Genomic DNA, 113,533 nt, shown 5'->3' with positions numbered 1-113,533 from the left:
CGCCCCGCCGTGCACCGCCTGCAGCATCGGGGTCTCGACCTCGAGAAAACCGCCTGCCTGCAACCCGTCACGCACCGAGCGCACCACCGCGCTGCGCAACCGCAGCATGTCCGCCGCGGCCGGGTTGACGATCAGGTCCAGGTACCGCTGCCGCACCCGCGTCTCCGGGTCGGTGAGACCCTTCCGCTTGTCCGGCAACGGGTGCAGGCACTTCGCCGTCACCGTCCAGTCCGACACCATCACCGACAGCTCGCCCCGCCGCGAAGTCATCACCTCGCCCGTCGCGCCGACGTGGTCGCCCAGATCGACCCCGTCCCGCCACAGTGGATCGTCGCCGAGGACCAGCTGGAGGTGGGAATCGCCGTCCTGGATTCGCGCGAAGCACACGCCGCCGAGGTCCCGGATCGCCGTCACCCGTCCCGCGACACGCACCTTGCGGCCGGTGTGGGTGTCCGGCGGCAGGCCGCCGAACTCCCTGCGCACCGCGGCGAGGGAGGTGTCGCGGTCGAAGCAGGCCGGGTAGGGGTCGATCCCCGACTCGCGCAGGCGGCCGAGCTTGGCGATCCGGACGCGCACCTGCTCGGGGCGGCGCACCAGGCGCGGCTGCGGGCGGACCGCCTCGATCTCGCGCAGGCGCGCCAGGAACGCCTCGTCGACGGCGTCGGAGGAGATGGCGCGGCGCCCCGCTCCCACACCCGCGGGCAGGAAACCCTCCAGCGCGCCGGCGACCAGGCCGATGCGGCCGAGCCGCCGCGCCGAGCTGTAGCAGAGGAAGCGCGGTTCCCAGTCCGGTCCGTACTTGGCGTTGGACCGGTACAGCGATTCGAGCTGGAAGAACCGGGACGCCAGGCCCAGCAGCGCGCGCCAGGCGCGCAGCACCGGCCCGGCGCCGATCCGCTCACCGGCGGCGAACACGGCGCGGAACATGGCGAAGTTCAGCGAGATGCGCTGCACGCCCAGCTCCCCGGCGGCCCGGACGAGTTGCACGATCAGGTACTCGTTGAGCCCGTTCTCGGCCTCGCGGTCGCGGCGCATCAGATCCAGCGACAGGCCGCGCCGTCCCCACGGCACGAACGACAGCAGGCCGCGCAGGTTCCCCTGCGCGTCGAAGGCCTCCACCATCACGCACCGGCCGTCCGCGGGGTCGCCGAGCCGGGACAGCGCCATCGAGAAGCCGCGTTCGGTCCGCGCGTCCCGCCACCGTTGGGCGTGCGCGAGGAGGTCGTCCATTTCGGACCGCGGGATGTCGGCGTGGCGGCGGATCCGCGCGGTGTACCCGGCGCGCTCGATGCGGCGCGCGGCCTGACGCACCGACCGGCGCTGCGGGCCGGCGAGGCTGAAGTCGCGGACGTCGAGGACCGCCTCGTCGCCTAGTTCCAGCGCCTTCAGGCCGGCGCGCACGTAGGCCCGGGCGCCGCGTTCGCTCGCGCCCAGCACCCCGGTGGCCCAGCCGTAGGTCCGCGACTCGGCAAGCCAGGCCCCGATGGCCTGCGGCCAGGCGTCCGGATCGCCGACCGGGTCCGCGCTGGCGATGCTGGTCCCGCCCAGCACCCGGTAGGTCACCGCCGCCCGGCCGCTCGGGTCGAAGACGACCGACTTGTCCCGGCGGGTGGCGAAGTAGCCGAGCGAGTCGTCCTCGCCGTGCTCGGCCAGCAGGGCGCGCAGGCGCAGCTCGTCGTCGTCGGTGCGGCGCTGCTGCCCGCGCACGCCGCGGAAGAACACCCACAGGGTCGCGACCGCGGAGAGCGTGGCGCCGACGTCGAGGAGGGCGTCGATCCAGGCCGGTCCTTCCCGCACGCCGAGCCGCCTGAGCTGGAGGAGCTCGCCGGTCGCGTGGTTGACCGCCCAGGCGAAGGCGTCGCCGAGACCGGTCAGGGTGCCGGGGAAGACGGCGAGCAGGCCCCAGCCGAGCAGGATCGTCGCGCCGAACCCGGCCAGCGCGACTCCCAGCGCGTGCTTCCACGCGCCCGGCGCCAGCCGCGCCGGGAAGGCCGGGCGCAGCGCCAGCAGCAGGGCGATCAGGGCGACCGCGGCGATCTCGGCGCCGGTCAGCGCCCACAGGGTGGCCGGCAGGTGCTCGGGCGCGCGGCGCGGCAGCACCAGCACGTGCGGTGCCCACAGCAGAACCATCTGGAACGCCACGTCCATGAGCAGCCCGGCGACCTGGAACAGGATGAGCGTGTTCAGCGCGGCGCGCTTGCGCCGCCGCAGTGCCGCCCCCAGCACGGCGAGGACGAGCGCGATGAAGATGTTCGCGTCGGCCGGGATGTTGATCAGGGAGAACAGCCCGACGGTCCAGCGGTAGAAGTCGTGGTTCCCGCCGGACACCAGCAGCGCCACCGACGCCACCGCGCCGAGCTGGACGACGGTGGCGACCACACCGCCCGCCTTGGACCGCCACCGCGGCACGGGCCGCCGGATCACGGGGTCAGAGACTGGTGTCGGTGCCATGGAGCGCTCCGGGAGTTCCGGTGTCGGGCAGGGGCCATGCCGGGATGCCGCCCGCGTACTGCTGGACGTCACCCGGGCCGGACCCTGCGACGGGGTTGCCCAGCTGGGTGTCGAGCCAGTCCAGCACGGCGGGCAGCTCGGCGCGAACGGCGGCGAGGTTGTGGCCGGCGATCGGCAGCATCCAGGCGGTCAGTTCCGCCGGTGGCGTCGCGGCGGCCTCCAGGCGCCGCAGGGCTGCGCACTCGTCGCCCGCGGCGGCGTCCGCGGTGACGAGCAGCCGCAGCGGGGCCGGGTGGTCGCGCAGCACCGCGGAGACGTCGTTGGCGCGGCGCAGGTCCTCGCGCCCGTGGAACAGGTCGCCGGTCTCGGCGTCGTGCGGGGTGGCGTCGTAGCCGTTCATGCTGACCGCGCTCGCGTACCACTGCGGGTGCCGGGCCGCGAGGTCCAGCGCGCAGTAGCCGCCCGAGGACCACCCGGCCGTGGCCCAGCCCTCGCGGTCGCCGCGGACCCGCAGGTGGTCGACCGCCCACGACCGCAGGTCGGCCGACAGGTAGGTGTCGTCGGCCGGCCCGCCCGCCGCGTCCACGCACTCCGAGTCGTGGGTCAGCCGCGGTTCTCCGTTGGGGTCAGGCACGATCACCACGACCGGGGGCAGCCGGTGGGCGGCGATGGCGTCGTCGAGCTGCCCGGGCAGGCCGTAGAGGGTGGCGACCTGGCGGGGCTCGCCCGGGAAGTGCGGGATCCACTCGACGACGGGGAACCGGAAGCCCGCCCAGTCCGGCGCGGTGTACACCGCGGGCAGGTAGACGTCGACGTCCCGGGTCAGTCCGGTGCGCTTGCCGGTCACGGTGAGGTGCACCAGCGACCCGAGCGCGTTGCCCGCGCGAGCGCTCGCCGTGCCCGGTGCGCGCCCGAGGTCGCGCCCGTCCGGCCCGGCCTCGGCGACCGTGCCCTCGGCCGGGTCCGGCGAGGTGCCCAGCAACGACCCGAGCGTCGGGTAGAAGCTGCCCGCCGCGTTCACGGCCGATCCGCACGCGAGCACCACCGCCACCACCGCCACGACGGTGGTGGCGACCCGGCCGGCGACGCGACGGCGCCAGCGGTCCCAGGCCCACGGCACCGCGGCGGCGCAGCCGAGCGCCACGACCGCCACGACGAGGACGAACGGGAGCGTGTCGATGCGGATCGTGGAGGCGTGCACGCGCTCAATCTAACCGCGTTCCACCCGGGTTCCGACGCCCCTACCAGGCAAGACAGCGTTCAGCGTCCACTCAGGAAGCCGGGCCTAGAGTGACCCGGAAGCGGTCTGGCCGCGGGCGTGAGGACCCCGTTCTCAGGGTCCGCACAGCATCCGCGGCGCACAGTGGGGCCGAGCCGACCCCGCCTCGAAGGAGATCGCCCGTGCCCCTGGGTTCCCCGGTCCTGGACGAACGGCGAGCCCGGACCGCGCCCCGGCTGCCCCGGCGCGCCCGGGTGGCGGTCGCACTCGGACGGACGGCAGCCGGCGGATCCCGCCGCCTCGGGCTGGGAGCGGGCGGAGTCGTCGGCGGCCGGATCGCCGCCGCGCTGGACCCGGACGCCCTGCGCCATCTCGGCCGTCACCGCACCGTCGTCCTGGTGACCGGCACGAACGGCAAGACCACCACCGCGTCGATGCTGACCCGGATCCTGGAGCCGCTGGGCGCGGTCGCGGCGAACCGCGACGGCGCGAACATGCCGGACGGGGTGATCACGGCCCTGGTGGACCGTCCGGACGCGCCGCTCGCGGTCCTGGAGGTCGACGAGAACTACGTGGCCGAGGTGGCGCAGCGGCTGCGGCCGGCATGCCTGGTGCTGCTCAACCTCAGCCGCGACCAGCTCGACCGCGTCGGCGAGGTGCGGACGGTCGAGCGCGGCCTGCGGGAGGCCATCGGCGCGCTGCCGGGCACCGCCGTGGTCGCCAACTGCGACGACCCGCTGGCCACCTCCGCCGCGACGGCCTCGGCCCGGCCGGTCTGGGTGAGCACGGGCGGTTGCTGGACCGCGGACGCGCTCGCGTGTGGACGGTGCGGACGGCCGATCCACCACGACGGTCCCGCCTGGCGCTGCCGGTGCGGGCTCGCGCGGCCGCGCCCGGACTGGGTGCTCGCCGGCGACCAGGCCGTGGACGCCGGGGGCCGGACGGTTCCGCTGGAGCTCCGGCTGCCGGGCCGGGCCAACGCGTCGAACGCGGTCATGGCCGTCGCGGCGGCCGCGCTGCTGGGCGTGGATCCCGGCGTGGCCGGTGCCCGCCTGACCACGATCACCGAGGTCGCGGGGCGGTACCGGCGAACCGTCCTCGGCGGGCACCCGGTGCGGCTGCTGCTCGCGAAGAACCCCGCCGGGTGGCGCGAAACCCTGCCGCTGCTGGACGACCGGGCGCCGGTCGTCATCGCCGTCAACGGGCGCGAGGCGGACGGGCGCGACCTGTCGTGGCTGTGGGACGTGCCGTTCGAGCGGTTGCGCGGCCGCCCGGTGGTGGCGGCCGGGGAACGCTCGGCGGACCTGGCGGTGCGCCTGACCTACGCCGGTGTGGCGCACCTCCGGTGTCCCGACCCGGTGCGCGGCGTGGCCGCGCTCGATCCCGGCCCGGTCGAGCTGGTCGCGAACTACACCGCCTTCCGGCAACTGGCACCGCGGAGCGCCGATGGCTGACTCGGCGGTGCGGATCGGGCTCGTCCTGCCGGACGTGCTGGGCACCTACGGCGATTCGGGCAACGCGGTGGTCCTGCGCCAGCGCATGCGGTGGCGTGGCGTGCCGGCCGACGTCGTGGAGGTCCACTACGGCGACCCGGTGCCGGACAGCCTCGACGTGTACCTGCTCGGCGGCGGGGAGGACGAGGGGCAGGAGCTGGCGGCCGACCATCTGCGCGAGCACGCGGGCTTGCGGCGGGCGGCCGCGCGGGGTGCGGTGGTGTTCGCGGTCTGCGCCGGGCTGCAGGTGCTGGGTACGTCGTTCCGCACCGGCGACGGCCGCCGCCACGACGGGCTCGGCCTGCTCGACGTGGTGACCGGCCCGGGGAAGCGGCGCGCGGTCGGCGAGATCGTCGTGGACACCCCCGCGGGACCGCTGACCGGGTTCGAGAACCACCTCGGGGTCACGACGGTGGGCCCCGGCAGCCGGCCACTGGGCCGGGTGCGCACGGGGACCGGGAACGGGGACGGCACCGACGGCGCGGTCACCGGTCACGTCCTCGCGACCTACCTGCACGGCCCGGCCCTGGCGCGCAATCCCGCGCTGGCCGATCTGCTCATCGGCTGGGTGACCGGTTCGCCGCCGGCGGACCTGCCGCTGCCCGAGGTGGACGAGCTGCGGCGGGAACGGCTGCGCGCCGCCCGTGGCGGGGCGCGGTGGTGACCGGCTTTCCCTACCCTGCTGGCATGGCGCACCTCCTGTCCCGTCTCGGTGTCCGCACCCGGACCACGGTGGTGGCGGTGGCCGTCGTCGCCGCGGCGATCGTGGTGGCGGGAGCCGGAGTCGTGCTGCTGCTGGGCTGGTCCCTGGAGAAGTCCACGACCGAGGACGCCCGCAGCGCGGGACACCAGGTCGTGCACGAGATCGCGCGGGAAGGGACCCGTGACCTGACCGGCGCCGACGTCGCGGGCAGCGGGGATTCGGCCTCGGTGCTGCAGGTCCTCGACGCGCAGGGGCGGGTGGTCACGGCGGACCCGGCGCTGGCCGGGCTGCCGCCCCTGACGCCGGTGCGGCCGGCGCCGGGGCACGAGATCGTGGAGACCGTGAGCGTGACGGTGAACGGGACCGGCGAGGACTACCGGCTCGTGTCCACCGGGGTGGCCGGTCCCGGCGGCCCCTACACCGTGGTGTCGGCGCGCTCGCTGGCGCCGGTGACCGACGCGCTGACGCGCCTGTCGTTGCTCTTCGCCGCGGCGGCGCTGCCGTTGCTGGCGATCTCGGCGTTCACCGTGCACCGCGCGGTGGGCTCGGCGTTGCGCCCGGTGGAGCGGATGCGCCGCACCGTCTCCGAAATCACCACCCGGGACCTGGAACGCCGGGTCGAGCTGCCGCCCGGCCGCGACGAAGTGCACCGGCTCGCCGTGACACTGAACTCGATGCTGGACCGGCTGGCCTCCGCCCAGGGAGCACAGCGCAGGTTCGTCGCCGACGCCAGCCACGAGCTGCGATCCCCGGTCAACACCATGGCCACCGCGCTCGAGGTCGCCGAGCACCACCCCGCCGCGATGAGCAAGGACGAGCTGGTCACCGTGGTGTCGCGGGAGACCAGCCGGCTGCGCGAACTGGTGGACGACCTGTTGCTGCTGGCGCGCACCGACGACGCCACGGACAACCCGCCCTCCGGCGAGGTCGACCTGGACGACCTCGCCCGCGCCGAGGCCGAACGAGCCCGCGCCACCGCCGGTGTCCGCGTGGAGATCCGCACCGAACCGGTGAAAGTCACCGGCAACGCCGCCCAGTTGCGCCGCGCGGTGCGCAACCTCGTCGACAACGCGTGCGAGCACGCGGCCGGCCGGATCAGGGTGCGCACCGCCACCGACGGCGACACCGCCGTGGTCGTGGTCAGCGATGACGGGCCCGGCGTGCCCGAGCGGGATCGGGAGCGGATCTTCGAGCGGTTCGTGCGGCGCGACGACGCCCGGCACCACGGCGCCCCCGGCAGCGGCGGATCGGCCGGGCTCGGGCTGGCCATCGTGGCGGGGATCGCCGGCCGGCACGGCGGCTCCGCGGAGTGCGTGGACAGCACCGATCCGGCCTACCCTGGCGCCGAATTCCGCATCCGGCTGCCACGAAGGAGGCAACCCTGATGCGCGTGCTGGTCGTCGAGGACGAGCGGGCGTTCGCCGAGACCCTCCGCAAAGGACTGACCGCGGAGGGGTTCTCGGCCGAGGTCGCGCACAGCGGGCCGGACGGGCTGTGGCTGGCGCGGGAGCAGCGCTTCGACGTCATCGTCCTGGACCTCATGCTGCCCGGGATGTCCGGGTACGAGGTCCTCAAGCGCCTGCGGCAGAACGAGATCTGGACACCGGTGCTGGTGCTGACCGCGAAGGACGGCGAGTACGACGAGGCCGACGCGTTCGACCTCGGCGCCGACGACTACCTCACCAAGCCGTTCTCCTACGTCGTCCTGCTCGCCCGGTTGCGGGCCCTGCTGCGGCGCGGCGCACCGGAACGGCCTGCCGTGCTCACCCTGGGCGACCTGCGGCTGGACCCGGCGGCCCGGACCGTGCACCGCGGGGACCGGGAGGTCGAGCTGACCGCGCGCGAGTTCGGGCTGCTGGAGTTCCTGCTGCGGCGGCGCGGGGAGGCGCTGAGCAAACGGGAAATCCTCACCCATGTGTGGGACGCCCACTACGACGGCGACGAGAACATCGTCGAGGTCTACATCGGCTACCTGCGCCGCAAACTCGGACCGGACCTCATCCACACCCTGCGGGGTGTCGGCTACCGGATGTCGGCGCCATGACCACCGATGTGGTCGTCCCGGCCGACGTGGCCCGCTACTGCCGCGCCACGGGGCCGCTGGAGTCGCCGCTGATCTGGCTCGGCTTCGCGGCGGCGGCACTCGTCCTGGCCGGCCTCGCCGTCCGGTCGCGCCGGGCGCGCCGCCGGGCCGTGATCGCGGCGGTGTGCTGCGCGCTGCTGGCGGGCCTGACGGGGCTCAACACCTACGTCGGGTACATCCGCACCGGGCACGACCTGGCGGTGCTCCTCGATCGCGGCGGCGCGCCCGGCCGCGCCCTTGGCCGGCTGCTCGACGACGGCGGCGGCAGCAGCTCGGTGGCCGGCGGCCGGACCGTCCCCGCCGGCCGGAGCGCTCCCCTGCTCGACTCGTTCGACCTCGCCGACCCGGCCGACGGCATCCCCAGCGGCCGCACGTACGTGCTGCTGCCGCCGGGATACGCGAACTCGGGGCGGTCGTACCCGGTGGTCTACCTCGTGCACGGGTACCCGTTCGGGTCCGCGCAGGACTGGCTGACCGCGGGCGACGCACCCGGCGCACTGGACCGGCTGTACCGGGATGCCGCGATCCCGCCGATGATCGTCGTGAGCGTCGACCTGACCGCCGGGCAGCCCGAGCGCGACTGGGAAGGGCTGGACGTCCCGGGCGGTCCGCGGCTGGAGACCTACCTGGCCGGTGTCGTGGTGCCCGCGGTCGACAGCCGCTACCGCACGATCCGGGACCGCGCGGACCGCGCACTGGGTGGCATGTCCGGCGGCGCGTTCGCCGCGCTGAACACCGGCCTGCACCACACCGGCGAGTTCGGGGTGCTGCTGCTGACCCTGCCCTACGACACACCCGGCGACATCCGGGCCGAATTCCACGGCGACCGCGCGGCGATCGAGCGGAACATGCCACGGGACTACCTGCCCGGCATGGACTTCCCCGATCCGGTCGCGGTGTTCCTCGCCGCCGGGTCGCACGACGGCGGCGACCTGGACCGGGCCCGGCACCTCGCCGGCCAGCTCACCGCCGACGGGCAGCGGGCCGTCGTGCACGTCGAACCCGGCCTGAGCCACACCTGGCGGACGGCACGGGCGACCCTGCCGTACCTGCTGGTGTTCGCCGGCGACACCTTCCGCGCCGGGTGAGGATCAGCCGCTCACCCGGGACACCAGCCACGGCAGCGCGTCGGCGAAGGCCTGGCGCCACAGGACGAAGTCGTGCCCGCCGCCGGGCACCACCACCAGCCGCGTCGTGATCCCCGCCCGGGCGGCCGCCGGCTCCAGGGTGCGGGCGGCGGCGAGCGGGTCGTCGTCGGCGTCACCGACCTCGAACCACCCGCTGAGCCCGGGGTAGCGCCGGTGGGCCAGCAGCCACGCCGGTTCGTGCGCCTCGAAGTCCACTGTGGAGCCGGCGAACAGTGTGGGGACCGTGTCGCCGAGGTCGTTGCCGTCCCCGGAGCGGGGCCCGGCCAGGCCGCTGAAGTCGGCGAAGGCGGCGAAGGTCTCCGGGTGCCGCAAGGCGAGCGTGAGCGCGCACGAGCCGCCTTCGGACAGCCCGGCGACCGCCCACTGCGCGCCCGGCGGCTGGGTGAAGAACCGGCTGGTGACGAACGCGGGCACGTCCCGGGCCAGGTAGGTCTCGGCCCGCCCGGCCGGGCCGTCGACGCACTCGCTGTCGGCGTCGAACTCCCCGTTGATGTCGGGCATCACCACGATCGGCGCCCTGCCACCGTGGCCGGCGGCCCAGCTGTCCAGAGTGGTCGTCGCGTCGCCGCCGCCGGTCCAGTCGCCCGGCGCCCCGGGCGTGCCGTGGAGCAGCACCACGACGGGCAGCTTCGGGCGGGGACGGGCGAACCACGCGGGCGGGAGGTACACCTGGGCCGGGCGCGCGTCGAAATGCGACGCCGGTCCGGGGATCGTGATCGTGACGAGCCTGCCCGAACCGGGCACGCCGGACTGCCCGAGCTGCCGTAGTGACGCGGCGTCCCGCCCGGGCAGCCCGATCACCTGCCCTACCGTGAGGTAGTAGCCGTAGGAGGCGTTGACCGCGGCGAGCACGTTCACGACGGCCAGCACGAACGCGACGGCGGCCAGGGTGACGCGCGCCCAGCGCCGCCGCAGCCACCAGGCGAGCAGCCCGGCGCCCACGAGCGCGACCAGCAGCAGGACGCGGACCGGCCACCAGCCGGTCAGCGGCGTCTCCGCGAGGACGGTCACGAGGCGCCAATCTAGGCCCCGCACCGCCGCGGCGCACGGGTTCACGATGCCCCCGCGCTCAGCGTCCTCTCAGCGGCCCGCCACCGGACCGGCGCCGGGCTAGTGGATGCCGAGGGCGGCGAGGTTGTCGGCCGCCGGGTGCGCGGCTCCCGTGGGGCCGGCGGCGTAGGCCCGCAACAACCGTTCCGTGATCGCGCGGATGGCCGCGCCCGCGGCAGCGTCGCCGCCGGACTGCGGGCAGCCCGGGTCGAGGCCGCAGATCCAGTACTGGGTGCCCGCGGAGAACACGGCCGCGCCGGACGAGGTCGTGTAGTACGTCGTGTCCGCGAAGTCCGGCTTCCCGCCGCACGTGACCGGCGAGTGGAACAGGACCTCGATCGGGCGTGGCGTCGGCACCGCGAGGTCCACCCGCTCGTACTCATCGCCCACCAGACCGCGCAGGTGCTGTCCGGTGTGGACGATGCCGGCCAGCAGCCAGTTCTGCTCGGCGGCGGCCACCAGGTCGGCGTGCACCGGGTTGCACTGGTAGAAGTTGCCGAGCAGCACGCTTTCCGGCCTCGGGTACGGCGGCGAGCGCCACTCCGGGGTGGCCTCCAGCGGATCGGTCAGCCGGGCCGGATCCTCGCCGAACGACTTGTAGTCGATCTCGACGCGGTCCGGGCCGGTGGCCGACGGCGCGAACCGGATGTGCCGGTAGATCTCGTTGCCGCCCAGGAACGCCAGGTTCACGCCGCGGTCGCGGGCCGCGGTGACGTTCGCGCGCATCGCGCTCGACCAGTACTCGTCGTGGCCCAGGATGATCACGGCGCGGGCGCCGTCGAGCAGGTGCGGATCGGCGTGCAGGTCCACGTCGGTCGCGTAGCCCAGCGGCAGCCCCAGGCTCTCGGCGAACCGCGCCATCGGCAGCTCGAAGTACAGGAAATCGCCCGCGCCCCGCATGTCCCGCGCCTGGTAGGGCCGGTCGAACGAGACGGCGCGGGACCGTTGTGCCTTCCGGCCGCTCGGCGAGTCGTAGAGGCTGTAGCCGCCCCAGCGGTTGTAGGCCTGCCAGGTCGTGACCGCGTTGACGAGGACGATCCGGCCGGCGTTGGACGGGGTGCGCACGGTGAGCGGCACGTACTGCTGGGCCTGGTTGTCGCCGTCCAGGCGCAGCAGGTAGTCCCCCGGCGCCCAGCCCCGCGTCGGCACCTCCAGCGACGGCTGCCACGGCGCCACCACCGTGCTCGTCGGCGCCTGCACCACAGCCGGAGCCTGCACACGGCCCGGCACCGGGGCGGACTGCCACACGCGGAGCGCGTCCGAGCCGGCGTAGGCGCCCATGCGGAACGCGGTCACGGTGAACCGCGCGGCCGTGGTGCTCACGAACAACCGCACGATGTCCCCGGGCAGCGCGCTCGTGCGGTCGGCGTAGCCCTCGATCGCGTGCTCCGGACCGGGATGGGTGATCTCCCAGCCCGGCGTGCCTCGCTCGGCTCCCGGCGCCGGAGCGGGCGGCGCGGGTGTGGGCGCGACTGGCGGCGCAGGCGTGGGTGCGGTGCAGGCCGGCCCGAGCAGCGCCAGCGCGGCGAGGGCGCAGGCGAGCCGGCCGGGCTTCACGACCGCCGCTCCAGACCGGTCGCCACGGCGGCGACCGCCATCACCGCGGCCAGCGTGACCAGCCCGGCGTCCAGCGACGACGTCACGGCCACCGCGCCCACCAGCAGCGGCGCCCCGGCGTCGCCGAGTTCGCGGCCGACCTCGGCGGCGCCCATGGTCTGGCCGAGGCGTTCCGGGGGCGACGTCGCGGCCAGGTGGGCGAACCCGAGCGGGGTGGCGAGACCGACCCCGGCGCCGACGGCCACCGCCGCGCCGAGGACCCCGCCGATCCCGGGCACCAGCGCCGCGATCGTGAGCCCCGCCGCGGCCGCGGCGAGCCCGAGGGCCATGCCCGTGCCCGCTCGCAGCCGGCCCGCGTCGCGGGCGCGTCCGGCCCAGGGCTGGACCAGCGAGGAGCACACCGCCAGCACCGAGACCGCCGCCCCGGTCGCCAGCGGCCCGAGCCCGGCGGCCGCGCCGGTCACGGGGAGGAACCCGACGCCGACGGCCAACGCCCCGGTCGCCCCGGCGAGGGTCGCCGTGGGACGGAGGAAGTTCGCCTGTCCCAGCCGGCGGGCCAGGTCGAGCACCGTCTGGCGGGCGCGGGGCAACGGCGGCACCGCCGGGACGGCCAGCGCCGCCCACAGCGCGGCCAGCACCGCCAGCCCCGCGAGAACGGCGAACAGCAGCGTGAACCCGCCGACCGTGATCAGCGCGCCCCCCAGCACCGGTCCGAGCGTGTAGCCGAGGCCCTTCCACGCGCCGTAACCCCCGAACGCCCGCCCCTGCCGCTTCGCCGGGGAGAGCCGGGCGACCAAGGCCCCTGCCGCGGGCGAGAACGCCGCGGCGGCGGCGCCCTGTCCCAGGCGCGTCAGCCCGACCAGCGCCGGGTTGCCCGCCACCACGAACGCGGCGGACGCGACCGCGAACGCCAGCAACCCACCCAGCAGCACCGGGCGCGGCCCGATGCGGTCGGCCAGCGACCCGAACACGGGTTTCAGCACGACCTCCGCCCCGTCGTAGACGGCGAGCAGCAGCCCGAGCGTGAGCAGGGAGGCGTGCTGGCCGTGGGTGTAGGCGCCCAGCCCGGCGGCGATGCTGTGCGCGCCGAAGGCGGTGACGAACCCGGCCGCGTACAGGGGCCGCAACGCGCGCCGGTGGGTGGTGGTGCCGGTTCCGGTCATGCCGAGCCCTTCTGCGGGGCGGTCGTCAGCAGCGGCCGCAGCGGGGAGCGCTCGGCCAGGCGGAGCAGCCACTCCAGCGGCCGCCGCACCACCAGGTAACCGGCCAGGCTCACCACGGCGCCCAGGACGAGCCCGGCGAGCACGTCCCCGGGGTAGTGCGCGGCGATGTACACCCGCGAGAAGGCCATCACGACCGCGGCCACCGCGGCGATCACGCCGAGGCTCCGCCGCACCAGGAACAGTCCCGCGGTCACCGCGCCCGCCATCACGGCGTGGTCGCTCGGGAAGGACGGGTCGGTGCTGCGGTGCGCCAGCACGAGAACACCCGGCATCGCCGCGTAGGGCCGGGCCTCGCCGACCAGGTCGGCGACCGGCTGGTTCACGCCGAGCGCGGCGAGCATGCCCAGCGGGGTCCAGATCGCGGCGGCCATCGTCGGCACGGCCGCCTGCCCGCGGGCCGACCACCAGCCCGCCACCATCAGCGCCGCGAACACGACCAGCCCGTAGGCCGCATACCCCACCACGACCGCGTGCAGCCACGGCGTGCCGCGGGCGAAATCGTTGACCCAGAGGAAGAGCTGAGTGTTCACCGCCACCTCCTCACATCTGGTGCAACGCCTCGAAGACCTGCTCCGTGTAGTCCGCCAGCCGCGCCGTGCACCGCTCCAGCCGCTCGGCGGCTTCCGCGGCACGAGGGGCCCCGAACACATCGCGCGCCTTGAGGTCCCGGTGCCACCGGCGCAGCCGCTCCAGGCTCTGCTCCTCCTCCTCGAGCTCGGCCATCGTGAACTTGCGGTGGGCGATCTCCTTGTCGATCTCGGCCTCGAACTTGCCGCAGTCGGCCAGGAACTCCGCCCACTCCTCCTCACGGTCGGCCGTGAACAGCGCCTCCAGGCGCGCGCCGTCCTCCTCGGCGCGCCCGGCGGCGTCGAGGACGACCACCTCGCCGCCGCCGCGCCCGGCCAGTTCGCGCACGCGCGACACGCCGTCGGCGAACCCCGGCACGTCGGGGACCGCCCACGTGCCCTGGCCCAGCGACAACGCGCCGACCCGCCGCAACTCCCGCCACACGGCCACCCGGTGCCGCGACGGCGAGGCGGGGACCCGCACCACCAGCACCAGCCAGCGGACCGGCTTCACATCTGTCACAGACAGCAATGTAGCACCTGTTACACACGGTTTGACGGCGCCGGAGCCGGATCCTACGGTTTCACCAGGACATCGACGTCCCCGCGAGTCGATCGGCCCGTCCACACCCGTTGCAAGCCAGCACGGAGGGCGCGCATGACAATCGACGAGGCACCGGCCCGCCGGTCCGCGATCACCGGGCTGGCCAGGCGGTTGCGCACGGCTCTGGGCCCGGACGCGGTGATCGACGACCACCAGCGGCTGCGCACCTACGAATGCGACGGGCTCGCCCACTACAAGGTCACCCCCGCCCTCGTGGTCCTGCCCGCCGACGCGACCGGGGTCGTGACGACCGTGCGGGCCTGCGCCGAGGCCGGCGTCCCGTTCGTCGCGCGCGGTTCCGGCACCGGGCTGTCCGGCGGCGCCCTCCCGCACGCCGACGGCGTCCTGATCGTCACCTCCCGGTTGCGCCGCATCGTCGAGATCGATCCGGCGAACCAGCGCGCCGTCGTCGAACCCGGGGTGATCAACCTCGACATCACCAGGGCGGCCGGGGCCGACGGCTACTACTACGCACCCGATCCCTCCAGCCAGCAGATCTGTTCCATCGGCGGCAACCTCGCCGAGAACTCCGGCGGCGCGCACTGCCTGAAGTACGGGTTCACCACCAACCACGTCACCGGCGCGGAGTTCGTCGCCCCGGACGGGGAGGTCGTGCGGCTCGGCGGCAAGGCCCCCGACGCGACGGGGTACGACCTGCTCGGCGCGATCGTCGGCTCGGAAGGAACGCTCGGGGTGGTCACCGAGGTGACCGTGCGGCTGGTCCGGCTCCCCGAGGCCGTGCGGACGCTGCTGGCCGGCTTCCCGGGCACCGACGACGCCGGCGCCGCGACCTCGGCCGTCATCGGCGCCGGCGTGGTGCCCGCCGCGATGGAGATGATGGACGCGCTCGCGATCGAGGCCGCCGAGGCCGCGGTGCGCTGCGGGTACCCGGCCGGGGCGGGCGCGGTCCTGATCGTGGAGCTGGACGGGCCCGCGGCGGAGGTGGACGCGCAGTTCGCCGAGGTCGAGCGCCACTGCCGGGCGCACGGTGCGTTCGAGATCCGCATCGCCGCCGACGACGCGGAGCGCGCGAGCTTCTGGCGGGGCCGCAAGTCGGCGTTCGCGGCCGTCGGGCGGATCAGCCCGGACTACATCGTCCAGGACGGCGTCATCCCGCGGACCGTGCTGGCCGAGGTCCTGCACCGCATCGCGGAGCTGTCGCGGGACACCGGGATCCGGGTCGCCAACGTCTTCCACGCCGGCGACGGGAACCTGCACCCGCTGGTGCTGTTCGACGACTCGGTGCCCGGCGAGGCCGAGCGCGCCGAGGAGGTCTCCGGCGCGATCCTGGACCTGTGCATCGAGCACGGCGGCTCGATCACCGGCGAGCACGGCGTCGGCTCGGACAAGGCGAAGTTCATGCCCCGCATGTTCACCGAGGCCGACCTCGACACGATGCAGCTGCTGCGGTGCGCGTTCGACCCGGACGGGCTGGCCAACCCCGGCAAGATCTTCCCCACCCCCCGGCTGTGCGGGGAGGTGCCGGGACGGCACAAGGGTGCGCACCCGTTGCAGGACGCGGGAATCGCCGAGGTGTTCTGATGCGCGCGGCCGGGGACGTGGTGCTCGGCGAACTGTCGGCGACCGCCGCCGCGTGGCCCGCCGGGGAGGCCGACCACGTCGACGGGGTGCCCGCCCGCCTGGTCGCCGCACCGTCCACCACGGACGAGGCCGCAGCCGTGATGCGGATCGCCGCGCAGCACGGGCTCGCGGTCGTGCCGCGCGGCACCCGCACGAAGCTGACCTGGGGCCGCCCACCCGAACGCGCCGACCTCGTCCTCGACACCAGGCGGATGGACCGGATCGTCGAGCACCGCGCGGGCGACCTCGTCGTGCACGTCCAGGCCGGGGCGCGGCTCGACGCGGTGCAGGAACACCTCGCGCCGGCCGGGCAGCGGCTGGGCATCTCGCCGGTGCTGCCACCGGGCGCCGGGCCGGGCACCGCGGGCGGGGTGATCGCGACCGCCGCCACCGGCCCGCTGCGGCTGTCCCACGGCGCGGTCCGCGACCTGCTCATCGGCATCACCCTCGTGCGCGCCGACGGGACGGTCGCCAAGGCAGGCGGGAAGGTCGTCAAGAACGTGGCCGGGTACGACCTCGGCAAGCTGCTCACCGGCTCGTGGGGAACGCTCGGGCTGGTCACCGAGGCCGTGTTCCGCCTGCACCCGCTGCCGCGGGCGGCGCGGTGGGTCGTCGTCGGCGTCGCGTCCGCGGCCGACGCGCACGACAAGGTCCAGCGTGTGGTGCACTCCCAGGTCGTCGCGAGCGCGCTGGAACTCGACCGCCCCGCCGGCGACCCCGCCGCGCTGGCGGTCCTCGTCGAAGGCATCCCCGAGGGCGTCGACGGCCGCGTGCGCACCCTGCTCGACCTGCTCGGTGGTGACGCGACGGCCGCCGGCGAGCCCCCGGCGTGGTGGTGCCACGCACCGTGGGCGGCCGGCGAGGTGGCCCTGCGGCTCACCCACGAGATCGCCGGGCTGCCCCGGCTGCTCGACGCCGTCGACGACACCGCGCGGCGGTGCGGCCTGCGCGCGGCGGTGCGCGGCTCGGCCGGGGTCGGCGTTCTGCACGCCGGGATCCCCGCGGACCCCGGCGCGGTTCCCGCGTTCGTCGCGCGGTTGCGCGAGCTGTCGCCGTCGTGGAGCGGGGACGTCGTCGTGCTGGACGCGCCACCGCGGGTCAAGACCGCGCTGGACGTGTGGGGACCGGTCCGCGGGCTCACCCTGATGCGGCGCGTCAAGGACCAGTTCGACCCGGCTCGGCTGATGGCCCCCGGACGGTTCGCAGGAGGGATCTGAGATGACCGGGCCCGCGTTCGACGACCACCACCCGCCCTCGGCCGATCTCCTGGACGACTGCGTGCACTGCGGGTTCTGCCTGCCCACCTGCCCGACCTACCAGCTGTGGGGCGAGGAGATGGACTCGCCGCGCGGCCGGATCTACCTCATGGGCCTGGGCGTCGAGGACGAGCCGATGACACCGGAGATGGTGCAGCACTTCGACGCCTGCCTCGGCTGCATGGCGTGCGTGACCGCCTGCCCCTCCGGCGTCCGGTACGACAAGCTGATCGAAGCGACCCGCGCCCAGGTCGAGCGCCGTCACCCGCGCTCGCGCCGCGACCGCCTGCTGCGCCGCACGATCTTCAGCGTCTTCCCCTACCCGCGGCGGCTGCACGCCCTGCGCGGGCCGTTGCGCGCCTACCAGGCCAGTGGCCTCGGCGGCCCGGTCCGCCGCGTGCTGGGCCGCGCCTTCCCCCGCCTGGCCGCGCTGGAATCGCTCGCGCCTCCACTGGGACGGTTCCAGCGCGTCCCGGAAGGGATCCGCGCGCGCGGCACGCGCCGCGGCACCGTGGGCATGTTGCTCGGGTGCGTGCAGCGCGAGTTCTTCCCCGGCGTCAACGCGGCCACCGCGCGCGTGCTCGCCGCCGAGGGATTCGACGTCGTCGCGCCCGCCGTCCAGGGCTGCTGCGGTGCGCTCAGCGTCCACAACGGCCGCGAGGACGAGGCACAGTCCTTCGCACGCAAGCTGATCGACGTCTTCGACGGGTCCGGCGCCGACTGGATCGCGGTCAACGCCGCCGGGTGCGGATCGGCCATGAAGGAGTACGGCGACCTCCTCGCCGACGACCCCAACTACGCGCAGCGAGCGCGCGAGTTCAGCGCCCGCGTGCGGGACGTGTCCGAACTGCTCGCCGAGCAGGGGACGGTGGCGCGGCGGCACCCCCTCCCGGTCGCCATCGCCTACCACGACGCCTGCCACCTCGCCCACGCCCAGGGCATCCGGTCGCAGCCGCGCCGCCTGCTGCACGACATCCCCGGCCTGACACTGCGCGAGATCCCCGAACCCGAGATCTGCTGCGGTTCCGCGGGGATCTACAACATCCTCAACCCGGAAGCCGGGGGTGACCTCGGCGAGCGCAAGGCGCGCAACGTGCTGGCCACCGGTGCGCCGCTGCTGGTCACCGCCAACCCCGGGTGCCTGATGCAGGTGGCCGCCGCGCTCGACGCTTTCGGCGAGCCCGTGCGGCTCGCCCACACGATCGAGGTGCTGGACGCCTCGATCCGGGGACTCCCGGCCGACGGGGTCGGGTGGGCGCGTTCGCGCCGGCACGCTCCACATCCGTGAGGTGATCGATGTACCGCCAGGTTCTCGACCCGGTCGCCGGGTCGCTCGCGTGGTCGTCGCTCGTCGCGGCGATCCCGCTGCTCACCCTGTTCGTGCTGCTCGGAATCCTGCGCATGACCGCGTGGCTGGCCGCGCTGATCTCACTGGCGGTCGCCCTGGTGGTTGCCATCGTGGTCTACCCGATGCCCGCCGGGCCCGCGTTCCTCGCCGCGTCCGAGGGTGCGGCGTTCGGGTTCTTCCCGATCCTGTGGATCGTGATCAACGCGATCTGGATCTACAACATGACGGTGGCGACCGGGCACTTCGACGTGCTGCGCCGCTCGTTCGCGCGCGTCAGCGACGACCAGCGGCTCCAGGGCGTCATCATCGCGTTCTCCTTCGGTGCTCTGCTGGAGGCGCTGGCCGGGTTCGGCACGCCGGTGGCGATCACCAGCGTCATGCTGATCGCGCTGGGATTCCGGCCGATCAAGGCCGCCGCCGTCGCCCTGGTCGCCAACACCGCGCCGGTGGCGTTCGGGGCGCTGGCCGTCCCGATCACCACCCTGGCGACCGTGACCGGCCTGCCCTTGCACGACCTGTCCTCGATGGTCGGGCGCCAGACCCCGGTGCTCGGCGTGTTCGTGCCGCTCGCGCTGGTGTTCATCATCGACGGCAGGCGTGGCCTGCGGCAGACCTGGCCGGCCGCGCTCGTGTGCGGCGTGGTGTTCGCGCTCGCCCAGTTCGCCACCTCGAACTACGTCGGCGCGCCGCTCACCGACATCGTCGCCGCCCTGCTCTCCGCCGGCGCGATGGTGCTGTTCCTGCGGGTGTGGCACCCCGCCGAGTCCTATGTGGAGGGCACCGGGGTGCGCACGACCACCGCCGGTGCGGCCGGCGCGGCCGGCACCGAGCGGGCCGGCGGATCCACCACCACCATGGAGCGCCCAGCGCGGCCACCGGCCGGTGGAGCGGGGAACGGCGGTGAGCGGGACAGCGGGGCCGAAGTCTTCCGCGCCTACGCGCCGTACCTGATCATCATCGCGGTGTTCGCGCTCGCTCAGATCCCGGCGATCAAGGACGCCCTGACGAGCGTGACGAAGACGTTCAACTGGCCGGGCCTGCACATCCAGTCCAGCAGCGGGAAGCCCTCGACGCTGTCGCAGTTCAAGTTCGACTGGCTGGACGCCGCGGGCACCCTGCTGATCATCGCGGGGTTGCTCACCATCCCGGTGATCGGCATCCGGCCGGCCCGCGCCCTGCGCGCCTACCTGGCCACCTACCGCCAGCTGGCGACGGCGATCGTCACCGTGATGGCCGTGCTCGCCCTGGCCTACGTCATGAACGCCAGCGGCCAGACCGCCACGCTGGGCACCTGGATGGCCGGTGCCGGCGGGGTCTTCGCGCTGATCTCGCCGATCCTCGGCTGGCTGGGCGTCGCCGTGACCGGCTCGGACACCTCGTCGAACTCGCTGTTCGGGGCGCTGCAGGTGGTCGCGGCCAACAAGGCCGGCCTGTCGGCGACACTGCTGGCCGCGGCGAACTCCTCCGGTGGCGTGCTCGGCAAGATGATCAGCCCGCAGAACCTCGCGATCGCGGCCGCGGCGGTCGGGATGACCGGCCGCGAGGGCGACCCGTTCCGGCGGGTGCTGGTCTGGAGCCTCGTGTTCGTCGCGGTCATGTGCCTGCTGGTGTACCTCCAGTCCACGGCGGTGCTCGGGTGGATGGTGCCCTGAGCGAGGACCCCGAGACGACGGACGCGAGTCAGGACGCGCCGCCGGGATCGCCCACCGCGGCGGTGAGTGCCGTCGCGTAGAGGCTCCACGCCAGGTACGGGGCGAGCAAACCCGCCGCGGCCCGGCCCCGGCGTGCCGCGGCCGCGATCTCCGCCGCGACCGCGGCGTCGAGCGCCGCGACGACCGCCAGGGAGAGTTTCTTCTTCCGCAGCGTGAAAAACGCCGGCGGCCACGAGGCGTTCAACGCGAGCTGGCCGGCGTGCAGGCCCAGCACCGTCGCGCCCGCGCGACGGGTCCACAGCCGCCACCCGGCGACCCCGATCGCGGCGTACAGCGTGGTCCAGACCGGTCCGGACGCCCCCGCCGGTGGCGCCCAGCCGGTCACCGCGATCCCGATCCGGTGGCATCACGCGCGATGATCAGGACGGCCGCACCGAGAGGTCGTGGTTGAACACGTCCAGCGGGTCCCAGGTTCGCTTCACCGCCTGCAGCCGCGCGTAGTTGTCCTTGTAGTAGAGCGTGTACCAGGGCACCCCGGAGGTGTTGCGGTCCGGATCGGCGAGGTCGACGTCGGGGTAGTTGATGTAGGCACCGTCGCTCACGTCGCCGCTGACCGGGGCCCCGCCGGTGGCCGCGAAGAGATCCTCGTAGAGCTCGCGCACCCATCCGATGTGGACGGAGTCCTCCGCCGGATCGCTCCAGGACACCGAGTACTGCGCCTTGATGATCGAGTCCCGCTGCGGGATCGCGGTCGCCGTGGGGGCCACGGCGTTGATCGCGCCGCCGTAGCTGGCCAGCAGGATCGACGCCGACGTGCCGGCGTAGTCGGTCCTGGTCAGGTGGGAGTGGATCGCCGCGAGCTGACCGGTGTCGAAACCCCGGCGCACGTACGACGACTTGTTCTTGACCCGCTTGCCCACCCCGGCGCCGAAGTCCGCGAACCCCAGCCGGTTCTTGGCGAGCAGCCACGGCAGCGCACCGGTGCTGGAGACAGGTGTGACCCCGACGCCGTCGGTGATCGCCGCGACGAAGCCGGCCAGCAGCCTCTGCGCGTCGGAGCGGGTACCGTCGAGCTGGACGGTCAGCGCGGGGTTGCCGGTCTTGACGTGGTTGAGCCACAGGGTCGCGAACAACGACGCGTACGGTGAGCCGGGTGCGCTGTTGGCTTCGTGCCAGCGGTTGAAGTTGCCGACGAGCCGGGTGAAAGACGTCTCGGTCAGCGCGCTCCACGGCCAGCTGAGCTGGCTGAACAGGATCGTGGCCGGCGGCTTGGGCAGCAGTGCGGCCGGATCGGTGCCGCTCGCCCCGGGCGAGCGCAGCCAGTACCGGGTGACGACGCCGAAGTTCCCGCCGCCACCGCCGGTGTGGGCCCACCACAGCTCGTGCCGCGGGTCGGCGGGATCGGCGGTGGCCAGGACGGTGCGCGGCGTGCTGTCGGAGCCGACGACCACCACTTCGACCGCCGCGAGGTGGTCCACCACGAGACCGAACAACCGGGACAGGGCGCCATAACCGCCACCGCTGATGTGCCCACCCACGCCAACCTGCGGGCACACCCCGCCCGGCACGGTCACGCCCCACCCGCGGTAGAGCGTGTCGTACACCTGCCCGAGCGTCGCCCCCGCCTCGACGGCGAAGGCGTTGCGGGCGGCGTCGAAGTACACGCCGTTGTACTCGGCGAGGTCGATCACCGCGTCGACGCCGGGGTTGTTGACGAATCCCTCGAGGCAGTGCCCGCCCGAGCGCACCGCGAGACGCCGGCCCGCGCGCAGAGCCTCCCCGACGGCCTGCTCGATCTGAGTCGCCGAACCGGCCAGCCGGTAGTAGTCAGGGCTGCCGAGGAACCGGTAGTTGTACCCGCCGGTCAGGCTGGCGTACCGCGGGTCGGACGGCCGGACCGTGACCGGGCCGAAACCGGTCGCAGCGTCGGCCGCGGTGGCCGCGCCGCCCACGCCGGCGACGGCCCCCAGACCGATCGCGGCCGATCCCGCCACGAAACCCCGTCGCGTCACTGTGCCCATCGATCGACTCCCTTTCTCCCTGAACATCCTCGAGACAATGCGCCGACCCCCTGGAGAGCGGCTGGAGTTCCACTGGCGTTACCGCACTGTTTCGACGCAGCTTGTTCGAAATCAGGTTCGAGCCGGATAGCTGATCACCAGCAGACTGTCATCGTGATCTAGTTCACAGCCCAGTGGGTGAACGGAATCCTCCGGTCCATTCGGTCGGTGACTCCCGAACGCTAGAATCTCAAGGGTTTTCCATTAACAACCCGAGGAGGCGATCGCCACTCGACGATCCGGTGTCCACTCGATCACGGACTCACCCGACGACGGTTCGATCCAGGGGTAGGTCGTCGACGGGACCGCGGGAAGAATCCACGACGCGCAGAGAGGTTTCCTTGTACGAAACGATGTGGAGAAAAAGATCGCGGCTGACACTCGGTACGGTTCTCGGAAATGGGGGGTCTGAGAAATGATGAGTTACGAGGTACTCGGCCCGCTGGCGGTCAACGACCACGGCGAGGCGTTCACACCCACCGCGCCCAAGCAGCGGCAGCTGCTGGCTTTCCTGCTGCTCAACGCGAACACGGTGGTGTCGATCGAATCGTGCATCGCCGAGCTGTGGGAGGACAACCCGCCCTCCAGCGCGGCGTCGACGTTGCAGACCTACGTCCTGCAGCTGCGGCGGTTGCTAGCGTCCCTGCCGTCGGTCGGCTCGGCGCCGTGCGCCAAGGACGTCCTGCGGACGCGATCGCGCGGTTACCTGTTGCGGGTGGCGCCCGGTCAGCTCGACGTCGACGAGTTCAACTCCTACGCCGCCCAGGGCCGCGCGGCGCTCGCCCGGCGCGACGACGGCTGCGCCGCCCTGTTCTTCCGCCGGGCGCTGTCGGTCTGGCACGGTGAACCGCTCGCCGATGTCGCGCTCGGGCCCCGGCTGCGGGCCTGGGTCGCGGGCCTGGAGGAGCGGCGGCTGGGCGCGCTCGAGCAACGCATCGAGGCGGACCTGCGGCTCGGCACGCACCACGAGGTGCTCGCGGAGCTGACCGCGCTCGTCGCGGCGCATCCCACCCACGAGAACTTCCACGCGCAGCTGGTGCTGGCGCTCTACCGGTGCGGCCGCCAGGCGCAGGCCCTGCAGGTCATCGCGCGGCTGCGGTCCGTCCTCAACACGGAGCTGGGCCTGGAACCCTCGGCCCGCATGCAGCAGCTGCACCAGGCCGTGCTGACGTGCGACGCCCGGCTCGACGCGTCGGTGGAATGGCCCGAATCGGTGCTGTCACTGGATCTGCTCGCCGAACGACGGGGCGAACTGGCCGATCTGGCGCCCGGCTTCGCCCGGTGCCTCGAAGGATCGTCGGCCTGACCACGGTGTGCCGCCCCGGGCCCCCGGGGCGGCACACCGCTCACAACGGGATGTTGCCGTGGACGCCGCGCGCCGGGCCGCGCTCGTGCAGCGCCCGCGCGACCGCGCCGCGGGTCCGGTCCGGTTCCACGACCTCGTCGACCACACCCAGCTCGACCGCGGCGCGCACCCCGCCGGTCTCCCGCTCGTGCTCAGCCACCAGCCGTTCCTCGAGTGCCACCCGGTCCTGTGCCGCCGCCAGCTCACGCCGTCGCAGCAACCGGACCGCGGCGGTCGCACCCATGACGGCCACCTCCGCGCCCGGCCACGCGATCACGTGGTCCGCACCGAGCCCGCGGCAGTTCATGGCGATGTAGGCGCCGCCGTAGGCCTTGCGCAGGATCACGCTCACCCGCGGAACGGTCGCCTCGGCGAACGCGTGCAGCAGCTTCGCCCCGCGCCGCACCACGCCACCCCACTCCTCCTTGACGCCGGGCAGGTAGCCGGGCACATCCACGAGCACGACCAGCGGGATGCCGAACGCGTCGCACATGCGCACGAACCGGGCCGCCTTCTCCGCCGACTGTGAATCCAGGCAGCCGCCCTTGCGGATCGGGTTGCTGGCCACCACGCCGACGGTCGCGCCGCCCAGCCTGCCCAGCGCGGTGACGATGTTGCGCGCCCAGCCGGCGTGCAGCTCCTCCGGCGGCCCGTCGAGCAGGGCCTCGACCACCGGGTGCACGTCGTAAGCCCGCCTGGCCCGTTCCGGCAGCAGGTGGGCGAAGGGCCGGTCGGGTACCCGGGCGGGGTCGATCCGCCCTGGCGCGGCCAGCAGTTCCACGATCGCCGCGGCCCGCGCCAGGGCGTCGGGTTCGGATCGCGCGACGACGTGGGTGACGCCGCTGGTTCGCCCGTGCTGCCCCGGCCCGCCGAGGCTGTCCGCGTCGATCTCCTCGCCGGTGACCTCCCGGATGATCCCGGGCCCGGTGATGAACACCCGCGCCTCCGGCGCCATGATCACCACGTCGGTGAGCGCGGGCCCGTAGGCGGCCCCGCCCGCGGCGGCGCCGAGCACGACGGAGACCTGCGGGATCCGGCCCGAGGCCCGCGTCATCGCCGCGAACACGCGCGACACCGCGTGCAGGCTGCCGATGCCGTCCTGCAGCCGGGCGCCACCGGAGTGCCACAGCCCGACCACGGGCAGCCCGGCCTCCAGCGCGTGCTCGTAAGCGGCGACGATGATGTCGCAGTTGCCCGCCGACATCGCCCCGGCGCTGACCCGCGGGTCGAGCGCGAAGACCGCACACACCACGCCGCGGAGCTGGGCGATGGCCCACACCCCGCCGTCCCGGTCGCCCCGGGGCACGACCGTGCCCGGGTCGGCGAGGGCCCCGATCCGCGCCAGCGGGGCGCGGGCGTCCTGTTCCGTTCCCGCGACGGCCGTCATCGCCGCGGCCTCACGCGCGCGCCGCCGCGTTGACGCGGTCGAGCAGCTCACGCGGCGTTTCGATCTGGTCGACGTCGTCGTCGCTGAGGGTCACGCCGTACTCGCGGGCGATGCGGGCGGCGGTCTCCAACAGCGCGAGTGAGTCGTAACCCAGCTCGGTGAAGGGGATGTCGAGGATCTCGGCGTCGAGGTCGACGCCGTCGTCCTCGCCCGCGGCGGAGCGCAGGATGTCCTTCAGGGCGGCGATGGTCAATGTGCTCATGGTGCTACTCCTTGGTGTGGTTGGGTTTTCCGGGCCGGGGTGCGCGCACGAGGAGTGCCGCGTTGAAGCCGCCGCGCCCGCGGGCCAGCACGAGCGCCGTGGTCAGCGCCGCGGGACGGGCCCGGCCGACGACGAGGTCGATCTCGTGGGCCGGGTCGGTGGCACCGACGTGCACGGTGGGCGGGATGGACTGGTTGCGCAGGCTCAGCAGGGCCGTGGCGGTGTCCAGGCCGCCGGCTCCCGCATAGAGCCGTCCGGTGCCGGTTTTCGGTGCGGTGACCGGGATTCCGCCGGCACCGAACAGCGCGGTGATCGCCGCGGCCTCGCGCCGGTCGGCGCCCGGACGGCCGGCAGCGTCGGCGAAGACGACGTCGACGTCGCCGGGTTCGAGCTCGGCGTCGGCAATGGCCTGCCGCGCGGCACGCAGCAGCCCGTCCGCGGCCGGGTCGCGCGGGTCCGGATCGAAGGTGGCCGCGTACCCGGCGATCTCGCCGAGCACCGGGGCGCCTCGGTCGCGCGCGAACCCGGCGTCCTCCACCACGAGGATGGCACCGCCCTCGGCGGGCACGTGACCGCCGGCCTCCCGCGTGAACGGCAGGTACGCCCGCTCCGGGTCGTGCGCGCCGCTGAGGTCGCCGGTGCTGAGCTGCCCGGCCAGACCGAGCGGGCACAGGGCGCTGTCCACTCCCCCGGTCACGACCGCTGGGGTGCCCTTGCGGATCTGCCGCCGGGCCACGCCGAGCGCGTCGAGGCCGCCCGCCTGGTCGGCGACGATCGTGGCTCCGGGCCCGCGCAGGCCGTGGCGGATCGAGATCTGACCGGTGTTGACGGCGTAGAACCACGCGAACGACTGGTAGGCGCTCACGTGCTGGCCGCCGAGCTGCCACAGGTGCTGCAGCTCGCGCTGCCCGAACTCGAACCCGCCCATCGTCGAGGCGGTGGCGATGCCGATGCCGAACTCGGGCGCCTCGTCGGCGGTGAGGCCGCTGCCGGACAGCGCTTCCGCCGCGGCGGCCAGGGACAGCCGGGTGCCGTGGTCGGTCTGCGGGAGCAGCCGGGACGGCACGTGCTCCGCCGGGACGAACCCGGGCACCTCGCCCGCCAGGCGCACCGGGTAGGGCGCCGGGTCGAACCGCGTGATCGGGCCGATCGCCGATTCTCCGGCGATCGTCGCGCGCCAGTACTCCTCCGCGCCGATGCCGGTCGGCGCGACGACGCCGATGCCGGTGACCACCGCGCTGGTCATGCCGCCGTCCTTTCCGGCGCGGTGAGCACCACGGCGCTCTGGAACCCGCCGAAGCCGCTGCCGACGCTCAGGACGGAGTCGACGGTCTGTTCGCGGGCGACCAGCGGTACGTAGTCCAGATCGCAGTCGGGGTCGGGCTCGTGCAGGTTCGCCGTGGGCGGGACGACGTCGTGCTCGATCGCCAGCGCGCAGGCGGCGAGTTCGAGGGCGCCGATGGCGCCCAGCGAGTGCCCGATCATCGACTTGATCGAGCTGACCGGCACGCGGTACGCGTGTTCGCCGAGGCTGCGCTTGAACGCCGCCGTCTCGTGGCGGTCGTTCTGCTTGGTGCTGGAGCCGTGCGCGTTGACGTAGTGCACGTCGGCCGGAGCGAGCCGGGCCTCGTCGAGCGCGAGCCGGATCGCTTCGGCCATCTCCACACCGTCGGTGCGCAGCCCGGTCATGTGGTAGGCGTTGCAGCGGCTGGCGAAACCGGACACCTCCGCGTAGATCCGCGCGCCGCGGCGATGGGCGTGCTCGGCCTCCTCCACGACCAGGACCGCCGCGCCCTCCCCGAGCACCAGCCCGTTGCGGGTGCGGTCGAACGGCCGGGAGGCGTGCTCGGCGTCGTCGTTGCGCGGCGAGGTCGCCTTGATCGCGTCGAAACAGGCCAGGGTGATCGGGGAGATCGGCGCGTCGGTGCCGCCCGTGATCACGACGTCGGCGCTGCCCTCGCGGATCAGGTCGAGCGCGTGCCCGACCGCGTCCAGGCCCGAGGTGCAGCCGTCGGAGACCACCGACACCGGCCCACGCGCACCGGTCAGCCGGGCCAGCTCGACGGCCATCGAGCTGGGCACGAAGTGGTCGTAGAGCTCGCGCACGGCGTAGTCCGGGTCGACCAGCCAGTCGCGGCCGCCGTCGGAGAGCACCACGTACTCGCGTTCCATCGCGGTGGTGCAGCCCACCGCGGTGCCCAGCGCGACGCCGGTCCGCTCGCCGGGCAGCGCGCCGAACTCCAGCCCGCTGTCCTCCACGGCCTCCCGCGCGGCGACGACGGCGAACTGGGCTGCGCGGTCGAGACGCCGGATCTCCTGCGGCCCGAGCCCCGCGGCGGCCGGGTCGAAATCGACCTCCGCCGCGATCCGCGACCGGTAGGGCGAGGCGTCGAACAACGAGATCGGCGCCGTCGCGGACACACCGTCGGTCAGCTGCTTCCAGTAGGCCGGGACGCCGATGCCGCCGGGTGCGACGGCTCCGATCCCGGTGATGACTGCTCGTCTGGTCATGGCAGGAGTGCCTCACTGGTCGGGGTGGTGGTCGCGAAGATCTCCGCGACCGTGCTGGTGAACTTCGCGGCGTCGCCCCCGGCCCGCGGCGGAAGCAGAGCCAGGACGCGGGAACCGGTCGCGGTGACCGCGGGGTGCCGTCGGGCCAGCGCCGTCAGGCTCTGGCCGGGACCGGTCTCCACGAACAGGTGCCTGCCGGATTCCGCCGCCGCGGTGAGCGCGCCGGCGAAGTACACCGGGCGCGCGGGCTGGGCGGCCCAGAACGCGGGATCGGTCGCCTCGGCCGCGGTCAGGAGCTTCCCGGTATAGCCGGAGTAGACCGGCACCTTCGGCGGGGCGAGCGGAAGCCGCCGCAACGTGGGCAATGCGCGGTCGGCGTAGGGCTCGAGAACGGGGCTGTGGAAGGGATTACGCGTACGCACCGGGCGGACGGTGATCTCGGCCGCACGCAACCGACGCGCGGTGTTCGCCAGCGGCCCGGACGGGCCGGCGAGCATGATCTGCCGGGCCGCGTTGACCGCACCCACATGCACTTCCGCGTCCAGGTACGGGATGACCTCGGCGACCGACGCGGCGACGGCGAGCATCCCGCCCGGTGGCCCGTCCGCGAGTTGTGCCACCCGCTCGGCCAGTACCTCGGCGGCGTCGTGCAGCCGGAACACCCCGGCGACCACCGCGGCGACGACCTCGCCGACGCTGTGGCCGGCCAGTGCCACGGGCTCGATCCCCTCGCCACGCAGGGCGGTGGCCAGCGCGTAGCCGAGCGCGAAGAGCAGCGGCTGCGAGCGGCGCAAGTCGTCCAGGTCGATCTCCGGGTCCGTGCCGAGCCAATCCGCCCGGATGCGCGCGCCTTCACCGCCCCACAGCGCGAAAACCTCGTCCACGGCCGCGCGGAAACCGTCGTGCGTGTGGTAGAGATCCACCGCCATCCCCGGATGTTGCGCGCCCTGGCCCGGTACCAGCAGGACGACCGATCGCGTCATGGCCACCTCCGTTTTTCCTTCCCGGTGACCGGATGCTGCCCGGCGCCGCTGGCGAATCGCTGGAGTCCGGGCCGGAAACGGATCAGCGCGCGTTCCACCCCGATTCCAGCGGGCAGCCCGACCATGGTCGGGCCGGCGGTGCCGCGCGATCCGCCGCCGCCGGACAGGGCGGCCGACCCGGTCCGCCACGAGCCGCCGGCCGTTTTCGCCACGAACGAGCGCGGCCGGCGGCTGCCGCCACGAGAGACGGGAAAGGGCACGTGCGGACCGAAGAACTCCACATCGCCGCGGTGGCGAGCGCGCTGCCGGATCGCGTGCGCACCGCCGACGCACTCGCGTCCGGGCAGTGCGACCGGCGCGTCGCCGAGCAGACCGGCATCGTGTCGGTGTCGGTGTCCGAAACCGCTTCGGCCGCCGAGCTGGCCGCCGAGGCCGCGGTGCGGGCGATGCGCCGCTCCGGCGTGGCACCGGAGGACCTGCGCATCGTGCTGCACGCCGACGTGCACTACCAGGGCCACGACCTGTGGGCCCCGGCTTCGCACGTGCAGGACGCCGTCGGCGGGAGCCGGTGCCCCGCGGTGGAGATCCGGCAGCTGTCCAACGGCGGGATGGCCGGTCTCGAACTGGCGGCGCACGTGCTGCGCGGGCAGGACTCCCCCGCTGCCGCGCTGGTGACCACCGGCGACACCTTCGGGATGCCCGGGTTCGACCGGTGGCGCAGCGATCCGGGCACCGTCTACGGCGACGGCGGCACCGCCGCGGTCCTGACCAACCACGGCGGATTCGCGGTGGTGCGCAGCGTCGCGACGGTGTCCGACCCGACCCTGGAACGGATGCACCGCGGCGACGACCCGTTCGGGCGCATGCCTTTCAGCGTGCGCGCCCCGATGGATCTCGAGGTCCTCAAACGTGACTACCTGGCCTCCGCCGGTGTCGGCGCGGCGGTGCGCAAGGTCGTCGAGGGCCAGCGGGACGCGCTGACCACCGCGCTGAAGGACGCGGAGGCCGACCTGTCCGGCATCGACTGGTTCGTGCTGCCGCACTTCGGCCTGCGCCGCCTGACCGCCGGGTATCTCAAGGCCTGGGATATCGACCTGGACGCCACCACCTGGCCGTGGGGCCGCACGATCGGGCACCTCGGCGCGGGCGACCAGTTCGCCGGGCTGGAACAGCTCGTGCTCTCCGGGCGCGCCCGGCCCGGCCAGCGGCTGCTGTTCGCCGGGGTCGGTGCCGGGTTCAGCTGGTCGTGCGCCGTCGCCGAGCTGACCGCCGTGCCCGCGGAGTGGGAACCGGCGCCCCGCCACCAGCCAGACTCCAGCGGTTTTCGACCGGCCGAACCGAGGCTCGGCAGCCAGGACCACCCAGCCGGCTCTTGACAGGCCGCGCTCAGCGAAGGACAGAACACATGCGAAAGATCGCGCACAGGCGCACCGGCGCGCTCGCGCTGGCGGTCGCCGCGGCCTCGGCCCTGGCCGCGTGCTCGGCGAGTTCCACGGGCAGCACGGGCGACGCCGGCACCCCGCGTCCGGGCGGGACGCTCCGCTTCGGACTGGACTACACGCCCTCGTGCCTCGACCCCCAGCAGGCCGGGGAAGGCCCCAACCTCGAGGTCCTGGAGTCGCTGACCTACCAGGACCCGCGCTCGGGCGACATCGTGCCGTCACTGGCCTCGTCATGGGAGGTCAGTCCGGACGCGAAGAGCTTCACGTTCCACCTGCGCGAGGGCGTGACGTTCAGCGACGGCTCCGCGCTGGACGCGAACGTGGTCAAGGACAACCTGGACGGGATCACGAAACTGGGCGCCACCGCGAGCAACTCCGGCGCCAACCTCGCCGGCGTCACCGCGGTCACCGCCCCCGACCCGCGCACCGTCACCGTTACGTTCGCGTCGCCCAACGCGCAGTTCCTCCAGGCCACCTCGACCCCGGCGCTGGCCGTGCTGTCGCGTGGCTCGCTCGCGGTGCCCGCGGCCGAGCGCTGCGCGGGCAAGATCGTCGGCACCGGCCCGTTCGTGCTGACCTCCTACACCGCCAAGCAGGAGATCGTGCTGTCCAAGCGCCAGGGCTACGCGTGGGGCCCGCCGTCGTGGCAGCACACCGGCGACGCCTACCTGGACCGCATCGAGATCAAGGTGCTGCCCGAGGCCGCCACCCGCACCGGCAGCCTGTCCTCCGGTCAGCTCGACGTGAGCAGCAACATCGCGCCCCAGGACGAGCCGCAGTTCGACGGCAACGGGTTCACCTTGCTCAGCCACAACAACCCGGGCGTGGTGCTGAGCCTCTACCCCAACGAGCGGCGCCCGGTGCTGCAGGACAAGACCGTGCGGCAGGCGCTGCAGAAGGCGGTCAACCGCCCCGAGGTGATCTCCACGTTCCTCAGCCCGCGGTACCGGGCGGCCACCAGCGTGCTGTCTTCGACCACGCCCGGCTACACCGACCTCGGCACAGCACTGGCCTACGACCCCGACGGGGCTAAGGCACTGCTGGACGCGGCGGGCTGGCGTCCCGGACCCGACGGTGTCCGCGTCCGCGACGGCGTCCGGCTGAGCCTGGACGTGATCTTCGGCAGGCCGCAGAGCCTGGAGCTGATCCAGCAACAGCTGAAGACCGTCGGCATCGAGCTGACCCTGCGGCAGCTGCAGATCTCCGAGCTGCAGTCCCAGTTCGCCGCGGGCAACTTCGACTTCTTCCTGCTCAACTCGACCCGCGCCGACCCGGACGTGCTGCGCACGCTGTTCGGCCGCGCGCAGCTGACAGATGCGGACCCGCTCAAGGCGGCGCTGGCCACGCAGGCCGGATCGCTGGACCCGCAGGTGCGGCAGCGGGCCGCGGCCGACGCCCAGCGCAGCCTCGTGGAGGACGCGCACGTCATCCCGGTCAACGAGCAGGCGCTGGTCATCGGGGTGAGCGACAAGGTGCACGGGATCGGGTTCACCGCGACCTCGGGCGTCTCGTTCTACGACGCCTGGCTGTCCTGACATGCCGGGCGTTCTGTCCCGGGCGCTCCGCCGCGCCGGTCAGGCGGTGTTCGTCGTGTGGGCGGCGTTCACCGGCGCGTTCGTCGCGCTGTACCTGCTGCCCAGCGACCCGGTCACGCTGATGCTCGCGCAGAAGGCCGGTGGTGACACGGCCGTGATCGACCCGGCGCAGGCCGCGCAGCTGCGCAGCGCCTACGGCTTCGACCGGCCGCTGTGGGAGCAGTACCTGACGCTGCTGGGCCGGGCGGTCACCGGTGACTTCGGTGCCTCGGTGCAGACCGGGGAACCGGTGCGGGGCCTGGTCCTGGGGGCCCTGCCGCAGACCGCGGGCCTGGCCGCGTTCGCGTTGCTGCTGGCGCTGGGCGCCGGTGTCGCGCTCGCCCTGCTCGCCGGACTGACCCGCAACGGGTTCCTCCGCCAGGTCCTGGAGTCCGTACCGGCGGCGGGTGTGTCGATCCCGTCGTTCTGGCTCGGCCTGCTGTTGCTGCAGCTGCTGGCGTTCCACTGGTCGCTGTTCCCGGCGACCGGCGGGGACGGGTTCGCGAGCCTGGTGCTGCCCGCGATCACGCTCGCGGTGCCGACCGCGGCGATCGTCGCGCAGGTGCTGGGCCGGAGCCTGCGGGAGACCCTGGCGCAGCCCTACGTCCAGCTGGCGCAGGCCAAGGGCGCGAGCCGGGTGTGGATCCTGTTCCGCCACGCGCTGCGCAACGCGAGCCTGCCCGCGGTGACGATCACCGGGATCCTGGTCGGCAACCTCCTCGGCGGGGCCGTGGTGGTGGAGACCGTGTTCGGGCGCCACGCGCTCGGCGCGGTCACCGTGGACGCGGTGTCCAACCAGGACCTGCCCGTCGTGCTGGGCCTGGTCGTGCTCGCGGCGGTGGTCTACGTCGTGGTCAGCCTCGTGGTGGAGGCGATCTACCCGCTGCTGGACCCGCGCGTCCGCCCGGTGGTGAGGTCGCGGTGACCGCCCTGGCCGCAACCCGGTCCCGGTCCCGGCTGCGCGCGCTGGCGCGGCAACCCGGTCTGGTCCTGTCGGTGCTCGTGCTGCTGGTCGTCGTCGCATGGGCGCTGGCGCCGCGGCTGTTCACCACGCAGGACCCGATCCAGGGCGTCGCCGCGCAGCGGCTGCGGCCGCCCAGCGCGGAGCACTGGTTCGGCACCGACTACCTCGGCCGCGACCTCTACGCGCGGGTCGTGCACGGCGCGGCGCTCTCACTCAGCGCAACCGTGGTCGCGGTCGGAGTCGCACTGGTCGCGGGCGCGGTGATCGGCGCCCTCGCCGGTTACGCCGGCGGCTGGCTGGACGGCGCGCTGATGCGGTTGATGGACGTGCTGCTCGCGATCCCCGGCCTGCTGCTGGCCCTCGCGCTGGTGACCGCGCTGGGGTTCGGTGTGCTGCAGGTCGCGGTGGCGGTGGGTGTGGTGAGCGTGGCGAACTTCGCGCGGGTGACCCGGGCCGAGGTGCTCACGGTGCGCCACGCCGACTTCGTCACCGCGGCCCGTGGCGGCGGGGTGCGCGGCCCCGGTGTGCTGGTGACGCACGTGCTGCCGAACTCGGCCGGTCCGGTGCTGTCGCTGGCCGCACTGGACATCGGTTCGATCCTGCTGACCGTGTCGGCGCTGAGCTTCCTCGGCTTCGGCGCCGCGCCGCCGACCCCGGAGTGGGGCGCGCTGGTGGCCGGCGGCCGCGACTACCTGCGCGCGGCGTGGTGGCTCACGACCTTCCCCGGGCTGGTGATCGCTGTGGTGGTGCTGTCCACCAACCGCGTCGCCCGGGCACTGGAACGACGGCGACGGGAGTCCTGGTGACGCTGTTGCGTGTGGACGGTCTGCGCGTCGCCTACGGTGGCGCCGAGGCGGTGCGGGGCGTGGACTTCACCGTCGCCCGCGGCGAGACCGTCGCGCTGGTGGGCGAGTCGGGCTCCGGCAAGAGCACCGTCGCGCACGCCGTGCTGCGGTTGCTGCCCCCGGGTGGCCGGATCACCGGCGGGACCATCTCCCTCGGGGACGAGGAGCTGACCCGGGCGGCGGAGTCGCGCATGCGGCAGCTGCGCGGCTCCCGGGTGGCCCTCGTCCCGCAGGACCCGCTGGCCTATCTCAACCCGGTCAAGCGGATCGGTGAACAGGTCGCCGAGGTGCGCCGGATCCACCGCCTCGCGGCGGGAGAACGGGCCGCGGCGGATGCGGTGAAGCTGCTGACCACCGCCGGCCTGCCGGACGCGGCGAAACTGGCCCGGCGCTACCCGCACGAGCTCTCCGGCGGAATGCGGCAGCGCGTGCTGATCGCGATCGCCCTGGCCGCCGAGCCCGCACTGATCGTGGCCGACGAGCCGACGAGCGCGCTGGACGTGACGGTGCAGCGGGTGATCCTCGACCACCTGGGCGGCCTGAGCCGGGAGCTGGGCATCGCGGTGCTGCTCATCACCCACGACCTCGCCGTCGCCGCGGAGCGGGCGGACCGGGTGCTCGTGATGCGCGCGGGCGAGATCGTGGAGCACGGCCCGGCGGGACTGATCCTCAGTCGTCCCGCGCACGACTACACGCGGGCGCTGGTCGCGAGCGTCCCCGGTGGGCGGGCGCCCGAACCGCCCGCCACGGATCGCTCGCACCCGCTCGTCGAGGTGGAGCAGCTGCGCCGCGGCTTCCCCGGCCAGGAGACCCCCGCGGTGGACGGGGTGACCCTGGCGGTCGCTCCGGGCCAGGCGCTCGGTCTGGTCGGCGAGTCCGGGTCCGGCAAGTCCACGGTGGCGCGCCTGATCGCGTGCCTGGACCGCCCGTCGGCGGGCCGGGTGGTGCTCGACGGGACGGACACGGCGACGGCGACCGGGGGCCGTCTGCGGGCGCTGCGCCGGACGGTGCAGCTGATCCAGCAAAGCCCCTACACGGCGCTGGATCCACGGTTCAGCGCCGGGCGCAGCGTCGCGGAACCGTTGCGAGCCTTCGGGATCGGCGACCGCCGGTCCCGGCGAGCCCGGGTGGCCGAGCTGTTCGACCTGGTCCGGTTGCCGCGCGACCTGCTCACCCGCAGACCCGGCGAGTTGTCCGGTGGGCAGCGGCAGCGGGTGGCGATCGCCAGGGCGCTCGCGCTCGAGCCGCGGCTGCTGGTGTGCGACGAACCGGTGTCCGCGCTGGACGTCACCGTGCAGAGCGCGATCCTCGACCTGCTGGCCGAGCTGCGCGCCGAGTTCGGCCTGGCGTACGTGTTCATCTCCCACGACCTCGCCGTGGTGCGCCAGCTGTGCGACCGGGTCGCCGTGATGCGCCGGGGCCGGATCGTGGAGGCCGGCGCCACCGAAGCCCTGTTCACGAACCCGGGCCACGACTACACGCGCGAGTTGCTGGACGCGATCCCGAAGGCGGCGACGGCTTCGAGAGCGACTCCAGACAGCCTGTACCCGGCGGGCACACGCTGAGGGCGAAACCGTCGTCTCACCGAAGGAGCTGGACCACAGTGAGCTATTCCCCGAAGGTGGCGTTCGTGACCGGCGCGACCAGCGGCATCGGCCTTGCCGTCACCCGGACGCTGGCGGAGCGGGGCGTCTCCGTGTTCGGAGTCGCCCGCGACGCGGGCAACGTCGCCACGGTGGTGGAGAAGTTGCGCGGCGAGGGGCTGGAGGTCTCCGGCACCACCGCGGACGTGACCTCGGCCGAGGACATCCGCCGCGCGGTCACCGCCGCCACGGAGCAGTACGGCCGGATCGACGTGCTGGTCAACAACGCCGGGCGCAACGGCGGCGGCGAGACCGCCACGATCGCCGACGAGCTGTGGCTCGACGTGATCGACACCAACCTCACCAGCGTGTTCCGCGTGACGAAGGAGGTCCTGACCACCGGGCGGCTGCTGGAGGGGCCGGCCGGCCGCATCGTCAACATCGCCTCGACCGGCGGCAAACAGGGCGTGGTGCTCGGCGCGCCGTACTCCGCGTCCAAGCACGGCGTCGTGGGGTTCACCAAAGCGGTCGGGCTGGAGCTGGCCAAGACCGGCATCACGGTCAACGCGGTGTGCCCCGGTTACGTGGAAACCCCGCTGGCGCAACGGGTCCGGCAGGGTTACGCCGCGCACTGGGAGGTGTCCGAAGACGACGTTCTCGAGAAGTTCCAGGCCAAGATCCCGCTCGGCCGCTACACCACGGCCGACGAGGTCGCCGGCCTGGTCGGCTACCTCGTCTCCGACGTGGCCGCCTCCATCACCGCGCAGGCGCTCAACGTGTGCGGCGGGCTGGGCAACTACTGAACCACGACACCAAGGGAGCAACGATGCCGACACCGGCACTCCATCACACCCACCACACGGTGGCGATCGCGGCGCCACCACGGGTGGTCTACGACCTGGTCGCGGACACCTCCGGCTGGCCGCACACCTTCTCCCCCACCGTGCACGTCGAGAAACTCGGCGGCGACGACCGCACCGAGCTGCTGCGGATCTGGGCCTTCGCCAACGGCGAGGTGCGTGACTGGACCTCGCGGCGGGAGCTCGACCCGGTCGCGCTGCGCGTCGCCTTCCGCCAGGAGGTCAGCTCACCGCCGGTGCTCGGCATGGGCGGCGAGTGGCTCATCGGCGACGGCGGCGACGGCACGACGCTGGTCGAGTTCCGGCACGACTTCTCCGTCGAGAACGACGACCCCGCCCACGTGGAGTGGGTCACCGCGGCGATCGACCGCAACACCGGGGCCGAGCTGGACGCCCTGCGCGCGGCGGCCGAGCTCGGCGAGCGGCGGGCGGAGCTGGTGTTCTCGTTCGAGGACTCGGTGACCGTGCGCGGATCGCTGGCCGAGGTCTACGACTTCGTGTACCGCGCGGACCTGTGGGAGCAACGCCTGCCCCACGTCGCCCGGCTCGCGTTCACCGAGGACACCGGTGGCGTGCAGACGATCGACATGGACACCCGCTCGGCCGACGGTTCGGTCCACACCACCAAGTCGGTCCGCGTGTGCTTCCCCGGCGAGAGCATCGTCTACAAGCAGACCACGGTCCCGCCGATCATGTCCGCCCACACCGGACGGTGGCGGTTCACCGAGACCGGCGACGGCGTCCAGGCCACCTCGCGGCACACCGTCGTCCTCCGGCCGGAGAAGGTCACCGAGATACTGGGACCGCAGGCCACGCTCGCGTCGGCGCGCCGGACGGTGCGCGAGGCGCTGGGCACCAACAGCCTGGCCACCCTCAACCTGGCCAAGCAGAACGTGGAGGCGAGCCGTGTCTGATCTGCCCGCGGCCGGGACAGCGCGGTCCGCCGCGCGCCTGCACGCCGAGTGGACCGAGTTCCGCCGCGCCTGGCTGGACTTCCTGAGCGAGCCCTACGGCCTGCTCTCCCCCGTCGGCCTGTACTGGCTCGGCGACCGCCCCGAGAGCTTCGACGACGTGCCCGGCTCATGGTGGGTCGAGGACTCGCGGCGCATCCTGGTGCGGGCCGCCGCCGGGGACGGCCTGGTGGTCGACGAGCGGCCGGTCGACGGCGTCGCTGAGGTCTTCGACGTCGCGCGCCCGCGCGACATCCGCGCGGTGCGCCACGGAGACGTGGCGATCAGCCCGGTGCTGTTCCCCGCGCAGGCGTCCCAGCCCGTGCAGCTGGGGATCCAGCCGCGCGACCCGTACGTGGCGAGCAGGCGGCTCGAGCTGGGGATCCCGACCTACCCGTTCGATCCGAAGTGGATCGTTCCGGCGCGGTACGAGCCCTACGAGGGCCGCCGCCCGGTGGTGCTGCGCTCGGTGGTCGAGAACAAGGTCAAGGACCTGGGGATCTTCGGACGGGTGGTGTTCGAGCTGGCCGACGGGGAACACGCGCTGGAGGTCTACGCCGGACCGGAGCACGAGCTGCACATCCCGTTCCGGGACCGCACCAGCGGGGTCACCACGTTCGCCGGGGCACGGCTGGTGTTCGCGCCGCGGCCGGCGAGCGCGAACGGCGGCGCGTTCGAGTTCGAGCTGGACTTCAACCGCACGGTCAACGGGCCGTGCGGGTTCTCGCCGTACACCACGTGCGCGCTTCCCCCGCCGGGCAACACGCTCCCGGTCGCGGTCGAGGCCGGTGAGCAGCTGCCGCTGTGGATGGAGCAGCCGTCGGCCTGGGCTCGCTGAGCCGCTTGCCAAGAAGGGGTGCCTCGTTCGACGAACGAGGCACCCCTTCCTTCTTCGCGGTGCGTGGGGCGCCGGGGCGCCCCACGACCCCCAGCATCACCCGGCCGCGGACCGCGGCTTCCCCGGAGCGGCCGCCGCGGCGGCGAGCGCCACCACCGCGATGATCGCCGCGATGGCCAGTGCCAGCACATACCCCGACTCCGGGCTCCGGGCGCCCGCGGCGACGGCGGCCAGCGCGGCGAGGCCGATCGCGCCACCGAGCTGGCGCGTGGCGTTGATCAGCCCGGACGCGAGACCGGCCTGGTTCATCGGCAGGCCCGCGGTCCCGGCCATCGTCGCCGAGGCCATCACCGCGCCCTGCCCGATGCCGACGACGACCGTCGGTCCGAGCACTCCCCCGGCGAACGTCGACGTGGTGGTCAGCAATGCCAGCCAGCCCAGCCCGATCGCGGTCAGCGCGAGCCCGCCCAGCAGCAGGGTCCGCGGTCCCCATTTCGGCAGCAGTTTCGCCGATCCGCGCGCCGACACCGTGAGAGCCGCGGCGAGCGGCAGGTAGGCCAGTCCGGCCGCGACCGGCCCGTACCCGAGCACCTGCTGGAGGAACAGCGTGAGGAAGTAGAACATCGCGAACAGCGCCGCACCGCTGGCGAACACGACGAGGTTCGCCGCCACCACGTTGCGGTGCCGGAAGATGCTCAGCGGCAGCAGCGGATCCTTGGCCAGCCGCGCCTGGTCGAGCACGAAGAAGGCGAGGACCACCACGCCGCCGCCGAGCGCGACGAGCGTGTGCACCGAGGCCCAGCCGTGGGCCTCGGTGCCGACGATCCCGTAGACCAGGGCCATCACACCGACCGTCGCGGACAGGCCGCCCCACACGTCGAGCGTGCGGCCGCGCCGCCCCGTGTCCACATCGGACACCACGCGGGCGGCGAGCACGAGCAGCACCACGCCGATCGGCACGTTGATGAACAGGATCCACCGCCACGACAGCAGACCCGTCAGCAGACCGCCCGCCAGCGACCCGACCGCGCCACCGGCGCCGACCACGCCGCCCCAGATGCCGAAGGCCCGCGCCCGGGTCTCCGGGGTGGTGAACGTCGTGGCCAGCACGGTGAGGGTCGCCGGCGCGACCACGGCCGCGCCGAGGCCCTGGATCGCGCGGGCGACGACGAGCAGGGTCGCGGAGTTCGCGAGTCCGCCCAGGAGGCTGGCCGCGGTGAACACGGCGATGCCGGTGAGGAACGTGCGCCGCCTGCCGAACAGGTCGGCGAGCCTGCCGCCGAGGAGCAGGAACCCGGCGAACGCGATCGTGTAGGCGTTGACCACCCATTGCAGGCCGGGCGCGTCGAAACCCAGGCTCGTGCGGATGGTGGGCAGCGCGACGTTCACGATCGACACGTCGAGCACGACCATGAACTGCGCCGCGCAGCACACGGCGAGGATCAGGCCGGTCGCCTGGCGGGCCGGTGCGGGCGGGGACGACGTACTGGTCTCCGAGGTCACGGAAGCTCCTTGGACGGGGATTCAACGGAACGGAGCATACCGTTCCGTATGCCTCGCTGTCGATCGAACGGAACGATCCGCTCCTGTAGACTCCGCGGCGTGGCAACCGTGGCTCGCAAACCGTCCGCCGGTGGCCGGCGCGCCGAGGCGGAACGCAACGACGTGACCGTGCTCGCCGCGGCCCGCGACGTGTTCATCGAACACGGCTGGGACGCCCCCGTCTCCGCGGTGGCCGCCCGGGCCGGCGTCGGCATGGGCAGCATCTACCGCCGCTACCCCAGCAAGACCGACCTGCTCCGGGAGATGTGCCTCGGCGCGATGCGGCGCGCCACCGAGGAGGCCCGCGCGGCGCGGGACGAGGAGCCCGACGGCTGGTCGGCGCTGCGCCGGTTCATGCGCTGCATGGTCGAGGCGCGTTCGTGCTCGTTGTTCGTGCTGATCGGCAATTCCGTTGACGGCGGCGAGATCGCCGAGGCGGTGGCGGGTCTGCGCGCCGAGATGGACGCGCTGGTCGACGCCGCGCACCGGCAGGGCGCGCTGCGCGACGGCGTCACCTCCGCCGACATCTACCTGCTGCTGACGCAGCTGCGCTCGGCGCCGAGCATCGACGCGGCCCGGGCCGGCGAGCTGCAGCTGCGGTTCCTCGACGTGATCCTGGACGGGCTCGCCGCCCCCGGCGCCACCACGCTGACCGGCGGCGCGGCGACCTGGCCGGAGCTCGTCTTCCGGGACGCCCCCGAGCTGAGCTGACTCAGAGCTGAGCTGACTCAGAGCTGGGCTGATTCACAGCTGGGCTGACCCCGAGCGCGATCGCCGCTCGACCCGATCTCCAGCCACCACCGCCACCCTGGGCGTGCCCGGTTCCGCCGCAGCGGAACCTCCGATCACACCAGGGAGACGCGGATGGCAGCCGACCCCCACGTCCTCGACGCCGGCCACGCCCGCGCCGTCGCCGAGCGGCATGCCGGCCACGCCGACGAGCACCGCGCCGTCGGCCCGGAGACGGTGGAAGCCGTGGTGGCGGCCGGGTTCGCCCGCCACCTCGTGCCCGCCCGCTGGGGCGGTGGGGAAGGCGGCTTCGCCGAACTGACCCGCGCGGTCGCCGAAGTGGGCCGGGGCGACACCTCCGCGGCGTGGCTCGCCTCGTTGTTCGCTTACTCGGCGAGGCTCGGCGCGTACCTGCCCGAGGACGGGCAGGCCGAACTGTGGGACAAGGGGCCGGACGTCCTCGTCGCCGCGGCGCTCGTGCCGGGTGGCCGGGCCAGGTCGACGCCGGAGGGCTGGCGCGTCAGCGGGCACTGGCCCTACACCAGCGGGATCGACACGGCGGACTGGACGCTGGCCTGCACCCGCCCCGAAGACGGGGGCCCGGTGTTCGTCGCGGTGCCGCGCGCGGACTTCACGACCGCGGACAGCTGGCACACCGTCGGCATGCGCGGCACCGCGAGCCACACACTGATCCTCGACGACGTGCTCGTGCCGCCGCAGCGGGTGTTCCGCAGCGCCGACGCCGCCGCGGGCCACAGCGCAGGCAACCCGGGCCCGGCCTTCGAGGTCCCGCTGCGGGCGATCAGCGGGCTCACGTTCACCGCCCCCCTGCTGGGTGCCGCGCGCGGCGCCTTCGACGACTTCCGCCGCACCCTGCGACCCGGTTCCCCGGCTCCAGCGGGCGTGGCCCGCGCCGACGGCGAGACCGACGCCGCGGACCTGCTACTGCACCGCGTGGCGGTCACCGCCGACAGGGGCGGCGCCGGTCCGGCGGAGGTGGCACGCGGCCTGCGCGACAGCGCGCTCGCCGCGTCCTTGCTCGTGAGTGCCGTGGACCGGCTGGTGACGGCCGCCGGTACCGCGGGGCAGTCCCGGGACCGTCCGCTGCAACGGTTCTGGCGGGACGTGCACACCGCCTCCAGCCACGTCGCGCTGCGGTTCGACAAGGCGTCGGCGGCATGGCTGCAGCTTCTCGAAGAGTCGACCGACAAAAGGAGTGTTGATGAGCACGACTGACTCCCCGGCCGTCGCCGTTCTCGGCGGCGGGACCATCGGCGCGGGCTGGGCCGCCCTGCTGGCCGACGCCGGCTACCGGGTCCGGGTCGCGGTGCGCCGGGCGGAGACCGCGCAGGCGGTCACCGCGGCGGTTCGCCTGCACGCGCCCGCGCTGGCCGCCGACGCCGACGCGCTGCTCGCCCGGCTCACCGTGACGACGGACGTCGCCGAGGCGGTCACCGGGGCGGAGGTGGTGCTGGAGAGCATCAGCGAACGGCTGGCGGACAAGCAGGAGCTGTTCGCGGCGGTGGAACAGGCCGCGCCTGCCGAGGCGCTCCTGCTGTCGTCCACCTCGACGCTGCTGCCGGACGCGATCGGCGCGCGGCTCGCGCAGTCCGGCCGGGTCCTCGTCGCGCACCCGTTCAACCCACCGCACGTCATCCCGCTGGTCGAGGTGCTGGGCGGCCCGGACACCGAGCCGAAACTCGTCGAGCGCACCACCGAGTTCCTCACCGCGCTCGGCCGCACGCCGGTGGTGCTGCGGCGGCCGATCGCCGGGTTCATCGCGAACCGGCTGCAGACCGCCCTGCTGCGGGAGGCCATCCACCTGGTCCAGCAGGGCGTGGCCACCGCGGCCGACATCGACGACGCGATCACCGGTTCGCTCGGGCCGCGCTGGGCCGTGGTCGGCCCGTTCCAGGCGCTGCACCTCGGCGGCGGGCCGGGCGGCATCCGGCAGTGGTTCGGCCACATCGGCGCCGGGCTCGCCGCGGGCTGGTCGCAGCTGGGCACGCCGGATCTGGACGACGAGGGCATCGCCGAGCTGATCGCCCAGACCGAGACCGCCTACGGCACGGACGTCTACGAGCAGCGGGTCGCCGCACGGGACCGCCGCCAGCTGGCCGTCCTGGCCGCCCTGCGCGACGAGGAGGAGGAAACCCGATGAGCGAGTTCACGACCACCACGATGATCAACCCGATCACCGTCACCGGGGACCCGGTGCGGTTCCGGGAGATCATCGACCTGATCGCGGCCTACATGAGCGAGCAGGACGGGTTCGTGCGGCTGCGGTTCTTCCAGTCGCACCGGCACCCCGAGAAGTACTACATGCTCGCCGAGTGGCGGGACCTGGACGCGCACCAGGCCGCCGCCGACCGGCGCTCCCCCGAGGTGCTCGGCTGGTTCGCCGAGCTGAAGGAGCTGACCGAGGTGGCGCCGGACTTCTTCGCCACCCTGGCCGCCCGCGAGTCGCTGCCGCTCACGCATGGCACGCAGGCGCCGCCCCGTTGAAGGTGACCATCTCACCGAAGGCTTCGAGGATGTCCAGGGGTGCCCCTTGCGGGAGCCCCTGGGCCTCGGCCAGGCCGCGGCGGATGTTGGGCACCAGGCGCTCGCTGTCCAGCCACCCGGCGAACGGGCCCGCACCCGCGGCGGCCGCGATCTCCAGGGGCGTGCGCCCGGCGGCGCCGGCGACCAGGTCGCGGATGCGGTGGAAATAGGCCAGGTTCGCGTCGATGACCTCCGGTCCGGCGACCGGGCCGTGCCCCGGCACGACGACCGCGGGATCCAGGCGCCGCAACGCCTCCAGCGCCTCGACCGACCCGCTGATCGAGCCCATCAGCGTGAACGGGGTGACCTCGCTCATCACCACGTCCCCGGTGAACAACACGCGCCGCTGCGGGATCCACACCACGGTGTCGGCGACCGTGTGCGCCGGGCCGACGGTGATCAGCTCCAGCCGCAGATCGCCGATCCGCACGGTCAGCGACTCCTCGAAGGTGACGACCGGGGGCCGCACGCCGACCGCGCCCCACTCCACGTCACGCCACAGTTGTTGCAGGTTCAGGCCGTTCTCGATGATCCCGGCGCGGGTCGGCTCGTTCGCCACGATCAGCGTCTCCGGCGCGAAGAACACGTTGCCGAAGGTGTGGTCGCTGTGGTGGTGGGTGTTGACGAGCACCGACGGCCGGCCTGCGCCCACACCCGAAGCCGCGGCCCTGAGTCCCAGCGCGCGCCGTTCGGTCGCCGCGGTGTCGATGACGGCGGACTCCCCGCCGGAGACGACGACGCCGGCGTTGTTGACGCACCAGCCGCCGTCGGGCTGGACGTAGGCGTACACGCCCTCGGCGACCTGTTCGATCTGCCCGAGACGTTCCGAAGTGGCGGTCACGGCACTCTCCGATCCGGTGGATCCCTTCCACACCAGGGCAGGTTCGCAGCGCGTAGTCGAATCGCGGTCGAAGGAGGCTGCAGTCGCCGGGTGGTCTCATCGACCACGCCTCCAGCGAGTCTCCAGGCGGCGCGGCCAGGCTCGGCCGGAGATTCACCGAGCCAGGAGGGCCCATGCCGCACATCGATGTCACCGACCGCGCCCGCGTTTACGCGGAGGTGCAGCATTTCTTCGCCCGGCAGATCCGCTTGCTCGACGCCGCCGACGTCGAAGGGTTCGCGGCGACGTTCACCGAGGACGGCCGGATGCACCACGCGTCGCGCGACGACGACGTGCGCGGCCGCGCCGCGATCGTGGAGTCGTTGCGGGCGAACTTCGCCCAGCACCAGGGTGTCGTGCCCCGGCACTGGTTCGACAAGCTGCTGATCGAGCCGTCCGGCGAGGACGCCGTGACGGTGTCCTACTACGCGCTGGTGACCCTCACGCACGCGGACGGCTCGGTGACGTTGCTGCCCACGTGCCTGGTCGACGACGTCCTGGTGGTGCGCGACGGGCAGCTGCTCACGCAGTCGCGCTCGATCACGCGGGACGACTTGCTGCTGGTGCCCTCGGCCCGGCGCGCGTCCTGACACCGCCATGACGGGCAAGGCTTCCGGGCCGGTGGACGTCTTCTGCGCCGGCACGGTGTTCTTCGACGTCATCCTGACCGGGCTGCGCGGGTTTCCCGCACTGGGCACGGAGGTGCGCGCGCCGGGGATGGGGTCGAGCCCGGGCGGGATCGCGAACCTCGCGGTCGCCCTGTCCCGGCTCGGCCTGTCGACCTCACTCGCCGCGATGTTCGGCACCGACGCCTACGGCGACTACTGCTGGGAGGTGCTGTCCGCGCATGAGGGGGTGGACCTGGAACGGTCCCTGCGGTTCCCCGGCTGGCACTCCCCGGTGACGGTGTCGCTCGTGGTGGACGGGGAACGGACGATGGTGACCCACGCCCACGACGGGCCGGTGCCGTTGGACACCGCGATCGGGCGGCCGCCGCGGGCGCGCGCCTACTTCGTGCACCTGGGCACGGAAGAGCAGAACTGGCTGCGGTTCGCGCGCGAATCGGGTGGGCTGGTGTTCGCCGACATCGGGTGGGAGCTGTCGGCGGCGTGCCGCGAGCAGGCGCTGGACCAGCTGCGACACTGCGACGTGTTCCTGCCGAACCGGGACGAGGCGCTGGCGCTGACCGGGCAGCGAACGGTCGAGGCTGCGCTGCGCGAGCTGCTCCGGCACGTGCCGCTGGTGGCGATCACGTGCGGGGCGGACGGTGTGGTGGCCGCGGACCGGGCGAGCGGCGAGGTGGTGTCGGTCCCGGCGTTACCGGTGGAGGCGATCGACACGACGGGCGCGGGCGACGTGTTCGCGGCGGCGTTCGTGCTGGGCACGTTGTCCGGATGGACACCGGCCGAACGGGTCAGGTTCGCGACGCTGTGCGCTTCGCTGTCGGTGCGCCAGTTCGGGGGCTCGCTGGCGGCGCCGGGCTGGCACGACATCGCCACCTGGTGGCGGGAGGCGGACGAGGAGCTGCGGCAGGATTACGCATTCGTCGCGGGTCTGCTGCCGAGCCACCGCCTGGTCCCGGTCCGCCGGGCGAGCGCCACGCTAGCGGCGGTCAGCGAGCGGGGGTGACGAGCGCCCTCAGTGCAGCGCCGGCAACTCCGGGTGCGCCGCCTGGTACCCGGCCACCAGCCGCCGCGCCACCGACCGGTCACCCACCAGCGGGTGCGCCGCGAAGGCCTCCTCGGCCAGCGCCCGCGAACCGATCACGCGCACGCCGCGGGCGGGCCGAACGGTTCCGACGACAGCCCAACCCCCGCTCAGCGCAGCGCCCGCAACTCCACATGCGCCGCCCGGTACCCGGCCACCAGCCGCCGCGCCACCGACCGGTCACCCACCAGCGGGTGCGCCGCGAAGGCCTCCTCGGCCAGCGCCCGCGAACCGATCAGTGCCGCGGTGATCGTCGTCCGCTCGGCGGTCTTCACGGCGCGGGCCAGGGCGAGCTGCGCCTCCGGCAGCGGGTCCCCGGCGATCGGGTGCGCGCCGTTGGTGTCCACCAGGCACGGGACCTCGACGATCGCGTCCGCGGGCAGACCGGGCAGGGCGCCGCGGTTGCGCACGTTCAGCACCGGGGTCGCCGCGCCGTCGCCGGCCAGGGACCGCATCACCGCGACGGCCATCGCCTCGTAGCCGCCGCCCGCGGGTTCCCCGCTCGCCGGCGCGGGCGCGGACGAATAGGTCGCTTCCCGTTCGGCCAGCGTCTCGGCCCAGAGCCGTGCCGCCGCGGACGGCTCCGCCAGGGCGGCACGGTAGAACGCTTCCTGGCGTTCGTGGAGGAAGGCGCCCCGCGTGGGACCTCTCCGCGCCTTCTCAATCGCGCCGGCTGTGGCGTAGTAGTACTGCAGGTACTCGTTCGGGATCATGCCCAGCTCACGCAGCAGCGGCACGCCGAAGAGCCTGCCCTCCTCGATCGCGCCGAGCCGGTCCCCGGCGAGCAGCCCGGGCAGCCGGTCGGCCCCGGCGACGCGGACCGCGCGCAGCCAGCCCAGGTGGTTCAGTCCGGCGTAGTCGAACCACGCCAGCTCCTCCGGGACGCCGAGCAGCCACGCGACACGCCGGAACAGGCCGGCCGGGGAATCGCAGATCCCGATCACCCGGTCCCCCAGCACCTCCGCCATCGCCTCCGTGATCAGGCCGACCGGGTTGGTGAAGTTGACGACCCACGCCGCGGGCGCCAGCTCCGCGATGCGGCGGGCCAGCGCCGTCAGCACCGGAACGCCGCGCAGCCCGTAGGCGAGCCCGCCCGCGCCCGTGGTCTCCTGCCCCAGCACGCCGCAGTCGAGGGCGATGCGTTCGTCGAGCACACGCCCTCGCGTGCCGCCCACGCGCACCGCGCAGAACACGAAGTCGGCACCCGCCAGCGCCGCGTCGTGATCGGTGTGTGGCACGACGTTCTGGTCTCCGAGGACCGCGCCGATGGCCGCGAGCCGCCGGGGATCGCTGTCGTAGAGGGCGATTTCCCGGACCGCGCCCCACCCCGCGACGGCACGGTGGATGAGCGGTGTGCGGAACCCGCCACCACCGATGATCGTCAGCCTCACGGCACCTCGATGACGGCCAGGAGATCGCCCTCCTGGACGACGTCACCGACCCGCACCGCCAGGTGGCTCAGCCGGCCGGCGGTCCCGGTCAGCACCGGGATCTCCATCTTCATCGACTCCAGCAGCAGGACCGCATCGCCCGCCGCGAGGTCGGCCCCTTCGCCCCGGGCAACCTCGATCACCTTGGCGACGATCTCCGCGTGAATTCGCTCGGCCACTCCACCAGGGAAGCAGGCAGCGCTGGAATACCGCTGGAGTCCGGTCTCAGCGCTCGCGATCGTGTTGAGCATCCGCGCCGGGCGGCCGGATCAGTCGAAGTGCCGGGTCGGCGAAGCGGCCCGGAAGTGGCCGCGCAGCGTGTCGGTTTCGTAGTCGTGCCGGTAGAGCCCCCGCCGGCGCAGGAGGGGCACCAGTTCGTCGGCGATCACCTCCAGCCCGTCGACCAGCACATCGGGCTGGAGGTTGAACCCGTCGATCGCTCCGGAGTGGAACCAGTCCTCGATGTGGTCGGCCAGCTGCTCCGGCGTGCCGACGAAACCCGCGTGCCCGGAGCCGGTGTAGCGCGTCTGCCGCAGGTACTCGCGCACCGTCGGGTTGGTGCGGCGGATCTGCGCCACGATCGATTCGCGGAAACCCATGCTGCCCTGGAACGTCTGCGGATCCGCCGGGGCGGCGAGGACCTCCTCGGGGAAGGGCTCATCGAGGTCGAGCTTCGAGGCGTCGTACCCGATCGACTGCGAGAGCCACTGCACCGAGTACGCCGCGGGCCCGGCGTCGTGGAGTTCGTCGTTGCGCCGGCGGGCCTCCTCCTCGGTGCTGCCCAGTGTCAGGAGCAGACCGGGCAGGATCTTGACGTCGTCAGGCGACCGGCCGTGGGCGCGGGCAAGACGTTTGACCAGGCGGTAGTGCTCGATCGCCTTGTCCTTGGTGAGCTCGGCCGCGAACACCCCCTCGGCGACGCGGCCGGCGAGCTCCCGTCCCTTCGGCGAGCCACCGGCCTGCAGGAGAACCGGGCTGCCCTGCCGGGACGGGGGCACCCGCAACCGCCCGTCCAGCTGGAACAGTTCGCCGCGGTGGCTGATGTCCTCGCCGGTGACCGCCGAGTCCCACAACGCGCGCACCACGTCGACGAACTCCGCGGCGCGGTCGTAGCGGTCGTCGCGCAGCGGCACGTCGGGCAGGCCGAAGTTCCGCGCCGCGGTCGCCCCCCGCGTGGTCACGATGTTCCACCCCGCGCGACCGCCGGAGAGGTGGTCCCACGACAGCAGCCGCTCGGCGAGCTCGAACGGATCGTTGAAGGTGGTGGACGCGGTCGCCACGAGCCCGACCCGCTCGGTGGCCGCGGCGACGTGACCCCAGTTCACGGTGGGCTCGAGGCGGATCGGGTTCGCGTCGTGGGCCGGATCGCCCAGCAGCGGGCCGTCGGCCAGGAAAATGGCGTCCAGCGTGCCGCGTTCCGCGGTCCGGCCGATGGTCTCCCAGTACGCGGGATCGACGAAGGAGTCCTTCTTCAGCAGCGGTGACTGCCAGGCGGCCGGGAGGTAGCCCAGGACGAGCACGTTGATGCCCAGGATCACGTGCCCCGTGCGGCGGTCGGTCATGAACGGCTCCTCGGGGTCGACAGCGACGGATTCGGCTGGGGAACGGGGAACGCGGCACGCCCGGCCGCCCGCCGTGGTGGGGCGGCCAACCCGAGCGCCGCGCGCAACGGGCCGGCACCGACCGGCCGGAACCCCTCGGCCAGCAGCTCTTCCGCGGCCGTCAGCAGCTCGTCGGCCGTCTGCCCGGGCGCAGCGCGCAGGAGCACGCCGGCGGCATCGCGCGGTGGCGTCTCGCCGAGCGGGGTGACGGCGACGGACCCGCCCTCCCCGATGACCAGGTCGACCGGGCCTGGGCTGACCGCTCCGGGTCCGTACCAGGCGATCACCGAGGCACCGGTGGGCGGTTCCGGCGCGTTCAGCGGTCCCGCGATCGGGAACTCGCCACCCAGGTCGACGTGCACGATCTCGTTCGAGCGCACCAGGATCCCGGTTTCCCGGTTCCCGACGATCGAGTCGTAGGGCCAGCTCTGTTCCAGCGCCCGGACCGCGCGAGCCGCGTCGTTGGCCCTGGCCGGGGTGGCCCGCTCGGGAGCCGCGTAAGCGTCCCGCACGCCGACGAGCAGCCCGCTCCGGCCCCGCGACAGGTGCCCGAGGGAGGCGACGCGCCGGGCCAGGTTGTAGGGGTGATCGCGCTGCGGGCTCGCCACGATCAGGAAGCGCCCCCGGGTCGTGCGGCCGGCCAGGGCGGCGCCCACCGCGCTGCTGTCCAGGGTCTGCCCGGCCGGTGCGCTTCCGTCGACCCGGTCGAGCCCGAGAACGGTGAACGCCGCGGGCAGCGCGTCCCACCGGGCGAGCAGGCCCGGACTGCTGGTCAGCTCGACGAGGTGCGGCCCGGCGAGTCCGAGTGCGAGGTAGGGAGCAGGCATCGGGGTCCTTTCGTCAGGCACGCTCATCGGAGGGCGACCGCGGGCCGCCACCCGATCGCCGGCCCGATCTCGGTCGCCAGCGTGTGCACGCGGGCTTGTGCGTTCGCGACGTCGAACTCGTCGCGGTAGGAGAAGTTGGCGACGAAGTCCGTCGCACCCGCGGCGATCGCCGGGTCGGTGGCGACGCGCTCGGCGATGTCGTCGGGCGAGCCGTGGAACGGGACCAGGTCGAGGTACTCCCGCACGCTCAACCCGCGCAGCGCCGGGTTTCCGCTGAGCGCCGCCCGTTCGGCCAGCGCAGCCAGACGCGGCCCGAGCACCGGCTCGACCTCGCGGAGCACGGTCTCCTTGTCCCGTCCGGGGTAGACGAACCGGAACACGGCCACGCGCGGCGCCTGGTCCGGCCGGGCGCCTTGCCACGCCTCAAGGTAGGCGCGCACCTTGGGCGCCTGACCGGTGTCCGCGGGATCGAAGAAGGCGCCCTGCTGCAGCCCGTCGCCGGCCGCTCCCGCCGCCGTTGCGCCGGCCAGGCTCGTGGCCGCCTGCCACAGCTGCCCGCGCACCCGGGTTCCCGGCGGGTACAGGCGAGGCCCGTCCGCGCCACCGGACAACGGACGTCCCTCGAGGGCGGCGTGCAGCTTGGCCACCTTGTCGCCGAACAGCGCGTGCCGCTGTTCCGGCCGCAACCCGAACGCGGCGAAGCCGTCGAGGTTCGCGCCGCCGGTGCCGAGTCCGAGATGGACCCGCCCGTGCGTCAGGGCGTCGACGACCGCGGCGTCCTCGGCCAGGCGGACGGGATCCTCGAACGGCACGGTGGTGATACCGGTGCCGAGCGTGATGTGCGACGTCCTGGCGGCCGCCGCGACCAGGAACGGCAGCGGCGAGGCGAACGGGCCGTCGGTGTTGTCGAAGTGGTGCTGGCCCACCCACACACTGTCGATCCCGAGCCGGTCGGCGTAGGCGATCGTGTCGAGCACTTCCTCGTAGACGCGAGCCACGGCATCGATGTCCCGCGAGGAGGTCCGGAAGTTCAGCGCGAAGCCGATTCTCAGCGGTGCAGGCATGGATCAGTCGCCCTGGCCCCCACGGCCCAGCGCCGCCAGGTTGGGCACCGGGTCGGTCTCGTTGACCAGCCAGTCGCCCAGGATGCGGGCCTTGTAGACGCGCGGGTTGTGCGAGGCCAGCGTGCGCGCGTTGCGCCAGTGCCGGTCCAGCAACAGGTTCTCCGACACGCCGGAGGCGCCGAGCGCGTCGAACACCGTCGTCGTCGCCTGCAGTGCGGCGTCGATGATCGCCAGCTGGGCCTGTGCCGTGGCCACCTCGGCCTCGAGCACCCGCTGTTTCCGGGCCACCTCGTCGCCGGCCGCGTGCGCCGCGGCGACCAGGTCGAGCGTGCGCGACGACGCGCTCAGAGCGGCCCGCGCGGTGAAGGCGTGCACCGAGACCCCTCCGATGACCTGCAACAGCTGCGCGTCGGTGGCGGGCACGGGCGACAGCGCCTGCGGGTAGTTGCGGCCGCGGGCCTTCAGCGCGGCGATACCGTCCCGCACCACCGCGCGCGTGATCCCGGCCAGCACCGACAGCATCGCCGTCTGGTAGAAGTGCCCCTGGTAGACGAACCGCTCCCCCGCCGGGAAGACGTCGCCGTCCTCGGCCGGCACGTCGCGGTAGTTCGCGGTGCCGCTGGCCGTGGTGCGCTGCCCGAAGCCGGTCCAGTCGTCGATCAGCTCGACACCCGGGTCGTCCCGGCGCACCAGCGCCGTCAACACGGTGTCACCCTCGCCCTTGCCGAGGACGTCGAGCCAGTCGGCGTAGAGGCTTCCGGTGGCGTAGAACTTGGCGCCGTTCACCCGCCACCGGCCGCCGTCCTCGCGCACGGTGGTCTTGAGGGTGGCGAAGGTGCCGTTGTTGGCCTCGGTCCAGCCGCCTCCGACGAAGTCGCCGTCGAGGAACCGCCGGATCCACCGGTCGTTGGTGGCCGAGGGCGCGGCGTTGAGCCGGTCCTCGACGAACGCCAGGTGGTTGCGCCAGATGTGCGCGACGTTGGCATCCGCCTCACCAAGATCGGCGAGCAGGGCGAAGGTCTGCTCGAGCGAGGCGCCGAAGCCGCCGTGTTCGACCGGGATCCGCACCCGGCCCAGGCCCGCCTCCTTGAGCCAGCGCACCTGCTCGTGGGGGAAGACGCGGTTCTTCTCGCGCTCGACGTTGCCCTCCGCCACGCGGTCGAAGACCGGCTGGAAGCGGGCCGAGAGCTCCCCGGCGGATGCCGTCGCGGGGCGCAGGTAGGTCAGGGTGGTGCGTTCGCCGGTGGCGGTCATGATGCCTCTCTGTCTCGGGTGGATGCGATGGGAAGTACGGCGTCGAGCAGTGCACGGGTGTCCGGGTGCCGCTCCGGGGCGAACAGGTCGCCCGCCGGGAACGTCTCGACCAGCGAGCCCCCGCGCATGACGCCGATCCGGTCGCACAGCGAGGCGATGATCGCCAGGTTGTGCCCGATGAACAGGTACGTCAGGTCGAGTTCGGCCTTGAGGTCCAGCAGCAGGTCGAGGATGGCCGCCTGGGTGGACACGTCCAGCGCGGAGGTCGGCTCGTCGAGGATCAGCAACTCCGGTTCCAGCGCGATCGCCCGCGCGATCCCGACGCGCTGGCGCTGTCCGCCGGAGAACTCCCGCGGGTAGCGGTCGGCGTGGCCGGGATGCAGGCCCACGAGCTCCAGTGCCCGGTGCACCTGCGCGGTCGCTTCCTTGCGGGAGGCGGCTTTGCCGAGCCTCCGCAGTGGACGAGCGATCTGTTCACCCGCGGTGATCCGCGGGTTGAGCGCCGTGGCGGCGTCCTGGAACACGTACTGGAACCGCCGCCGCAGATCGCGGGCGCCGGAGTCGCCGATGTCGGCGCCGTCGAAGGCGACCGTCCCCGCCGTGCGCGGGATGAGGCCGCCGGCGAGCCGGGCGAGCGTCGACTTCCCCGAGCCGGACTCGCCGATGAGACCGAAGATCTCCCCGCGGTGCACGCTGAGCGAGACGTCGTCGACGGCCCGCACCACCGACCGGTGCCGCCCGGTGCCGAAACCGCCCGCGACGAACTCCTTGGACACTGCGCGCAGTTCGAGAACCGGCTTGCCGCCGGACGAGGCCCGGTCGGCGCGCGGATACCGCCGCCCGATCTCCGGGACGGCGTCGATCAGCGTGCGCGTGTAGGGGTGTTGCGGCGCGTTGAGCACCTGCGCCGTGCTGCCGGTCTCCACGATCACGCCTTCGCGCATCACCGCGACACGGCAGCTGGTGTGGGACACCACGCCGAAGTCGTGCGTGATGAGCAGCACCGCCGTCTTCGTCTCGCCGGCCAGGTCCAGCACCAGATCCAGGATCTGCTTCTGCACCGCCGCGTCGAGCGCGGTGGTCGGCTCGTCGGCGATCAGCAGCCGGGGACCGGACAACCCGGCCAGCGCGATCATGACCCGCTGACGCATCCCGCCGGACAGCTCGTGCGGGTAGGCGCGCAACACCCGGTCCGCGTCGCGGATCCCCACCCGGTCGAGCCACGTGTGCGCGACATCGCGGGCCTCGGCGCGGGAGACACGCAGGTGCAGCCGCGCGGTGTCGGCGAGCTGGCTGCCGATCGTGAAGGACGGGTCGAGCGAGGTCACCGGATTCTGGAAGATCATCCCGATCCCGGCGCCGCGGAAGGTGTTGAGCTGCCGGTCCTTCAGGCCGACGAGTTCGGTGCCCTCGAACCGGATGCTGCCGCGCGCGATGCGCGCGGTCCGGGGCAGCAGGCCGAGCACGGCCGCGGCGGTGACACTCTTGCCCGAACCGGATTCGCCGACGAGCGCCAGCACCTCCCCCCGGCCCACGTCGAGGTCGGCGCCGCGCACCGCGTGGACCACCGCACCGGGCAGCGCGAAGTCGACGCCGAGGTCGCGAACGGTGAGTACCGCTGTCATCTCATCACCTGCAAGCTCACGGGTTGAGGACGTCACGCAGCCCGTCGCCGAGCCAGTTGAAGGCCAGTGCGACGAGGAGGATGGCGACCGCGGGGAAGGTGGCCACGCCGGGGTGCCCGGTCACCAGGACCTTGGCGCCCTCGGAGATCATCCGGCCCCAGTCCGCGTCGGGCGGCTGGATCCCGAGTCCGAGCGCGCTCAGGCTCGCCGTGAACACGATGTTGACGCCGACGAGGCTGGTTCCGTAGATCACCACGGACGAGATCAGGTTGGGCAGCACCTCGGTGCGCACGATGGCCGCCTCCGAAGCGCCCAGCGAGCGTGCCGCCTCGACGTAGTCCTTCTCCCGCTCGATTCTGGCCTCGGCGAACACGATCCGGGTCACGTAGGGCACCGCGGCGAACACGACCGTCCCGATCAGCACCCACGCCCCCGGCTGGAGGATCGCGGCGAGCGACAGCGCGACCAGGATGACCGGGAACGCGAACATCAGGTCCACCACGCGCATGAGCACCCCGGAGGTGCGGCGGCCGGCGAACGCGGCGAACAGCCCCAGCGCGGTGCCGACGACCACCGCGACCGTCACCGACGAAATCGCAACCACCAGCGCGCCGCGGCCGCCGTGGATCACCCGGCTGAGCACGTCCCGGCCCTGGTCGTCGGTGCCCAGCAGGTGGCCGGGCGCCCCGACCGGGGCGAGGACGTTGCCGGCGTCACCCGCGTTCGGGTCCTCCGGCGCCAGCCAGGGAGCCAGCACCGACACGCCGATCACGACGACGAGCACGACGAGACCGAGGAGCGCCTCGCGATTGCGGACGAAGCGGGCGGGGAAGGACCGCCTCAGCCGCGGCGGGACCACCGCGTGGGTGCTCGTGCTCATGCGCCACCGTGCCGGAGTCGTGGGTTCAGGAGGTCGAGCAGCACGTCGGTGACCAGGTTGACCACCACGAACGTGGTGGCGACCAGGAGGATGCCCGACTGGATCACCGGGTAGTCCGAACCACCGATCGCGTTGAGCAGCACGCTGCCGATCCCCGGCCAGGAGAAGATCGTCTCGACGAACACCACCCCGGTGATCACCGAGCCGACCGTCAGCCCGGTGGTGTTCACGATCGGGGACAGGATGTTGCGCCCGATGTGCTTGCCGAGGATCGCCGCCCGGCCGAACCCCTGTGACCGGTAGGTCCGGACGTAGTCGGACTGCTCGCTCTCGATGACGGCCGCGCGGACGAACCGGGCGATGATCAGCATCGACACCAGCGAGGCCGCGAAGGCGGGCGCGATCAGGTGCAGCAGCAGGTCACCGAACCCGCCGTCGCCGCGCAGATCGTGCATTCCCCCTGGTGGCAACCATTTCCAGCGCACCGCGGTGAGCCAGATGACCACGAGCCCGAACCAGTACACCGGCAGGTTGCTGCCGATCTGGACGAACAGCATCACGACCCGGTCCGCCGTCCTGCCGTGCCGGATCCCTGACACGAAGCCGATCGCGACGCCGAGGACCACACTCACCACGGTGGCCGCGGCCCCGAGGATCAGCGTGTTGAGAAACGCCGGGAACACGATTCCCGACACGGGGCTGCGGACGCTGAGCGACAGCCCGCCACCGTTGGTGAAGATCTCCTTCAGCCAGGTCAGGTACTGCTCCCACGCCGGACGGTCCAGGCCGTAGGCCTCGCGGATCTGCTGGATCTGCTCGGCCGACATCTTCTGGCTCAGCACGTCCTTGACCGGGTCGGCGGGACCGGCCTGCGCGATGAAGAACACCAGCAGGCTGATCACGAACAGCAGCGGGACCAGACCGGCCAGCCGCCACAGGATCCGGCGCACCATGATCAGTCCGCCACCCAGACCCGGGACAGGTCGTAGTGGTTCTGCTGCGGCCAGACGAATCCGCCGACCCGCGGCGCGACGGCGTAGTACCGGTTGAACGACAGCAGCGGGAAGATCGTCGCGTCCTTCGCCCAGGACTGGGCCGCCGCCTGCCACAACTCGGCCGACCTGGCCGGGTCGGGGTTGTACGCGGCCGCGTCGATCGCCTGCACCGTCGCCGCGCTGGTGGCGGAGTAGGCGTCCCCGCCGTGCTTGACGACGCTGTTGTTGTGGGCGATCTTGACCCAGCTGGGCGCGACGTAGCCCCACTCGCCCAGGTACAGGCCGTCCTGCGGCTGGAGGTTGGCGGTGCGGGTACCGTAGGTGATCCATTCGAACGACTGCACCGAGGCGTCGATGCCCACCGCGGTCAAGGACTGCTGCAGGTATTCCGCCGTCGGCTGACCGGTGGTGTCCGACAGGATCGTGAACTTCACCTGTCCCGGCTGGTACCCCGCGTCGGCCAGCAGCTTCTTCGCCGCCTGCGGGTCGAAGGGGTAGTCGACGGCCGAGGCGTCGTAGGCCTCGTTGCCCTGGTTGACGATCGAAGTGGCCGCTTCGGCGTAGCCCTTGTAGATGTTCGCGGCGAGCTGCTTGCGGTCCACCGCCTGGATGATCGCTTGCCGCACCCGCTGGTCCCGCAGGTACTGGTTGTCGAAGTTGAAGCTGTAGTAGATGATCTGCGGAACACCCTTGTTCTCGGGCACCGAGAATCCGCCACTCTCCAAAGTGGACACCGAATCGGGTGGCACCCGGCTGATGATGTCGACGGTGCCGGTCTGCAGCGCGGCGACCCGGCTCTGGTCGTCACCGATGGGCTTGAAGATCACCTTGTCCAAGTGCGGGCGCTGCCCCCAGTAGTCCGGATTGCGTTCCAGCGTGGTGTGGTCACCGCGGACGCGCTCGGTGAAGACGAACGGCCCGGTGCCGACCGGGTGGTCCGCGAGCCCGTCCTGGCCGTACTTCTTGAGCGCCTCCGGGCTGAAGATGCCTGACGCGGCGTTGCCGCTGTTCGGGATCTGGCGGAGGAAGTCGAGGAACGGGTGCTTGAACGTGTACCGCACCGTGTGGTCGTCGACCACTTCGAAGGACGCCAGGTCCCCGTACACCAGCGACATCGTCGCCGCGCTCACCTTGTCGTAGTACTCGAACGACGGATCGGTGAACCGCCGCACGTTGAACCGCACCGCCTCGGCGTCGAACGGTGTGCCGTCACTGAACTTCACGCCCTGGCGCAGCTGGAACGTGTAGGTCGTCGCGTCCGGGCTCACCGTCCACGACGTCGCCAGCCTAGGCACGATCTTCGGCACGCCCGTGGGCGCGGACAGGTCCTCGTCGACGAGCGTTTCGTAGATGTTGCGGTCGATCCGCCAGGTCTCCCAGGAGTACTGGCGGTTGGGATCGAACTGCGTCACTTCCTGGTACTGGCCGATGATCAGCGTGCCGCCGTCGCGGGGCTGGGAACCCGCGACCGCGCCGGTGTCCGAACCGCAGCCGGCGAGCGTCAGTACGAGGCTCGTGACCACGGCCGTCCACGCGAGCAGTGTGCGCTTGGATGAGGGCATGGTGGGTGGGGTTTCTTTCCTCGGGGAGAAGGCTGGGGAGAGAGCGGTCCACAACGGACCGCGGTTCACTCGTCCGAATGTAATACGTTCGCGGGTTTTTCCTGAGCCTGCTCACGAAGTGGGAAACAGGTTCGGGATCCCGAGGTGTGATCGCAGTGTCTCGCCCTCGTACTCGTGCCGGAACAGGCCGCGATGGCGCAGGATCGGGACGACGTGGTCGACGAAGGCGTCCAGTTGCCCGGGAATGCCGGACGGGCCGAGGATGAAGCCGTCGGCGGCGCCCGCGGTGAACCACCGCTCGATCTCGTCCGCGATCCGTTCCGGGGAACCCACGACCCGAGCGCCGAACGCCGTCACCGTGCGGAACAGGAACTCGCGCACCGTGGGGGTTCCCTGCGTGGCCAGTGCGCGGTAGCCGGCCAGTGCGGTCTGGTGGGTCTCGGTCGTGTCGGCGAAGGCGTCCAGCGGTACGGGCCCGTCGAGGTCCGCTCCGGTCAGGTCGATGTCGACCTCCTGGAGCCACCCGATCTGGTACTCCGGGATGAACTGCTCGAAGAGCGTCCGCTCGACCGCCTTCGCCTCCGCCTCGGTGGAGCCGATGACGAACCCCAGCGACGGTGTCACCAGGGGTGCCGCGTCGCGGCCGGACGAGCGTGCCTGCCCGTGGATCTGCTCGACGAACCCCCGCCCGCGATCGAGATCGCCCTGGCCGGTGAAGACGACTTCGGCGTTGCGCGCGGCGAAGGCTCGTCCCGCCGGCGAGGATCCCGCCTGGAAGATCACCGGATGCCCCTGTGGCGACGGCGAAGCGCCCAACGGTCCGCGGACACTGTGGAACTCGCCCTTGTGCGCGGGGACGCGGATCCGGGCCGGATCGTTGTAGACGCCGGCGTCGCGGTCCTCGACGATCGTGTCCGGGCCCCACGAGTTCCACAGCTTCAGCACCACTTCCAGGGTCTCCCCCGCGACGCGGTACCGCTCGTCGTGGGCGAGCACGCCGGCATCGCCGAAGTTGTCCGCGGCCGCCTGCGCGAAGCTCGTCACCACGTTCCAGCCCGCGCGTCCACCGCTGAGGTGGTCGAGTGAGATCAGCTGCCGCGCGAGGTGGTAGGGCGCCTGCAGGGTGGCCGACCCGGTGACGACCAGCCCCAGGCGTTCGGTCTCCCGGGACAGCGCGGCCGTTGTCGTGAACGGCTCGAAGTCCTCGGTGGACTTGTGCGGCCAGGCGGCGTCGGGGCCGTAGTTGAGGGTGTCGGCGAAGAAGATCGCGTCGAACGTTCCCCTTTCGGCCGTTTTCGCCGCCTCGATCACTGAGTCCAGGACGGCGGCGGGACCGTTCACCACCCCGGGGTAGCGCCAGGAACTGCCGAACCGCGGATTGCCCAGGAGCAGCAGGTGGAGCTGACGGGTCATCGAAGAATCTCCTGTCGGGTCAGAACACGGTGCCGGAGAACGGCGCCGACGGTGTGGCGAACAGGGCGTCGGCGCGCCGGAGGGCGTCCGGATCGTGGACGGCGACCCGGCCGGCCGCGGCCAAGTGGCGCCACCGGGTGCCGCCGAGGTAGGCGGCGGCCAGCGTCGCGACGTCGGCGCTCAGGTGCGGGGCGGAGTTCGTGCGCGCGACGGACTTCGGGCCCACTTCGAAGGTGCCGTTGTTGCTCTCCAGGAGGGGGTCGCTAACGCGGAGCGCGACCGCGTCCTCCTCACCCCAGGCGCGCTCGCGCAACGCCGCCTCGACATCGACCAGGCGAAGCCAGGTTTCGTCGCGCTCGGGGCCCAGCTCGACCGCCCTGCGGTCGACGACGGCGAGCGGCAGCGGATCGTCCAGCGGCAGCGACTCGAACGCGATCACGTCCACCAGATCCAGCGACAGCAGGTGGCGCCACAGCCCCGCCCGCGCCGAGTCGGTGAGGGCGACGAAATCGGTGACCGTGACGGTCTTCTCCTGGCTGGCGAACCAGCCGCCGGTGTCCAGGGGCCGGTAGACCGCGTAGCCGTCGTCGACGCCCTCGGTGCTGTGCACCACGACGTAGTGCGTGACCGGGTCCGCCGCGCGAAGGATCTCCTGCAGCCGCCACCAGCCCGCGGGACGGCCGATCGCACCCGGCCACGCCGCCCGGTCGGCGATACCGGCGAGCGCCTCCGTCGTCACCGCCCGGTCGAGGAGCCGGACCCGGCCGCCCGCGGGCACTTCCGGACGGAGCTTGGCGCGGCGCAGGTTCACGCGCGCGGATCGCACGGAACTGGCGACTCCGTACCCGAACCGCTCGTAGATCACCGCTTCCGAAGCCCGCAGCGACGCGACCACCTCGCCTCGCGCAGCGATGTCCTCGAGCTGCCGTGCGATGAGCCTGCTGACGATGCCGCGGCGCCGGTGCGTCGGCAGCACGCCGACGTGCGTGACCGCCGCGTGCGGCACGCGCGCGCCACCCGGCACGGCCAGCCAGCTCCCGTAGGAGTCGGCGCCGCCGACGACCTCGGTCCCGTCGAGCGCGCCGAGGTAGCGTCCCGGGTCGGTCACCTCCACGGCATCCACGTCGCGGAACGGCAGCCCGACCATGGCGCGCAGGAACACGCGGAAGCCGGCGTTGATCTCGTCCGCGGTGGTCAACGTCCGGATGTGCTCGGTCACCGGATTCCTCCGTTCCCGCCGTCCGCGACAAGGCCGGCGAAGTAGTGGGTGGTGCGGCTCGTCAACGGAGGTCGCGGCGGCGGATGGTGTCGAGGATGCCGAGTTCGGCCAGGCGCACCTGCTCCGATTCGGACAGGGTCTGGATCGAACCCACCCTGGCCGCGGCCTCGGGGCGCACGGCGCGCAGCCGGAGGAAGCGGGCCAGCCCGGCCAGCAGCAGCACGAGGAACACGTAGGGCAGGTACCGGTAGGCACCCTCCGGCGCCGGCACCAGGTTCTTGTAGATCACGTACAAGATGCCCACGGCCGCGAGCACCGACACCACGAGGCCGCCCGGCGTGAGTGCCTTGATCCTGCGCAGCCACAGCGGCGTCGCGATCGTCACCAGCAGGTAGGCGAACAGGTACGCGTAGCTGGAGACGATGCCCACGTAGACGTCCCACTGGAAGCGGCCGACCGAGGTGACGGTGCCGATCAGCCCGATCACGAACCCGACCAGCCCGACGAGCGCGATCGCCGGATGCGGGGTGCGGAAGCGCGGGTGCACGCGACCCAGCGGGCCAGGGAGCGCGCCCTCGCGGGCGAGCGTGAACAGGCTGCGGGCGCCGGAGTTGATGACCGCCGAGGAGAACACGATCATCGCGGTGCCCAGCGACAGGTCGACGACGTAGGTCACCCAGCCGACCCCGGCGTTCTGGGCCACCACCGGCAGCGGCGTGCTGTCCGTGCCGAGTGGTTCGGGCCCTTGGAAACCGAGGACTTCCGGATAGGTGGCCAGCAGGTACAGCACCGCCAGTCCGATGACCAGCCGCAGGATCGCGCGGGGCACATTGCGGTGCGCGTCGCGCGCTTCGTGCCCGAGTGAGGCAGCGCTCTCGAACCCGGCGTAGGACCCGACCGCTGTGACGGCGGCGATCAGCGTGGTGCTGTGTCCCAGGTGGGACAGGTCGAACTGCGCACCGTCGATGCGCGCCCCGTAGGCGACGTAGGAGGCCACCAGGATGACCGCGATCGCCACCAGGGACACGATTTCGAACCCCAGCCCCAGCTTCACCGACACGCTCACGCCGCGGAAGGGGATGTAGAACGCCGCGGCGGTCGCCAGCATCAAGAGCACGATCTTGACCACCAGGTGATCGGTGTGCAGACCGATCTCCTGCAGGAACGAATTGAAGTACAGGACCGCCCCGAGCACACCGCCCGCCGCGAACCCGATGTACCCGAGGATCAGTGCCCACCCGGTCACGAACGCGGCGACCGGGCCGAGACCGTTACCCGCGTACGTGCCGAGTGAACCGGACGAGACCGTCCGCCGTGCCTGTAACGCGATCACCCTGGCGACCAGGTACACCAGCACCCCGCCGATGATCGCCGCCCATAGCGCACCTTTGCCGCTGACGAGGAACAGCGAGCCCGGGACGCTGGCGATCGCGACACTGGGTGCCGCGGCGGCCAGGCCCTGGGCGAAAACCCCCAGTCCGGACACGGCGCCGGTGCGCAGTTCGCCGTCTGGCGGGTCGAGAACCGCGGGCGCGCCGGCCGGGGTGGAACTTTCTGCAGTCATGGGGTGTAGACCGAACCTCTCGGTACCGAAAACCGGAAAACGGGGACACCAGGGGGATTCGCCGGGCACGACGAAGCGCCCCGGGGCTGGAATCGCGGGGGACGAACAGAATCGAGCCGGCCACGGGTGCGTGGCCGCCCGTGCTGGGGGGATCAGCGACAGAGTGAACCGAAGAGCCGGCACAGGTCGACGTATCGCCTGCCGGCCAAGGCGACTGCCTTCGACATGATCGCGACAGTAGTTGACCGCGCAAGAATCGACCACCCTTCCCACCAGGCGGCCACTGGGTGGAACGGGTCAGCTCGCGAACAGCACGGCGGCGATGTCGTCGGCCGTGACCTTCGCCAGGTCCGCGAAGAAGGGCACCCGCTCGGGGATCATCAGGCTCGTCGTGCCGCGCAGGCCCAGCGCGAAGCGGGCCCGGCCGCCGGTATCACGCACCGGGATGCCGATCGTGCGAAAGCCCACGGCCAGCTCCTCGTCGTTGAAGGCCCACCCGCGCTCGCGGGTCAGGACCAGTTCCTTCGACAGCTCGGCCGGGTCGGTCGGGGCGCGGTCGGTGCCGTCGGTGAACGGCAGCCGCGCCAGCTCGTCGTCGGACACGTCGGACCACGCGAGCAGCGCCTTGCCCAGTGCGCTGGCGTGCAGGGGAATCCGGACGCCCTGGAGCTCGTGTCCGTCGGCCTCCCGCCAGCGGCTGGTGCCCAGCAGCACCATGTCGTTGCCGTGCCGCACCGCGATGGACGCCGAGGCGCCGGTGGTGGTCGCCAGCTGCTCCAGATGGGGCTCCACGAGGTAGATCCGGTGCTGGCGATAGGCGATCTGGCCGTACTCGGCCAGCGCCCCGCCGATCCGGTACCGGTTCGAGGTCGGGCTCTTCTCCAGGAAACCGGCGTCGACGAGCGCGGAGACCAGACGGTGGGTCGTGCTCGCGGGCAGTTCCACCCGGCGGGCCAGCTCGGTGACCCCCAGCTCCCCGCCGCCGCGGAAACACCCGAGAACCGCCAGTGCCCGCGCGACGGTCTGCACGCCGTCCCCACCTTCTCGTGCCATGCGCACCAGCGTAACAGCATTCCAGATAGCGGTAAGCCCACCGGTTAATTGCACGGTGATGCCAAACCACGCGGGCCTGCATTCCATTCTTTGGAACTTCTCGCTCCGCTAGGACGGCGTGGTTATCGTTGCCCGCATCTGCACCGGACCCCGAACCGGTTCCCTCCCACCAGGAGTCACCCCCATGCCGCGCAGCCGGAAACCCCTCCTCGCCCTCGCGCTCGTCCCCCTGCTGGCACTTGCCACGGCGTGCACCGGTGCCGGCGCCGGCACGAGCACCGACGCGGACGGCACCTTCGTCCTCAAGGTCACCGATCCCGGCAACGCCGGTCCGCTGGCGGTCGGCAAACGGGACGGGACGTTCGACAAGGCACTGGCACCACTGGGTGCCCGCATCGAATGGGTGCCGAGCACACCGGGTTTCAGCTCGAACCTGAAACTGTTCAACACCAAGCAACTCGACGTCTCCGGCGGCGCGTACAGCCCCGTTGTCGGCGCCCTGTCCAAAGACGTCGGTGTCCGGATCATCGCTGTCGCCGATCCGGTCGGCAAGGACCAGAACGGCATCCTGGCCACCCCGCGATCGGGCATCAGGTCGGTGCGCGACCTCGCGGGCAAACGCGTCGCGGTGAACCCGGCAGGCAAGGGCGAGTACATCACGCTGCAGGCCCTTGCCCAGGCCGGCGTGCCGGTGGACCAGGTCGAGCGGGTGCCGTTGCAGCAGGCCGACGCGACCTCCGCGTTCGCCACCGGCCAGGTCGACGCGTGGGCGTCGTTCAACGAGCCTTATCAGGAGGCGAAGGCCAACGGCGGCGTGGAGATCGCCACCGAACAGAGCATCGGCTCGGTCGACAACACCATCGTCGCGTTCCGCACCGAGGTGCTGGACGCACGGCCGGACGTCGCGGCGAAGTACCTGGAGACGCTGCAGCAGCTGACCGTGCAACAGCGGGCCAACCCGGCGGACTTCGAGAACGTCTTCGAGAAGGCCGGGCCGCGCGCGCTGTCCGGCGACCGGCTGCAGCGCGCGCTCGCGCTGGGCGCGCAGGCCGCGGTTCCCCGCTACCCCAACGAGAAGGACGCGCGCGATCTCGAATCGGTCGCGAACCTGTTCACACAGAACCACGTGATCCAGCGGACGATCACCGCCGCCGACGTGTTCTACGACCTGCCCGCCAAGCTCGCCGAATACCAGAAGGCGGCCAAATGAGCACCGTCACCGCGCCCGGCCCCGTGCGCACCGGGCCCGCCGGCCTCGTCCGCCCCGTGTTCCAGGGACGCACACGGCGGCCGCGCTGGTTGTCGGTTGCCGTGCGGTTCGCCGTTCCGCTGCTGCTCGTCGCGATCTGGTGGACCGGCACGGCGACCGGCGGGATCTCCGAACAGATCCTGCCCGGGCCGCCCAAGGTGTGGAGCGCCTTCACCGAGCTGTTGCAGACCGGGCAGCTGGTGGACTTCACGCTCGCCTCGTTGCAGCGCGCGGCCGCGGGTGTGTTCCTCGGCGTCGCGTTCGGGCTCCTGTTCGGGGTCCTCTCCGGTCTGTCCGCGCTCGGTGAGGAGCTGATCGACGCGACCATGCAGATCAACCGCGCCATCCCGTTCCTCGCCCTGGTGCCGTTGTTCATCGCATGGTTCGGCATCGACGAGACGTTCAAGGTGCTGCTGATCGCGGTCGCCACCGTGGCACCGATGTATGCCTACACCTACCTCGGTGTCCGCAACGTCGACCGGAAGATGCTGGAGGCGGCCCGCAGTTTCGGGCTGCGCGGGCCCCGGCTGGTGTTCGGCACCATCCTGCCCTCGGCGTTGCCGTCGGTGCTGATGGCGCTGCGGATCTGCCTGTCGATCAGCGTCACCGGCCTCATCGCGGCCGAGCAGGTCGGCACCCGGGAGGGCATCGGCTACCTGGTCAGCCTGGCGCAGGAGTACAACCGCACCGACTACATGGTGCTGTGCGTGGTGCTCTACGCCGTCCTGGGCCTGGTGTTCGACGGGGCGGTGCGCGTGCTGGAACGCTTCGCGATGCCGTGGCGGGCGGGGGTGGCCGCGCGATGACCACCACCGCCACCGAACTCGCGGTGTCGCTTTCGGGCGTGCGCAAAAGCTTCGGCGACAAGACCGTGCTGGACGGCATCGACCTGGAGATCAGCCGCGGCGAGTTCGTCGTGCTGCTCGGTCCCAGCGGCACCGGCAAGACCACCCTCCTGCGGCTCCTGCTCGGGCTGGAACGGCAGGACGCCGGGGAGATCCTGGTCCCCCGGCAGCGCACCGTCGTCTATCAGGAACCGCGGCTCATCCCGTCCAAGCGGGTGCTGTCCAACGTGGTCGTCGGCCAGCCGCCCGGCAGGCAGACCAAGGACAACGGGCGCCGGGCCCTCGCCGAGGTGAACCTCGCCGACAAGCACCGCGCCTGGCCCGCCACGCTCTCCGGCGGCGAGGCGCAACGCGTCGCGCTCGCCAGGGCGCTGGTGCGTGAACCGGAACTGCTGCTGCTCGACGAGCCGTTCGCCGCGCTCGACGCGCTGACCCGGTTGCGCATGCAGGACCTCGTGGGCGACCTCGTCGCCCGTCACCGGCCCGCGGTCCTGCTCGTCACCCACGACGTCGACGAGGCCGTCCGGCTCGCCGACCGGGTGCTGATCCTCCACAACGGACGGTTCGGTCACGACGTCGTCGTCGACCTGCCCCGTCCCCGCGACCGCACCGACCCCGCCGCGCTCCGCTACCGCGCCGCCTTCCTCGCCGAGCTGGGCGTCGGCGGCGCCCCGACCCCACCGGAGGAATCCCATGACCATCGCGAGTGAGCCCGCAATCGACACGCTCTGGTACACGCGCTGTCCGGTGCCCACCGCCAGCGGCCTCGCGCACAGCCTCGGCTGGCTCTCCGCCAACGCGGGCGAGCACGGGCTGCCCCTGGAGATCCTCCAGGACGCCGGGCCGGAGATCGCGGTCCACCACTACGACCACCGGCTGCGCGGACTGATCCGGGAAGGCGGCAACGTACCCGCCCTCGCCGCCCGCGCCCAGGGCTCGCCCACCCGGCTCATCGGCCTGACCTGGATCGACGAGGCGCAGGCGATCCTGGTGCGCGGCGACTCCCCCATCGCGGACGCGGAAGGCCTCGCCGGTGCGCGGATCGGCATCCCGTCCTGGGCCGCCGACCAGGCCCGCAGCTTCCCGCGGGCGATGGCCCTGCACGGGTTCGCGAACGCGCTGCGCCTGGCCGGCCGCACCCTCGCCGACGTGACGGTGACCGAGATCGGTGTGAACCGCAACCCCGAGGTGCGCGGCCGCGCCACCCGCGGCACCACCTGGGGCATCGCCGAACTCGTGGCCGGCGAGGTCGACGCGATCTACGTGAAGGGCGCGCGGGCGGCGGAGGCGGCACGGGAACAGGGCCTGCGGGTCGCGGTCGATCTCGACGCCGCCACCACCCGTCGGGGGCGGGTCAACAACGGCACTCCCCGCCCCATCACCGTGCACGCCGATCTGCTGGAGAACCGGCCGGAGCTGGTGACCGGGTTCCTCGCGGCGACCCTGCGTGCCGCGGACTGGGCCGCCGGCCACCTCGACGAGGTCCGCGCCGTCCTCGCGCGCGAGACGTTCTCCGGTCCGGAGGGGGTCGTCGCGGCCTACGGCGACGGGTTCCACCGCGGCCTGCACCCGGACTTGTCCGACGAACGGGTCGAGCTGCTCGGCGTGCAGAAGCAGTTCCTGTACGCACACGGGTTCCTCGCCGCCGACTTCGACCTCGGCTCGTGGGTCGCGCCCGAACCCCTGGAGCAGGCTCGCGCGCTCCTGAATGGGGAGCGCACCGCATGACCGGTTACCTGTGGGAGCTGCCCACCCGTGGTGACGGCAGGCGCGCGGACCCGAACCTGTGGCGGCGCGACGGTTTCGACCACCTGCACCAGGTCGTCGATGCGGCCGAGCTGTCCGGTCTGGACGGTGTGGTGGTGCCCTACGACCCGCACGGTGAGGAGTCGTGGATCGTGGCGGGCGGCGCGCTGCGCCACACCCGCCACTCCCGGGTCGTCGTCGAGTTCACGCCCTCGTTCGGGACACCGGTGTACGCGGCGAAGATGTCGCTGACCCTGCGGCGCCTCGGCGCCGACCGGCTCGACTGGCTGCTGAAGGTCGACACCGACCCCGAGGACGAGCGGCAGCGTGGCGACCGGGTCAGTGGCCCCGAGCGCTACGAACGAGCCGCCGAATTCCTCACCGTCGCCCGTGGTGTGTGGTCCGGGCGAGGCGCCGCACCGGGCGGGTTCGACGGCGGCGAGTTCGACCACCACGGCACCTACTTCGACGTGATCGCCGGCGGCTTCGACGAAGCCGCCGACGGGCACCCGTTCCCGGTGGTGCACCTGAGCGGCACCTCACCGGAGGCGATCACGTTGTCCGCGGCCCACGGCGACGTGCACCTGTTCACCGAGTCCACCCCGGACCTGGCGGCGGACATCGGCGCGTTGGAGACCGCCGCGGCGGAACACGGCCGCACGGTGCGCGCCGGGCTCGTGCTGCCGGTCATCGCGCGCGAGGACGAACACGAGGCCTGGGCCCGGGTGCTGCGGCTCTGGCGGGAGATCGACCCGTCCGCCACCGAGCACGAAGTGCGCTCGCGCGCGCGGGACGGCGTGCGGTTCGACGGCTTCGACCGCATCGGCTACCGCACCCCGGTCGGGCTGGTCGGCAGCTACGACCAGGTGGCGCGGCGGCTGAGCGAGTACACCCGCGCCGGGATCGACACCGTCGTCCTGTCCGGGCACCCGGCGATCGAGGAGATCCACCGGGCCGGCGAGCACCTGCTGCACCTGGCCGATCCGGCAGGCCGCACCCCGAGGGGAGCACGAGCATGACCGTCGACGTCTACTGGCGCATCGGGATGGGCGGTGACCACGCCTCGCTGCGCACCCCCAAGGTCCGCAACCGGGGCGACTGGGGCGGCCTCGGTCCCGGCAACATCGCCCCCGCCCTCCGCGACGGACGGCCCGACGGGTACGCCTACATCGACCACGCCGCGGCCGTGGCCAAGGCGTCCGAAGCCGCCGGGTTCCTCGGCGGGCTGCTGCCGTCGTTCCCCGGCACCGAGGACCCCTGGGCGCTGTCGGCCGCGCTGGCCCGCGAGACCAGCACCTACCGGTTCATGGTGGCCTTCCAGCCCGGTTTCCTGCACCCGCTGCAGGCGGCGCGCATGTCGGCGAGCCTGCAGCGCGCCACCGGCGGGCGGCTCGTGTACAACATCATCTCCGGCGGTGGCGGGCCCGCGCAGCTGTGGTGGGGCGACAAAGTCGACCACGACGACCGCTACGCCCGCACCTCGGAGTTCCTGGACGTCCTGAAGGGCGTGTGGCGCGGCGAACCGTTCGACTTCGACGGGCGGTTCTTCGCCACCCGCGGCGCCGCACTGCCCGGACACCTCACCGGCGAACCCTTCCCGGAGATCTACTTCTCCGGCTCGTCGGCGGCCGCGGTGAACGCCGCGGGCCTGCACGCCGACTACTACCTGTCGTGGCTGGAGCCCTTCGGCGACCTGGAGCGGAAGTTCGACGGCGTCCGCGAGCACGCCGCGAAGCTCGGCCGCACGCCGAAGTTCGCGGTGCGCATCGACATCCTCGCCCGGCACACCGAGGAAGCCGCCTGGGCCGAGATCGAGAAGGGCTGGCGCCACGTCGACCCCGCGATCGCGACCCGTCAGGCGCGCGGCGACTCCGTCGGCGCGGGCCGGATCAAGGGCTGGGTGCCCGACACCATCACCGGCTACCGCGACGTCGAGGTGCAACCGAACGTGTGGGCCGGCTTCAGCCTGCTCCGCGGCGGGCCCGCGTTCGGTCTCGTGGGCAGCTACGAGCAGGTCGCGCAACGCCTGGACGAGCTGCTCGACCTCGGCGTCGACGCGTTCATCCTCGCCGGCAACCCGCATCTGGAGGAGGCCTACCGCGTCGGCGAAGAGGTCCTCCCCCTGCTCGGCCGTTCCCGCTTCACCCAGCCCAGCGCCGTGCGCGAACCCGCGCCGGTCGCCTGACCAGGAGGAACCATGACTGTCACACTCGATCCGGCCGTCGCCGAGTTCGTCGAGAACGCCCGCAGGGACGCCGACAAGGCGTTCCGGGTGTTCCGCGAAACCGGCACCACCTCGGCCAACGGCACCGTCAACTTCGTCGAACGGGTGCCCGGCACGGAGATCGCCGTAGCGCTCAACGAGCCGGGCCCGTGGGCAGACAGCCGGGAGGTCGAACCCGTGGTCGCCACGTTCGACGGGACCGTGCTCTCCGGCAGCGGGCGGGCCGGTTTCGTCGGCGGCTACAGCAAGGTGTTCCGCGAGCACCCGGAGATCACCACGGTCGTGCACATCCACACGCCCTGGCTCGGCGGATGGGCGCAGACCCACCGCACCCTGCCCATCCGCTACGCCGCGTCCCAGCGGCTCACGCTGTCGCGGGAGATCCCGCCGCACATCGACCGCAGCCGGCCGGCGAGCGAGTTCATCCTGGAGCGCCTGCGGGAGGACCCGCACCTGGCCGCGATCTTCGAGGCCAACGGCGGCGTCAACGTCCTCGGCCGCGACGGCCTGCTGGAGACCGCGAAGTTCATCGTACTGCTCGAAGAGGGTGCCCAGTTCCAGGCGATCGCCGAGGGCCTGGGCGGGTCGGTCGAGTTCGACCCGACCAACCTGGTCGCGCAGTGGAGCCGCAGCGGTCTCGTCGACGAGGCCCGGCGCCTCGGCCTGATCCCCCAGCACTGAGGAGCGCACCCCCGATGACCGTCCGGATCGGATTCTTCCCCAACAACAACTCCCTGTTCGTCCTGCGGCACCGCGGAATCGTGGAGCGCAGGCTGCCCGCCGTCGAGTGGGTCGACCTGCGCGCGCTGCCCGCGAAACCGCCGGTGGACCCGAAGTCCGCGCTGCCGACCCTGCACTCGGACTGGCTGTTCGAGCCGGGCGGCTACGACTTCATCGGCACCGGTTTCACGCCGCCGGTGACCGGCCTCGCCCACGACCGCGACCTCGTCTACGTCGGCATCTCCGGCCCGCGGGTGGAAAACGGCAGGCTGGTCGTCAAGCCCGGGTCGCCCATCCGGACCGTCGCCGATCTGCGTGGCCGCCGCGTCGGCGTCGCCCACGGATCCTGGCAGACCACGCTGCTGCTGTTCGCGCTGGAGGGCGCCGGGCTGACCTGGTCCGACATCGAGCCGGTGGACACCGCGGTGCACGACGGGCCGTCGGCGTTCTCCTCCGGTGAGCTGGACGCGTGGGTGGGGGCCTACCCGGCGCTGGGCGTGGTCGAGCAGGCAGGCCCGGTGCGGACCCTGATCGAGACCGAGGGCCTGTTCAGCCACCCGTCGCTGTGGTTCACCCGCCGCGACTTCGCCGAGAACCACCGTGACGAACTCACCGCGATCGTGCGGTCGCTGCAGGAGTCCGACGCGTGGGTCGAGGCCAATCCCCGCGAGGCCGCCCGCTACTTCGCCGAGGACGCGGGGACCACGTCGGAAGCCGACCTGGACCGCTGGGAACACGCGCTGCGCAGCCGCCCGTTCGGTCTGCATCCGGTGAGCGAGGAGTTCCTCGACGAACAGCACCGCGCGGCGCGGTTACTGGCCGCCAACGGACTGCTGCCCCGGGCGGTGGACCCGCGGTCGGCGGTGCTGCCCTGGCTCAACGACCTGCTGACACCGCAAGCGGCCTGAGGGGTGACCATGCTCGAACTCACCGCGGACGTCCTCGTCGTGGGCGGCGGCCCGGCCGCGACCTGGGCCGCGCTCAAGGCGGCCCAGGCCGGCGCCGACGTCGTCCTGGCGGACAAGGGGTACTGCGGCACCAGCGGTGCGACGGCCTCGGCGGGCACCGGTGTCTGGTACGTACCACCGGATCCGGACCGCCGGGAAGCCGCGATGGCCAGCCGCGAAGGGCTCGGCGGCTACCTCGCCGACCGGCGCTGGATGGCGCGGGTGCTCGACCAGACCTACGAGGCGATGGGCGAGCTGGCCGAGGTGGGCCGGTACCCGTTCCCGGTGGGTGACGACGGCGAGCAGCTGCGGCAGGGCGTGCAGGGCCCGGAGTACCTGCGCCGCATGCGGATCCGCGTCCAGCGGGCGGGCGTGCGCGTCCTGGACCACAGCCCGGTCACCGAGCTGCTCACCGACGCCTCTGGCGCCGTCGCCGGTGCCGCGGGGTACCGGCGGCAACAGGACATCCCCTACCGCGTGCGGGCCGGCGCCGTCGTGCTGGCAACCGGTGGGTGCGCGTTCTCCTCGGGCGCGCTCGGGTGCGACGTCAACACCGGCGACGGCGCGCTGATGGCCGCCGAAGCGGGTGCCGCGCTGTCCGGGATGGAGTTCTCCAACGCCTACGCGATCGCCCCGAAGTTCACCTCGGTCACCAAAACCGCCTACTACACCTACGCGACGTTCTTCCACGAGGACGGCAGCGTGCTGGAGGGCGCGGGCAGCCAGCGCGGCCGGTCGGTGATCGCCCGCGCCCTGTTGTCCGAGCGCGTGTTCTGCCGCCTCGACCACGCCGACGAACCGGTACGGCGGGCGATGCGCCTCGCCCAGCCGAACTTCTTCCTGCCCTTCGACCGGCTCGGCATCGACCCGTTCACGCAACGGTTCGAGGTCACGCTGCTCGCGGAGGGAACGGTGCGCGGGACCGGCGGCATCCACCTCACCGGCGACGACTGTTCGACCGGGGTACCGGGGCTCTACGCGGCGGGCGATGCCGCGACGCGTGAGCTCATCTGCGGCGGCTTCACCGGCGGCGGCAGCCACAACTCGGCCTGGGCCATGTCCTCGGGCATCTGGGCCGGTCGCGCGGCGGCCACGCACGCCCGTTCGCTCGGCCCGCACGCCGCACAGCGGCGCCTCCGCGGAACCGGCACCGCCGGGTTGCGGCCCTCCGGCACGGCCGGTCCCGCGGACGGCCACCGCGAGGTCGTCGAAGCGGTCCAGCGCGAGGTGCTGCCCTACGACAAGAACTACCTGCGGGACGGCTCCCGCCTGGAGCCCGCGCTGGCCGAGCTGGACCGGACCTGGGCGCACGCGCGGGAGTCCCTGTTCGGCACCGCGCGCGACGCGGTCCGCGCCCGGCAGGCCGCGGCCATGGTCGCGCACGCGCGGTGGATGTACACCGCGGCACTGGCCCGCACGGAGACCCGCGGCATGCACAAACGCGCCGACTTCCCGCGTCAGGATCCCGGAAAGCGCTACCGCCTGCTGACCGGGGGCCTCGACCAGCCGTGGGTGTCGCCCCTGGCCGGCGAGACGGAACGGGTGGCGTCGTGATCGAACTCGTGTCCGCCGGCCGCTGCGTCGCCTGCGACAAGTGCGTGCACGTCTGCCCCACCGACGTCTTCGATCCGGGCGCCGACGGGATCCCGGTGATCGCGCGGCAGGACGACTGCCAGACCTGCTTCCTGTGCGAGGCCTACTGCCCGGTCGACGCGCTGTTCGTGGCGCCGCAGACCCATCCCCTGCCCGACCGCCCCGACGAGGCGGGCCTGCACGAGTCCGGCCTGCTCGGCAGCTACCGCGCCGCGATCGGCTGGGGCCGGGGCCGCACCCCGGGCGCGGCACTGGTCCCGGTGGTGCCGCTGCGGGACGAGACCGGCGGGAGGAAGCCATGACCGCGATCCCCGAGCCAGGGCTGCGCGAGCTGTACCTGCGGGGTGAACGCCACGCGCCGCGGGTCCCGCGCTGGGCGCGGCGCGTCGCGGTCATCGTGGCACTGATCGCGCTGTGGCAGCTCGTTTCGGCGCTGGGCTGGCTGCCGGAGGACACGTTGTCCTCCCCGCTCCAGGTCGCCGGCGCGGCGGTCGACCTGATCTCCAGCGGAGATCTGGGCGAAGCGATGGCCACCTCGCTCACCCGGGTGGCGACCGGGCTGGCGCTGGGCATCCCGGCCGGCCTCCTGCTCGCGCTCACCAGCGGCCTGTTCCGCGCGGGCGAGGACCTGGTGGACAGCCCGATGCAGATGCTGCGGACACTGCCGTTCCTGGGCATCACACCGCTGTTCATCCTGTGGTTCGGGGTGGGCGACACCCCGAAGATCGCGCTGGTCTTCCTCGGGGTGTGTTTCCCGGTCTACATCAACACCTTCGTCGGCATCCGCAACGTCGACGCCAAGCTGGTCGAAGCGGCGCGCACGTTCGACCGCGGCCGGTGCCGGCTGACCAGGTCGGTCATCATCCCCGGTGCCCTGCCCAACATCCTGGTCGGCGTGCGGCTCGCGCTGGGCACCGCCTGGCTCGCCCTGGTCGTCGGCGAACAGATCAACGCCGACGGCGGCATCGGCTACCTGATGCTCAACGCGCAGAACAACCTGGAGACCGACAAGATCGTGGTCTGCCTGGTGATCTACGCGCTGCTCGGCCTGCTGTCCGATCTGATCGTCCGTGGCCTCGAACGGCTTCTGCTGTCGTGGCGCCAGAACTTCGCCGGAGCGTGAGATGACCGAGGTGCGTGAGCTCACCGAACCCAGGACCGCGACCCGGACGGCGGTGATCGCCGAGGACGTGCACCGCGCCTTCGGCGACCGGGAGATCCTGCGTGGTGTCGACCTGCGGGTCCGCCAGGGCGAGTTCCTCGCCCTGCTGGGCGCGAGCGGTTCGGGCAAGAGCACGCTGCTGCGAATCGTCGGCGCCCTCGACCACGGGGCGCGCGGAAAGGTTGCCGTCCCGGCGCGCACATCCGTGGCGTTCCAGGAACCGAGACTGCTGCCGTGGCGGCGGGTGTGGCGCAACGTCGCGTTCGGACTGCCCGCAGCCGGACGGCGACAGCGTGCCCTCGCCGCGCTCGACGAAGTCGGCCTGACCCACGTCGCCGACGCCTGGCCGAAGACGTTGTCCGGCGGCGAGGCGCAACGCGTCGCGCTCGCGCGGGCGCTGGTGCGCGATCCCCAGTTGCTCCTGCTCGACGAACCACTCGCTTCGCTCGACGCGCTGACGCGGCTGAAGATGCAACAGCTGATCGCGCAACTGTGGGCGCGGCACCGCCTCACCGCCATCCTCGTCACGCACGACGTGGACGAGGCGCTGGTGCTCGCCGACCGCGCCGTCGTCCTGCGGGACGGCCGGCTCGCCGAGGAACTGCCCGTCACCCTGGACCGGCCACGCGACCCCGGCAGCGAGCAGTTCGCCGTGCTGCGTGCACGGCTGCTCGGATGGCTCGGCGTGACCGTACCGCGCTCCTGAACCCCCTCTACCACATCGAAGGACCCACCGTGAAAAGACTCGTCCTGCCCTGGGTGCTCCTGCTGCTGGCGCTGACGGCCTGCGGCGGCGCGGATGCCGGCTCGGACGGCGCCCTCCTGCGTGTCGGCGTGATCGTGTCCAACGGCAGCCAGCCCTCGGGCATCGAAAGCTGGGCCTACCAGCAGGGCATCCTGCAGCAGCAGCTGAACGCGGCCGGGGTGGCGAAGGTCGAGTGGGTCTCGTTCCCCAACGGCCCCAACCTCAACCAGGCGCTCAAGGGCGGCTCGCTGGATGTGGGCGTGCTCGGTGACACCCCCGCGATCTCGGGGCGCGCGGCCGATCTGCCGACGCAGCTGTCCGGTATCGGGGTGCGCGGGCAGGACGCCTGGCTCATCGCCGGGCCCGGCATCACCAGCCTCGCCGACCTCACGGGCAAGACCGTGGCCACCCAGCAGGGCTCGTACATGCACCGCTGCTTGGTCGGACTGCTGGACAGCGCGGGTCTGACGTCGTCGGTCAAGGTGACGTTCCTGCTCGCCAACAGCGCCCAGCAGGCCCTGGACAAGGGCGACATCGCCGCCTACGCGGCACCCACCGGGACCGGGCCCCTGCTGCTGTCCAAGGGGTACCGCTCGATCGACCAGGCCAGCAACCACCCCGGCCTGACCGGCAACAGCTACATCACCCTCTCGCAGGACGCGGTGAAGAAGTACCCGAAGCTGGCGAGCGCGTGGAACGCCGGTGTCGCCGCGGCGGCGACCCAGCTCAAGGCGGACCCGGAGAAGTACTACGCCTACGTCGCGCAGATCACCGGCCTTCCCCTCGACGTGGTGCGGGCCTCCTACCCCGCCTCGGTGTTCGGGGACCCGGCGCCCACCGTGGCGGACATCCAGACCATCCGGGACACGTTGTCCTTCCTCGTCGCGCAGAAGCTGGCAACCGCACCGTTCGACGTCGACGCCTGGCTCGCGCCGGGTGTCCGCGCCGCGGCCTGAGACCGGGCGGCCCGACCGATGCCCCGAACGCGACGCCCCACCGCGGTCCCCGCCGAAGTCGACGTGCTCGTGCTCGGCGGCGGCCCGGCGGGCACCTGGGCGGCCCTTGCCGCCGCGGCCCGCGGGGTCCGCGTCGCCCTGGCGGACAAGGGTTACTGCGGCACCTCCGGTTCGGCCGCCGCCGGCGGCAACAACCTCTGGTACCTGCCACCGGACCGCGCGGCCCGCGACCGGGCGATCGCCGCCCGCGAGGCGGCGGCGGGCGGGCTCACCGAGCGGAGCTGGATGGTCCGCATCCTCGAACGGACCTGGGAGGCAGTCGGTGAACTCGCCGAGTGGGGCTACCCGTTCCCCGTCACCGACAGCGGCGAACAGTACCGGGGCAGCCTGCAGGGACCGGAGTACCTGCGGTTGATGCGCCGTCAGGTCAAGCGGGCGGGTGTGGTGATCCTGGACCACTCGCCCGCCACCGAGCTGCTCACCGATCCCGAGGGCGTGGTGACCGGCGCCGCCGGCATCCGCCGCCAGCAGGGCGGTGCGCGGTGGGAGATCCGGGCCGGCGCGGTCGTGCTGGCCACCGGGGGCTGCGCGTTCCTGTCCGGCGCGCTCGGGCTGAACGTGGACACCGGCGACGGGGCGCTGATGGCGGCCGAGGCCGGTGCCGAGCTGTCCGGGATGGAGTTCTCCTGCCAGTACGGCATCGCGCCCGCCTTCGGTGCGCAGACGAAGGGCCTGATGTACCAGTTCGCGACCTTCACCGACGCCGACGGCGGCGAGCTGCCCAGCTCGATGCCCGCCAGCAGCGGCGTCGCGCTGCAGCGGGCGGCCCTGCGCGGTCCCGTGTACGCCCGGCTCGACAAGGCCGGACCCGAGGTGCGGTCCGCGATGCGCTGGTCACAGCCGAACTTCTTCCTGCCGCTGGACAAGATGGGCATCGACCCGTTCACCGAACGGTTCGAGGTGCGCTTCGTGCTGGAGGGCACCGTGCGCGGGACCGGTGGCCTGCGGGTCACCGATGAAGGATGCGCGACGACGGTGCCGGGGCTCTTCGTCGCCGGTGACGCGGCGTCCCGGGAGCTCGTCACCGGCGCGGTCACCGGCGGCGGCAGCCACAACGGGTCCTGGGCGATCTCCTCGGGTGGCTGGGCCGGGGACGCGGCCGCTCGGTTCGCGGCCGCACGACCACCCGGGCGGTCTCCCCTGACCGCCCGGGGCCAGGCCGGCCTGCGGCCACGCGGCCGGGCCGGCATCCGGCACCAGGAGGTGGTGGCGACGGTCCAGGAGCACGTGCTCCCGCTCGCCCGCAACAGGTTCCGCACCGAGCGCGGGCTCCGGGAGTCACTGTCCGTTTTGGACGACCTGTGGCGCACCGCGGCAGACGGGCTCGCGCCGGACGGGGTGCACGGCAGGCAGACGGCGGCCATGCTCGCCCACGCGCGGTGGATGTACGCCAGCGCGCTGAGCCGCCGGGAGTCCCGGGGCCTGCAGATCCGGGACGACGCACCCTACACCGACCCCGCCTGCACACACCGAATCCGCAGTGGCGGTCTGGACGAGGTCTGGACCGCGCCCGAGGAGGTGCGCACCGCGTGATCGAAGTGATCAGCAGCAGGCGGTGCATCGACTGCGACATCTGCGTCGAGGTGTGCCCCACCAACGTGTTCGACGCCGTCCCCGGCGGGCACCCGGTGATCGCCCGGCAGGCCGACTGCCAGACCTGCTTCCTGTGCGAGGCGCATTGTCCGGCCGACGCGCTGTTCGTGGCGCCGCTGTCCGGCCCCGCACCCGAGGGGTCGCCGCTGACCGATGAGGAAGCGCTCGAACGGGACGAGCGCTTCGGCGAGTACCGCCGCTGGCTCGGCTGGGGCCACGGCCGGACACCGGGCGCCACCCGCGACCAGAACAAGGTCTTCACCGAGCGCCTGCGATCACTGCAGGCCCCGCCGGAAGAAGGACGCTAGCGGCGCGCTCCGGACGACCAACCGAGGACACGACGGCCTTCCGGCAGCCGGTCGCCCGGCGAGGAGACCGGCGCGCAGGGGGTTCCCGTCAGGCCGTCGTGGCCGGCGGGAGCTTCGCTCGCCGCCCGCGGTGACGATCAGGCCGACTCGCGCACCGTGAGGACCGGCTGCATCGCCGCGGCCATCTCCTCGTGGTTCAGCGGCTCCCCGTCCAGCAGGCGCCGCACCGTCGACGCCTGCGCCCGCGCGATCTGCCCGGCCGGGATGTGCGTCGTCGTCAGCGTCGGGCGCAGCACGGCTCCCATGGGGAAGCTCCCCGAGCCGATCACCGCGATGTCCCCGGGAACCCGCAGACCGGCCCCGCGCAACGCCTCGATCAGCAGCAGCGCGAACTCGTCGTTGTAGGCGTACACGGCCGTCGGCCGGCGACGAGCCGACCCGCGCCAGCGGGCAACCGCCGGTCGCAGGCTGTCCACGTCCATGTGGCAGTCCACCCGTTCCACCGGCACCCCGGCGTCCGCTGCCAGGCCGGCCACCGCGGCGAACCGCGGCTCGGACAGCGGCACGAGCGGCGGTCCGGGCACCAGGCACGCCAGGCGCCGGTGCCCCCGGTCGAGGAGGTAACGCGTCGCCAGGCGGGCGACCGCGACGGAGTCCATCGGCAGGTACGGCACACGCACGCTGCGCGGCTTGCCGATCGCCAGCACCACCGCACCGGCCCCCGTGAGCAGGCGCACCGCCGACGGGGTGCACCGGTGCGCGTCCAGCAACACGGCCGCGGGACGCAGCTCGGCGAAGGACCGCACACCGGCCGCGCCGGCGCCGGAGCGGTCACCGTGCAGCAACAGGCGCAGGCCCCGCTCGGCGAGCTCGCGGTCCAGGTGCTGGATGTTCGCGTCGATCGGCGGGCTCAGCGGCAGGCTGGGCAGCGGCATCAGCACCACGTCGCCGTGCCCGGCGCGCAACGTCCGCGCCGCCGCGTTCGGCGCGTAGTCCAGGGTCCGCACCGCGGCGAGCACCTTGTCCCGCGTCGCCTCGCTGACCCGGTGGCCGTCCTTGCCGTTGAGCACATAGGACACCGTCGCCCTGGAGACCCCGGCCAGCCGCGCCACGTCGGCGCTGGTCGGGCGAGACCCGGAACCACTGGTCACGCGCGGCCCTCCACATTCTGGGATCACTTGCCCCGGCTGATGACACGTGTAACTCTGCGGCAGTCAAGTTACACGTGTAACAAGCCTCGGTGCAACGCAGTGCAAGGAGCAGCGCATGCCGCCGGACCAGCGTCCGAACATCCTGTGGATCGTCGGTGAGGACTGTCCGCCCCGGTTCGGCTGCTACGGCGACCCGCACGCCCGGACTCCCCACCTGGATGCCCTGGCCCGGCGCGGTGTCGTCTTCGAGCACGCCTTCAGTGCCGCTCCGGTGTGCGCGCCCTCCCGGTTCGCGCTGCTCACCGGCGTGGCCCCGGAGAGCAACGCGCCGGCCAACCACCAGCGCGCCCGCGCCGAGATCCCCGGCTGGATGCGGACGTACCCGGAGATCCTGCGCGATCTCGGCTACTACTGCACCAACAACGCCAAAACCGACTACAACGCCACCCTCGACCCGGCCGCAATCTGGCACGAGAGCTCACCGGACGCGCACTGGCGCAACCGTCCGGCCGGTGCCCCGTTCCTCGCCGTGTTCAACTTCGACGGCACACACGAAAGCTCGGTGTTCACACCGGAGACTCCGGAGGTCGCACCCACGGCGGTCCGGGTGCCCGCCTACCTGCCGGACACGCCGGCCGTGCGCGGCGACCTCGCGCGCCACTACCGGCACATCGCGAACCTGGACGCCTTCGTCGGCGAACTCCTCGCCCAGCTGACCGCGGACGGACTGGCCGGCGACACGATCGTCATCCACACCTCCGACCACGGCGGCGTCCACCCGCGCTCCAAACGGTTCCTCTACGACGAGGGGCTCCACGTGCCGCTGATCATCGCGGCGCCGGACCGCTTCGCCGCTCGCTTCCCCGCGCGCGGCACGCGGATCGAAGCCGCGGTGAGCACGATCCGCATCCCGCCCACCCTGGTGGACCTCGCCGGCGGGGAGATCCCCGGCCACATGCAGGGACTCAGCCTCGCGCAGCAGGCCTTCGACCCGGCGGCCGGGCTCGCTTTCGGCATGCGCAACCGCATGGACGAACGCCCGGACGTCATCCGCACGGTGCGCGACGCCCGGTACCGCTACATCCGCAACTACCACCCGCACCGCCCCCACGGCCGGCACCTCGGGTTCGCCTGGCTCGCCGCGGCCTACCAGTCGTGGGAGGAGGGGCACCGGGCCGGCCGGCTGGACCCCGTCCAGGACGCGTTCTGGCGCCCCAAGCCCGGTGTCGAGCTCTACGACACCGTCCGCGACCCCGACCAAGTCGTCAACCTGGTGGGCGATCCGCACCACGCCGCGGTCGAGGAGCGCCTGGCCCGCGCGCTGCGCGCCCACCTGCTCGCGGTGCACGACAACGGTTTCCTGCCCGAAGGCTCCCCCGTGGAGGGTTACGAGCGCAGCCGCGAGCCGGGCCGGTACCCGCTGGAGCGCGTCCTCGACGTCGCCGACGCGGTGACCCGCCAGGATCCCGCGGAACTGCCCCGTTTTCTCCGCGCCCTGGACGACCCCGACGCGACGGTCCGCCGCTGGGGCGCGATCGGGATCCTCGCGCTCGGCGCCGCGGCGACCGAGCAGGCGGCGCGGCTGCGCGCCGTCGTCGGCAACGATCCCGACCCCTTCGTCGTGATCCCCGCGGCCGAGTCCCTCGCCCGTTTTGCCGGCGACGAGAACGCCGTGGCGGTCCTTTCCGGACTCTCGGCCGCCGCGCACCCCGCCCCGGTCCGCCTGGAGGCGCTCAACGCGCTCACCGCCCTGCCACCCGAGCATGTGCGGCCCTTCCGGGACACCGTGGCCGCGGCGGCCGACGACGACCACGAATACGTGCGCGGCGCGGGCCGCTACCTGCTGTTCCAAATCGAGGGCACCTACACGCCCCAGTCTCCCGTCTTCCTCTGGGAGCGATTCGCCTTCACCGCTCAGGGGGCGGGATCATGACCTGCTGCACCCCGGGCCGTCCGCCCGGCGAGCACGCCGGAACACCGCCGCCCGCGGCGCGGTCCCGTACCACCGGCCTGATCGACCTGCCCGCGGCGCGCTTCCTCATGGGCAGTGACGACTCCCTCGCCCATCCCGGCGACGGGGAGGGACCGGTGCGCGAGGTCGAGGTGGCCGCGTTCGCCATCGCACCGCACGCCGTCACCAACGCCGAGTTCGCGGCCTTCGTCGCCGACACCGGCTACCGCACCAGCGCCGAGCAGTACGGCGACTCGCTGGTCTTCGCCGGGCTCCTGCCGCCGGACGCCCCGCCCACACCGGCGGTCGCGGCCGCACCGTGGTGGCGTGTCGTGCCCGGCGCCGACTGGCGGCACCCGGAAGGCCCACGGTCGGCCATCGACGACCGTGCCACGCACCCGGTCGTCCACGTCTCCCACTCCGACGCCCTCGCCTACTGCCGCTGGGCGGGGGCCCGGCTGCCGACCGAGGCCGAGTGGGAGTTCGCCGCCCGCGGCGGTCTGGTGCAGCAGCCGTTCCCCTGGGGTGCCGAGTTCGACGACCACCGGATGAACGTCTGGCGCGGCGAATTCCCGCACCGGCCCGAGGGGCCGGTGGGGACCGTCCCGGTGGATTCCTTCGAGCCCAACGGGTTCGGACTCCTGAACACCACCGGCAACGTGTGGGAGTGGACCGCGGACACGTTCCGCGCCGGGGATCCCCGCCCGGTGCTGCGTGGCGGTTCCTACCTGTGTCATGCGTCCTACTGCCGCCGGTACCGCACCTCGGCGCGCACGGCCAACACCCCGGACAGCTCGACCGGCCACGCCGGCTTCCGCGTGGCCGCCTGAGAGAGAAGGAAGAGAGCACAGCTGTGCCCGACACCCCCGACAACGTCGTGCTCGTCCACTGGCACGACCTGGGCCGCCACCTGCCCAGCTACGGCGCCGAAGGAGTCGCCGGCCCCCGTACCGACGAGCTGGCCGCCGACAGCATCGTCCTCACCGACGCCCACGCCACCGCGCCCCTGTGCTCCCCCGCCCGGGGGTCGATCCTGACCGGGCGCTACCCCCACCACAACGGGCTGGTCGGCCTGGCGCACCACGGCTGGGAGTACCACGACGACGTCGAAACGCTGCCCGCCGTGCTCGCGGCACGGGGCTGGCACACCGCGCTGTTCGGGATGCAGCACGAGAGCTCCGACCCCGGCCGCCTCGGGTACGCCGAATACGACGTCTCGAACTCGTTCTGCGACCACGTCGTCGCGCTCGCCGAGGACTTCCTCGGCCGGATCGGCGACCGGCCCTTCCTGCTCAACGCCGGCTTCTTCGAAACACACCGGCCCTATCCCGAAGACCGCTACACCCACCCGGATCCGGCGACCGTGACGGTGCCGGACCACCTGCCCGACACCCCGCAGGTCCGCGCCGACCTCGCCGGCTTCCACGGCGCGATCGCGAAGGCCGACGCCGCACTGGGCCGCTTGCTGGACGCCCTCGACCGGCACGGCCTGTCCGGGAACACGTGGGTCGTCTTCCACACCGACCACGGCGCGGCGTTCCCCCGCGCGAAGTCCACCCTGTACGCGGCGGGCACCGGCATCGCCTTCATGATCCGGCCGCCGCGCGGCCGCGGCATCGCACCGCGGCGCCTCGACGGTCTCTTCAGCGGGGTCGACCTGGTCCCGACGGTGCTGGAACTGCTCGGCGTCGAGGTCCCCGCCGCGGTGCAGGGCGTCTCCCATGCCGGGCAGGTGCTCGGCACCGAGACGGCCGACGCCCGCACGGAGGTCTTCACCGAGAAGACCTACCACGACAGCTACGACCCCATCCGCGCCGTGCGCACCAAACGCTTCAGCTACCTCGAGAACTACGCCGCACGGCCGGAACTGGTGCTGCCGTTGGACATCGCGGACAGCCCGTCCGGCGCCGCGGTCGCCGGACGCTACGCCGGACCGCGGCCGGCCGTGGAACTCTACGACCTCGTGGCCGATCCGGGCGAAACCGTGAACGTCGCCGGGCGGCCCGAGTACGCCGCGGTCCAAGCAGAGCTGGCCGAGCTGCTGCACCGGTGGCGCCGGGACACCGGCGACCACCTGCCCTCCGACGCCGAGGGCAGCGCCATCGCCGGGAAGAACACCGCGACGTACCTGGCCCGGCTGGAAGAGGGCGTGGCCTGATGCGCCGCCACCTGCTCACCCGCATCGGCTCCGGTGTGCTGGTGCTGCTGCTCGCCTCGATCGTGGTGTTCGTCGCGCTGCGCCTGGTGCCCGGCGACCCTGCCCGCGTCATCGCCGGCACCGACGCTGCTCCGGACACGATCGCGGCCGTCCGCGCCCAGCTGGGCCTGGACCACTCGCTGGTCTACCAGTACTGGCACTGGCTGGGTAACGTGCTGCGGCTGGACTTCGGCACCTCGTACGTGATCGGCGGACCGATCGGCTCGCTCATCGGTCACGGAGTGGCCAACACGCTCGTGCTGACCGTGACCGCGGTCGTCGTCGCCGTCGCACTCAGCCTGGTGGCTTCGATCGCCTGGGTGGTGCGCCCGCGGCGGTGGCTGGACACCGTGCTCGGCACGCTCGTGACGGTGTCGATCGCGGTGCCGCCGTTCGTCAGCGGTGTCCTGCTCGTGCTGGTGTTCGCCGTGCTGCTGCCGGTCCTGCCCGCGAGCGGCATCCCACCCGAGGGCTACTTCGCCAGCCTGGACATCACCGCCCAGTACCTGGTGCTCCCCGCGACGTGCCTGGCCCTGCCGGTGGCGGCGGCGCTGACCCGGTTCCTGTCGGAGGCGCTGCGGCGGGAATGGCGCCAGCCCTACGTGCTCACCGCCCGCGCCCTGGGCACCCCGGCCCGGCGCATCCTCACCCGGGGGGCGCTGCGCAACGCGCTGCCGACATTCCTGACGGTGCTCGGCCTGCAGACCGGCGCCCTGCTCAGCGGTGCGGTGCTGGTCGAGGCGATCTTCGCCTGGCCGGGGCTCGGTCAACTGCTGACGCAGAGCGTCGGAGCCCGGGACTACCCGGTGGTCCAGGCGCTGGTGCTGCTGTCGGTCGCGGTGTTCGTCGTGATCCAGATCGTCACCGACCTCGCCCACGCGTTCCTCGATCCGCGCGTCCGCCTGGAGGGCCGGCCATGAGCGAACTGTCCCACCAGCTCGAACCGGCCGCACCGCCGGCGCCGCCCGGGCCCGCCGCGCGGGATTCCTGGCGCAGCCGGCACCGGTTCGCCGCGTCACTGACCCGCGGGGCGGGTCTGGCCGGCGTGGTGCTGGTCGCGATGGTCTGCCTCGCCGGCCTGTTCGCGCCGCTGCTGACCTCCTGGGACCCGGTCCAGCAGGTCGCGGGCTCGCAGCTGCTGCCGCCGGGCGCGGGTCATCTGTTCGGCACCGACCAGCTCAGCCGCGACATCGCCGCCCGCGTGTTCCACGGCGCCCGGACCAGCCTGCTGGTGGCCGTGATCGCCGTTCCGGCGGGCACCGTCCTGGGGATCCTCATCGGTCTCCTGGCCACCACGCGCCCGCTGGCGGACCTGATCACACAGCGGGTCTTCGACGTCGTCCTCGCGTTCCCCGCCCTGATCCTCGGCGTCCTGCTCGCGCTCGTCGCCGGCCCCGGCACGCCGACGGTGATCACCGTGATCGTGGTGACCGAAGCGCCCATCGTGGGCCGACTGATCCGGTCCCAGGTGCTGCGTGTGCGGGAACTGCCGTTCGTCGAGTCCGCCAGGGTCATCGGCGCGCCCGGCGGGTGGGTGCTGCGGCGGCACGTGCTGCCGAACTCGCTGGAACCGGTCGCGGTCCACGTCGCGCTGGCGTTCTCGGGGGCGATCTTCGCCGAGAGCGCGATGAGCTTCCTCGGCATCGGCGTGCGGCCCCCGGCGCCGTCGCTGGGCGGCGTGATCGCGGATTCCCTGCTCTACATCGAGATCCGGCCGTGGTTCGCGGTCGCGCCGCTCGCCGTCGTGGTCGCCCTCAGCGTCGGCTTCTACCTCATCGCCCAGGCACTCGGGAAGGCAGGCCGTGACTGACACCGACGCCTCGCTGCTGCGCATCGAGAACCTGGCAGTCAGCTTCGGCACCCGCTCCGACCGGGCCCGCGCGGTCGACGGCATCGACCTCGACGTCGCACCGGGCGAGATCGTCGCCCTCGTCGGCGAGTCCGGTTCCGGCAAGTCCCTCACCGCGCGCGCGGTTCTCGGGCTGCTGCCGGACGGAGCCCGCGCGGAGGGGTCGATCGTGCTCGCCGGAACCCAGGTGGTCGGCGCGGACGAACGCACCCTCAACCGGCTCCGCGGCGGGGTGGCCGCGATGGTGTTCCAGGAACCGCAGACGGCGCTGAACCCGGTGCAGACGATCGGCCGCCAGCTGATCGAAGCGCTGCGGCTGCGCCCGGGCTTCGACAAGGCCACCGCTCGGGACCGGGCCGTGGAACTGCTCCGCACCGTCGAGATCCCGGATCCGGAGCGGCGCCTGGACTGGTACCCGCACCAGCTCTCCGGCGGCCAGAAGCAGCGCGTGGTCATCGCGCTCGCCCTGTCCGGGCGCCCCCGGCTGATCATCGCCGACGAACCGACCACCGCCCTCGACGTCACCGTGCAGGCCGGGATCCTGGACCTGCTGCGCCGGCTGCGGGACGAGACCGGCACCGCGATCCTCCTGATCACCCACAACCTGGGGGTGGTCGCCGACCTCGCGGATCGCGTCGTCGTCCTCCGCGACGGCAACGTGGTCGAGGAAGCCGGTGTGGCCGAGTTGTTCCGCACGCCCCAGGCCTCCTACACCAAGGAGCTGCTGGCCGCCGTGCCGCGACTGAGCACGACGGACTCGCGGGAGGCCGGGACGCCTGCCGAGGACCGGGTGGTCGACCTGGAGGGCGTGTCCGTCGTCCACCCGGGCCGGGGCCGGGCGCCGGCCTTCACCGCGCTCGAGGGCGTGTCCCTGCAGCTGCGGGCGGGTGAGGTGCTCGGCCTGGTCGGCGAATCCGGCTCCGGCAAGACGACCATCGGGCGCGTCGCCCTGGCCGTCACGCCGCCCACCAGCGGCACGGTGCGACTGCTCGGACGGGACCCGCGCACGCTCCGCCGCGCCGAGCTGCGGGCGCTGCGCCGCGACCTCGCCCTGGTGCCGCAGGACCCGGCCGCCTCCCTCGATCCGCTGTGGACGATCGACGACTGCGTCGCCGAACCGCTCGTCGTGCACGGAGCCGGCGACCGCGCCCGGATCCGGCGGCGGGTGGCCGAGCTGCTCGACGCGGTGCACCTGCCCGCCGCGGCCGGCCGGCGCCGTCCGGGCGAACTCTCCGGCGGCCAGCGCCAGCGCGCCGCCCTCGCCCGCGCACTCGCCCTGTCCCCGCGGCTCGTCGTCGCCGACGAACCGACCAGCGCTCTCGACGTCTCGGTCCAGTCCCGCATCCTGGAGCTGTTCACGCAGCTGCGCGCCGAGTTCGGTTTCGCCGCGCTGTTCATCAGCCACGACCTGGCCGTGGTCAGCGAAATCGCCGACCGGGTGGCGCTCCTCGAGTCCGGCCGGATCGTGGAGACCGGGCCCGCGCGCACGGTGTTCGGCTCCCCGGCCCAGGACTACACCCGAACCCTCGTCGCGGCCGTGCCGGTCCCCGACCCGGCGATCCAGCGTCGCCGCCACTCCCCATCCGAGAAGGAGACTCCATGACCCGCTCCCGTCCACGGACCTGGCTGCTGCGCCTGGCCGCCGCGCTCACCGCGGTCACCGTCGCGGCCGGTTGCTCGTCCGCGGTCGACCAGGCGAAGCAAGCCTCCGGCGCGGCCGGCGGCACACTCGTCGTCGGCACCCTGTCGGACCTCACCCCGTCGGCGATCTACAGCCAGAGCACCACGTCGATGACGATCGGCAGGCTGCTCTACGACACGCTGATCCGTTACGACCGGGCCACCGGCACACCGCAGCCCGCCGTCGCGAAGTCCTGGACCGTCTCCCCCGACGGCCGGACCGTGACCCTGGCCCTGCGGGACGACGTGAAATTCCACAACGGACGCCCGCTGACCTCCGAGGACGTCGCCTACTCGCTGAAGACCTACGCCTCGGCCGCCGCGGCGTCGCAGCTGCGCCCCGCGGCGGCCGCCGTCACCGCGGTCGACACCGCCGACCCCCACGTCGCGGTCCTGCACCTGGCGCACCCGCTGGTGAACCTCTTCGACCTGCTCGAGTTCGTCCTGCTGACCGACCGGGAGACCCCGGACCAGCTCAAGGCCGGCGAGCAGTTCATCGGGACCGGCCCGTTCAAGTTCGCCGGCTGGCAGCGCGGCCAGCAGGTGCGGCTGGTCCGCAACGACGACTACTGGAACGGCGCGCCGAAGGTCGAGGAGGTGGACCTGAAGGTCATTCCCGACGAGACCGCCCTGCTGAACTCGGTACGGTCCGGCCAGACGAACGTAGTGGTGGACGCCAGCGTGCAGGCGCTCACCCCGTTCCGCGGCAACGACGCCTACACCGTCGAGCCCGAGAACATTTGGGACGTCAACTACTACATCGGCGCCAACGTGACCGACCCGGCGCTGTCCCACCGCGCCGTGCGCCAGGCCATCGCCTACGCCGTCGACCGCGAACGCATCCTCCACGAGGTGTTCGGTGACACCGGTTCGGTCAACAGCGCACCGTGGTCACCCGACTCACCGGCCTACAACCAGGAACTCGCCACGCGCTACACCCGTGACCTCACCAAGGCCAGGGATCTGCTCACCGAGGCAGGCGGCGCGCCGGCGCAGCCACTGCGCCTGTCGTACAACACGGCACTGGCACCGGCCAAGTCGGTCGCCGCGATCGTGCAGAACAACCTGGCCGACATCGGCATCAAGGTCGAACTCGAACCGCTGGACGGGGCCGCGTTGACCCAGACCCTCAACAGCGGCCGGTCCCAGCTGTGGATCAACCCGCACGGCTTCGGCCAGAACAGCCCGGCCACCCTGGCGACCGGCGCCGCGCCGTTCAAGCCGGAGGGCAACCTGTCGGGCTACCGGTCCGCCGACTACGCCGCGCTCGTCGAGAGGGTCTGGGAGCAGCCGGACCCGGACAGCGCGGCGGCACACGCCGCGTACGACGCCTACACCCAGCTCCTCAGCGACGAGCAGTTCGTCATCAACCTGGTGTCGACGACGGTGACCAACGTCTACACCGGCTCGGTGCGCGGCGTGGACTGGAACACCTACAAGTACCTGATCCTCGACAAGGCGACGGTCAAGTAGGGAGCCCACGGCGCCTCGGCGGCGGGGATCCCACAGACCCCGGCCGCCGTGGCGCCGGTGGCGACCGAGAACACGGTGTCGCCGTCGCCGAGGCCGTGGGACGGGCGCACGCTCAGCGCCAGCTCGTCCTGGCCCCCGCCGGCGAAGCGGTACGCCTCGGGCACGGTGAGCGCCGCCGAGGTGGCGACCACGGTGCCGTCGGGCAGGACAGTGCTCGCGGTGCCCACGCCGCCTTTCATCTCGGCCGCGATCGCCCCCGGTCGCCGCGCAGCGCCGGGCGCAGGGTGGCGAGCCGGTCGTCGAACAGGTCGCGGCGCCGCGCGGCATCGTGCCCGAACACAGCGAAGGCTTCCTGGTTCGCGCCTCCGGTGCCGAGGCCGAGCTCCAGCCTGCCGCCGGAGAGCGCGTCGAGCACGGCGGCATCCTCGGCCAGGCGTACCGGGTCCTCCAGCGGCAGCACTGTGACAGCGGTGCCCAGCCGCAGGCGGGACGTGCGCGCCGCCACGGCGCCGAAGAACACCAGCGGTGAGGGCAGACGCCCGTAGTCGCCGCGGACGTCGTGCTGGGCCACCCACCCCCCGTCGAACCCGAGCTCCTCGGCGGCCGTGAACACCTCCAGCAGATCCCGCAGCACGGTCGCGCGGTCCTTGCCCGGACCGTGGACGTGGGTGAGGAAACCGAGCTTGAACGCGGTCATGGCACCTCCTCGGGCAGCCGCGGGACCGCGGCCAGCAGGGCCCGGGTGTAGGGATGGCGGGGCGCCTGCAGGACGTCGGCGGTGTCGCCGCGCTCGGCGACCGCGCCGTCCCGCAGGACGATCACCTCGTCGCACAGCTGCCGCACGACCCCGAGGTCGTGCGAGACCAGCACGAGGGTGAGCCCGAACCGGGTAGCGAGGTCGCGGACCAGCGCGATGACCTGGGCACGCACGGACGCGTCCAGCGCGGAGAACGGTTCGTCGCCGACGAGCACCTCGGGACGGGGCGCAAGCGCGCGGGCGATCGCGATGCGCTGACGTTGACCGCCGGAGAACTCGTGCGGGTAGCGCCAGGCGGCGTCCGGTTCCAGGCCGACGTCGGTGAGCACCTCGGCCACGCGCTCGTCGTGGTCGCCGGGCACCCGCAGGCACTCCAGCGGTTCGGCGACGATGTCGCGGACGACGCTGCGCGGGTCCAGCGAGCTCATCGGGTCCTGCAGCACGACCTGCACGGCTTCCCGGAACCAGGTCAGCCGCCCGCCCTCGACGGGGCGGCCGCGGTAGTGGACGGCGCCCGAGTCGGGCCGGTCGAGCGCGAGCAGCAGCCGCAGCAGGGTGGACTTGCCTGCCCCGGACTCACCGACGATGCCCAGGTGCCGCCCGGCTTCGACGGACAGGGACACGTCGCGCACGGCGTGCCGCTCGCCGCGTGGGCCGAACAGCGAGCGCCGGGGCAGGCGGAAGGACCGGTGCAGCCCCTCGGCCGACAGCAGAACCGTCATCCCGTCACCTCCACCGACTCCGCCCGGGCCACGTCCAGGAGAGTGCGGGTGTAGGGGTGTGCGGGCGCGTGCAGGATCTCCCGCAGCGAGCCCTCCTCCAGCACCCGCCCGCCGCCGAGGACCACGACCCGCCGCGCCACCTGGGCCAGCACCGCCAGGTCGTGGGTGATGAACAGCAGCGCGCTGCCCTGCTCCTCGGCGAGCCCGCGGATCAGCCGCAGGATCTCCGCCTGCACGGTCACGTCCAGCGCGGTGGTCGGCTCGTCGGCGATCAGTAGCGCAGGGCGGCAAGCCAACGCCATCGCGATACCGACGCGTTGCCGCTGCCCGCCGGAGAGCTGGTGCGGGAACGCCCGCACGGCGTGCTCGGGATCGGGCAGTCCCACCTCGGCCGCCAGCCGCACCGCCTCCGCACGGGCCTGCCGCCGCGACAGACCGCGGTGCAGGCGCAGCGGTTCGGCGATCTGCTTGCCCACCCGCATCAGCGGGTTGAGCGCGGTCAGCGGTTCCTGGAACACCATCGCGACCCGTTCGCCGCGGATGCGCGACAACGCGCGGTCGCCGAGCCCGAGCAGCTCGGCGCCGTCGAGCCGCACGCTGCCCTCGACGCGGGCATCCTCGGGCAGCAGGCCGAGCACCGCCAGGGCGGTCAGCGACTTGCCCGAGCCGGACTCCCCGATGAGCCCGAGGCTGTCCCCCGCCGCCAGTGACAGGCCGACCCCGTCCAGCACGCGTTTCCCTCCGATGTGGACGGTCAACCCGGACACTTCCAGCAAGGTCATCGGCTGCTCCGCAGGCGTGGGTCGGTCGCGTCGCGCAGCGCGTCGCCGAGCAGGTTGAACCCCAGCACGGTCAGCGCCACCGCCAGTCCCGGCCAGATCACCAGCAACGGCCGGGCGCTGATGTAGGCCTGCTGCTCGTGCAGCATGCCGCCCCAGGACGGGGTGGACGGTGAGCTGCCGTAGCCCAGGTAGGTCAGCGCCGCCTCGGCGAGCACGGCCAGCGCCATCACCAGTGACAGCTGCACGATGAGCGTCGGCGCGAGCGCGGGCAGCAGGTGCTTGCGGATGATCCGCCCGGTGCGGGCGCCGGCGGCGCGGGCGGCGAGCACGTAGTCGCTGCTGCGCGCCGCGGCCAGCTCGGCCCGCGCGACGCGGGCGACCGCGACGCCGAACCCGATGCCGATCGCCGCGACGACGGTGGCCAGCGAGCTGCCGTACACCGCGGCGAGCACCATCGCCAGCAGCAGCACGGGGAACGCGACGAGGATGTCGATCAACTGGATCACCGGCGCGCTGATCCAGCGCGGCGCGAGCGCCGCGGGCAGGGCGAGCGCGAGCCCGAGCACGGTCGCCAGCGCGGCGGACGCCACCGCGGCGACCAGCGTTTCGCGGCTGCCCGCGAGCAGCTGGCTGAACTGGTCGTGCCCGATCCGGTCGGTGCCCAGCAGGTGCCCGTCCTGCAACGGCAGCAGCCACGCCCGGCCGGGATCGGTGGCCTGCGGGTCGAACGGGGTCCAGAACAGCGACACCACGGCACCCAGCACGAGCAGGGCGAACACGGCCAGCCCGAACACGCCGGCCGGGCGGCGGACGAGCGCCCTCAGCACGGTGCGCAGCGCGCGGCGGCGGCGCGTCGCGGCGGCGCGGCTCATCGCGCCTCCTGCAGCCGCGGGTCGACGATCCGGTGCACGAGGTCGACGGCGAAGCCGATCAGCATCACCGCGGCGACGACGGCGAACACCTCGCCCTGCACCTTGACCAGGTCGCGGTTGCCGACGTCGGTGACGAGCATGCTGCCCACGCCGGGCAGCGTGAACACCCGCTCGATCACGATCGTGCCGACGACCAGGGTGGCCAGCTGCAACCCGAGCACCGACACCACCGGCACGGCGGCGTTGCGGAACCCGTGCCGCAGCAGCGCCCGGGTGCGGGTCAGGCCCTTGGCGCGCGCGGTGCGCAGGTAGTCCGAGTGCAGCACACCCAGCACGGCGGACCGCACGAACCGCAGCAGCACGGCGCCTTCGGTGAGGCCGAGCGCGATCCACGGCAGCACCAGGCTTTCCAGTGCCGCTCCGGGTTCGGCCCACCCGTCGACGGGGAAGCCCTGAGCCGGCAGCCAGCCCAGGGTCACCGAGAACACCAGCACGAGCACCAGCGCGAGCCACAGCGCCGGCACCGCGATGCCGATCTGGGCCAGCGCGCTGATGCCGCCGCCGGCCCAGCCGCGGTGCCGGACCGCCGCCCAGGTGCCCAGCGGCACCGCGACCGCGACGGCGACGGCGATCGCCCCGGCGATCAGCGGCGCGGTCACCTCCAGCTTGGCGGCGAGTTCGGCGCTGACCGAGGTGCCGTTGAGCTGCGAGCGGCCGAAGTCGCCGCGCAGCACCCCGGTCAGCCAGTCGCCGTACTGGACGGCGAGCGAGCGGTCCAGGCCGAGACCGGCGCGGATCGCGGCCAGCTGCTCCGGGCTCGCCTGGATACCGCCGATGGTGGCGGCGACGTCGCCAGGGAGCAGCCGCAACAACACGAACACGAGCAGGCTGGCGACGAGCAGCGACACCACCAGCAGCCCGGCGCGGCGCAGCACGAACAGCGTCACTTGGCGACCGCGACCGTGCTCAGGTTGAAGCGGTTGCTGGTTTCGTTCTGCGGCACGCCGTACACGCCGGTTCGCACCACGGTGCTGGCCTGGCCGAGCAGCAGCCAGTCGGTCGCCGCGTCCTCGGAGATCTGCCTGCCGACCCGCTTGAGCAGCGCGTCCCGCTCGGCGTCGGTGGCCGCCAGCCGCGCCTGGGCGTACCAGTCCTGCACCTGCTTGTCGTCGTAGCCGAAGTAGTAGCCCGGCTTGGTGTAGTTGGCCAGGTCGCGCGGCTCGGCGTGGTCGACGAGGCTGAGCTGGAAGTCGTGCTGCTGAAACACCTTGGTCAGCCAGGTCTGGAACTCCACCGGCTGCACGGTGAGAGTGATGCCGGCCTGCTTGAGGTTGGACACCAGCACGTCGCTGATCGCGGCCGGATAGATGCTCGGGACGGTCAGCGTCAGGGACAGCCCGTTCGGGAACCCGGCGTCGGCGAGCAGCTTCCGCGCGTTGTCCGGGTTGTAGGCGTCGATCCCGGTGAGGTCCTCGTACCACGGGTCCTGTGGCGGAACCGCGCTGCCGATGGCCAGGCCGGCGCCATAGGCGCGGATGACGTCCTGCTTGTTGATGGCCTGCCGGATCGCGTGCCGCACGGCGGGGTCGGTGAACGGCGCCTGGGCGCCGTTGAAGGCGAGCGTGAACTTGTCGGTCGTGGTGCCCTTGAGGACGGCGAACCCGCTGTTGCCTGCGAACGCGGACAGCAGCGTCGGGTCGACCGCCGTCTGGATGTCGGTCTGCCCGGTCAGCTGTGCGTTGTTGGCGGCGTTCTGCTCGGTGATGTAGTGGAACACCACCTTGGCGACCTTGGGCTTGGCGCCCCAGTAGTTCTCGTCGCGGGCCAGGGTGATGCTCGATCCGCGGTTCCACTGCGCGACGGTGAACGGGCCGCTGCCGTTCTCGGCGCCGTCGAGCGTGGCGAAGTCGGTGCCCTGCTTGTAGACGATGCCGCCGCGCTGGGTCAGGTTCCACAGCAGGAAGCTGTCCCGCTGCTTGAGCCTGACCTGCACGGTGGCCGGGTCCGGCGCGGTCACGGTGTCGATGGTGGCGAAGTTGGCGCCGTAGACGGCCTTCGAGCCCGGCGCGATCTGCTGCTGCAGCGACCACGCGACGTCGGCGGAGGTCAGCGACGAGCCGTCGTGGAACTTCGCGCCCCGCACCAGGTGGAAGGTGTAGGTGAGGCCGTCGGGCGAGGTCTCCCAGGAGGTGGCAAGCGCGGGCACGATCTTGTCGTTGGCGTTCGTGTCGATGGTGACCAGGCCCTGGTAGACGTTGTCGAGGAGGATCTGGTCGAGCGCGGCGCCCGAGGTGCCGAAGATGTTGAGGCTGGTCGGTTCCAGCACCAGCCGGACGTCGACGGTGGCGGCGGTGTCCAGCTGGTCGTCGGGCGGCGTGGCGGCCTGGACGGCGGTCCCGGCCTGGGGTGTGCCGCCGGTGCCGCACGCGGTGAGGAGCAGGGCCACCGCGGTCAGCGCGGCAGGCAGGAGGCGTCTCATCGTTCTCCCTGGAGGTGGCGCCGCACGAAGTCCACGAAGGTGGCGTGGACTTCGTCGCGGTCGAGTTCGTTGAGGATGTTGTGGAGGTCGTCGGGGAAGATCACCGCTTCGGCGTCGGGCAGCAGTTCCGCCGCCCGCCGCGCACCTTCGGCCGGGGCGAGGTCGTCCTTCTCGCCGTGCAGCAGCAGCACCGGGACGTCCAGTGCGGACACCGCCGCCGGCAGGCGCTCAGCCGCGGCGGCGAGGGCGGCCAGGGTCTCGACGCGGATGCCGCCCTGCCAGGTGAGCGGATCTTCGCGGATCTGCTGGGCGTACCCGGGGTGGCGAGTGAGCTCGCCCGGGTCCTTGCGCAGGTCGAGCGGGTCGACGCCGCTGGCCAGGAGTTCGGCCAGCCCGCCACCCGCATCAGGCGCCGGGACGATCGAGGAGCCGGCCAGCACGACGGCGGCCGGGCGGGTGCCCGACGGCAGCAGCCGTTCCGCGGTGAGCAACGTGGCGACGGTGGCGCCGAGCGAGTGCCCGGCTACGACCAGCGGCAGGTCCGGGTGGGCCGCGCGGGCGAGCCCGAGGAGAGTCGCGGCGTCGTCGAGCAGGTCGTCGATCGCGGTGATCAGCACGCGTTCGCCGTCGCTGCGGCCGTGACCGGCGTGGTCGTGCGCCCACAGCGCGAACCCGGCGCTGGTCAGTGCCGCGGCGAGCGGCTCGTAGCTGCCGGTGTGCTCACCGAGGCCGTGGAAGAACACCACCAGCGCCCGCGGGTGCTCCGGGGTCCAGTGCCGGTGGTGGATGGTGCCGCGGACGCCGGCGAACTCGGCCATCAGTGCCTCCCGTGGGTCGCGTCGAGCCCGCGCCGGAGGTCGGCGAGCAGGTCGTCGAGGCCCTCCAGGCCGACCGACAACCGCACCTGACCTGGCGTCACGCCGCTGGCGAGCTGCTGGTCCGGGTCCAGTTGCGCGTGCGTGGTCGAGGCCGGGTGGATGACCAGGCTCCGCACGTCGCCGATGTTGGCCAGGTGGCTGAACAGGGTCAGGCCGTCGACGAACCGGCGGCCCGCGGGCAGCCCGCCGGCCAGGTCGAACGCGAGCACCCCGCCCGCGCCGCCGCCGAGATAGCGCTTTCCCAGATCGAACCACGGGCTGGTGGGCAGTCCGGCATAGTGCACCTCGGCCACCTCGGGTTGCGCCGACAGCCATTCCGCGACTGCCGTGGCGTTGCGGCTGTGCCGGGACATCCGCAGCGACAGCGTCTCGATCCCCTGCAGCAGCAGGAAACTGGTGAACGGCGCCACGGCGGGGCCGAGATCCCGCACCAGTTTGGTGCGCAGCCGCAGGGAGTAGCCGAGCTCGCCGAACTCGTCGGCGAACACCAGGCCGTGGTAGCTCGGGTCGGGCCGGGTGAACTGCGGCCAACGCTCCGGGTCGGCCGCGTAGTCGAACCGGCCGCGGTCCACCACGACGCCGCCGATCCCGGTGCCGTGCCCGGACAGGAACTTCGTCGTCGAGTGCACCACGATGTCGGCGCCGTGCTCGAGCGGCCGGGCCAGGTACGGGGTGGGCACGGTGTTGTCCACCACGAGCGGCACCCCGGCGTCGTGCGCGACGGCGGCCACGGCCGAGACGTCCAGCACGTTGCCGCGCGGGTTGCCGATCGATTCGGCGAAGAACGCCTTGGTCTCCGGCCGCACCGCGGCGCGCCACCGGCCGAGGTCGTCCGGGTCGTCGACGAAGGTGACAGCGATCCCGAGGTCGGCGAAGGTGTGGGCGAGCAGGTTGTAGGTCCCGCCGTACAGGCTCGCCGCGGACACGATGTGGTCGCCGGCGCGGGCGAGGTTCAGCAGCGCCAGCGACGCCGCCGCCTGACCGCTGGCCACCGCGACCGCGGCGACGCCGGATTCGAGGTCGGCAAGACGCGCCTCGGCGACGCCGGTGGTCGGGTTCGACAGGCGCGTGTAGGCGTGGGTTTCCAGGTCCTGCAGGGCGAACGCGCGGGCGGCGTGGTCGGCGCCGTCGAAGACGTAGGAGCTGGTCTGGTAGATCGGCGTGGCGCGGGATCCGGTGGCCGGGTCCGGGTTCGCGCCGGCGTGGATCTGCCGGGTGTCGAACGACCAGGAGCCGGTCACGCCTGCTCCGCCAGCACGTCGGACCACCAGCGCCGGGCGAGCTCGGGGTGCGACCGCAGCCAGCCCACGAGCGCGTTCTCGCCGTAGGCGGCCAGCAGCGGGTTGTCGGCGTCCTCGCTGACGCCGCGGGCCTGCTTGGCCAGCTCGGCGGGCAAGGTCAGCGGCTCGACGACCGCGTCCAGGCGTGGCCCGAGGAAGAACGGCACCGAGAACCGTTCCACGCCCGGGGGCGGGCTGACCACGCGGTGCCGCGTCGCGGTCAGGTAGCCCTGGGTCGCGATCTCCAGCATCTCGCCGATGTTGAACACGAAGCTGCCCGGGATCGGGGTGGCGTCGATCCAGCTGCCGTCCGCCGCCTGCACCTGCAGCCCGCCGACCTCGTCCTGCTGCAGCAGCGCGAGGTAGCCGTAGTCCTTGTGGGCGCCCACCCCCTGGTCGGCGTCGTCGCGAACGCGGCCGGGGTAGCGGATGATCTTGACGTGGGTGGCGGCTTCGGCGTCGAACCACTCGTCGAAATAGCCCTCGTCCTGGCCGAGCGAGGCCGCCAGCGCCCGCAGCACTTCGCGGCTCACGCGCAGCGCCTCGGCCTGCCACGCCAGCGTCGTCTCGCGCAGCTCCGGCAACGCCGCTGGCCACAGGTTCGGACCGATCAGCCGCTTCCAGGCCGGGTCGCCGGGCGCGAGTTCGAGCGCCTCCCGCTCCGGGCCGATGTCGATCTGCTCCCGCCAGTCCGGCGCGCCCGCGGTGTACTCGTGGCCGGTGGCGGTGTACCCGCGGAACTGCGGGGAGTGGATGTTGCCGATCTCCAGCCGCTGCTGCTCGGGCAGTGCGAAGAACTTCCGCGCCACGTCGAAGATCCCGGCGCTCAGCTCGCCGGGGACCCCGTGCCCGACGACGTAGAAGAAGCCCACCTCGTGCGCGGCGTGCCGGAGCTGCGCCAGGAACTCCTCCCGATCGGCGGCGGGGTCACGGAAACGCGAGATGTCGATCAACGGCAGTGGGGGTGTCATGACGCCCGAGAGTAGGTCGCCGCGGCGCGCTCGGGTGACGATCTCAGATAGCGGACGCCGGTCTACGGACCCCTCGGCGCCGACCGGCGATGGGATCGCGCGGCCGACGGCCGTGCATGGGCATCATGGTCGGCGGCAGAGCGGTTTTCTTGGTGTAAGCCTCAGAACTGTGGACTGGTCCATTGACAGCACCCCAGAACACAAACTCGTCGCGAACGCCCTGGATATTGCCATCAGCAACCGAGAAACCGACTTTGATCACCGCAGCTTGTAGTCCTCCAGCAGCCGGCGCCCGATGATCATTCGCTGGATGTCGGCGGTGCCTTCGCCGATCAGCAGCATCGGCGCCTCGCGGTAGAGCCGTTCGATCTCGTACTCCTTGGAGTACCCGTAACCGCCGTGGATGCGGAAAGAGTCCTCCACCACCTGCGCGCAGTACTCCGAGGCCAGGTACTTCGCCATCCCGGCCTCCAGGTCGTTGCGCTCGCCCGAGTCCTTCTTCCGCGCCGCCCGCACCATCATCTGGTGCGCCGCCTCCACCTTGGTGCCCATTTCGGCCAGGCGGAAGAGCACCGCCTGGTGATCGGCGATCGGCCGGCCGAAGGTCTCCCGCTGTTGCGCGTAGGCGACGCCGAGTTCGAACGCACGCCAGGCCACCCCGCACCCGCGGGCCGCGACGTTGACCCGCCCGACCTCGACGCCGTCCATCATCTGGTAGAACCCGCGACCGGGCTCGCCGCCGAGGATCTGCGAGGCGGCGATCCCGTAGTCGTCGAAGACGAGTTCGGTGGTGTCGACACCCTTGTAACCCATCTTCTCGATCCTGCCCGGAACCGTCAGACCCGGCGCCACCTCACCGAAGCCGGCGGGTTTGTCCACCAGGAACGTGGTCAGGTTCCGATGCGCAGGCCCGGCGGCGGCACCGGTCTTGACCAGCACCGCGACCAGGGTCGACGATCCCCCGTTCGTCAGCCACATCTTCTGGCCGTTGATCAGGTACCCACCGTCGTGTGGGGTGGCGCGAGTGCGGATGGCGGACACGTCGGAGCCGCAGCCGGGCTCGGACATGGAGAACGCGCCGCGGATCTCGCCGGTGGCCATCTTCGGCAGGTAGTGGCGTTTCTGCTCCTCGGTGCCGTGGTGCATGAGCACGTGAGCCACGATGAAGTGGGTGTTGATGATGCCCGACACGCTCATCCAGCCGCGGGCGATCTCCTCGGCCACCAGCGCGTAGGTCAGCAGCGACTCGCCGATCCCGCCGTACTCCTCGGGAATCGTCAACCCGAACAGGCCAAGTTCCCGCATCCCCTCGACGATCTCGGCGGGGTAGGCGTCGGCGTGTTCGAGTTCGGTCGCGACCGGGATGATCCGGTTGTCCACGAACGCGCGGACGGTCTTGAGGATGTCGTCCTGGACGTCGGTCAATCCTTCGGTACGGCACAGTTCACGCGCCATCGCTGTCATCTCTCCTCGTCATGATCAGCCCGTTGTCGGCGAGCCTCCCGATCTCCCGGCCGGACATCCCGAGCACCTCGGCCAGCGCCCACTCCGTGTCCGCACCGAACTCCGGCGCCGGCTCGGCCTCGCGGTAGCGCGAGTTCCAGCGCAGCGGGGAGGTGGCGGTGACCATCGGGCCCACCCCGGCCTGCTCGACCTCGGTGAGCACCGGTGACTCCGTACCCCGTCGCCAGGCCGCCACGACCTCCGAGGGCGAACGGAACTCGCCGGCCATCACCCGGGTGCCGCGCGCCGCCTCGAGCACCTCTTCCACGGTGCGGGCGGCGAACCACCGTGCGAGGACCGCCTCGATCAGGCCGCGTTGCCGGTACCGCTCCCCCTCGACGTCGAAATCGGTGCCGTGCACCGAAGACAGGGCCGCGAACACCGCTTCCGTCCCGGTCATCCGCATCAGGTCCCGCCACTGGGCGCGGGTGATCGCCACCGCGACCACCCGGCGACCGTCGGCGCACGCGAAATCCACCCCGAACGCGCCGAACAGGTGGTTGCCGAGCCGGGGCCGGTCCTGGCCGGCCTCGGCCACCTCGGCGAACCAGCCCAGATGCGCCACGTGCGCCGCGGCCACGTCGGCCAGGGCCAGCTCGACCAGGCACCCGTCACCGTGCACCGCCCGCCGGCGCAATCCGGCCAGCAGCCCGGACACCGCGAGCAGCCCGGTGGCGATGTCCCAGGCAGGCAGGACGTGGTTGACCGGACGGCGCGAATCGGCCGGACCGGTCAGCGCCGGCACGCCGAAACGCGGGTTGACCGCGTAGTCCATGGCGGCCCGGCCGTCGGGATAGCCCTGGATGTGGACGTGCACGAGGTCGGCTCGGCGAGCACGCAACCGGTTGTGGGACAGGAAGTCCCGGCCGATGGTGTTGTCGACGAACAAGCCGGCGTGCGGGCCGGGCGCGGTGATCAACGCGGCGGCGAGTTCCTGCCCTTCCGGCACGCGGAAGTCGACGGCGACGGACTTCACGCCCTTGTTCATCCCGGCCCAGAACAGGCTCCGGCCGGTCCCGCTCAACGGCCACCGGCCCGCGTCCACCGGCCCGGTGACCGGGTCCAGCCGCAGCACCTGCGCCCCCATCTGCGCCAGCGTCATGCCGGCCAGCGGACCGGCGACGAAACTGGTGGCCTCCACGACCCGGAGCCCGCGCAGCGGAGCGGTCATTCGACCAGCTCCAGGACGGCCGCGAGGCCCTGGCCGCCGCCGATGCACATCGTCTCCAGGCCGTAGCGCGCCCCGCGGCGGCGCATCTCGTGAGCCAGCGTGGCCAGGATCCGGGCGCCCGTGGCTCCGACGGGATGGCCCAGCGAGATGCCCGATCCACTGACGTTGACCCGCTCCAGGTCGCGATCGGTGAGGTCCCATTCCCGGAAGCAGGCGATCACCTGGGCGGCGAACGCCTCGTTGATCTCCACCAGGTCGATGTCGGACAGTGCGAGGCCGGCGCGGTCCAGTGCCTTCGCGACCGCCGGTACCGGACCGAGGCCCATGGTGCGCGGCGGCACCCCGGCCACCGCCCAGCTGACCAGGCGCAGGATCGGCGTGAGACCCAGCTCCGCCGCGGCGTCCCGGGTGGTGACGATGCACGCGGCCGCGCCGTCGTTCTGGCCGCTGGCGTTGCCCGCGGTGACGGTCGCTTCCGGGTCGCTGTTCACCATGACGGGCCGCAGTGTGCTCAGCGCGTCGAGCGAGACGTCGGGCCTCGGGTGCTCGTCGGTGTCGACGAGGGTGGCGGGCGCTCCGCGACGGCCGGGCACGGTGACCGGCAGGATCTCCTCGGCGAAGCGGCCGTCGGCGGCGGCCTTCACCGCGCGCTCGTGGGAGCGCAACGCCCACTCGTCCTGTTCCCGCCGGGAGATCGAGTACTCGCGCCGCAGGTTCTCGGCCGTCTCGAGCATCCCGCCCGGCACCGGGTGGTCCTTCCCGCCGGCGGTCACCCGGGCCCGCGCGAGCCTGTCGTGCAGCCGGGGCCCGTCGCCCTTGACGCCCCAGCGGATCTCGTCGGTGTAGAACTCGACGTTGCTCATCGATTCGGCGCCCCCGGCGATGACGACCTCGGCGGCGCCGGTGGCGACGCTCATGGTGGCGTCGATGACGGCTTGCAGTCCGGATCCGCAGCGGCGGTCGATCTGCGCGCCGGGCACGGTCACCGGCAGGCCGGCGTCGAGCGCGGCGACCCGGCCGATCGCCGGGCTCTCCCCGCTGGGATAGCACTGCCCGAGACGCACGTCGTCGACCCGGTCCACCGGCAGGCCGGTCCGCTCGATCAGCTGCCGCAGGGTCTGCGCGGCGAGCTCGGTCGCCGACAGCGTCCGGAACGCGCCGCCGTAGCGGCCGACGGGGGTGCGCAGGGGGTGGCAGATGACGACCTCGTGGTTCATGGTCAGACTCCCTCTCGCAGTGCCAGCTCGCGCAGTGCGGCGGCGCGGATCTTGGTTCCGTTCGTGCCGGAGGTGGTGGGCATTTCGTCGATCAGGCGGACCCGGGATGGCACTTTGAACTTGGCCAGGGTCTGGGCGCACCACTGCTTGAGCTCGTCTTCGCCGGGCCGGTCCGGGCCGTAGGGCACCACGAAGGCCACAGCGATGGTGCCGCCGTCGCCGCCGGGCACGCCGACGACTTTGGCCATCGCGACCGCGGGGTGCGCCGCCAGCCGGGTTTCGATCTCGGCCGGGTCGACCAGGAATCCCCGCAACCGCAGCACGTCACCGATCCGGCAGAGGTACTGCACGGTTCCGGGGGCGACCAGCCGGCCGAGGTCGCCGCTGCGGAACCAGCCGTCCTCGGTGAACACCTCGCCGGCGACCGCGGGATCACCGAGGTAGGCGTCGACGACGTTCGGACCGCGGAACTGCATCTCGCCCTCGGCGCCGTCCGGCACGGTTTCCCCGGTGACCGGGTCGGCCACCCGGACCTCGATCGCCTCCGTGACCACCTGGCCGCCCCCGGACCACCGCAGCTCCGCCGGATACCGCCGGGGCCAGAACGCGGTCAGCGCGAACAGCTCCGACGATCCGTACACGCCGGCGACGGTGGTGCCGAACTCCCGCTCCGCCCAGGCCGCGAGCCGGCGGGACCGGCCCTCGAAGTCCGCGATCCCGATCCACCGCAACGGCAGGGGCGCGGGGTGGTCCTGCCAGGCCCGCTCGATGCGGCCGAGGAGGTCGTCGGCGCCGATGACGTGGGTGACCCGGTGGCGCACCATGTCGGTGAGGACGCCCTCGGCGTCGAACACCGGCTCCAGGGCCACCGCGGCGCCGGAGAAGACCGCGGCCATCGCCGCGACGAACCCGAAGACCCCGGACAGCGGGAGCGCGCCCAGCATGACGTCCCCGGGGCCCAGGCCGATGCGCTCGCCGGCGGCGACGAGGTGCTCGGCCATGCCGGGTTCGCCGTGGGCGGCCAGTTTCGGCCGGCCGGTCGAGCCCGAGGTGGTGAATGCCGTGGCCAGGCCCGGAACCGGGCATGGCCGCAGCTCACCGCCGCGGGACGCCTGGGGGAACGCCGACGCCCCAGCGCCCACGTCGTAGGCCGCCACCTCGTCCGGGGACGCCGGTGCGGCCCCGGGCGCGGTGGTCACCAGGCACACCGGCGGCTCGGCCGCGGCCGCCTCGTGCGCCGCGTGCAGGACCCGGCGGAGGTCGAGGTTCATGAAGTCGTGGGCGATCACCACCGCCCGGGGCCGGGCCATGCGCAGGACGTGCGCGACCTCGTCGACGTTGTACCGGGTGTTGATCCCGATGACGTGCGCTCCCACCGCCAGTGCGGCGAACTGCGCGGCGACGGCGTGGGACCAGTTCGGCAGCCAGACACCGACGCAGTCCCCCGCGCCGATCCCGTGCGCGCGCAGATCCTCGGCCATTCCGGCGGCGAGGTCACGCAACTGCCGCCTGCTGACCGGACGCACCGGAGACCGGCCGGCGTCGGCGTCGTACAGCGCCACGGCGTCGGGTTCGGCGTCGGCGAGTCCGGCGAACACATCGAGCAGACGCGGGGTCACGGTCGTCCCTCCTTCATCTCGCCCAGCCAACCGTCCAGGACCTTCGCGAAGTCGTCCATCTCCTCCATCGGGTAGTGCCCGTATCCCGGCAGGAGCACGAACCGGCCGTCCGGCGCCTGCCGGGCGGACTCGGCCACCGATCGGGCATCGACCCACAGGTCGTCCTCGCCGGCCACGAACGTGATCGGGCACGGGATGCGCGGCAGCAGCGGGCGCACGTCATGCGTGCCCCACCCGATGAGGTCGCTGGTGGACACCAGCGGGTCCTCCCGGCAGTGCATGCGCGCGATCAGCTCGGCGCGCCCACGGGCCACCCGGCGGCCGACGACCGCGCGGGTACCCAGGTGAGTGCGATCGGCACGCGCGGCGGCGGCGCTGTCCTCCAGTTCCCGTTCCAGCGCGTGCAGCTGGACCCGTCCCGGTCCGGACTCGGCGCACATCGACACCGCCGCGTCCAGCCGGTCGCCGTACCGCGCCGCGAGGTCCTGGGCGATCTTGCCGCCGATCGAGCAGCCGACCACCACCGGCCGCGTCACCTCCAGGACCTCCAGCAGCCGCACGAGCCAGTCCGCGTACTCACGCAGGTCCCGCACCGCGCCCCCGGGCGCAGGCTCGGAATGCCCGTGCCCCGGCAGATCGGGCACGAGCACGCGGTATCCCAGTTCGCTGAGCGGCCCCAGCGCGTGCCGCCACTGCACACCGCTTTGCCCTGCGGTGTGTACCAGCACCAACGTGGTTCCGTTCGGCTCCCGCGGCGCGGCGTCCTGGACGAACCCGATGCGGTCGTGCAGCACCAGGTGGTGTGCTGTCACGGTGTGGACCGTCATGCGACCACCTCGGTGTGCTCGGTCCGGGCGAGGTCGCGGGCGACGTCCACGATGATCTCCAGGGCCTTGGTCAGCCGGAGGTACTCGTACGGATCACCGCTGGAGGTGAACTCCCCGGTCATCAACCGGGCACCGAACCGGCTGTCCTCCGCGGTCAGCAGATCCGCCCAGATCCGGTCGGGCGCACCGAAGGTGAACGTGGCGCCGTGCGGCGACCGGCGGGTCACGTCGATGATCCGGCCCCGGTAGATGCGCAGGTGGACTTCGTGCTCGCCACCGCGCAGTCCGATGGTGCCGTCCCAGGACGCCACCGCGGACACGAACGCCGGGTTCGCCGTCAGTGCCTCGGCAAGCACTTTCCCCCACGCCACCGTGCCCACGTCCCGGTTCACGGGCCGCGGCCCTCCGTCGCCCGCCCGCACGAGCGCGGTGGCCGTGCCCGACTGGATCACGGTGCCGGCACCGTCGCGCAGCTCGTTGTACCGGGACACCAGTCCCTGGCCGCCCCCACGGCTGTCCTGCAGGCGGACGATCGTCACCGCGAGCGAGAGCTCGTCGCCCACCTTGATCGGCCGGTGGTAGGTCCAGCTCTCCTCGGTGGCCGCCACGATCGACGCGCTCACCAGCCCCAGCCGGGTCCACAGCCCGGCCGCCACCGCCGCACCGAAGGAGCCCTGCAGGACCGGTACCCCGAATGACGTGCCCCGGGCGTACTCGGCGCTGGTGTGCAGGGGGTGATCGTCGCCGCTGAGGGCGGTGAACCGCGCCAGGTCCTCCTCGGTCACCACCCGCGGTCCCGCCGTGAACCGCTGCCCGACCCGGAAGTCCTCGAAGTACATCCCACCTCCGCCGATCACGCCGCACCGTCCGCCCGCTCGGACGAAACCGCGTACAGGTCGCGCTGGAACCGTTCCCTGATGGTGCTCACCCCGGCGAAGGTCACCACGGCCATAGCGATGATGTAGAGCGACACCGCCCACGATCCGCCGGAGGCGGCGACCAGGGCCGTGGTGATCATCGGCGCCAGTCCGCCTGCCAGCACGGACGCCACCTGGAAACCCAGTGACGCTCCGGAGAGCCGGACATCGGCCGGGAACATCTCGGCGTACATCGCGGTCTGGCACCCGAACATCGACGCGTGGATCGTGAACCCGATGACCAGCGCGACCCCCAGCCACAGCAGGCTGCCGGTGTCGATCAGCCAGAACATCGGGAACCCCGCGACCGCCATGGCCACCGCGCCCGTCAGGTAGATCCGCTTGCGCCCGAGCCGGTCGGACAACGCGCCGAACACCGGGATGGTCACCACCTGCGTCAGCCCCGCGAGCATCACTACGAGCAGCATCGGCGTGCGGTCCAGCCCGAGTGTCTTCGTCCCGTAGTCGAGAATCCCGGAGATGAAGATGTAGAAGGTTCCGTTGACCACGAAGAACGCCGCGATCGCCTGCAGGATCTGCCGCCAGTACAGGCGGATCGCCTGCCCGACCGGGGCCTTGCGCACCCCGGCCCGCTGCGCGGCCGCCGAGGAGGCGTGCCGGAGCTCGGTGAACACCGGGCTCTCCTCGATCTTGAGCTGGACGTAGATCCCGACGACCACCAGCAGCAGCCCGGACAGGAACGGGATCCGCCAGCCCCACGCCTCGAACGCATCCGCCGGCACCAGCGCGGTGAGCACCAGGAAGAACCCGTTGCCGAGGACCGCGCCGAGGATCGTGCCGGTGTTGACCAGCGAGCCGTAGAAGCCGCGCTTCGCCACCGGGGCGTGCTCCACCAGCAGCATCGCCGCACCACCCCACTGCGCACCGACACCCAGCCCCTGCACGATCCGCGCGACCACGAGCAGGACCGGCGCCCACATCCCGGCGGTGTCATAGGTCGGCAGCAGTCCCACCACGAACGTCGCCACACCCATCAACAGCATCGAGCCGACCAGCGGGACCTTCCGTCCGTAGCGGTCCCCCACATGCCCGGCGAGCACCCCGCCGAGCGGCCGCGCGACGAATCCCACCGCCAGCGTCGCGAACGACGCGAGCGTGCCCTGCACGCCGCCCAGCGTGGGGAAGAACAACGGACCGAACACCAACGCCGCCGCCGTCGAATACACCAGGAAGTCGAACCACTCGAGCACGGTCGACGCGATGGAGGCGAAGGCCAGCTTCCGCATCCTGCGCTCGTCGACCACGAGACCGCCGTGAGCCGCATCGGCTCGGGCGGACGGGGACACGTCACGGTCCGTAGACACCGGGGGACCTCCTCATCGATCGTCCACCACGGCCGCTCAGAACGAACGACCGTTCAGGTCAGTCAAGCAGGCGGTCCGCCCTGGGTCAAGCCCCGGCAGCGCCGGCCCGCACCGCGCACGGAGTCGACAGTGGACACTGGATCCGCCGCGTCAGGCCACGAAGTCGATACCGCCCGGTCCCAGCCGTGCTGGCGCGACGGGCACCACCCGATGCTCGCCGGTCACCCACACCGGGACCGGCCCCAGGCCGTCGAGGCGCCCCCGGTAGCGACCGGACGCGACGACGAGCTCGGTCCTGCCCGTGCCCGCCCGGCCGGAACGCCCGCTCGACGTGGCGCGGACGGCCGAGTGCTCGCGCCGCCCCGCGCACGTCTCCGCGCCTCGGACAGGCACAGACGTGGGTCGAGGAGCACCGGATGCCGCCTGGGCCGGTAACAGCCGACACCGTGCGTGGTGAAGCCGCGCTGTTCCCCGAGCTCCCGGAGGGCGTCCACGAGGCCTGCGGCGCGGTGACCGAAGGTGAAGTCGGCGCCCACCATCACCGCCTCGGCACGCAGCCGCTCGACCAGCGTCCGCTCGACGAACTCGGACGGTGAGAGCGCGGCGAACTCGCGGGTGAACGGCAGCACGCAGACCGCCCGTATCCCGAGCCCGAAGGCGAGATGGGCGTTCGACGGTGCTCAACGCCGCGGTGCCCGCGGTAACCCGAGCACGCGTGCCGGGTGCGGGTCGAAGGTGACCAGCACGGGCGGCAGGTTTCCGGGCGCGGCCGAAGCCCACCGCGCGGTCGATCAGGTGGGCGTCACCACCGACGGGCCGAACCCGGCGGGCACCTCGCCGAGCCCACGCCACAGCACGCACTCTTGCGACGAGGGGCGGACCTCAGCTCCGAGCCCGGCCCGCCTGGTCAGCTCCGGGCGAACGCGCGCACCGCGTCCGGGTCGAGCTCGACCCCGAAGCCGGGCCCGTCGGGCAGGTGCAGCTCCCCACCCTCGTAGCGCAGCGGGGTGGCGAGGTGCTCGGCACGCATCAGCAGGGGCCCGAACAGCTCGCTCCCCCAGGTCACCGCGGGCAGTGCGCACGCCAAATGCAGCGAGGCCGCGGTGCCGACCGGACCGTCGATGGACGTGCCCATGTGGGCGGGGATCCCGGCGGCCGCCGCGACTTCCGCGATGGACCTGGTGGCTCTGAGGCCACCGGATTTGCTGATCTTGAGTGAGTACACGTCGGCAGCGGCGAGCCTGGCGAGGCGGAGCGCGTCGCCCGGGGTGCGGAGGCTTTCGTCGGCCATGACGGGGATCGGCAGCGCCCGGTTGATCTCGGCGAGGGCCTCGACGTCGGCCCCGGGCACGGGTTGCTCGACGAGCTCGATGCCGCCGTCCGCGAGGCGGGGCAGGTGGGCCAGCGCCGTGCCGCGATCCCACCGCGCGTTGACGTCCACGCGCAGCCCCGCCGCGCCGGCCAGCTTGTCCGCGATGGCGGTGACGCGCCGGACGTCGTCGGCCGGGTCCTGGGCGCCCATTTTCAGCTTGAAGGTGCGGTGGGTCCCGGCGTCGAGCTTGGCGAGCGCCTCCTCGACGACGACCGGGGCTGGTTCGGTGCCCAGCGCCCAGGTGACCGGGACCGACCGGCGGACGACCCCGCCGAGGAGGGCGTGCGCCGGTACGCCCAGGCACCGGGCCCACGCGTCGTGCAGCGCGATGTCCACGGCCGCCTTGGCGTGCAGGTTGGCCGCCACCACGTCGCCGATGTCGCGCCCGATCCCCGCGATGTCGTCCACGTCGCGGCCGAGCAGGATCGGCGCCAGGTAGCGCTCGATGACGAGCTGCATGGTCTCCACCGACTCGCCACCCCACCACGGGCCCCCGGGCACGACGCCCTCGCCCACGCCCGTGACGCCACCCGCGGTCCGCAGGTACACCAGCAGGACGGGCTGGACGTCCATCCCGACGCGGGCGAACCGGTGCGGTCGCCGCAGCGGCACGTCGAGCACGACCGTTTCGACGCGGTCGATGCGAAGATCGCTCATCACGAAGCTCCTCTGGTCTGCGACGGGCAGCGCCCCGGGCCCGCGGGCCCGGGGCGCGGGGGTTCAGGCCGGTTCGAGCACGAAGTCGTACTCGGCACGCACGCACCCGTCGGAGACCGGTTGCGGGTCGAGCACGAGTTCCGGCTTGGTCGCCTGCGCGACGTCGGAGTCGAGCCAGTCCCCGCCGGCGAAATACAGCTGCGTGGTGATCGGCCGGCAGCCGGGCGCCCGCACGATCAGGTGCAGGTGCGCCGGCCGCCACGGGTGCCAGCCCGCCGCCTCGATCAGTTTGCCGGTCGGGCCGTCGGTGGGGATCTGGTAGGGCGCGGGCTGGACGGTGCTGATCTCGAACCGGCCCTGGCCGTCGGCGACCACGACACCGCGCAGGTTGCCCTCGGGGATGTGCGGGGCGAATCCCGAGTAGTAGCCGGCGTGGTCGGCGTGCCAGATGTCGAGTTCGGCACCGGGGACCGGCCTGCCGGTCGTGTCGCGAACCTGCCCGGCAAACACGAACCGGGTGCCCGGTTCGTCCTCGCGCATCGGCAACGTGGTCACCGACGGCAGCTTGGGCGCGCCGGGCAGGTAGTACGGGCCCAGGATGCTGCCCTTGGTGCCGTGCTGCTTGCGGGCGGCCACTTCTTCGACCTCGTGCTCGACGAACACGTCGAGCAGCAACGGCCATTCGCCGCTCTCGCCGACCTCGATCAGCCACTGCTTGGCGGCGGTGAACTCGCGGTAGGTGACCTCGTGGGTGCGGATGGCCTCGTGCACCCCGTCCAACACCGCCTGGACGACGGTCGCCACGCGTTCCCGGCTCACCTCGCCGGCGCCACCCTCCTGGCGCGCGAGGAATGCCTGGGTGGCCGAGGCGCCGGAGCCGGCAGCCGTCGGCGATGGGTGTGTCGTGTCCATCGTGGAGTTCCTCTCCGTGCTCACCGCTTGCCCAGCAGCGATACGTCGTCGTTGTTGATCAGGTCGGGCACCGTCCAGCCGTCAAGGTCGTACTCGGCCATGCATTGTTCGGCGAAGCCGCGCATGGCATCGGCCTGACCGGACTGCTCCATGGCGATGAGCTGCTCGAAGCGCACGCCCTCGTGGTTGCCGGCGTAGTTGCGCTCGTAGAGCTCGTGACGGCCGCCGAACTCGGTGCCGATGGAGTCCCAGATCAGCTTCATCAGCTTGACCCGCTCGACCGAGTCGTAGCCGTTGGAACCGCGCACGTACCGGTCGAGGTAGGGCCGGACCTCGGGCGAGGAGAAATCCGACGCGTGCGAGGGCAGGTAGATCAGGGCGCTGCCGAGGTCCTGCATGATGATCTCGCGGATGCGCGGGTAGCCGACGGTCATGAACCACCGGTAGGCCAGGCCGTAGTTCAGGTTCGGCAGCAAGGTGCCGTTCTTCCACTCGCTGGGGCTCGCGGCCATCGCGTCGGAGAGCGCCCAGAACAGGTTGCGCCAGCTGATGACCTCGCCGATGCGGGTCTGGATGCCGCGGAAGTCCTTGGTGCCGGTCGCTTCCACGCCCTTGAGCAGCAGGCCGGCGATGAAGTCGAGCTTGACCGCGAGGCGGGTGACGCCCTGGAAGGTGAACCGCTCCAGGAAACCGGAGCCGGGGACGAAACTGCTCACCTTGTCGGCGTCGCCGTAGATGAACACGTTCTCCCACGGGATCTTCACCTTGTCCAGGATGAAGATCGTGTCGTTCTCGTCGAGCCGGCTCGACAACGGGTAGTCGAACGGCGAGCCCATCTGGGCGGCCATGCTGGTGTAGGAGTTGCGGCAGATCAGCTTCATGCCGGGCGTGTTCATCGGCACCGTGCACACCAGGGCGAACTCGCGGTCCTTGAACGGCAGGCCGTAGTGGGCGATGAAGTTGAAGTGCGTGAGCGCCGATCCGGTCGCCACGACCTTCGCCCCGGAGACGACGAGGCCGTCGTCGGTCTCCTTCTCGACGTGGACGAACACGTCCTTGACCTCGTCAGGCTTCTTGTTGCGGTCGACGGGCGGGTGGACGATCGCGTGGTTCCAGTACAGCACCTTTTCCTGCGATTCGGCGTACCACCGGCGCGCGTTGCCGGAGAAGGGTTCGTAGAACTCGGAGTTCGCGCCCAGTGTGCCGAGGAAGGAGGCCTTGTAGTCGGGACTGCGGCCCATCCAGCCGTAGGTCATCCGCGCCCACTCGGCGATCGCGTTGCGGTCGGCGAGGAGGTCCTCGCGTGTGCGGGGGCTGCGGAAGAACGGGAACGTGAACCCGTTGCTGCCGGTGTCCGTCGGCACCGTCAGGACGTCCTGCTTGGCCGGGTCGTGCAGCGCGTCGTACAGGCGCGCCGTCATCCGAACGGGATTGCGGAAGGCCGGGTGGGCGGTGATGTCCTTGACCTTCTCGCCGTAGAGGAACACCTCCCGGCCGTCCTGCAGCGACTCGACGTACTCCTCACCGGTGAACGGGCGGGTGGTCCGCGCGTCCGCGGCACTGTCCGGGCCGGGCGTGGACTCCTGTGCGGTCATGCTTTTGCTCCTTTGCAATAGCGGACGACGTACGTCAGAGGGAGGCGGCGAACCACGACGCGCCCGGGCTGTCCCCGGACTGCAGCCACGGCGCCGCCTGGTAGACGGGACCGAGGTGACGGAAGCCGCCGAGGTAGAACACCAGCGGGTCGCCGCCGTCGACCTCGAAGCCGGCGACCTCACCGAGGTAGAGCACGTGGTCGCCGCCGTCGTAGCAGCGCCACGGAGTGCACGAGATCGCGGCGAGCGCACCGCCCAGCTGCGGTGCCAGCTGCGGATCGGGACGCCGCCAGTCCGGCGCACCGGCCATCGGCTTGCCGGCGAAGTGCAGCGCGACCTCGCTTTGCGGTTCGCTCAGCACGTTGACGGTGAAGGGCGCGCCCTCGAGGTACTTGCTGATCTTCGACCGGCGGTCGAGCGACACCAGCACCAGTGCGGGATCCAGCGACACCGCGCTGAATGCGTTGACGGTCGCCCCGTGTGGCTTTCCGTCGCCGTCACAGGTGACCACCGTGACCCCGGTGGCGAAGTGGCCCAGGCACCGCCGCAGTGCTCGCGGATCGACCGGCATGCTCCACACCTCCTGTACACTATGTGTACGTGATGAACGGATAGTGTACGTCTGGCAGATCGTGTGACACTTCCCGCGGACTGTCAAGAGAACTGAGGAAAATGGAGCCGATGGACGACGAGAAGACGAGTCAGAACCACATCCAGGGCCTGGAACGCGGCCTTGCGGTGCTCACCGCGTTCGACGCCGACCGTCCGAACCCGACAGTGGCCGAGCTCGCGACGGCGACCGGGCTGTCCCGCCCGGTCGTGCGCCGAGTCCTGTTGACCTTGCAACGACTAGGTTACGTGGCCGCGTCCGGTCCACACTGGACGTTGACACCGCGGGTGCTGTCCATCGGCCAGCACTACACGGCGACGCACGCCCTCACCGAACTGGCTCAACCGCACCTGATGCGACAGGCCGAGCGGACCGGGGAGTCGGCCACCCTCGCGGTGATGGACGGCAACGAAGTCGTCTACATCGCGCGGGTGCCGGTACGCCGCGTGTTGAGCGTGACCGTATCCCCCGGCACGCGCGTCCCCGTGCACGCGACGTCCCTGGGCCGGGTGCTGCTGGCGTGGGAACCGGACGAGCGGGTCGACGAGGTGATCGCCGAATGCGGGCTCCCCCGCCTCACCCCATACACCGTCACGGACCCGGCGGAGTTCCGCGAGATCCTGGCACGCGTCCGGGAACAGGGCTGGTCGCTGGTGGCGAACGAACGCGAGGAAGGGCTCATCTCGCTGTCGGCACCCGTGCGCGACCACCACGGCCGGGTCATCGCCGCGGTCGCCTCCTCCACCTCGACCGGGCGCACCACGCCGGACCGGATGCGCGAGGAGGTGGTCCCCGTGCTGCTCGAGACCGCGAAGGCGATCAGCGGCGAGCTGGGGCACGAACGCGGGTGACACGGCGGTCCGCGGCAGGCGGGACCGTCCCAGCCCAGAGTCGGCGGCGTGCGCGGACTCGCCATGCTCACGCCTCCTCGGGCCTGAACGAACGTTCTTACTCCAGGGAACCAGTCGCTCCGAGGTCCGTCAAGAACGTGTAACCTCGCCGGATGAACAGTCGTTCTGCTGCTGCCGCGCTGATCAGCGAAACCGGCCGGGGCACCAAGGCGGCGATCCTCAACGCAGCCCTGGCCGCGTTCGGCGAAAAGGGCTTCAACGGCGCCTCGACACGCGATGTGGCCGCCGGCGCCGGAACCAGCCTGTCCAACCTCTACAACTACTTCCCGTCGAAATCGCACCTGCTCGCCGAACTGCTCCAGCGAGCCAACGACGAGCTGCTGAACCGCACCAGCGCCGCGGTCCAGGCCGCCGGGGGCGACCCGGCCGACCGGATGCGGGAAGCGGTCAAGGCCTACGTCGGGTTCGTCGTGGACCACCAGACGGCAGCGCTGGTCGCCATCAGCGAGATCCGCTACCTCCACGGCGAGCATCGGGAACGGATCGTCCGCGCCCGCGACAGCACCCAGGCCATCTTCGGGGAGATCATCGCCGAGGGCGTCGCCCAGGGCCGGTTCACCACCCCCTACCCCGACGGCGCCGCACGGAACATCGTGTCGATGTGCTCGGCGATCTCCACCTGGTACCGCGCCGGGGGGCGCCTCTCCCGGAAGGCCCTCGCCGAGCAGCACGCCCGGTACGCGCTCGCCCTGCTCGAAACCCGCGACTGACCGCAGGCACGCCTTGCCAACCGGCTCCGCTCCCGCCTATCGTCTGAACGATCGTTCGTACTGAGGCAGAGAGCGGGGAGGCGGGCATGGGTGACCTGGAGGCCAGGATCCGGCGGCTCGAAGACGTCCAGGAGATCGGCCAGCTGCGTGCGCGGTACTGCCAGTACCTCGACGACGGGCGCTGGGACGAGCTCGCCGGCCTGTTCACCGAGGAGGGCCGGTTCGTCGGCCTGTCCACCGCCAGCGGGCGCAGTGAACTGCGGACGTTCTTCGCCGGTCTGCAGCGCGGTCCGCTCACCGCGTGGTGGCACTTCAGCGCCAACGAGACGGTGACGGTCGACGGTGACGCCGCCTCCGGGGAAACCTGGCTCTACCAGCCCTGCGTGGTCGACGGCGAGGCACAGGTCGCCGCGGGCCGCTACACCGATTCGCTGGTGCGCCAGGACGGGAGGTGGCTGTTCACCGAGCGCAAGGTCACCTTCTTCTGGTGGGTCCCCCTGACCGCCGGGTGGGACGCCGGGAGAATCGGCTGGGCCCCGGCCGACGGGGCGCTGGATCCTCGCTACCGGCGATGACTGCCGCCCGGCGCCCTCAGCGTTGCGCTCCTACACTCGGCTGAAGTGGCCTAATCCCGGACGGGAGACGTACCGCTCCCGCGCCAGGCCGAGGAGGTCGGCGACGATGAGCGTTCATCGGGTCCTCACCGGTCTGGATGCGGTCCGGGCCGACCTGGAAGAGTTCTATCGGGACCTGCACCGGCACCCGGAGCTGGGCCTGCGGGAACACCGCACCGCCGCCAAGGTCGCGCAAGCGCTGCGGGAGGACGGGTACGACGTGACCGAGGGCATCGGGGGCACCGGGGTGACCGCGGTCCTCGCCAACGGGCCGGGGCCGGTGGTGATGGCGCGAGCGGACATGGACGCCCTGCCTGTGCGGGAACAAACCGGGCTGCCCTACGCGTCCACCGTCACCGACGGCGACCAGCCGGTCATGCACGCCTGCGGGCACGACGTGCACGTGACGGCATTGACCGGGTGCGCGCGGCTGCTCGCGCGAGCCAGGGAATCCTGGCAGGGCACGTTCGTGGCACTCTTCCAGCCGTCGGAGGAGAACGGCGACGGCGCCGACGCGATGATCGACGACGGGCTGACCGGCAGGGTGCCCACCCCGGATGTCGTGCTGGCCCAGCACGTCCTGCCCTACCCCGCGGGGTACGTCGGAATCCGCGCGGGCCCGTTCCTGTCTGCTGCGGACAGTCTCGAAGTAACCGTCCACGGCCGCGGCGCGCACGGGTCGAACCCCGAGTCGGCCGTGGACCCGGTGGTGATGGCGGCGATGATCGTCGTGCGCCTGCAGACCGTCGTCGCGCGCGAGCTGGCCGCCACCACCCCGGCGGTGCTCACCGTTGGCAGCATCCACGCCGGTTCCGGCCCCAACATCATCCCGGACCGGGCCGTGATCCAGCTCAACGTGCGCACCTACGACGACGTCACGCGCGCACACGTGCTGGAGGCGATCGACCGGATCGTCCGGGCGGAATGCGCCGCGTCCGGGGCCCGGCAGGCACCGGTGATCCGGCGGATCGCGTCGTTCCCGCCCACCGTCAACGACGAGGAACCCACCCGGCGCGTCGCGGCGGCGTTCGCCGACCACTTCGGCGAGACGCACACGATCGACCTGCAGACCGCGAGCGAGGACATGAGCCTGATCCCGCAGGCCTTCGGCGCGCCGTTCACCTACTGGGGTTTCGGTGGAACCGATCCCGCCGAATACGCCGAAGCGGACAAGCGCGGCACCCTCGCCCACGACATTCCGGTCAACCACAACCCCCGGTTCGCCCCCGTCATCCAGCCCACGCTGGACACCGGTGTCACCGCGATGGCCGTGGCCGCGCTCGCCTGGCTGGCGGCCTGAGACACGACCGCGCCGGAGCGCGACCTCGCGGTTTCCGTGTTGTTCACGTCGCCGTCGCACTCTCTGCGCCGAGGACGAGGAGCGAGCGGATGACCGCCATCGCAGACCGGCCGGAAGTCACCCGGGACCTCGCACCACCGCGACGCGCGAAGGAGCCGCCCACTTTCAAGCGTCCGGACGCATGGGGCAGCCCCCTCCCGGGGCCGTTTCCCAACGTACCGCCGGGGTAGCCGGTAACGGACCCGGCCGACACCAAGGAGTCTGCGATGACGACAGTGACGATCATCGGCGCGGGCAACATGGCCCGGGGAATCGGCATCCGGGTGCTCGCCGGCGGCGCGGAGCTGCAGATCCTGGCGCCCTCCGCGGAGAAGGCGACCACACTGGCATCGGACATCGCCGGCGACGACGCCCCGGCCAGAGGCGGCGCGGTCGACCAGCATCCGGTCACCGGCGAGATCGTCGTACTCGCCACCCCGTACGAAGCGGCCCTGGAGTGGGCCTCCGGCCACGGGACCGAACTGGACGGGCGGGTGGTCGTCGACATCACCAACCCGGTCGATTGGGCGACGTTCGACCGGCTGGTCACCCCGCCGGGATCGTCGGCCGCGGAGGAGATCGCCGCCCGACTCACCCGTCAGGTTTCGGTCGTAAAGGGCTTCAACACGACGTTCGCCGCGACACTGCACACGGGACAAGTGGACGGGCAGCCGCTGGACGTGCTGCTAGCCGGCGACGACGTCGCGGCCAAGCGTATGGTCAGCGGCCTGGTCGAGGCAGCCGGTATGCGTCCTGTTGATGCCGGGCCCTTGCGGCGATCACGTGAACTCGAAGCGCTGGGCTTCCTCCACATGACTTTGCAGGAACCGCTGGGAACCGGCTACCGCAGCGCGGTCAAGTTTCTGGGCTGAGATCTCGGCCAGGACGTTCAGCCGTCTTCGAAGCGCCGGAGCAGGAGCGTGAGCAGAGCGGCCAAGTCGGTGCGCTGCTGCGGGGTGAGGGGAGCGAGCAGGTCGTCCTCGAAGGCGAAGTGCTCGGCGATGTCGTCGTCCAGGTCGGACACCGCTTCCGGGGTCAGGGTAACCAGGACGCTGCGCTGGTCGTCCGCCGAGGCTTCCCTGGTGATCCAGCCGTCGCGCTCCAGCCGGTGCAGGCGGCCGGTCAGCCCGGAGGACGAGATCAGCATCTCCGCGCGCAGCTGGGACGGTGTCATCGCGTACGGCGGGCCGATGCGGCGCAGCGCCCGCAGCACCTCGAAGTCGCCCACGTTGGCCACCATCCGTCCACGCCGGCGGCGCAGTCGGCCGTTCTCCGCGCCCTCCACGTGCTGCGCGATCCGCAGGATCCGGGCGAGCACCTCCGACGCCGAGACGTCCAGGCCGGGCATCTGCTCGGCCCACAGCGCCACCGACCGGCCGACGACATCACCATCCATGTCGTGAAGTAATACCTCGTGTGTTTCCGGACACCGGCACGGCCCCACGGGTAGATAGTTCGCTCGCGAGCGAGATAACCTCGCCTTCGTGACTGCCTCCACCTCGGCGCCCGCCCGGCCGGTCGCGCGCCGCTCGCCCAAGGGTTCGGTGCTGCTGCGGTTGTTGCGCACGACGGACCACAAGCAGATCGGCATCATGTACCTGGTCACGTCGTTCGCCT

The 113,533-nt window shown here is 72.5% G+C and carries 106 protein-coding genes (1 of these 106 cut by a window edge); 51 read left to right on the top strand and 55 right to left on the bottom strand.

Features of this window, described 5'->3' with window-relative positions; genetic code table 11:
• Window positions 1-2,451, bottom strand: partial view of a bifunctional lysylphosphatidylglycerol synthetase/lysine--tRNA ligase LysX gene (gene lysX, locus L2C96_RS24630; protein ID WP_237337966.1) — the 5' portion only. Its footprint begins 867 nt before the window's first position; the window shows 2,451 of its 3,318 coding nt (coding positions 1-2,451); it begins with the start codon at window positions 2,449-2,451; its stop codon lies off the left edge, out of view.
• A complete protein-coding gene (locus tag L2C96_RS24625; protein WP_237337965.1) occupies window positions 2,429-3,652 on the bottom strand; it encodes an alpha/beta hydrolase-fold protein in 1,224 nt (407 codons plus the stop codon). The genes lysX and L2C96_RS24625 overlap by 23 nt, the downstream gene beginning before the upstream one ends.
• A gap of 200 nt (window positions 3,653-3,852) precedes the next feature.
• Between L2C96_RS24625 and L2C96_RS24620 the strand changes: the two genes are divergently transcribed.
• Genes L2C96_RS24620 through L2C96_RS24600 form a run of 5 tightly spaced genes read left to right on the top strand, consistent with a single transcriptional unit; the run spans window position 3,853 to window position 9,037 of the window.
• Window positions 3,853-5,124 carry a MurT ligase domain-containing protein gene (locus L2C96_RS24620; protein ID WP_237337964.1) on the top strand — a complete coding sequence of 424 codons (1,272 nt, stop codon included), beginning with the start codon at window positions 3,853-3,855 and terminating at the stop codon, window positions 5,122-5,124.
• Window positions 5,117-5,827: a type 1 glutamine amidotransferase gene (locus tag L2C96_RS24615; RefSeq protein WP_237337963.1), complete on the top strand. Its 711-nt coding sequence runs from the start codon at window positions 5,117-5,119 to the stop codon at window positions 5,825-5,827. The genes L2C96_RS24620 and L2C96_RS24615 overlap by 8 nt, the downstream gene beginning before the upstream one ends.
• A gap of 23 nt (window positions 5,828-5,850) precedes the next feature.
• Window positions 5,851-7,251 (top strand): sensor histidine kinase, encoded by a 1,401-nt coding sequence (locus tag L2C96_RS24610; protein WP_237337962.1) that lies wholly within the window; start codon window positions 5,851-5,853, stop codon window positions 7,249-7,251.
• Window positions 7,251-7,910 carry a response regulator transcription factor gene (locus tag L2C96_RS24605; RefSeq protein ID WP_027929288.1) on the top strand — a complete coding sequence of 220 codons (660 nt, stop codon included), beginning with the start codon at window positions 7,251-7,253 and terminating at the stop codon, window positions 7,908-7,910. Before L2C96_RS24610 ends, L2C96_RS24605 begins: the two co-directional genes overlap by 1 nt.
• Complete coding sequence (locus L2C96_RS24600; RefSeq protein WP_237337961.1) at window positions 7,907-9,037, top strand: alpha/beta hydrolase; 1,131 nt, start codon at window positions 7,907-7,909, stop codon at window positions 9,035-9,037. The genes L2C96_RS24605 and L2C96_RS24600 overlap by 4 nt, the downstream gene beginning before the upstream one ends.
• Window positions 9,038-9,040: 3 nt before the next feature.
• Here the strand turns inward: L2C96_RS24600 and L2C96_RS24595 are convergent, their stop codons facing one another.
• The 5 genes from L2C96_RS24595 to L2C96_RS24575 form a co-directional block, all read right to left on the bottom strand.
• Window positions 9,041-10,108 (bottom strand): alpha/beta hydrolase, encoded by a 1,068-nt coding sequence (locus L2C96_RS24595; RefSeq protein ID WP_237337960.1) that lies wholly within the window; start codon window positions 10,106-10,108, stop codon window positions 9,041-9,043.
• A gap of 99 nt (window positions 10,109-10,207) precedes the next feature.
• Window positions 10,208-11,704: a N,N-dimethylformamidase beta subunit family domain-containing protein gene (locus tag L2C96_RS24590; protein ID WP_237337959.1), complete on the bottom strand. Its 1,497-nt coding sequence runs from the start codon at window positions 11,702-11,704 to the stop codon at window positions 10,208-10,210.
• The gene (locus tag L2C96_RS24585; protein ID WP_237337958.1) at window positions 11,701-12,867 is read right to left on the bottom strand and encodes an MFS transporter; all 1,167 of its coding nucleotides are present in this window, start codon (window positions 12,865-12,867) and stop codon (window positions 11,701-11,703) included. Before L2C96_RS24585 ends, L2C96_RS24590 begins: the two co-directional genes overlap by 4 nt.
• Window positions 12,864-13,457 (bottom strand): phosphatase PAP2 family protein, encoded by a 594-nt coding sequence (locus L2C96_RS24580; RefSeq protein ID WP_237337957.1) that lies wholly within the window; start codon window positions 13,455-13,457, stop codon window positions 12,864-12,866. The genes L2C96_RS24585 and L2C96_RS24580 overlap by 4 nt, the downstream gene beginning before the upstream one ends.
• A 10-nt stretch (window positions 13,458-13,467) precedes the next feature.
• The gene (locus tag L2C96_RS24575) at window positions 13,468-14,016 is read right to left on the bottom strand and encodes a Chromate resistance protein ChrB (RefSeq protein WP_027929282.1); all 549 of its coding nucleotides are present in this window, start codon (window positions 14,014-14,016) and stop codon (window positions 13,468-13,470) included.
• Between the two features lie 135 nt (window positions 14,017-14,151).
• Between L2C96_RS24575 and L2C96_RS24570 the strand changes: the two genes are divergently transcribed.
• From L2C96_RS24570 to L2C96_RS24555, 4 genes are read left to right on the top strand one after another with little or no spacing between them, the layout of a single operon-like run.
• Window positions 14,152-15,639: an FAD-linked oxidase C-terminal domain-containing protein gene (locus L2C96_RS24570; RefSeq protein ID WP_237337956.1), complete on the top strand. Its 1,488-nt coding sequence runs from the start codon at window positions 14,152-14,154 to the stop codon at window positions 15,637-15,639.
• On the top strand, window positions 15,639-16,895 hold the full coding sequence (locus L2C96_RS24565; protein WP_237337955.1) for an FAD-binding oxidoreductase: 1,257 nt from the start codon (window positions 15,639-15,641) through the stop codon (window positions 16,893-16,895). The genes L2C96_RS24570 and L2C96_RS24565 overlap by 1 nt, the downstream gene beginning before the upstream one ends.
• A gap of 1 nt (window position 16,896) precedes the next feature.
• Entirely contained in the window at window positions 16,897-18,222 is a 1,326-nt protein-coding gene (locus L2C96_RS24560) for a (Fe-S)-binding protein (RefSeq protein ID WP_237337954.1), read from the top strand.
• A gap of 8 nt (window positions 18,223-18,230) precedes the next feature.
• Entirely contained in the window at window positions 18,231-19,934 is a 1,704-nt protein-coding gene (locus L2C96_RS24555) for an L-lactate permease (protein WP_237337953.1), read from the top strand.
• A gap of 28 nt (window positions 19,935-19,962) precedes the next feature.
• Here L2C96_RS24555 and L2C96_RS24550 read toward each other — a convergent pair whose 3' ends face one another.
• Both L2C96_RS24550 and L2C96_RS24545 read right to left on the bottom strand, forming a co-directional pair.
• On the bottom strand, window positions 19,963-20,319 hold the full coding sequence (locus L2C96_RS24550; protein WP_237337952.1) for a TspO/MBR family protein: 357 nt from the start codon (window positions 20,317-20,319) through the stop codon (window positions 19,963-19,965).
• A 34-nt stretch (window positions 20,320-20,353) separates the two neighbouring features.
• On the bottom strand, window positions 20,354-21,955 hold the full coding sequence (locus L2C96_RS24545) for an FAD-binding oxidoreductase (RefSeq protein WP_237337951.1): 1,602 nt from the start codon (window positions 21,953-21,955) through the stop codon (window positions 20,354-20,356).
• 454 nt (window positions 21,956-22,409) lie between these two features.
• Here L2C96_RS24545 and L2C96_RS24540 point away from each other — a divergent pair, with 454 nt between their 5' ends.
• The gene (locus tag L2C96_RS24540; protein ID WP_237337950.1) at window positions 22,410-23,300 is read left to right on the top strand and encodes an AfsR/SARP family transcriptional regulator; all 891 of its coding nucleotides are present in this window, start codon (window positions 22,410-22,412) and stop codon (window positions 23,298-23,300) included.
• A 40-nt stretch (window positions 23,301-23,340) separates the two neighbouring features.
• Here the strand turns inward: L2C96_RS24540 and L2C96_RS24535 are convergent, their stop codons facing one another.
• From L2C96_RS24535 to L2C96_RS24515, 5 genes are read right to left on the bottom strand one after another with little or no spacing between them, the layout of a single operon-like run.
• Window positions 23,341-24,726: an acyl-CoA carboxylase subunit beta gene (locus tag L2C96_RS24535; protein WP_272883185.1), complete on the bottom strand. Its 1,386-nt coding sequence runs from the start codon at window positions 24,724-24,726 to the stop codon at window positions 23,341-23,343.
• Window positions 24,727-24,736: 10 nt separating this feature from the next.
• Window positions 24,737-24,988 (bottom strand): acyl carrier protein, encoded by a 252-nt coding sequence (locus L2C96_RS24530; protein WP_237337949.1) that lies wholly within the window; start codon window positions 24,986-24,988, stop codon window positions 24,737-24,739.
• Window positions 24,989-24,992: 4 nt separating this feature from the next.
• Window positions 24,993-26,234, bottom strand: coding sequence for a ketosynthase chain-length factor (locus L2C96_RS24525; protein WP_237337948.1), 1,242 nt, complete (start codon window positions 26,232-26,234; stop codon window positions 24,993-24,995).
• Complete coding sequence (locus L2C96_RS24520; RefSeq protein WP_237337947.1) at window positions 26,231-27,499, bottom strand: beta-ketoacyl-[acyl-carrier-protein] synthase family protein; 1,269 nt, start codon at window positions 27,497-27,499, stop codon at window positions 26,231-26,233. Before L2C96_RS24520 ends, L2C96_RS24525 begins: the two co-directional genes overlap by 4 nt.
• Entirely contained in the window at window positions 27,496-28,482 is a 987-nt protein-coding gene (locus tag L2C96_RS24515) for an acyltransferase domain-containing protein (RefSeq protein WP_237337946.1), read from the bottom strand. Before L2C96_RS24515 ends, L2C96_RS24520 begins: the two co-directional genes overlap by 4 nt.
• Before the next feature lie 260 nt (window positions 28,483-28,742).
• Here L2C96_RS24515 and L2C96_RS45165 point away from each other — a divergent pair, with 260 nt between their 5' ends.
• The 8 genes from L2C96_RS45165 to L2C96_RS24475 are packed head-to-tail and all read left to right on the top strand — an operon-like array spanning window position 28,743 to window position 37,538.
• The gene (locus L2C96_RS45165) at window positions 28,743-29,858 is read left to right on the top strand and encodes a ketoacyl-ACP synthase III family protein (RefSeq protein ID WP_237337945.1); all 1,116 of its coding nucleotides are present in this window, start codon (window positions 28,743-28,745) and stop codon (window positions 29,856-29,858) included.
• A 29-nt stretch (window positions 29,859-29,887) separates the two neighbouring features.
• A complete protein-coding gene (locus L2C96_RS24505; RefSeq protein WP_237337944.1) occupies window positions 29,888-31,459 on the top strand; it encodes an ABC transporter substrate-binding protein in 1,572 nt (523 codons plus the stop codon).
• Between the two features lies 1 nt (window position 31,460).
• Window positions 31,461-32,423, top strand: coding sequence for an ABC transporter permease (locus tag L2C96_RS24500; protein ID WP_237337943.1), 963 nt, complete (start codon window positions 31,461-31,463; stop codon window positions 32,421-32,423).
• A 5-nt stretch (window positions 32,424-32,428) separates the two neighbouring features.
• Window positions 32,429-33,268, top strand: a complete 840-nt coding sequence (locus tag L2C96_RS24495; protein ID WP_037323351.1) for an ABC transporter permease — start codon at window positions 32,429-32,431, stop codon at window positions 33,266-33,268.
• The gene (locus tag L2C96_RS24490; protein ID WP_237337942.1) at window positions 33,265-34,872 is read left to right on the top strand and encodes a dipeptide ABC transporter ATP-binding protein; all 1,608 of its coding nucleotides are present in this window, start codon (window positions 33,265-33,267) and stop codon (window positions 34,870-34,872) included. The genes L2C96_RS24495 and L2C96_RS24490 overlap by 4 nt, the downstream gene beginning before the upstream one ends.
• 38 nt (window positions 34,873-34,910) lie before the next feature.
• Window positions 34,911-35,693 (top strand): SDR family NAD(P)-dependent oxidoreductase, encoded by a 783-nt coding sequence (locus L2C96_RS24485; protein WP_237337941.1) that lies wholly within the window; start codon window positions 34,911-34,913, stop codon window positions 35,691-35,693.
• A 23-nt stretch (window positions 35,694-35,716) separates the two neighbouring features.
• Window positions 35,717-36,664 carry an aromatase/cyclase gene (locus tag L2C96_RS24480; RefSeq protein ID WP_237337940.1) on the top strand — a complete coding sequence of 316 codons (948 nt, stop codon included), beginning with the start codon at window positions 35,717-35,719 and terminating at the stop codon, window positions 36,662-36,664.
• A complete protein-coding gene (locus tag L2C96_RS24475) occupies window positions 36,657-37,538 on the top strand; it encodes a DUF1684 domain-containing protein (protein ID WP_237337939.1) in 882 nt (293 codons plus the stop codon). The genes L2C96_RS24480 and L2C96_RS24475 overlap by 8 nt, the downstream gene beginning before the upstream one ends.
• A gap of 96 nt (window positions 37,539-37,634) precedes the next feature.
• On the opposite strand, the gene L2C96_RS24470 is transcribed toward L2C96_RS24475, so the two are convergent.
• Window positions 37,635-39,041, bottom strand: a complete 1,407-nt coding sequence (locus tag L2C96_RS24470; protein WP_237337938.1) for an MFS transporter — start codon at window positions 39,039-39,041, stop codon at window positions 37,635-37,637.
• 99 nt (window positions 39,042-39,140) lie between these two features.
• On the opposite strand from L2C96_RS24470, the gene L2C96_RS24465 reads away from it, so the two are divergent.
• The 4 genes from L2C96_RS24465 to L2C96_RS24450 all read left to right on the top strand — a co-directional run bounded on the left by L2C96_RS24465 (window position 39,141) and on the right by L2C96_RS24450 (window position 42,314).
• Window positions 39,141-39,791, top strand: coding sequence for a TetR/AcrR family transcriptional regulator (locus L2C96_RS24465; protein ID WP_027929268.1), 651 nt, complete (start codon window positions 39,141-39,143; stop codon window positions 39,789-39,791).
• 153 nt (window positions 39,792-39,944) lie between these two features.
• Window positions 39,945-41,045, top strand: coding sequence for an acyl-CoA dehydrogenase family protein (locus L2C96_RS24460; protein WP_237337937.1), 1,101 nt, complete (start codon window positions 39,945-39,947; stop codon window positions 41,043-41,045).
• Window positions 41,032-41,970, top strand: coding sequence for a 3-hydroxyacyl-CoA dehydrogenase NAD-binding domain-containing protein (locus L2C96_RS24455; RefSeq protein ID WP_237337936.1), 939 nt, complete (start codon window positions 41,032-41,034; stop codon window positions 41,968-41,970). The genes L2C96_RS24460 and L2C96_RS24455 overlap by 14 nt, the downstream gene beginning before the upstream one ends.
• On the top strand, window positions 41,967-42,314 hold the full coding sequence (locus tag L2C96_RS24450; RefSeq protein WP_237337935.1) for an antibiotic biosynthesis monooxygenase family protein: 348 nt from the start codon (window positions 41,967-41,969) through the stop codon (window positions 42,312-42,314). The genes L2C96_RS24455 and L2C96_RS24450 overlap by 4 nt, the downstream gene beginning before the upstream one ends.
• Here the strand turns inward: L2C96_RS24450 and L2C96_RS24445 are convergent.
• The gene (locus L2C96_RS24445) at window positions 42,283-43,194 is read right to left on the bottom strand and encodes an MBL fold metallo-hydrolase (RefSeq protein ID WP_027929265.1); all 912 of its coding nucleotides are present in this window, start codon (window positions 43,192-43,194) and stop codon (window positions 42,283-42,285) included. The two genes, L2C96_RS24450 and L2C96_RS24445, sit on opposite strands and share 32 nt — an antisense overlap.
• A 173-nt stretch (window positions 43,195-43,367) precedes the next feature.
• Here L2C96_RS24445 and L2C96_RS24440 point away from each other — a divergent pair, with 173 nt between their 5' ends.
• Complete coding sequence (locus L2C96_RS24440) at window positions 43,368-43,823, top strand: nuclear transport factor 2 family protein (RefSeq protein WP_237337934.1); 456 nt, start codon at window positions 43,368-43,370, stop codon at window positions 43,821-43,823.
• A 7-nt stretch (window positions 43,824-43,830) separates the two neighbouring features.
• Complete coding sequence (locus tag L2C96_RS24435) at window positions 43,831-44,862, top strand: carbohydrate kinase family protein (RefSeq protein WP_237337933.1); 1,032 nt, start codon at window positions 43,831-43,833, stop codon at window positions 44,860-44,862.
• 9 nt (window positions 44,863-44,871) lie between these two features.
• On the opposite strand, the gene L2C96_RS44645 is transcribed toward L2C96_RS24435, so the two are convergent.
• The 15 genes from L2C96_RS44645 to L2C96_RS24365 all read right to left on the bottom strand — a co-directional run bounded on the left by L2C96_RS44645 (window position 44,872) and on the right by L2C96_RS24365 (window position 61,427).
• Entirely contained in the window at window positions 44,872-45,000 is a 129-nt protein-coding gene (locus L2C96_RS44645) for a hypothetical protein (protein ID WP_272883184.1), read from the bottom strand.
• 50 nt (window positions 45,001-45,050) lie between these two features.
• A complete protein-coding gene (locus L2C96_RS24430; protein ID WP_237337932.1) occupies window positions 45,051-46,331 on the bottom strand; it encodes a family 4 glycosyl hydrolase in 1,281 nt (426 codons plus the stop codon).
• The gene (locus L2C96_RS24425; RefSeq protein WP_237337931.1) at window positions 46,328-46,549 is read right to left on the bottom strand and encodes a biotin/lipoyl-binding carrier protein; all 222 of its coding nucleotides are present in this window, start codon (window positions 46,547-46,549) and stop codon (window positions 46,328-46,330) included. The genes L2C96_RS24430 and L2C96_RS24425 overlap by 4 nt, the downstream gene beginning before the upstream one ends.
• Window positions 46,550-46,639: 90 nt before the next feature.
• Window positions 46,640-47,932, bottom strand: coding sequence for an NtaA/DmoA family FMN-dependent monooxygenase (locus L2C96_RS24420; RefSeq protein WP_237337930.1), 1,293 nt, complete (start codon window positions 47,930-47,932; stop codon window positions 46,640-46,642).
• Entirely contained in the window at window positions 47,929-48,798 is an 870-nt protein-coding gene (locus L2C96_RS24415) for an LLM class oxidoreductase (protein WP_237337929.1), read from the bottom strand. The genes L2C96_RS24420 and L2C96_RS24415 overlap by 4 nt, the downstream gene beginning before the upstream one ends.
• Window positions 48,799-48,821: 23 nt before the next feature.
• On the bottom strand, window positions 48,822-49,862 hold the full coding sequence (locus tag L2C96_RS24410; RefSeq protein ID WP_237337928.1) for an LLM class flavin-dependent oxidoreductase: 1,041 nt from the start codon (window positions 49,860-49,862) through the stop codon (window positions 48,822-48,824).
• Window positions 49,863-49,865: 3 nt separating this feature from the next.
• Window positions 49,866-51,116 (bottom strand): acyl-CoA dehydrogenase family protein, encoded by a 1,251-nt coding sequence (locus tag L2C96_RS24405; protein WP_237337927.1) that lies wholly within the window; start codon window positions 51,114-51,116, stop codon window positions 49,866-49,868.
• Entirely contained in the window at window positions 51,113-52,741 is a 1,629-nt protein-coding gene (locus tag L2C96_RS24400; RefSeq protein WP_237337926.1) for a dipeptide ABC transporter ATP-binding protein, read from the bottom strand. The genes L2C96_RS24405 and L2C96_RS24400 overlap by 4 nt, the downstream gene beginning before the upstream one ends.
• 16 nt (window positions 52,742-52,757) lie before the next feature.
• Window positions 52,758-53,621, bottom strand: a complete 864-nt coding sequence (locus L2C96_RS24395) for an ABC transporter permease (protein ID WP_237337925.1) — start codon at window positions 53,619-53,621, stop codon at window positions 52,758-52,760.
• Window positions 53,618-54,574 (bottom strand): ABC transporter permease, encoded by a 957-nt coding sequence (locus L2C96_RS24390; RefSeq protein ID WP_027929256.1) that lies wholly within the window; start codon window positions 54,572-54,574, stop codon window positions 53,618-53,620. The genes L2C96_RS24395 and L2C96_RS24390 overlap by 4 nt, the downstream gene beginning before the upstream one ends.
• A 2-nt stretch (window positions 54,575-54,576) precedes the next feature.
• The gene (locus L2C96_RS24385; protein ID WP_237337924.1) at window positions 54,577-56,178 is read right to left on the bottom strand and encodes an ABC transporter substrate-binding protein; all 1,602 of its coding nucleotides are present in this window, start codon (window positions 56,176-56,178) and stop codon (window positions 54,577-54,579) included.
• A 111-nt stretch (window positions 56,179-56,289) separates the two neighbouring features.
• On the bottom strand, window positions 56,290-57,591 hold the full coding sequence (locus tag L2C96_RS24380) for an NtaA/DmoA family FMN-dependent monooxygenase (protein WP_237337923.1): 1,302 nt from the start codon (window positions 57,589-57,591) through the stop codon (window positions 56,290-56,292).
• A 19-nt stretch (window positions 57,592-57,610) separates the two neighbouring features.
• On the bottom strand, window positions 57,611-58,810 hold the full coding sequence (locus L2C96_RS24375) for a GNAT family N-acetyltransferase (RefSeq protein ID WP_237337922.1): 1,200 nt from the start codon (window positions 58,808-58,810) through the stop codon (window positions 57,611-57,613).
• Window positions 58,811-58,871: 61 nt separating this feature from the next.
• Window positions 58,872-60,374 (bottom strand): APC family permease, encoded by a 1,503-nt coding sequence (locus L2C96_RS24370; protein WP_237337921.1) that lies wholly within the window; start codon window positions 60,372-60,374, stop codon window positions 58,872-58,874.
• Window positions 60,375-60,671: 297 nt separating this feature from the next.
• Entirely contained in the window at window positions 60,672-61,427 is a 756-nt protein-coding gene (locus L2C96_RS24365) for an IclR family transcriptional regulator (RefSeq protein WP_237337920.1), read from the bottom strand.
• Between the two features lie 184 nt (window positions 61,428-61,611).
• On the opposite strand from L2C96_RS24365, the gene L2C96_RS24360 reads away from it, so the two are divergent.
• From L2C96_RS24360 to L2C96_RS24285, 15 genes are read left to right on the top strand one after another with little or no spacing between them, the layout of a single operon-like run.
• Entirely contained in the window at window positions 61,612-62,637 is a 1,026-nt protein-coding gene (locus L2C96_RS24360) for an NrtA/SsuA/CpmA family ABC transporter substrate-binding protein (RefSeq protein ID WP_237337919.1), read from the top strand.
• Window positions 62,634-63,482: an ABC transporter permease gene (locus tag L2C96_RS24355; RefSeq protein ID WP_237337918.1), complete on the top strand. Its 849-nt coding sequence runs from the start codon at window positions 62,634-62,636 to the stop codon at window positions 63,480-63,482. Before L2C96_RS24360 ends, L2C96_RS24355 begins: the two co-directional genes overlap by 4 nt.
• Window positions 63,479-64,231, top strand: coding sequence for an ABC transporter ATP-binding protein (locus tag L2C96_RS24350; protein ID WP_237337917.1), 753 nt, complete (start codon window positions 63,479-63,481; stop codon window positions 64,229-64,231). The genes L2C96_RS24355 and L2C96_RS24350 overlap by 4 nt, the downstream gene beginning before the upstream one ends.
• Window positions 64,215-65,249, top strand: a complete 1,035-nt coding sequence (locus L2C96_RS24345) for an ABC transporter substrate-binding protein (protein ID WP_237337916.1) — start codon at window positions 64,215-64,217, stop codon at window positions 65,247-65,249. Before L2C96_RS24350 ends, L2C96_RS24345 begins: the two co-directional genes overlap by 17 nt.
• Complete coding sequence (locus L2C96_RS24340; protein ID WP_237337915.1) at window positions 65,246-66,286, top strand: LLM class flavin-dependent oxidoreductase; 1,041 nt, start codon at window positions 65,246-65,248, stop codon at window positions 66,284-66,286. Before L2C96_RS24345 ends, L2C96_RS24340 begins: the two co-directional genes overlap by 4 nt.
• On the top strand, window positions 66,283-67,452 hold the full coding sequence (locus tag L2C96_RS24335) for an LLM class flavin-dependent oxidoreductase (protein WP_237337914.1): 1,170 nt from the start codon (window positions 66,283-66,285) through the stop codon (window positions 67,450-67,452). Before L2C96_RS24340 ends, L2C96_RS24335 begins: the two co-directional genes overlap by 4 nt.
• Before the next feature lie 12 nt (window positions 67,453-67,464).
• Complete coding sequence (locus tag L2C96_RS24330) at window positions 67,465-68,172, top strand: class II aldolase/adducin family protein (RefSeq protein WP_237337913.1); 708 nt, start codon at window positions 67,465-67,467, stop codon at window positions 68,170-68,172.
• 14 nt (window positions 68,173-68,186) lie between these two features.
• Window positions 68,187-69,119, top strand: a complete 933-nt coding sequence (locus L2C96_RS24325; protein ID WP_237337912.1) for an ABC transporter substrate-binding protein — start codon at window positions 68,187-68,189, stop codon at window positions 69,117-69,119.
• 9 nt (window positions 69,120-69,128) lie between these two features.
• Complete coding sequence (locus L2C96_RS24320) at window positions 69,129-70,712, top strand: FAD-dependent oxidoreductase (RefSeq protein ID WP_237337911.1); 1,584 nt, start codon at window positions 69,129-69,131, stop codon at window positions 70,710-70,712.
• Window positions 70,709-71,053 carry a 4Fe-4S dicluster domain-containing protein gene (locus tag L2C96_RS24315; RefSeq protein WP_237337910.1) on the top strand — a complete coding sequence of 115 codons (345 nt, stop codon included), beginning with the start codon at window positions 70,709-70,711 and terminating at the stop codon, window positions 71,051-71,053. The genes L2C96_RS24320 and L2C96_RS24315 overlap by 4 nt, the downstream gene beginning before the upstream one ends.
• Window positions 71,050-71,874: an ABC transporter permease gene (locus tag L2C96_RS24310; protein ID WP_237337909.1), complete on the top strand. Its 825-nt coding sequence runs from the start codon at window positions 71,050-71,052 to the stop codon at window positions 71,872-71,874. Before L2C96_RS24315 ends, L2C96_RS24310 begins: the two co-directional genes overlap by 4 nt.
• A 1-nt stretch (window position 71,875) precedes the next feature.
• The gene (locus L2C96_RS24305) at window positions 71,876-72,619 is read left to right on the top strand and encodes an ABC transporter ATP-binding protein (protein ID WP_237337908.1); all 744 of its coding nucleotides are present in this window, start codon (window positions 71,876-71,878) and stop codon (window positions 72,617-72,619) included.
• A 29-nt stretch (window positions 72,620-72,648) separates the two neighbouring features.
• Window positions 72,649-73,614 (top strand): ABC transporter substrate-binding protein, encoded by a 966-nt coding sequence (locus L2C96_RS24300; RefSeq protein WP_237337907.1) that lies wholly within the window; start codon window positions 72,649-72,651, stop codon window positions 73,612-73,614.
• 18 nt (window positions 73,615-73,632) lie between these two features.
• Window positions 73,633-75,207 (top strand): FAD-dependent oxidoreductase, encoded by a 1,575-nt coding sequence (locus L2C96_RS44640; protein ID WP_272883182.1) that lies wholly within the window; start codon window positions 73,633-73,635, stop codon window positions 75,205-75,207.
• On the top strand, window positions 75,204-75,575 hold the full coding sequence (locus L2C96_RS24285) for a 4Fe-4S dicluster domain-containing protein (RefSeq protein WP_237337905.1): 372 nt from the start codon (window positions 75,204-75,206) through the stop codon (window positions 75,573-75,575). Before L2C96_RS44640 ends, L2C96_RS24285 begins: the two co-directional genes overlap by 4 nt.
• A gap of 137 nt (window positions 75,576-75,712) precedes the next feature.
• Here the strand turns inward: L2C96_RS24285 and L2C96_RS24280 are convergent, their stop codons facing one another.
• Complete coding sequence (locus L2C96_RS24280; protein WP_237337904.1) at window positions 75,713-76,726, bottom strand: LacI family DNA-binding transcriptional regulator; 1,014 nt, start codon at window positions 76,724-76,726, stop codon at window positions 75,713-75,715.
• 115 nt (window positions 76,727-76,841) lie between these two features.
• Between L2C96_RS24280 and L2C96_RS24275 the strand changes: the two genes are divergently transcribed.
• The 7 genes from L2C96_RS24275 to L2C96_RS24245 are packed head-to-tail and all read left to right on the top strand — an operon-like array spanning window position 76,842 to window position 85,876.
• Window positions 76,842-78,659, top strand: a complete 1,818-nt coding sequence (locus L2C96_RS24275) for a sulfatase-like hydrolase/transferase (protein WP_237337903.1) — start codon at window positions 76,842-76,844, stop codon at window positions 78,657-78,659.
• Window positions 78,656-79,507 carry a formylglycine-generating enzyme family protein gene (locus L2C96_RS24270; protein ID WP_237337902.1) on the top strand — a complete coding sequence of 284 codons (852 nt, stop codon included), beginning with the start codon at window positions 78,656-78,658 and terminating at the stop codon, window positions 79,505-79,507. Before L2C96_RS24275 ends, L2C96_RS24270 begins: the two co-directional genes overlap by 4 nt.
• A 23-nt stretch (window positions 79,508-79,530) precedes the next feature.
• On the top strand, window positions 79,531-80,835 hold the full coding sequence (locus L2C96_RS24265; protein ID WP_237337901.1) for a sulfatase family protein: 1,305 nt from the start codon (window positions 79,531-79,533) through the stop codon (window positions 80,833-80,835).
• Window positions 80,835-81,794, top strand: a complete 960-nt coding sequence (locus tag L2C96_RS24260) for an ABC transporter permease (protein WP_237337900.1) — start codon at window positions 80,835-80,837, stop codon at window positions 81,792-81,794. The genes L2C96_RS24265 and L2C96_RS24260 overlap by 1 nt, the downstream gene beginning before the upstream one ends.
• On the top strand, window positions 81,791-82,684 hold the full coding sequence (locus L2C96_RS24255) for an ABC transporter permease (protein WP_237337899.1): 894 nt from the start codon (window positions 81,791-81,793) through the stop codon (window positions 82,682-82,684). The genes L2C96_RS24260 and L2C96_RS24255 overlap by 4 nt, the downstream gene beginning before the upstream one ends.
• Entirely contained in the window at window positions 82,677-84,326 is a 1,650-nt protein-coding gene (locus tag L2C96_RS24250) for a dipeptide ABC transporter ATP-binding protein (RefSeq protein WP_237337898.1), read from the top strand. The genes L2C96_RS24255 and L2C96_RS24250 overlap by 8 nt, the downstream gene beginning before the upstream one ends.
• A complete protein-coding gene (locus L2C96_RS24245) occupies window positions 84,323-85,876 on the top strand; it encodes an ABC transporter substrate-binding protein (RefSeq protein WP_237337897.1) in 1,554 nt (517 codons plus the stop codon). Before L2C96_RS24250 ends, L2C96_RS24245 begins: the two co-directional genes overlap by 4 nt.
• On the opposite strand, the gene L2C96_RS24240 is transcribed toward L2C96_RS24245, so the two are convergent.
• The 22 genes from L2C96_RS24240 to L2C96_RS24135 form a co-directional block, all read right to left on the bottom strand.
• Entirely contained in the window at window positions 85,837-86,115 is a 279-nt protein-coding gene (locus tag L2C96_RS24240; protein WP_237337896.1) for a P1 family peptidase, read from the bottom strand. The two genes, L2C96_RS24245 and L2C96_RS24240, sit on opposite strands and share 40 nt — an antisense overlap.
• Entirely contained in the window at window positions 86,112-86,573 is a 462-nt protein-coding gene (locus tag L2C96_RS24235) for an LLM class flavin-dependent oxidoreductase (protein ID WP_237337895.1), read from the bottom strand. The genes L2C96_RS24240 and L2C96_RS24235 overlap by 4 nt, the downstream gene beginning before the upstream one ends.
• Complete coding sequence (locus L2C96_RS24230; RefSeq protein ID WP_027929249.1) at window positions 86,570-87,355, bottom strand: ATP-binding cassette domain-containing protein; 786 nt, start codon at window positions 87,353-87,355, stop codon at window positions 86,570-86,572. The genes L2C96_RS24235 and L2C96_RS24230 overlap by 4 nt, the downstream gene beginning before the upstream one ends.
• The gene (locus L2C96_RS24225) at window positions 87,352-88,137 is read right to left on the bottom strand and encodes an ABC transporter ATP-binding protein (RefSeq protein WP_237337894.1); all 786 of its coding nucleotides are present in this window, start codon (window positions 88,135-88,137) and stop codon (window positions 87,352-87,354) included. Before L2C96_RS24225 ends, L2C96_RS24230 begins: the two co-directional genes overlap by 4 nt.
• Complete coding sequence (locus tag L2C96_RS24220; RefSeq protein WP_237337893.1) at window positions 88,134-89,009, bottom strand: ABC transporter permease; 876 nt, start codon at window positions 89,007-89,009, stop codon at window positions 88,134-88,136. Before L2C96_RS24220 ends, L2C96_RS24225 begins: the two co-directional genes overlap by 4 nt.
• A complete protein-coding gene (locus L2C96_RS24215) occupies window positions 89,006-89,956 on the bottom strand; it encodes an ABC transporter permease (protein WP_027929246.1) in 951 nt (316 codons plus the stop codon). The genes L2C96_RS24220 and L2C96_RS24215 overlap by 4 nt, the downstream gene beginning before the upstream one ends.
• Window positions 89,953-91,488 (bottom strand): ABC transporter substrate-binding protein, encoded by a 1,536-nt coding sequence (locus tag L2C96_RS24210; protein WP_237337892.1) that lies wholly within the window; start codon window positions 91,486-91,488, stop codon window positions 89,953-89,955. The genes L2C96_RS24215 and L2C96_RS24210 overlap by 4 nt, the downstream gene beginning before the upstream one ends.
• Window positions 91,485-92,306, bottom strand: coding sequence for an alpha/beta fold hydrolase (locus L2C96_RS24205; protein ID WP_237337891.1), 822 nt, complete (start codon window positions 92,304-92,306; stop codon window positions 91,485-91,487). Before L2C96_RS24205 ends, L2C96_RS24210 begins: the two co-directional genes overlap by 4 nt.
• Window positions 92,306-93,607 (bottom strand): O-acetylhomoserine aminocarboxypropyltransferase/cysteine synthase family protein, encoded by a 1,302-nt coding sequence (locus L2C96_RS24200; protein ID WP_237337890.1) that lies wholly within the window; start codon window positions 93,605-93,607, stop codon window positions 92,306-92,308. The genes L2C96_RS24205 and L2C96_RS24200 overlap by 1 nt, the downstream gene beginning before the upstream one ends.
• The gene (locus tag L2C96_RS24195) at window positions 93,604-94,617 is read right to left on the bottom strand and encodes an isopenicillin N synthase family dioxygenase (protein WP_237337889.1); all 1,014 of its coding nucleotides are present in this window, start codon (window positions 94,615-94,617) and stop codon (window positions 93,604-93,606) included. Before L2C96_RS24195 ends, L2C96_RS24200 begins: the two co-directional genes overlap by 4 nt.
• Window positions 94,618-94,875: 258 nt before the next feature.
• Entirely contained in the window at window positions 94,876-96,072 is a 1,197-nt protein-coding gene (locus L2C96_RS24190) for an acyl-CoA dehydrogenase family protein (RefSeq protein WP_237337888.1), read from the bottom strand.
• Complete coding sequence (locus L2C96_RS24185) at window positions 96,062-97,291, bottom strand: CoA transferase (RefSeq protein ID WP_237337887.1); 1,230 nt, start codon at window positions 97,289-97,291, stop codon at window positions 96,062-96,064. Before L2C96_RS24185 ends, L2C96_RS24190 begins: the two co-directional genes overlap by 11 nt.
• Window positions 97,288-98,508: an acetyl-CoA C-acetyltransferase gene (locus L2C96_RS24180; RefSeq protein WP_237337886.1), complete on the bottom strand. Its 1,221-nt coding sequence runs from the start codon at window positions 98,506-98,508 to the stop codon at window positions 97,288-97,290. Before L2C96_RS24180 ends, L2C96_RS24185 begins: the two co-directional genes overlap by 4 nt.
• Window positions 98,509-98,510: 2 nt before the next feature.
• On the bottom strand, window positions 98,511-100,127 hold the full coding sequence (locus L2C96_RS24175; protein ID WP_237337885.1) for an AMP-binding protein: 1,617 nt from the start codon (window positions 100,125-100,127) through the stop codon (window positions 98,511-98,513).
• Window positions 100,124-100,954 carry an alpha/beta fold hydrolase gene (locus L2C96_RS24170; protein WP_237337884.1) on the bottom strand — a complete coding sequence of 277 codons (831 nt, stop codon included), beginning with the start codon at window positions 100,952-100,954 and terminating at the stop codon, window positions 100,124-100,126. Before L2C96_RS24170 ends, L2C96_RS24175 begins: the two co-directional genes overlap by 4 nt.
• A complete protein-coding gene (locus L2C96_RS24165) occupies window positions 100,951-101,793 on the bottom strand; it encodes a MaoC/PaaZ C-terminal domain-containing protein (protein ID WP_237337883.1) in 843 nt (280 codons plus the stop codon). The genes L2C96_RS24170 and L2C96_RS24165 overlap by 4 nt, the downstream gene beginning before the upstream one ends.
• 14 nt (window positions 101,794-101,807) lie before the next feature.
• Window positions 101,808-103,196, bottom strand: coding sequence for an MFS transporter (locus L2C96_RS24160; protein WP_237337882.1), 1,389 nt, complete (start codon window positions 103,194-103,196; stop codon window positions 101,808-101,810).
• Between the two features lie 221 nt (window positions 103,197-103,417).
• Entirely contained in the window at window positions 103,418-103,825 is a 408-nt protein-coding gene (locus L2C96_RS24155; protein WP_237337881.1) for a hypothetical protein, read from the bottom strand.
• Between the two features lie 278 nt (window positions 103,826-104,103).
• Window positions 104,104-105,225 carry a muconate/chloromuconate family cycloisomerase gene (locus tag L2C96_RS24150; protein WP_237337880.1) on the bottom strand — a complete coding sequence of 374 codons (1,122 nt, stop codon included), beginning with the start codon at window positions 105,223-105,225 and terminating at the stop codon, window positions 104,104-104,106.
• Between the two features lie 63 nt (window positions 105,226-105,288).
• Window positions 105,289-106,137, bottom strand: a complete 849-nt coding sequence (gene catA / locus L2C96_RS24145; protein WP_237337879.1) for a catechol 1,2-dioxygenase — start codon at window positions 106,135-106,137, stop codon at window positions 105,289-105,291.
• A 20-nt stretch (window positions 106,138-106,157) separates the two neighbouring features.
• Entirely contained in the window at window positions 106,158-107,732 is a 1,575-nt protein-coding gene (locus tag L2C96_RS24140) for a 4-hydroxyphenylacetate 3-hydroxylase family protein (protein WP_237337878.1), read from the bottom strand.
• Between the two features lie 34 nt (window positions 107,733-107,766).
• Window positions 107,767-108,303 carry a flavin reductase family protein gene (locus tag L2C96_RS24135; RefSeq protein ID WP_237337877.1) on the bottom strand — a complete coding sequence of 179 codons (537 nt, stop codon included), beginning with the start codon at window positions 108,301-108,303 and terminating at the stop codon, window positions 107,767-107,769.
• A gap of 110 nt (window positions 108,304-108,413) precedes the next feature.
• Between L2C96_RS24135 and L2C96_RS24130 the strand changes: the two genes are divergently transcribed.
• The 5 genes from L2C96_RS24130 (at window position 108,414) to L2C96_RS24110 (ending at window position 112,788) form a co-directional block, all read left to right on the top strand.
• Entirely contained in the window at window positions 108,414-109,193 is a 780-nt protein-coding gene (locus tag L2C96_RS24130; protein ID WP_123687342.1) for an IclR family transcriptional regulator domain-containing protein, read from the top strand.
• A 152-nt stretch (window positions 109,194-109,345) separates the two neighbouring features.
• Window positions 109,346-109,963, top strand: a complete 618-nt coding sequence (locus L2C96_RS24125; protein WP_237337876.1) for a TetR/AcrR family transcriptional regulator — start codon at window positions 109,346-109,348, stop codon at window positions 109,961-109,963.
• 86 nt (window positions 109,964-110,049) lie between these two features.
• Window positions 110,050-110,538, top strand: coding sequence for a nuclear transport factor 2 family protein (locus tag L2C96_RS24120; RefSeq protein WP_027929207.1), 489 nt, complete (start codon window positions 110,050-110,052; stop codon window positions 110,536-110,538).
• A gap of 106 nt (window positions 110,539-110,644) precedes the next feature.
• Window positions 110,645-111,877, top strand: coding sequence for an amidohydrolase (locus tag L2C96_RS24115; RefSeq protein ID WP_237337875.1), 1,233 nt, complete (start codon window positions 110,645-110,647; stop codon window positions 111,875-111,877).
• Window positions 111,878-112,152: 275 nt separating this feature from the next.
• Window positions 112,153-112,788 carry an NADPH-dependent F420 reductase gene (locus tag L2C96_RS24110; RefSeq protein ID WP_237337874.1) on the top strand — a complete coding sequence of 212 codons (636 nt, stop codon included), beginning with the start codon at window positions 112,153-112,155 and terminating at the stop codon, window positions 112,786-112,788.
• Window positions 112,789-112,805: 17 nt separating this feature from the next.
• Here the strand turns inward: L2C96_RS24110 and L2C96_RS24105 are convergent, their stop codons facing one another.
• A complete protein-coding gene (locus L2C96_RS24105) occupies window positions 112,806-113,312 on the bottom strand; it encodes a MarR family transcriptional regulator (RefSeq protein WP_237337873.1) in 507 nt (168 codons plus the stop codon).
• Between the last annotated feature and the right edge of the window lie 221 nt (window positions 113,313-113,533).

The sequence above is a fragment of the Amycolatopsis tucumanensis genome (assembly GCF_021654135.1).
GTDB lineage: Bacteria > Actinomycetota > Actinomycetes > Mycobacteriales > Pseudonocardiaceae > Amycolatopsis_E > Amycolatopsis_E tucumanensis.
The sequence above is the reverse complement of the archived record's forward strand: the minus strand, read 5'-3'. Positions and strand labels throughout refer to the sequence as shown.

Excerpts from the sequence above, each read along its gene's own strand:
- catA (WP_237337879.1), bottom strand. The coding sequence starts at position 106,137 with ATGGACACGACACACCCATCGCCGACGGCTGCCGGCTCCGGCGCCTCG.
- L2C96_RS24370 (WP_237337921.1), bottom strand. The coding sequence starts at position 60,374 with ATGACTGCAGAAAGTTCCACCCCGGCCGGCGCGCCCGCGGTTCTCGAC.
- L2C96_RS24220 (WP_237337893.1), bottom strand. The coding sequence starts at position 89,009 with ATGAGCCGCGCCGCCGCGACGCGCCGCCGCCGCGCGCTGCGCACCGTG.
- L2C96_RS24335 (WP_237337914.1), top strand. The coding sequence starts at position 66,283 with ATGACCGTCGACGTCTACTGGCGCATCGGGATGGGCGGTGACCACGCC.
- L2C96_RS24400 (WP_237337926.1), bottom strand. The coding sequence starts at position 52,741 with ATGACAGCGGTACTCACCGTTCGCGACCTCGGCGTCGACTTCGCGCTG.
- L2C96_RS24245 (WP_237337897.1), top strand. The coding sequence starts at position 84,323 with ATGACCCGCTCCCGTCCACGGACCTGGCTGCTGCGCCTGGCCGCCGCG.
- L2C96_RS24210 (WP_237337892.1), bottom strand. The coding sequence starts at position 91,488 with ATGAGACGCCTCCTGCCTGCCGCGCTGACCGCGGTGGCCCTGCTCCTC.
- L2C96_RS24350 (WP_237337917.1), top strand. The coding sequence starts at position 63,479 with ATGACCACCACCGCCACCGAACTCGCGGTGTCGCTTTCGGGCGTGCGC.
- L2C96_RS24305 (WP_237337908.1), top strand. The coding sequence starts at position 71,876 with ATGACCGAGGTGCGTGAGCTCACCGAACCCAGGACCGCGACCCGGACG.
- L2C96_RS24275 (WP_237337903.1), top strand. The coding sequence starts at position 76,842 with ATGCCGCCGGACCAGCGTCCGAACATCCTGTGGATCGTCGGTGAGGAC.
- L2C96_RS24235 (WP_237337895.1), bottom strand. The coding sequence starts at position 86,573 with ATGACCGCGTTCAAGCTCGGTTTCCTCACCCACGTCCACGGTCCGGGC.
- L2C96_RS24535 (WP_272883185.1), bottom strand. The coding sequence starts at position 24,726 with ATGACGGCCGTCGCGGGAACGGAACAGGACGCCCGCGCCCCGCTGGCG.
- L2C96_RS24230 (WP_027929249.1), bottom strand. The coding sequence starts at position 87,355 with ATGACGGTTCTGCTGTCGGCCGAGGGGCTGCACCGGTCCTTCCGCCTG.
- L2C96_RS24340 (WP_237337915.1), top strand. The coding sequence starts at position 65,246 with ATGACCGGTTACCTGTGGGAGCTGCCCACCCGTGGTGACGGCAGGCGC.
- L2C96_RS24450 (WP_237337935.1), top strand. The coding sequence starts at position 41,967 with ATGAGCGAGTTCACGACCACCACGATGATCAACCCGATCACCGTCACC.
- L2C96_RS24540 (WP_237337950.1), top strand. The coding sequence starts at position 22,410 with ATGATGAGTTACGAGGTACTCGGCCCGCTGGCGGTCAACGACCACGGC.
- L2C96_RS24360 (WP_237337919.1), top strand. The coding sequence starts at position 61,612 with ATGCCGCGCAGCCGGAAACCCCTCCTCGCCCTCGCGCTCGTCCCCCTG.
- L2C96_RS24605 (WP_027929288.1), top strand. The coding sequence starts at position 7,251 with ATGCGCGTGCTGGTCGTCGAGGACGAGCGGGCGTTCGCCGAGACCCTC.
- L2C96_RS24410 (WP_237337928.1), bottom strand. The coding sequence starts at position 49,862 with ATGCCTGCACCGCTGAGAATCGGCTTCGCGCTGAACTTCCGGACCTCC.
- L2C96_RS24600 (WP_237337961.1), top strand. The coding sequence starts at position 7,907 with ATGACCACCGATGTGGTCGTCCCGGCCGACGTGGCCCGCTACTGCCGC.
- L2C96_RS24345 (WP_237337916.1), top strand. The coding sequence starts at position 64,215 with ATGACCATCGCGAGTGAGCCCGCAATCGACACGCTCTGGTACACGCGC.
- L2C96_RS24140 (WP_237337878.1), bottom strand. The coding sequence starts at position 107,732 with ATGACCGCACAGGAGTCCACGCCCGGCCCGGACAGTGCCGCGGACGCG.
- L2C96_RS24150 (WP_237337880.1), bottom strand. The coding sequence starts at position 105,225 with ATGAGCGATCTTCGCATCGACCGCGTCGAAACGGTCGTGCTCGACGTG.
- L2C96_RS24615 (WP_237337963.1), top strand. The coding sequence starts at position 5,117 with ATGGCTGACTCGGCGGTGCGGATCGGGCTCGTCCTGCCGGACGTGCTG.
- L2C96_RS24610 (WP_237337962.1), top strand. The coding sequence starts at position 5,851 with ATGGCGCACCTCCTGTCCCGTCTCGGTGTCCGCACCCGGACCACGGTG.
- L2C96_RS24115 (WP_237337875.1), top strand. The coding sequence starts at position 110,645 with ATGAGCGTTCATCGGGTCCTCACCGGTCTGGATGCGGTCCGGGCCGAC.
- L2C96_RS24420 (WP_237337930.1), bottom strand. The coding sequence starts at position 47,932 with ATGACCGACCGCCGCACGGGGCACGTGATCCTGGGCATCAACGTGCTC.
- L2C96_RS24585 (WP_237337958.1), bottom strand. The coding sequence starts at position 12,867 with ATGACCGGAACCGGCACCACCACCCACCGGCGCGCGTTGCGGCCCCTG.
- L2C96_RS24520 (WP_237337947.1), bottom strand. The coding sequence starts at position 27,499 with ATGACCAGACGAGCAGTCATCACCGGGATCGGAGCCGTCGCACCCGGC.
- L2C96_RS24560 (WP_237337954.1), top strand. The coding sequence starts at position 16,897 with ATGACCGGGCCCGCGTTCGACGACCACCACCCGCCCTCGGCCGATCTC.
- L2C96_RS24380 (WP_237337923.1), bottom strand. The coding sequence starts at position 57,591 with ATGACCCGTCAGCTCCACCTGCTGCTCCTGGGCAATCCGCGGTTCGGC.
- L2C96_RS24325 (WP_237337912.1), top strand. The coding sequence starts at position 68,187 with ATGACCGTCCGGATCGGATTCTTCCCCAACAACAACTCCCTGTTCGTC.
- L2C96_RS24395 (WP_237337925.1), bottom strand. The coding sequence starts at position 53,621 with ATGAGCACGAGCACCCACGCGGTGGTCCCGCCGCGGCTGAGGCGGTCC.
- L2C96_RS24515 (WP_237337946.1), bottom strand. The coding sequence starts at position 28,482 with ATGACGCGATCGGTCGTCCTGCTGGTACCGGGCCAGGGCGCGCAACAT.
- L2C96_RS44640 (WP_272883182.1), top strand. The coding sequence starts at position 73,633 with ATGCCCCGAACGCGACGCCCCACCGCGGTCCCCGCCGAAGTCGACGTG.
- L2C96_RS24190 (WP_237337888.1), bottom strand. The coding sequence starts at position 96,072 with ATGGCGCGTGAACTGTGCCGTACCGAAGGATTGACCGACGTCCAGGAC.
- L2C96_RS24185 (WP_237337887.1), bottom strand. The coding sequence starts at position 97,291 with ATGACCGCTCCGCTGCGCGGGCTCCGGGTCGTGGAGGCCACCAGTTTC.
- L2C96_RS24180 (WP_237337886.1), bottom strand. The coding sequence starts at position 98,508 with ATGAACCACGAGGTCGTCATCTGCCACCCCCTGCGCACCCCCGTCGGC.
- L2C96_RS24530 (WP_237337949.1), bottom strand. The coding sequence starts at position 24,988 with ATGAGCACATTGACCATCGCCGCCCTGAAGGACATCCTGCGCTCCGCC.
- L2C96_RS24565 (WP_237337955.1), top strand. The coding sequence starts at position 15,639 with ATGCGCGCGGCCGGGGACGTGGTGCTCGGCGAACTGTCGGCGACCGCC.
- L2C96_RS24480 (WP_237337940.1), top strand. The coding sequence starts at position 35,717 with ATGCCGACACCGGCACTCCATCACACCCACCACACGGTGGCGATCGCG.
- L2C96_RS24545 (WP_237337951.1), bottom strand. The coding sequence starts at position 21,955 with ATGGGCACAGTGACGCGACGGGGTTTCGTGGCGGGATCGGCCGCGATC.
- L2C96_RS24225 (WP_237337894.1), bottom strand. The coding sequence starts at position 88,137 with ATGACCTTGCTGGAAGTGTCCGGGTTGACCGTCCACATCGGAGGGAAA.
- L2C96_RS24500 (WP_237337943.1), top strand. The coding sequence starts at position 31,461 with ATGCCGGGCGTTCTGTCCCGGGCGCTCCGCCGCGCCGGTCAGGCGGTG.
- L2C96_RS24270 (WP_237337902.1), top strand. The coding sequence starts at position 78,656 with ATGACCTGCTGCACCCCGGGCCGTCCGCCCGGCGAGCACGCCGGAACA.
- L2C96_RS24165 (WP_237337883.1), bottom strand. The coding sequence starts at position 101,793 with ATGTACTTCGAGGACTTCCGGGTCGGGCAGCGGTTCACGGCGGGACCG.
- L2C96_RS24440 (WP_237337934.1), top strand. The coding sequence starts at position 43,368 with ATGCCGCACATCGATGTCACCGACCGCGCCCGCGTTTACGCGGAGGTG.
- L2C96_RS24460 (WP_237337937.1), top strand. The coding sequence starts at position 39,945 with ATGGCAGCCGACCCCCACGTCCTCGACGCCGGCCACGCCCGCGCCGTC.
- L2C96_RS24255 (WP_237337899.1), top strand. The coding sequence starts at position 81,791 with ATGAGCGAACTGTCCCACCAGCTCGAACCGGCCGCACCGCCGGCGCCG.
- L2C96_RS24330 (WP_237337913.1), top strand. The coding sequence starts at position 67,465 with ATGACTGTCACACTCGATCCGGCCGTCGCCGAGTTCGTCGAGAACGCC.
- L2C96_RS24435 (WP_237337933.1), top strand. The coding sequence starts at position 43,831 with ATGACGGGCAAGGCTTCCGGGCCGGTGGACGTCTTCTGCGCCGGCACG.
- L2C96_RS24555 (WP_237337953.1), top strand. The coding sequence starts at position 18,231 with ATGTACCGCCAGGTTCTCGACCCGGTCGCCGGGTCGCTCGCGTGGTCG.
- L2C96_RS24195 (WP_237337889.1), bottom strand. The coding sequence starts at position 94,617 with ATGACACCCCCACTGCCGTTGATCGACATCTCGCGTTTCCGTGACCCC.
- L2C96_RS24365 (WP_237337920.1), bottom strand. The coding sequence starts at position 61,427 with ATGGCACGAGAAGGTGGGGACGGCGTGCAGACCGTCGCGCGGGCACTG.
- L2C96_RS24505 (WP_237337944.1), top strand. The coding sequence starts at position 29,888 with ATGCGAAAGATCGCGCACAGGCGCACCGGCGCGCTCGCGCTGGCGGTC.
- L2C96_RS24455 (WP_237337936.1), top strand. The coding sequence starts at position 41,032 with ATGAGCACGACTGACTCCCCGGCCGTCGCCGTTCTCGGCGGCGGGACC.
- L2C96_RS24105 (WP_237337873.1), bottom strand. The coding sequence starts at position 113,312 with ATGGATGGTGATGTCGTCGGCCGGTCGGTGGCGCTGTGGGCCGAGCAG.
- L2C96_RS24120 (WP_027929207.1), top strand. The coding sequence starts at position 110,050 with ATGGGTGACCTGGAGGCCAGGATCCGGCGGCTCGAAGACGTCCAGGAG.
- L2C96_RS24415 (WP_237337929.1), bottom strand. The coding sequence starts at position 48,798 with ATGCCTGCTCCCTACCTCGCACTCGGACTCGCCGGGCCGCACCTCGTC.
- L2C96_RS24135 (WP_237337877.1), bottom strand. The coding sequence starts at position 108,303 with ATGCCGGTCGATCCGCGAGCACTGCGGCGGTGCCTGGGCCACTTCGCC.
- L2C96_RS24390 (WP_027929256.1), bottom strand. The coding sequence starts at position 54,574 with ATGGTGCGCCGGATCCTGTGGCGGCTGGCCGGTCTGGTCCCGCTGCTG.
- L2C96_RS24385 (WP_237337924.1), bottom strand. The coding sequence starts at position 56,178 with ATGCCCTCATCCAAGCGCACACTGCTCGCGTGGACGGCCGTGGTCACG.
- L2C96_RS24240 (WP_237337896.1), bottom strand. The coding sequence starts at position 86,115 with ATGAAAGGCGGCGTGGGCACCGCGAGCACTGTCCTGCCCGACGGCACC.
- L2C96_RS24125 (WP_237337876.1), top strand. The coding sequence starts at position 109,346 with ATGAACAGTCGTTCTGCTGCTGCCGCGCTGATCAGCGAAACCGGCCGG.
- L2C96_RS24205 (WP_237337891.1), bottom strand. The coding sequence starts at position 92,306 with ATGGCCGAGTTCGCCGGCGTCCGCGGCACCATCCACCACCGGCACTGG.
- L2C96_RS24130 (WP_123687342.1), top strand. The coding sequence starts at position 108,414 with ATGGACGACGAGAAGACGAGTCAGAACCACATCCAGGGCCTGGAACGC.
- L2C96_RS24405 (WP_237337927.1), bottom strand. The coding sequence starts at position 51,116 with ATGACCGCCACCGGCGAACGCACCACCCTGACCTACCTGCGCCCCGCG.
- L2C96_RS24170 (WP_237337884.1), bottom strand. The coding sequence starts at position 100,954 with ATGACGGTCCACACCGTGACAGCACACCACCTGGTGCTGCACGACCGC.
- L2C96_RS24310 (WP_237337909.1), top strand. The coding sequence starts at position 71,050 with ATGACCGCGATCCCCGAGCCAGGGCTGCGCGAGCTGTACCTGCGGGGT.
- L2C96_RS24320 (WP_237337911.1), top strand. The coding sequence starts at position 69,129 with ATGCTCGAACTCACCGCGGACGTCCTCGTCGTGGGCGGCGGCCCGGCC.
- L2C96_RS24525 (WP_237337948.1), bottom strand. The coding sequence starts at position 26,234 with ATGACCAGCGCGGTGGTCACCGGCATCGGCGTCGTCGCGCCGACCGGC.
- L2C96_RS24260 (WP_237337900.1), top strand. The coding sequence starts at position 80,835 with ATGCGCCGCCACCTGCTCACCCGCATCGGCTCCGGTGTGCTGGTGCTG.
- L2C96_RS24570 (WP_237337956.1), top strand. The coding sequence starts at position 14,152 with ATGACAATCGACGAGGCACCGGCCCGCCGGTCCGCGATCACCGGGCTG.
- L2C96_RS24355 (WP_237337918.1), top strand. The coding sequence starts at position 62,634 with ATGAGCACCGTCACCGCGCCCGGCCCCGTGCGCACCGGGCCCGCCGGC.